The following is a 113,902-nucleotide window of genomic DNA, read 5'->3' on the forward strand; positions in this document are numbered from 1 at the left end:
CGATCCCACGATACCCAATAGAGCTGTCGGCTAGATAGTCTTGGACAACCGCGAGCTTGAATTGCTCGCTGTACTTGGTCATGAAAAAACCCCAAAAGTTGTGTCCAACTTTTGGGGGTCAGTTCACATCGGCGCCGTTTTTTTACGCGTGCAACAAGTGCAGAGGCATCAGGACTTCTTGTGCAGGATGGCCTTGTTGAACCAATCCTCGACCATGCGCTTCTCGTAGCGCAGGCGGTCGCCGTCGGTCAGGCGGTTGATGCGGTTCATGTAGTTCATGTCCGTCAGCCTTTCCTGGCCGCTGGAGATCACCTGGCCATTGCTGGTCAGGGTGTAGCGCAGGTTCATGATCGGCCAGTCGGCGCCGCCCTTCAGCACGCGCAGGTCGCGGCCGCTGCGGGTGCCCGGATATTCACGGCCCGCCAGGTCGATGTCGGTTACCTCCACCGTCAGGTCCTGCCCCGGCGGCAGCTGCTTGCCGATTTCGGCGAAGAAGGCCGCCAGGTCGTCCAGCACTTCCTTGCGTTCCCACGGCGCGAACGGCAGGTCCGAGAACTTGTCGGAATCCACATAATTGACGGTCACGCCCGCCGAGGCGGCGCCGGCACCCAGCGCGAGCAGGCCTGCAAGGGCCACCTTGCCAATCACCGATTTCATTGCTTTCCCTTTCGTCGTTTCGTACTGGTTCATGTTCCGAATATACGCCCTTTGCGCCGTCTTTCCAGTGCTCCTTTGTCGAAGTTTTGTATCCAAATGTTAGGCCCCGCACACCGGTTTTCGCCGGCTCAGCCGACAATGGCAAGGAGGAGGTCGCATCGTGCCCGAAGGACCATCGCTATATATCTTGAAGGAACTGGTTACCGACTTCACGGGCCAGGAAATCGTCCGCGCCGACGGCAACGTCCGCGCCATCGATCCGGCGCGCCTGGTCGGCCAGCGCATCGATGCGATCCACACCTGGGGCAAGCACCTGCTGATCGACACCGAGGAGATGGTGGTGCGGGTGCACTTCCTGCTGTTCGGCACCTACCGCATCAACGAAGGGCGCGAAGGAAAGACGCCGCGCCTGTCGCTCGAGACCGCGAACGGCGATGTGCTCAACCTGTACGCCTGCCAGGTCAAGGAAATCGACCGCGCTACCTATGAAGCCTACGATTTCAGCGCCGACGTCATGTCGGACGCCTGGGATCCGAAAAAGGCGCGCAAGAAGCTGCGCGCCAATCCCGAGATGCTGGCCTGCGACGCCCTGCTCGACCAGGACATCTTTTCCGGGGTCGGCAACATCATCAAGAACGAAGTGCTGTTCCGCATCCGCGTGCATCCGCTTTCGACCGTGGGCGCCCTGCCCGCTCCCAAGCTGCGCGCGCTGGTCGACGAAGCGCGTCAATACAGCTTCGATTTCCTGGAATGGAAACGGCAGTACGTGCTCAAGCAGCACTGGCTGGCCCATGCAAAGCGCATCTGCCCGCGCTGCGACATTCCCTTCAAGAAGGCGCACCTAGGCTATAGCAACCGCCGCAGCTTTTACTGCGAAAACTGCCAGAAACGCTACATTTGAGTGCGTTTGCCTCCGTTTTCCTTATCTATCTCACATAGCTTGCGGCTCTGTGACATCGTTAACCAACACTTTTAATGTTGCCTGTTGTTAAGGCATGATGGTCGTACTACAATCGATTTGACTTGCGGCTACTTTTTGCTCGATTTCTGCCGCTTGATTGTGCGACTAATCAACCCACGGTAACGGTACCCCTATGTCCTTCCTCTCCAACGCGGCGCCCAAGCTGGCTCCATGGAAAGTCTTGCTGGTCGACGACGAGCCGGATATCCATGACATCACCAAGCTGACCCTGTCCCGTTTCCGCCTCGACGGCCGTGCGCTGAGCTTCGTGCACGCCTACAGCGGCGAAGAAGCCAAGCAGGTATTGGCGCGCGAGAAGGACATCGCGCTGGTGTTCCTGGACGTGGTGATGGAAAGCGAGGACAGCGGCCTGGAAGTGGCGCGCTGGATGCGCCAGGACCTGGACAACCAGTTCACCCGCATCGTGCTGCGCACCGGCCAGCCGGGCCAGGCGCCGGAAGAACGCGTGATCGTCGACTACGACATCAACGATTACAAGGAAAAGACCGAGCTCGATCGCACCAAGCTGTTCACCACCACCTTCGCCGCGCTGCGCGCCTACCGCGACATCATGAAGGTCGAGGAAGCGCGCCGCGCGCAGCAGACCTACCGCGAAGGCCTGGAGCGCGTGATCGCAGCCTCCACCCACATCTTCCAGCAGCGGAACCTGAAAGACTTCGCCAACGGCCTGCTGCAGCAGGTGGTGGCGCTGCTGCGCCTGGAGCAGAGCATGCTGCTGCGCCTGAAGGGCGCGAGCGTGATCACGGGTGAAAGCCAGTACGAAGTGCTGGCCCAGATCGGCGAGATCGAAGGCCACGAGATCGGCCCGGAACTGGTGGCCCAGCTCGACGACGCCCGCCACAACCGCATCTCGCGCCTGCACGGCGACACCTATGTCGGCTACTTCCCGAACAGCAGCGGCAAGGCTTCGCTGCTGGTGCTGAAAGGCGTGGAAGAGATCGCGGAGATCGACGCCCAGCTGCTCGAAGTGTTCTGTTCGGGCGTGGCGATCGCCTTCGACAACATCCTGCTGACCCAGGAAATCACGGACACCCAGGCGGAACTGATCCTGCGCCTGGGCGACGTGGTGGAATCGCGTTCCAACGAAGCCGGCAACCACGTGCGCCGCATGGCCCAGGTCTGCCACCTGCTGGCCCAGGCCTCCGGCATGCCGGAAGACGAGGTCGCGACCCTGATGCACGCAGCGCCGATGCACGACGTGGGCAAGATCGCCACGCCGGACGCGGTGCTGCTCAAGCCGGGACGCCTGACCGAGGAAGAGTGGGAAATCATGAAGCAGCACCCGACCGTGGGCCTGCAGATCCTCGACGGCTCCCAGCGCCCGATCCTGAAGGCCGCCGCCGTGATCGCCCACCAGCACCACGAGAAGTTCGACGGCACCGGCTATCCGCAGGGCTTGAAAGGCGAGAACATCCACCCCTACGCCCGCATCGTGGCGGTGGCCGACGTGTTCGACGCCCTGAGCCACAAGCGCTGCTACAAGGACGCCTGGCCGGCCGAGCAGGTCACCGCCCACCTGCGCGAGGTGGCGGGGCATCACCTGGATCCGTATTACGTGGATCTGCTCATCAAGAATATGGACAAGGCGCTGGAGATCAACGAGGCCTGGCCGGACTCCGACTGATACGCCTGCGTCATCTGTACCGTAGGGTGGGCGGCTTCGCCGCCCACGCGGCGATAGTTATCGGTTGAGCAGTTGCATCGGCAGCTCTCGTGTCAGCTGACCGCGTGGGCGGGAAAACCCGCCCACCCTACTTCTTGAGCGACCGCGGGAACCGCAGCTGATACTGCAAGCCCTTCCCCGGCTCGCTCTCCGCCTTCACCGTCCCACTTAACGCCCCCGTCACCAGGTTGTGCAGGATGTGCGCTCCCAGCCCGCTGCCGCCGGTGCCGCGCTTGGTGGTAAAGAACGGATCGAACAGCTTGCCCAGCGTCTCCCGGTCCATCCCCACGCCATTGTCCGCGTAGTCGAACACCACCTGCTCGCCCTCCAGCCGGGCGCGGATCGTGATGCTGCCCGCCTGCTCGCGCTCGAAGCCGTGCAGGAGCGAATTCATGATCATGTTGGTGACGATCTGCGACACCGCGCCCGGCGAGCTGTCCAGCGCCAGGTCCTTCGGGCAGTCCACTTCGACCTTCACCTTGCGGCCCTTGAACTTCGGCTGCAGCGACAGCAGCACTTCGTTCAGGTAGCTGCACAGATTGAAGTTGCGGATGTCGCCGGATGACTGGTCCACCGCCACCTGCTTGAAGCTGCGCACCAGGCTGGCCGCACGCTGGGTGTTGGTGGTCATGATGCGCAGCGACTGGTCGACGATGTCGAGGAAGGAGTTCAGGCTGTCCTCGGTCATCTCGCCCGCCGCCAGCTCCTCACGCGTGAGTTTCAATTCCTGCACCAAGTGGCTGGTCGCGGTCACGCAGATGCCCAACGGGGTGTTGATCTCGTGGGCCACGCCCGCCACTAGGCCGCCCAGCGACGCCAGCTTCTCCTGGCGCACCAGTTCCGATTGCGCTTCCTGCAGCTGGTGCAGGGCTTCGTTCAGCGCCGCGTTCTGCGCTTCCAGCGTTTCCTTGGTCTTGCGGATCTTGCGGTCGGCCTGCATGCGTGCGATCGCCACCGCCACGTGGCTGGCCATGAAGGCCAGCAGGTCGAGGTCGGCCTTGGTGTAGACCACCGCCGGATCGTAGCTCTGCACCACCAGCACGCCGTAGGGCTGCTCGTGCACCAGCATCGGCGCGCCCATCCAGCTGGCGATTTCCTGGTTGCCGATCTGCTGCTTGACCAGGCCGTTGGCGGCCAGGTGGCGGAAGCTGGTGGCGTCGTGGAGCTGGGCCTGCTTGCTGGTCAAGACATAGGAACACATGCCCTGCCCCAGCGGGAAGCGCTTGACCGGCACCTCGGCGTCCTTCTCGTCCACGAAATACGGAATGCTGATTTCCTGCGTCTCGGGATGGTAGAGGGCGATCAGGAAGTTCCTGGCCACCATCAGTTCGCCGATGATGCGGTGCAGGCTGGTGGTCAGCGCCTCGGTGTCCAGGGCCTGGGCCGACAGGCTGGCGATCTGGTACAGCGCGTGCTGCACCTGTTCGGCGCGGCGGCGCTCGTTGACTTCCACTGCCAGCGCCGCGGTGCGTTCCTGTACCGCGCGCTCCAGCCGGTCCATGCTCTGCAGGCCTTGCAGGGCGAACGACACGTGGTGGGCGATCTGCGTGAACAGCGCCTGGTCTTCCTCGCTGTAGGTCACACCCTTCGTATAGCTCTGGATGACCATCGCGCCCAGGGCCTGGTGGTGCTGGTCGAGCAGGGGCACGCCCATCCAGTGCTCGGCGGCGCTGCCCTGGCCCCACTTCATGCCTTCGCGCTCGCGCGCGTGGAAATCGTCGGCGGTGATCATCAGCCTCTGGCGGTTCACCAGTACCCAGGCAGTGGGCGATTCTTCCGGCGCACCCAGCGTAATGCGGGTGGCGGCGCCCGGCGTCTCGTCTTCCTCGTCGACGAAGTAGACGAAACGCACCGAACCGTCTTCCTGGTCCGACAGGGCCACATAAAAGTTGGCCGCATACATGATGCGGCCCAGGGCGCGGTGCACCGCGCCGATGAATTCGGTGATGTCGCTGCAGGTGGTCGAGAGCTGCCCGATTTCGAGCAGCATCGACTGCACCGCTTCCAGCCTTGCCAGACGATCCATTACTTCCCCAAAGTAATTAAATGCATAGGGGAAATATTAACAGCTCATCCGTGGCGGCCGAAGCCTTATCTTGCAGGCTGTGGCGTCACGTTCTCACCCTGCATTTACCCACGCGGGGCGCGGAAATCGTTCTCGATCCAGGCATAGGCCGAGGCCGGGGTCAGCTTGAAACTGGCCGACACCCGCACCTTGGCCACCTGCTCGCCCATCTCGTCGGTCGCGGCCAGGATCGCGTAGGGTTCGTCGTCGTCCGGCACGACGTCGAGCGTCACCTTCAGTTCGCCATTCTCGGTCGACACGGTCGTGTTCTTGTGCAGGATGGCGTGCAGGTGCTGCTCATGGCGGCGGATCACTTCCGAAGCCGTCTTGATCAGGGTATTGAAGGCGTTGACGTCGAGCGGCTTCGGGTTTTTCTTGTCGCGGCCCATGGTCCAGGGACCGACCAGGGCCGGTTCCGGCTCGCCGTCCTTGTACATGGCGACGGCCCAGCCTTCGTCGTCTTCGTTCTTGATCACGCGCGCGGTCCAGCCGTTGCCCTGCCACAGGCGGGCTTCCTGGACGGGAGCATCCTCGGCGCCGTCGTGCTCGTGTTCGTCGTGCTCGTTCATGGTCGTGTTTCCTTATGCCTCAAAGCAGAGATCATAGAGGAAACCGGCCGCATCAAGAAGCCCGATTCGGCACGGGCGCGCGAGGTTTTTTCAGGCGTAGCGCGGACAGCGCCAATCCGGGCCGCGCGGCGGGCGCACGGGTGGGCGTACCGGAGTCGGGCGCGGGTCGACGGCAGGAGGCGGCGCCTCCCGGTTGAAGGGATTGATGATGATCGGCGGAATGGTCGGCGGCGCCGAGGGCGGGCCTTTGGGGCCGCTGTTGGCCAATGCAGGATGCAGAACGGCCAGGTGGTCCCCCAATGGTTGGTTGACAGCGTGCATAGGATCCCCCTGCTTTCAGAACAGGCTGTCAGTATAGGAAAGGATATGCCCAATGCAAGGGCAAATCGACCACCTTTGTTGCCTCCTGGTTGCAGGTTGCGGAATGCCACTTATCGCATCTGCACGCGGCCCGGCGCGCCAAACATGCAGTCTGTCGCAAAGCGATGGCTTGTCTGGCGGCCTGCGCTTACAGTTCAACCATACCGAAACAAATGCGCGCAACGAAACGCGCACAACACACCCCCTAGAAGAGAGGCCTGCCATGAAAAACTTTGCCAAGATCGTCATCCTGTTCCTGATTGCCCTGCTGCTGTGGGACCTGGCTGTCGACAGCTCGGACTTCATGAACTTCAGCATCGACGGCGAGGAAGTCGGCGGCCCGCTGGGCGCCGTGCTGGGACTGCTGTTCGCAGGCGGCGGCGTGATCATCGCGGGTGTCGTGGTGCTGGTCGTGAGCGTGGTGCTGGCCGTGGTGTTCGCCGGCGTCGGCGTGATCCTGCTCGGCACCCTGGGCGTGGCGGCCGTCGCCGTCGCCCTGGCGATCTCGCCGCTGCTGCTGCCCCTGCTGGTGCCGGTCGCGATCATCTGGTACCTGGTGGCCCGCAGCCGCAAGAGCCGCGTCGCTGCGCCTGCCGCCTGATCCCGCAACACTTCTTCCAGAACGGCCGGGACTTCCCCGGCCGTTTTCACATGTGTGGCCATGCGCAACAGGTAAAATCGGCACACGACCATTCCCGGCAGGCTCCGCAGCATGCAAGTCCCGTCCCAACCCACCGTGCGCAGCATCCGGCCGACTCCGCTGTCGCGGCTGGTAATCGTCACGGCGGGACTGATCGCGGCGCTCGGCATGGTCACCGGCGCTATGCTGTACGACAGCTACCGGGACGCGCTGCGCGAGGAACAGATTACGCTGCGCAACGTGGCGATCGCGTTTGCCGCCCAGACCGCGAGCGTGGTGCAGGCGATCGACAGCGCCGCCCGCCAGTCCGCCCACATCCTGCTGCGGCGCGACGGCGGGCCGGTCCCGGGCCTGGCCGACGGGCGCGACGGCCTGACCCACCGTTACCTGTTGCGCGTGCTGCTGTTCGAAAACGCCGGGCGCCAGTTGGGCAGCCTGCTGCCGGCCGGCGAACACCGCGCCCTGCCGCCCCTGCCCGCAGCGCCCGCGCCGGACGCGCGGCGCCACATCACCATCTCGAACATCGACCGCGCCAGCGGCCACGGCATCCTGAATTTCATCATGCCGGCGCGCGAACGCGACGGCCGCCGCATCGGCACCCTGGTGGCGCAGGTGGACTCGCAAGGCTTCGAACGCCTGTACAACCTGGTCGAACTCGGCACCGGCGGCTCGGTCACCCTGCTGCACCGCGACGGCACCATGCTGGTGCGCGGCCCGGCATTCCCGGATGGGATCGGCCGCTCCTTTGCCGACACACCCCTGTTCCGCGAGCAGCTGCCGCGCGCTGCCCGCGGCAGCTTTACGGCGATCAGCCCGATCAACGGCGTTCCCGGCCTGTACGGTTACGACACGGTGGAAGGCGCCGATCTGGTGATCATCACCGGCATGGCGCGCCACGTGGCGCTGGCCGGCTGGTACGGGCGCCTGTGGACCGCGCTCGCCTTTTATCTGCTGCTGGCGGCGGTGCTGTCGCTGCTGGCCTGGCGCGTGGCGCGCGACACCCGCCGCCAGTTCGGGCTGATCGACATGGTGTCCGCCAGCGAGGCGCGCCTGGGCAAGAGCTTCGACTACCTGGCGTCGATCGTGAATGCGGTCGGCGCGCCGATCTGGGTGCTGGACGGCGCGCGCCGCATCGTGCTGGCCAACGAGGCCTTCGCGCGCCTGGTCGGGCGAGCGCGCGAGAGCCTGCCCGGGCTGGACGAGCGCGCCGTGCTGCCCGGCGCCGAGGAACGCGAGCGCCGCTACGAGGCAGTGCTGGCGCACGGCGGCACCCTGGATGCGACCGGCACCATGCGGGACGGCAGCGGCGAGAGCCGCACCGTGATCCAGCTCACTTCGCGCCTGGCGGGAGAGGACGGCCAGGCCCACCTGGTCAACGTGCTGACCGATATCACCGAGCGCGAGCGCGCCGAGGCGCGCCTGGCCTGGCTGGCCGAGTTCGACGCCATTACCGGCCTGCCCAACCAGGCCCAGTTCTGGCGCCTGCTGGAAGCACGCATCGCTGCCTGCGCCGGCGGCGGGCGCGAACTGGCGGCGGTCGCGCTGGTGCTCGAACGCCTGCACGAGATCGTCGACCTGCTCGGCCACGATGCCGGCGACCGCGCACTGCGCCAGGTGGCAGACCTGCTGCGCGGCGCCGCGGGCGACGGCGCGGTGGCGGCGCGCATCCGCGGCGCCGAATTCGCGTTCGTGCTCGACGCCGGCGGCGGGCGCCCGGACGTGGAGCGCTTCGCCCTGCAGCTGCACGCGCTGATGTCCGCCCCGCTGCCGGTGGACGGGCACGACTTCTTCCTCGGCCCCGTACTGGGCGTGGCCCTGTTCCCGCACGATGGGCGCAATGCGGACGAACTATATCGCAGCGCCCAGGGCGCGGCCAGCGGCGCCGGGATCGAAGTCGAGGACGCGGTGCACTTCTTTTCGGCCAGCCGCCACACCGAGCTCGGTCAGCGCCTGACGCTCGAAGCCCAGTTGCGCCGGGCGCTCGAACGCGGCGAGATGCGCCTGGTGTACCAGCCCAAGGTCACGGTGTTTGGCGGGCAGGTGGTCGGCTTCGAAGCCCTGCTGCGCTGGAACAGCCCGCAACTGGGCGCGGTGTCGCCGACGCAGTTCATCCCGATCGCCGAGCGCACCGGGTTGATCATCCCGATCGGCGCCTGGGTGCTGGAACAGGCCTGCCGCCAGATGGGAGAGTGGGCCGGGCAGCTGGGCCGGCCGGTGAAGGTGGCGGTCAACCTGTCGCCGCGCCAGCTGTACCAGAAGTCCCTGCTGGAGACGGTGCGGCGCTGCCTGGCGCAGTACCGGGTCCCGCCAGGCTCCCTGGAACTCGAGATCACCGAGACCGCCCTGATGAGCCGCGAAAAGGAGGTGGACCGGCTGTTGCACGAGATCCGCGCGCTCGGGGTGGATCTCGCGATCGACGATTTCGGCACGGGTTATTCCAGCCTGGCTTACCTGAAGCGCTTCCCGGTGTCGCGCCTGAAAGTGGACAGGGCGTTCGTGCGCGACCTCGGCCGCGACGAGGACAGCGCCGCCATCGCGCTCTCGATCGTCAACCTGGCGCGCGGCCTGAAGCTGAAGGTGGTAGCCGAGGGCGTCGAGACGGAAAGCCAGCTGGCCGTGCTGCGCGAGATGGAATGCGACGAGTACCAGGGGTTCCTGTTCAGCGAACCGAGGGAAGCAGACGCAGTGCCGGCGCTGTTTGCTGGGCGTGGTTAAGAGCGCTGGGCAAGCTTTCCACGCAACTCAAAGAAATCAAACATCTTCCAGGCGACGTGCTTGGGATAGGGCACCGGTCCTCCATGCCCCCCGAGATTGTAGTTTTCTGTCGGCTTACAACCCATTCCGGACGTTCCATTGGTCGTCCGGGCGTTTCGCATGACGGACAACACTTCACAATGAACCGTACAAGTTACTCGGCGTCTGACAGAGTTAGGATTGAGGCCGGCATTTGACCGACGGGTTAGATCCGGTCGGCGACAAGATGACAAGCCGAGCATCTATGCCATTAACCGTTGAATCAAGTTGCTCCATTTCACCTGGAGCATCTGGCAAGAATAGTAGAACGGCGCTCTTGACTCCACTGATGAGCAGGTAGTGTTCCACTTGAGTGACAGCATTCGCATAATTTTGTCGCATGAGCCGCCGTTTAAGCTCGATGATGAGCCGATCCCCGCCGCGAGTAACTAATAGGTCAGCCCGGAAGTGCCTCCCTGCATCCAAAAGTGCATCGGTCTGGACGTTTAGTTCTGGCGCAGCAGAAGCGAGGAACCCGTGGAGCGCCCCAATTAATTGCGATTCCGTCACTTTATTGGACGACGCAGCGGCAGGGGGCATGTGAATCGCACAGAACTGCGTCAGCAGATCCGTCACGCGTGCCAAGAGGTCAGCATTCATTGATCGGGCCAAGCTAGCTGCTAGTTGGGCCTTTTGCGCCTCTGCCTCAGCTTGTGACCGTGTATAGGCCAGGCGCTCAGCAATCTGATCGAGAAGCAGGCACGCAAAAGCGGAAACAGAAACTATCGCGAGGAAGGCCTCACTTTCGTCGAAATCAAGCTTGTAATCGTGGGCCGACGGGTTCCGCCACTCTGTACGATATATCGTCAGTTGACTTAAAACTCGACTACGAAATATGTTGTTCTGTTCGAGGTAGTTCTCGATGTCGTACGGGCGCTTCTTCGCAGGGTCTTGGCCGGCGAGTACACGGTATGCCTCCTTGACACTGCCCTCGAACGCTTGATTCGTTCGATAGATAGCGTCAGTAAACGCTGTGTCGTCATCACTTTCCTGCCCGCGAGAAAGATGGCGAAAAGCTGTCTCAATGTGCAACAGAACCGCCTTCAATCCGGGGATATAGTCCCCTTCTTCTAGGACGACAATCTTTTTTCTTAGTGTATCTACAAGGTCCATGAATTTGGATCTAATGATTAGTGGACGTCCTATTTGACGCAAAAGTATCCGGCGAGGCTGTGCTTTCGATCCTTGCAGCGCTCACTTTTTCTCTTAGTCTCAAATGATTGCGTGGCACAAGCGGAAACAACCCGCTCACCTTGCCAATATGAATGTCCCGCCTCATCAGAGGTGCTTTTCTGGCCGATCTAGGCCTTTAGGCGCACGATAGCAGGTTGCCATCGAGGAATACTCTCCAACTATCACGATAGGCAGTTCCCGACTCAAAGCGGCCACTGCTGACGTTCAAGCCGATGTGCTCCTGTGCTATTGTATTGACCAGACGCTACCGGCAAAGAACAACAGCTGGGAGTCCCCATTAGTGCATGCGAACAAGGAAGAAGGGCTTTGGTCAATGGCAGACGCGTATCATTATCCACCGGACCTTTTTGATCTTTTGGTCGATGCTCTAGCAAAGTTAAATAAAGCAAAAAAGGGGGTGGCGCTGTTCCTGCGAGGCGCCGGCGTTGACGAAGCTGACCTTGCGGAGGTTGAACGCATAGTTCGAACAACGCCGGATGCAATTAGCAAATTTGAGATCGCCCGCAATGTTCTAAAGAAGGTCAACGAACGTGGTGATAGTGGGATTTTCGCTCGCCGAGAGATTATTAAGCGTATCGTCGAATTCGAAGATTTCTCGCTTTGCTGGCCTGAAGACCAACTGAAGGCGCGCGGGCTTGTTGCTGCTATCCGAGAAGCAGTCAACAAAAAAGACTCTTTTACTCGAATGAAGCAGGAACGTGATGCTGAGCGAGAACAGCTTCAGGCGGGCAGACTTGCTGAGCGAGCATCAGTATTGGAGAAACGGGCGAGGATCGAAGGGGTGGCATCGAGACTGGCAGCGCTATTTGGTATGAACGATAACCCCCAGGAACGGGGGAAGTTACTTGAGGGGGTTCTTAATGATCTGTTTCGCGCTTATGGCATCCATGTCATGGAGGACTTCCGGCGTAGAGCTCTCGACACAGCGGTTGTTGTTGAGCAACTCGACGGGGTAATTGAAATTGACGGCGCCATCTACATTGTTGAAATGAAATGGCTCAACTCGCCTGTTGGCACAAACGAATTCTTCCCTCATCTTAGTCGCCTGTTCTTAAGGGCAGACGCACGCGGAATCTTTATCTCGTCGGCGGGTTTCACAGAGCCGGTGGTCAAGGAATGCGCGACTGCACTCACGCAGAAGACGATGGTTCTCTGCTCCTTGCACGAAATTGTCATGCTGCTGCAGCGCCAAGATGACTTGATCGAATTCCTCAAGAAGAAGTCACGCGCAGCCATTATTGAAAAGAATCCCTATCTTCAGGTACTTTCCTAAAACGAGGTAATGATGCAGCACCTCCTGCTCTGGGCGCCGGTTAGAAATGCAGCAAATTTAACCGGGCTGTTCGTATCCCAAGTTCGATAAATGAGGTTGTCCAACGTCCGCTTTTGGCCGATAGCTGACGTGCAAATAACAAAGTGTACCGCTTTGCCGCTGTAATGGCAGAGGTGACTTATCAGGGATTCCAAGCCTTCTCGCGCGGTGCGTGAACGGCCATCAGCTCAATCACCCAGTCGATGAACACGCGCAGCCCCTTGCTCAGGTAACGGTTCGGCGCATAGGCCACGTAGAGCGGCATCGGGTCGATCTCCCAATCCGCGAACAGGCGCACCAGGGCGCCGCTGGCGACGTGGTCGCGCGCCATGTAGTCCGGCAGCCAGAGCGCGCCCAGGCCGGACAGGCCCGCCGTCAGGTAGGCATTGCCGTCGTCGATCGTCAGGATCGAGCGGCCCGCGATCTTGACGCTCTCCCCTTCCCGATGCATGGCATAGGGCAGCCCGTTGGTCCAGCGGTAGCGCACGATGCGGTGGCGCGGGTCCTGCAGCTCCAGCGGATGCACAGGCAAGCCGGCCTGCGCCAGGTAGGCAGGCGCCGCATACACGCCCAATTGCAGGTCGCCGACATGGCGTGCCACCAGGGAGCCGTCCGTAATCTCGCCGCCGCGTACGACGCAGTCGACCCGATCCCCGATCAGGTCGACCTTGCGGTCGCTCGCGCCCAGGTCGAACGCGATGTCCGGATAGCGTGCGTGGAAATCAGGCAGGGCCGGCACCAGGATCATGTTGGCAAAGGGGCTGGGCACGTCCACGCGCAGCAGGCCGCGCGGCGCCGGCGAGGAACCAGGCAGGTTGTTCTCGATATCGTCGAGATCGGCCAGCAGGCGCACCACGCGCTCGTAATAGGCGGCGCCGTCGACCGTCACGCTGACCTTGCGCGTGGTGCGGTTGAGCAGCCGCAGGCGCAGATGGGCTTCCAGCTGCTGCACCAGCTGGGTGATGCTGGTGCGGCTCATGCCCAGGGTCTCGGCCGCCCTGGTGAAACTGCCCGCCTCCACCACCCGCACGAACGCCCGCATACCGTCGAACCTGTCCACTATCTGCTCCCTCCTGAATTATCCGGATTATACAAATAGTGCTGTAACGATTCTCCTGTTTATCGCAACAAAGCGCCGCGCTAGAGTAGCGGCATTCACCACCAAGGAGTTGAGCATGCAAGTTCGTGACGTCGTGTTTCCCGCGGGCCGCCAGGCCCTGTATGAAAAGAACCGCTATTCGCCAGCCGTGCGCTCCGGCGGCTTCCTGTTCGTGTCCGGCCAGGTCGGCAGCCGGGAGGATGGCTCGCCCGAGCCCGAGCTGGATACGCAAGTGCGGCGCGCCTTCGAGAACCTGAATGCAGTGCTGGCGGCGGCCGACTGCAGTTTCGCCGACGTGGTCGACGTGACGGTCTTCATTGTCGATCCCGAGTCGAAGTTCGAACGCATCTGGAGCGTGGCGCAGGAATACTGGGGCGAGGCGCCCTACCCCAACGTGACGGCGGTCGGCGTGACCTGGCTGTACGGCTTCCAGTTCGAGATCAAGGTGGTGGCGAAGCTGCCGGCCACGGCCTGACGCCCTTAGTCATCCGGCGATAGATCATCACTGGCGCGGTCATCCTCGCGCAGGTCGTTGCTGCCGAAGCCGAGATCCTGGACATGGTCGACGGGATGCGACCTGACCGGGGGCAGGTCCTTGCGCGCCATGTACAGCACCACCCAGGCGCCGGCGACGGGAAGCAGCAGGACCAGCGCCAGCTGGATCCCGCGCTGGCCGGCGTCGTAGAACGGTGATCTGAACAACTTCCATGCGGCCCAGGCGTCGAGCAGCAGCACCGCGGCGCAGAGAGCGAGCAGGACCGACATCGCGCTCACCAGACACAGGTGTTACGCAGCACACGCATCTCGAATCCGCGTTCGTAGTTCGACACCATGTAGCCGCAGCCATAGGTCTTGACGAAGATACGCAGCCGGTAAGGCCTGCCACGCAGGGTGAGTGTGTGGTCGAGCCATCCCTGGAAATAGGGATCTGTTATGCGGCAACTTTCAAGGACCCCGTCGCTTCGCGACTCGTGCCAGACGCGCCGGGACGGGTCGGTGTACAAGTTCAGCTGGACGGGATGACGGTCGATGAGCAGGTCCAGGCGCTGTTCGGTCAGCCGCAAGCGCGCGAGCATGACGACAAGGACGACGGTCATCATGAGCAGGACGACGATGTCCTGGTTCCACAGTTTCTGCAGCCAGATGCCGGCGACCAGAACGCCGAGCAAACGCAGCCACTTGATCCAGCCCTTCCATTGACCGTCCGGCTCGCCCGTACTCACATTGCTCATGCCCGCCTTTATCGCCAAGATCCGAGGCAGTTTAGAACGTAAATATCCACACGGCAATACATCCCGCATATTCAGGAAGGTGAGGATTGGCGCACTTTCAGCAGGCTTTCTTTGGCATCATGGGAGCTACCCCAAAGGTTCAAGGTGCCACGTCATGAAATGCTTCGCACGTTCCCTGCTGCTATCCCTTTTTGTCTTCACTGCCGCGGCCCCGGCCATGGCCTGCGCCGTCCTGTCGCCCGAACAGGTCGCCCAGAAGCGCAAGGAAGGGCTGGAAACGATGAAGAAGGACGTGCGCGCGCTGATGGACGAGGCCGACCAGGTCTTTATCGGCTACCTGGGCAAACTGACGTTTCGCGTGGAAACGCGCGAGCCCGAGGCGCGCTTTCCCAACATCGTGCACGTGAACCAGGCCCGCTTCCGCAACATCCAGCAGATCAAGGGAACGTACAAGGACGAGCAGCCGCTCGAATTCGTCACCAGCCAGACCAGGGTCGTGATCGGCTGCGGACCCAGCGACATTCGGGACAGCAACCCTGGCGACCATGGCGCCGGCGAGTATTTCCTCGTCTACGCCAAGGACGGCAAGATCCTCAGGACCAGCCTCCTGCCCCACGCCCCGGTCGGCCTGATGGACGGCCAGCAGGAAGCGGACTTCCTGCGCACCGCCCAGTAAAGTTTCAGGTGCCCTTGTTCGCCACGTACTGCTCGTAGCCACGCGCCCGCAGCGCGCAGGCCGGGCAAGTGCCGCAGCCGTGGCCCCAAGGATGGGCGGCGCCGCGTTCGCCCAGGTAGCAGGTGTGGGTGTCGAAGCGGATCAGGTCCACCAGCGCCGCGCCGCCGCAATCCTCGGCCAGCTGCCAGGTCTGGGACTTATCGATCCACATCAGCGGCGTCTCGACCTTCAGGCGCGTCGCCATGCCGAGGTTCAGCGCCACCTGCAGCGCCTTCATGGTGTCGTCGCGGCAGTCCGGGTAGCCGGAGAAATCGGTCTCGCACATGCCGCCCACCAGCACGTTCAGGCCGCGGCGGTAGGCCACGGTGGCGGCCACCGTCATGAACAGCAGGTTACGTCCCGGTACAAAAGTATTCGGCAAGCCGTTTTCCTGCATCGCGATGGCCACGTTGCTGGTCAGGGCCGTATCCGAGATCTTCGAGATCAGGCCGAGGTCAATCATGTGGTCCTCGCCCAGGCGCGCATCCCACTCCGGGTTCAGGGCGCGCATCTTTGCCAGCAGCGTCGGGCGCACCTCCAGTTCGATGGCATGGCGCTGGCCGTAGTCGAAGCCGATCGTCTCCACGCGCGCATAGCGCTGCAGCGCCCACGCGAGGCAAGTGGTGGAATCCTGGCCGCCGCTGAAGAGGACGAGCGCGGTGTCATTCGTTTGCATGATCGGAAGTCGTTAGGGAAGAAACGGCGAATTCTGGCATAAAACAAGGCTACACGTACACTGTCCGCCCCCGCACGGCTGGGCTTAGCGTCCGTCATCGTTTTTGCCAATCCGTTAAGATTGCAATGAACCTTTTCGTCGGAGTGCCATGTTTCCTGCAAGATCGATCCCGCGCCGTTTGCGTCCCCTGCCCCGCCTGCTCGCAGGCCTTGGCGCGCTGGTATTTGCCACGGCATTGCATGCCCAGGGGATCGACTACCAGGTGCGGATTGACGCCCCGCGCCAGATCGAAAACATGCTCGAGGAAAACCTCGACCTGATGCGCTGGCGCGGCAATCCGCGCGTGGATATGGAACAGCTGCAGCGCCTGGTCAAGGAAGCGCCGGAACAGGCCAAGACCTTCATCGCCACCGAAGGCTATTACTCGCCCAAGATTTCCGCCGGCCTCGACACCAGCGGCCCGCGCCCGGTGGCGCGCGTCATCGTCGATCCGGGCCCGGCCACCGTGGTCGGCGACGTCGACCTGGTGCTGCAGGGCTTCGCGCCCATCGACAAGGGCAGCGCGCCCTTCGACGCCGGCGCCCTGCGCCAGCGCTGGCAGCTGCCGGTAGGAAGCCGCTTCCGCCAGGCCGACTGGGAAGCGGCCAAGCGCGAGCTGCTGCGCGAAGTGGCGCAGACGCGCTTTCCGCGCGCACGCCTGGTCGAGACCAGCGCCACCGTCGATCCGGAAGAGCAGCGCGCCCTGCTGCACGTCGTCATCGACAGCGGCCCGGAGATGCGCTTCGGCGAGCTCCGCATCCGCGGCCTGAAGCGCTATCCGCGCGAAGTCATCACCAACCTGAACAAGATCAATCCGGGCGACGAATACAGCGAGGCGGCGCTGCAGGCCCTGCAGTCGCGCCTGCAGGACACCGGCTACTTCAGCAGCGTGGAAGTGAGCGCCGACCTGCGCGCCGTGCTCAATGCCGAGATCCAGGACCTGAAGGACGGCGACAACGACACCGACGGCAACCCGGCCACGCCGGAGCCGCCCACCGGCCCCACGGTGCTGCCGGTGCTGGTGCGCGTCACCGAGAACCTGCGCAAGAACGTCGAGGTCGGCCTCGGCTTCTCGACCGACACCGGCGCCCGCGCCCAGGCCAGCTACGACGACCTGAACGTTCTCGGCAAGCGCATGAAGTCCGACCTGATCTACGAACAGAAGCGCCAGACCGCGCGCGTCGACTTCTTCTGGCCGACCACGCCCAAGGGCTACAACGACAGCGTCGGCGCCGGCGTCGAGCGCAACGACGTGCGCGGCGAGATCACCACGCTGGCGACCATCGCGGCGCGGCGCCAGTGGGGCACGCCGCTGCTGGAACGCAGCCTGACGCTGGAAGCCCTGGTCGAAAAGCGCGAAGTGCCGCCGAAGGAGCCGACCACCACGCGCAGCGTGCCGCTCACCTACAGCATCACCAAGCGCCAGCTCGACAGCCTGATCCAGCCGACCAACGGCTACGTGCTGCAGGGCCAGCTGGGTGGCGCCCTGCTGCCGATCCTGACCGACGAAAAATTCCTGCGCCTGTACACGCGCGCCCAGATGTTCAAGCCGCTGGGCGAGGCCGGCACCCTGGTGCTACGCGGCGAGTTCGGCGCGGTGGCGGCCAAGGAAAAGCTGGGCGTGCCCTCCACCTTCCTGTTCCGCGCCGGCGGCGACCAGTCGGTGCGCGGCTACGGCTACCGCGAACTGGGCGTGCGCGAGAACGGCGCCATCGTCGGCGGCAAATACCTCATTACCGCCAGCGCCGAATACCAGTACTACTTCCGTCCGCCCTGGGGCGTGGCCGTGTTCTACGACGCCGGCAACGCCGCCGACAAGGTGGGCGACCTGAAACCGAAATCCGGCTTCGGCGTCGGCGCGCGCTGGCGCAGCCCGGTCGGCCCGATTAACGTCGACCTGGCCTACGGCCACGCCGTCAAGAAAGCGCGCCTGCACTTCTCCCTGGGATTCACCTTCTGATGGACACGAACGACACTTCCCCGGACAAGACCCCGGACCCGGCGCCTGCGCACAAGGCGCGGCGCTGGCCGCGCCGCGTCGCCATCGGCCTGGTCGCAACCGGCGTGATCGTCGGCGGCACGCTCTGGTACCTGGGCCGCGAAACCACGCTGCAGATGATCGCCCAGCGCGTGGCCGCCTCCACCGGCGGCAAACTCACGCTCACCGGCGTCTCCGGTTCGCTGTACGGCACGATGCACATCGAGCGCATCGTCTGGCGCACCGACGAGCAGCTCATGATCGCCAACAAGATCGACCTGCGCTGGTCGCCGGCGCAGATCGTTTCGCGCGGCATCCTGGTGAACAGCCTGCACGCGGCCAGCCTGCGCATGGAGACGCTGAAGGAAACCGAGGAACGCTCGCCGATGCCAACCACGCTGGCGCCGCCTTTCCCAGTCTCGATCGACGACGCGCGCCTGAACCAGGCGGTGTTCGTGAGCAAGGGCGCGGAAACGCGTATTGACAACATCCGCCTGCGCCTGGAGGGCAGCAAACAGCGCTGGCAGGTACACGACGCCGCTGCCGTGACGCCCTGGGGCGATGTAGCGGCAAACGGCAGCATCGGCGCCCAGCGCCCGTTCAAGCTGGATGCCACTGCCAGCCTGACCCAGTCGCAGGCGAAAGCCGGCGCGCGCGCGGCACAGCTGCGCCTGAAAGTGGGCGGCGATCTGGAAACCACCCTTGTCGACGCCACCGGCCAGGCCGGCCGCGCCGTGGGCGACGCCCACTTCGCGCTCTCGCCCTATGCCGAGATCCCGCTGCGCGAGATGCGCATCAATGGCCGCAACGTCGACCCGGGCTTCTTCAATCCTTCCCTGCCGACCGCCGACCTGACTTTCGCCATCGCCGGCAAGCTGGACCCGAATCGCAACATCAGCGGCAGCGTCAACATCACCAACGACGGCCCGGAAGGCACGATCGACCAGCAGCGCCTGCCCCTGCGCAACATGCGCGGGCAACTGGGCGGCAACCTGAATGCGCTGCAGGTGTCCGACGTGCTGATGGACTTCGGCGCCGCCGGCCGCTTCACCGGCACCGGGGGCGTCCAGCGTGGAAAAGATGAGGAAGGACTGGGTACTGCACGCTTCACGCTGCACACCGACCGCTTCGACCTGAAGGGCATCCACGGCAGCATGAAGCCGATTGCGATCCGCGGCGACATCCAGGTGACCAATGCCGGCGAGGTCCAGACCCTGCAGGCCAACCTGGCCGACAAGGCGCTGCGCCTGGCCGCGCTGGCGACGCTGGAGAAGAACGTCGTCACGGTGCGCGAAGCGCGCCTGTCAAGCGGCGGCAGCCGTGTCGACGTCACCGGCAACATGAACCTACTGGAAGACAAAGCCTTCAAGGCCAGCGCCACGGCAAGCCGCTTCAACCCGGCCGACTTCGGCGACTTCCCGGAAGCCGACATCAATGCCAATGTCAACGTCGCCGGCGCCCTGGCGCCAGCCTGGCGCGTGGACGCCGACTTTGCCGTGCGCCGCAGCCGGCTGATGAACCAGGCGCTGTCGGGCGAAGGCAAGCTGCACGCCGACGCCAAGCGCATCAGTGGCATCGACGCCGACCTGGCGCTGGGCCAGAACACGGTGGCCCTGAACGGCGCCTTCGGCGGCGCGGGCGACAAGCTGCAGTGGCGCCTGGATGGACGCCAGCTGTCGGCCGTGCGCAGCGACCTGTATGGCGCCGTCACGGCCAACGGCGTCGCCACCGGCACCATGGCCGCGCCCCGCACCACCTTCGAAGTCAACGCCAACAACCTCGGCTGGGTCGCGGCCCAGCGCAAGAATGCCAACGGCAGCCTGCGCGCGAGCGGCGAAGCCTGGCTGGCCGGCAGCGACAATGCGCGCTTCGTGGAAGCGAAAGTCAGCGGCACCGCCCAGCGCTTCAACCCGGCCGCCTTCGGCTCGCCCCTGGCCGGCTCGATCAACGGCGCCTTCGACGCCAGCGGCCGCAGCGGCGCCGACTGGCGTGGTGCGCTCGACCTGCGGGTGCAGGAATCGACCCTGTCGAATTCCCCGCTGTGGGGCCATGCGAAGCTGACGGCCGACCGCCGCCACGTGTCGAACGCCGACGTCGACCTGCACGTGGGCGCCAACGTGGTCGCCGCCAAGGGCAGCTTCGGCGCAGGCAACGACCAGCTGGGCTGGCGCATCGACGCGCCGCAGCTGGCCGCCCTCGGCCCTGATTTTGCCGGCGTGCTGCGCGGCCAGGGCACCCTGTCCGGCACCATGGACACGCCTTCGCTCACGGCGGCGCTGGAAGGCCAGAACCTGCGCCTGCTCGGCACCCACAGCATCCGCTCGCTGCGCGCGAACGCCAACCTCGGTTCGGGACGCGGCGCGCGCGATGCGCTGGCGAGCGATATTCAGATTACCGAATACGTCAGTGGCGAGACTCGCGTCGCCTCGGCCAGCCTCAAAACCGAAGGTACCCGCGGCGCCCACACCCTGCGCGCGGCCGCAGTCGGCGAGGCCTTCGACGCCAACGTCGAAGTGCGCGGCGGCTGGACCGGCGACACCTGGAGCGGCACGCTGGCTGCCCTGCAGAACCGCGGCCGCTACGCGATGGCGCTGCAAGCCCCGGTCCCGCTACGCATCAGCGGCGCCAAGGGCAGCGGCGTGATGGGCTTGGCCAAGCCGGAAACCCTGGCCTTCAACGGCGCCGTGATCCGCCTGCCGGCCGGCAGCATCACCGTCGATTCTCTCGTCAAGAACGGCTCGCGCTGGAACAGCCGCGGCCACGCGGACAACGTGCCGCTCACTTACCTGGCGCAGTTCTCGCCGGCGATCCGCGACAACGCGCGCGGCGACCTGACCCTGGGCGCGCAATGGGCGCTCGACCTGCGAACGGCGATGGCCACCGGCGGCGCCCCGGCGCTGGACGGCATGGTCCACGTGTTCCGCGAAAAAGGCGACGTCATCGCCGGCAGCGACCAGCCAGTCCCGCTCGGCCTGCGTACCCTGGATGCGCGCGCCAATGTGCAGGGCGGCGCGCTGCGCGTGGCCGTGAACCTGGACGGCACCCGTACCGGCAGCGCAAAACTGGACGGCAGCGCCCAGCTGCTGCAGGGGCGTCTCGACCGCGACAGCCCGATGCGCATGCGCCTGGACGCCAACATGGGCTCGATCGCCTGGCTGGCATCCTTCGCCGGGCAGTCGGGCCTGGAGCTGGACGGCGCGCTGCGCCTGGCGGTCCAGGGTTCCGGCACCATCGGCAACCCGCGCCTGGACGGCAGCGTGCAGGGCGACCGGCTGGCGGTGCGCTGGCCCGAACAGGGCGTGCGCCTGCAGAACGGCGAGCTGCGCGCCGGCCTGGCCGGCGACCAGCTGCAGCTGCAGCGCCTGTACTTCCAGGGACGCCAGGGCAGCGCGTCCGCCGAAGGCTCGCTGCGCTTTTCCAGCGGCCTGGCCGCGGCCGACCTGCGCCTGACCCTCGATAAACTGGAAGCCCTGTCGCGCCCCGACCGCACCGTGGTCCTGAGCGGCAAGGCCTCGCTGGTGCGCGATGCCGAGCGTTTTGCGCTGGAAGGCAATGTGCGCGCCGACCGCGCCCTGATCGAATTCGCGCCCCAGGGCCGCCCGACCATGTCGGACGACGTGATCGTGCTGGGCCAGGGCGGCGCCAAGCCGGTCCCGTCGAACAAGAAGGAAGAACTGCCGCTTACCGTCGACCTGCGCGCCGACCTGGGCGAAGAGTTCCGCCTGCGCGGCCTCGGCATCGACGCCACGCTGGCCGGCAACGTCCGCGTGCGCAAGGTCGGCGCAGGCGCGCCGCGCGTGAACGGCACCATCCGCGCGGTCGAAGGCAACTACGCTGCCTATGGCCAGAAGCTGGCGATCGAACGCGCCGTCATCACCTTCAGCGGCCCCTACGACAACCCGGCGCTCGACGTGCTTGCGGTGCGCCGCCGGCCAGAGGGCGAGCAGCTGTCCGAGACCAATGTCGAAGCGGGCGTGCAGGTGCGCGGCACGGCGCAGTCGCCGCAGGCGCGGCTGGTGTCGACCCCGAACGTGCCGGACAGCGAAAAGCTGTCCTGGCTGGTGCTGGGTCACGGCATGGAAGGCACGAGCGGCAACGAGAAGGACGTGCTGGCGGCGGCTGCCGGCGCCCTGTTAGGGGGTAAGGGCGGCACCGGCGGCATCACCCAGAAGCTGGCCACCTCGCTCGGCGTGGATGAACTCGGCCTGAAGCAGGCCAACGGCACCGCCACCGGCCTGGAAAGCACGGTAGTCACGGTCGGCAAGCGCATCTCCTCGCGCGCCTACCTCAGCTTCGAGCAGGGCGCGACCACGGCCTCGAGCCTGGTGCGCCTGCGCTACAAGTGGAGCCCGAAGATCACGCTGCAGTTCCAGACCGGCACCAACACCGCGCTGGACGTGCTGTACTCCTGGGCGTTTGACTGATTAAGTTCCGCTGATCTTTTCCAGAAAAAGATTAGCGGGATTAATGCAGGATGCTCGGCTTCGGATCGGGCACCGGGTCTTCGTCGCCGGCAGGCGTATGGGTGTGGCCGGGCTGGTGGTGCGGATGCGGCGTATTGAAGGGCTCGGGCGCCGGTTCCTCGATCGGGGCCGGGTCCGGTGCACGGTGCGCTTTCATCGGAATATGCGCAGGAAACACTGCATTCATGGCGTAAATCTCCTCATTAAAAGCGGAGTGGACACCATACCAGAATGCCCTCGGCGCCGCCGTTCGCTGCCGCTCCCGTGCCAGGCGGCTACAATGGCGGGCCAGAACCAATTCATTGCACCATGGAAGACCTTTCGATCACCACCCTCGCCCTGCTCGTCCTGACCCCATTGCTGGTCTGGCGTGTCTACAACCGCATCAAGGCGCGCATGGTGCGCCAGCGTTCGATCGTCTCGCGCCACTACACGGGCGTGCTGGTGTTCGGCGCGATGATCCTGGTGCCGCTGGTGCAGCTGTTCGACAGGCCGGTCAACATGGCTGCCCTGCTGGCCGGCGCCGCCTTCGGCACCGGCTGGAGCATGTGGGCGCTCAAACACACCCGTTTCGAAGATACCGAGCAGGGTTACTTCTTCACGCCGCCGGCGCGGCTGGGCATCCTGATGGCGATGATCCTGGTGGCGCGCATCCTCTACCTGGGTGTGGAAATCTATGCCAACCAGGGCAAGGGCATCCCGGTGCCGCGCCTGACCGACGAACCGCTAACCATGCTGTGCGTGGGGCTGACGTCGGGCTACTTCGCATGGTATTCGATGGCACTGCTGCAGTGGCGCCGCAAGCTGCGCAAGGCGATCGACCTCGAGTGACTCAGCCTCGTGAATCCGGCTTCCCCATCAGCGAGGCCACTATCCTGCGCGGGGAGCTTTACTGGATCGCTCCGGACGAAGACCGGGGTTCGGTGCCTCCGATCGCCCATCCCTATGTTGTCGTCCAGGACGATCTTTTCAACGCGTCGCGCATCGACACCGTGGTGGTCTGTGGAATCAGCTCCAACCTGAAACGCATCGCGGAACCGGGCACGGTCCTGCTTGACGAGCATGAAGGTGGTCTGAGCCGGCGCAGCATCGTGCTGGCCTCGCAGATATCCTGCGTCGGCAAAGCACGACTGGGGCAGCGCATCGGGATCCTGAGCCAGCAACGCGTCGAACAGATCCTGGCCGCCCTCAGGTTCGTCAACCGGGTACAGCAGGCGCGCCAATAAAAAGGGGCCAACATATGGCCCCTTTCTGTTTTACGCGGCCTTCGCCTCGTCCTTCCTCCGCTGCAGCACGAAGATCGGCTGCGCCCATTGCACATCCTTTTTCTTCTTGCTGGTGATGAGCGTCAGCTCCGACGGGTCGTACACGTCCGTGTTGTGCGTCAGCGGCGTCGTCATCAGGTACTGGGCGTCGGTGTTCTTCAGGAACTCGCCGACCAGCTGGATGTTGCGGATGTCCAGGTGGGCAAACGGTTCGTCGATGAACACGAAGCCGCCCGAGCCTTCTTCGGACTTCAGCAGACCGATGAGCAGCACCAGCGACTTCATCACCTGCTGGCCGCCCGAAGCTTCACCGTCGTTCATGCCGATCTGGTCCTTGCCGTCGAACTTGAAGCGCACGTGCAGGCCGGCCTGGGCCAGCTGGACGTCGTCGTTCTCCAGGCGCACCGGGTCGGCCTGCACGTCAATGCCGGCCAGCTCGCCCAGCTCCTTGATGTTCTTCGAGTAGGTCTTGATGGTGTAGCGCAGGCGCTCGATGTAGGCCCCGCGCGCGTTGGCCGTGGCCTCGATCGCGCGGTTGTTCTGGTAGCGGCGCTCTTCGGTTTCGTTCTGGCGGCCGGACAGCTGGTCGCTCAGGCGTGCGTACTGGTCGATCACGGTGCTGTCCTGTTCCCAGTCGTCGCGCGCCAGTGCGTGCTCGAGCGTCGACAGGCGCAGGTTGACCTGGTGCGCGTTCTGGTGCTTGGACACGATGGCGCCGCGCCAGCCCGCATTCTTCCAGTTCGTCGGCACGTGGCGCCAGCCCTTGCGCAAGGCCAGCAGGGCCTGCGCGTGCTCGCTGCGCTGCTCGATGGTGCGGCGGTTGTTCAGGCGCATGCCCGCTTCCGCTTCCGACAGCGCCATGCGCGCATTCTGCCACACGGTATCAGCGCGAGTGCGCGCCACCGTGGCGTTCTTGGTCAGCATCGACAGCTCGCCGAGGCGCGCCCCCACTTCCAGGCGCTCGGCGCGCAGCGGCTGCAGCGCGCGTGCGGCTTCCTCGAACTCGGCCTGGCGCGCAGCCAGTTCCTTGGCGGCGTCGACGCCGGCGATGCGGCCCTTGAGCGCGCCCACTTCAGCCGCGAGCTTGCTGATCGCGAGCGTCAGCGCGTCTTCCTGCGCTTCCAAGCCAGGGAGCGACTTCTGGATCGCTTCCAGGCGCTGGGTCTTGCCGGCCGAGCCGAAGCGGTAGCGCGAGGGCTCGACGAAGAGCGAGCGGCCGCCGCGGCGTTCGCGGTGGTAGGCGTCCGGCGTGATCCATTCGTCGGAATCCGCCTTGAAGCCGGCGTCCACCGATTCCACGCGCTCGATGCGCTCGAGCTGGTCGATCAGCCAGCCCGGCGCCTTGCTCGAAAAACGAACCACTGACAGCAGGCTGCTGTCCTTGACCACCGGCGCCTCGACGCAGTCGGGCACGATGAAGTGGCGGTAGCGCTCTTTCTCGGCCAGGCGGTAGGCCGCCGGGGCATCCTTGGCTTTCTCCAGCAGCACGACCGAGGCGTAGCCGCCGAGGACACCCTCGACCGCGCCCTGCCATTTCGGGTCCGTCACTTCGACGATGTCCGACAGCATGGCGTGGGCGATGCCCTCGTCGCGCAGGGCGCGGCGCATCTGGCGCTGCGCTTCCGGCTCCGGCATCGCGCTCTTGCCCTGCAGCGCCGAGATGGTGGCCAGCTCGCCCGCGATCTTCGCGGCGATGTTGTCGCGCGCGGCCTTCTGCTTGGCCAGTTCCGCTTCTTTTTCGTTGAGCTGGTTGGCCACCTCGGCCAGGTCGGCGCCGGCGTCTGCCGACAGCTTCTGCAGGCGTTCCTTCTGCTCGGCCAGGCTCTCCAGCGGCTTCAGTTTCTGGTTGATCGCTGTCAGGCGGCTGGCCAGCTCGGTCGCTTCCTGCTCCAGCTGGGTTTCCTGCTTCTGCGCTTCGGTCAGGGCGCGCTGCTGGGCGGCCAGCTGCTGGCGCTTCTCGGCCAGGATCGAATCGGCCTGCAACAGCGGCTTGCGCGCTTCCTTGAGGTTGCGGCTAGTGAATGCGGCCTTTTCGCGCGCCTCGTGGTACTCGAGCGCCGGCAGCACGTCTTCCTGCAGCTCGCGCTTTTCCTTGTGCAGGTCTTCCCACTGGTGGTAGTTGGCCACGCGCAGGCGCAGGCCTTCCAGGTTGATGCGCGAGGTTTCCAGTTCCGCCTCGAAGCGCTTCAGTTCCGTCTCGGTGTCGCGCTGGTGGCGCTTGGCTTCGTCGTAGGCGTCCAGCACTTCCTTGTCGCCGAAGACCTGGAACACCAGGTCGAGCAGCTGGCGCGGCGCGTACTCGCACAGCTTGTCGGTCTCGCCCTGCTCCAGCGCCAGCACCTTCGACATCGCCGGCGACAGGCCGGCCGAGGCCAGGCGCTTCTTGTAGTTCTCGACGCCGAGCCAGTCGGTGGCTTCGGTGACTTCCTCGATCTCGACGTTCCCCGGTCGCATCAGGTACTGGCGCTTCCAGTCGCCGCCGTTCTTCTGCACCTGGCAGAACAGGGTCACTTCGTCGTCGGCGAAGAAGCCCGAATGGCGGAACGGCCGGTTCGACAGCTGCTTGCCGACCGGTTTGTTGTCGACCACGGCGCGCAGCCAGGCGCTCTGCTGGCCCGAGTGGCGCGCATAGTGCTTGTAGGTGCGGCCCATCGAGCAGTCCAGGCCGAACAGGGTGCGCAGCGCGTCGAGCAGCGTGGTCTTGCCGGAGCCGTTCTGGCCGGCGATCGTGATGATCTTGGCGTCCAGCGGGATGTTCTTGATCCGCTGCCAGTAATCCCAGTGGACCAGTTCGAGTGATTTGATGTGGAACATGGGCTTGCCTTAATTCGGGGTTTCTTCGTCGGGCGCGTCTGCAGCTGCTTCGGCTACTTCAGCGACCGCGTCATTCGCCGCGTCGCTATCGGTAACAGTGCGGCGCGGTGCAGCCGCCAGCGGCGCGCGCTTGAACACCTCGGCCAGCGCGCCGTTGATGATGCGTTCCTTCAGCAGGTCGGTGTCCATCATCAGGTCCAGCAGCGGGCCTTCCAGGATCACGTCGCCGCGGCGCTCGATGAAGCCGAGCTTCGACAGCACGCCCAGGTTCATGTCCATGCGGGTCTTCTTGCCCAGCTTGTCGCCGAAGTCGGACAGCAGCGCGGTGTACGAGATGCCGATCGAGGTGTCCTCGGCGCGCGGGATCGGCGCATCCTTGTCGAACATGTCGGTCTGGTCGTCGTCCACCGTGACGTGGGTCTCCTGGCGCTCGCGCTTGGGCAGGATGATCTGCGCCCACAGCACCACCAGCAGGGCCACGCCGTCGCGGGTCAGGCCGAAGTTATTATTCTGCCAGATGTCCTTGGCGCCGAAGATCTTCGGCTCGACATTGCGGTGCAGGGCGATCGTCACGTGGTCGGCGTACACATTGTCGAGCAGCTTCAGGCCGGATTCCAGCAGGCGCTTGTCGACTTCGATGCGGAAGGCTTCGTCCGACAGCGCGCGCTTGACCATCTTGTCGTCGCGGCGCAGGGTCTGGTGCGTCAGCAGGCGCGCGATCAGGATTTGTGCGTCGTCATTCATCGGAAGGGCTTTCAGTATTCAGTGAGAGAGTGGCGATCGACATCGCCGCCACTTCGGGGTCGTCGAGCTGGATCATGGTGTCCGTCGGCTCGAACTTCACCGGCAGGCGCGCCAGCTCGGCGGTCGCGCCCTGCAGGCTGGCCTCGGCCGCGTCGCCCAGCAGCGGCAGCAGCGAGGCGCGATAGGACGCGACGGCGAAGCTGGCCGGCAGCAGCGACTCGTGCAGCGCCACCTTCTTCGGGCCGCTCTCCGAGAATTCCGGGAAGTTGCCGAGGTTGGCGAAGTCGGCCAGCTTGGTGATCCAGTCGTTCAGCTCGACCATCATGGCCGGATTGTCGTTCACCGTCAGCGGCGCATCCTGGCCGCTCGGCAGGCCTTTCGGGCCAGTCGAGGTCACGCGCTCGAGCAGCAGTTCGGTCTCGGCCACGTCGATCATCTCGGCCGGGGTGGCGAACAGCGGCACCACCGGGCGGTCGATCGCGTCCGCGGCCAGGCTGGCCAGGTCTTCATGGGCCAGCAGCCAGCGCTTGACGTCGGTGGTCGACAGGCCGGACTGGCCCAGGTGCACGCGCTGGCGCTCGATCTGGTTCAGCGCGCGCGAGAACATGCCCTGCATGTTCAGCAGCGCGCTCTGGGCGCGGCCGATCGCCTGCGCCGCCCTGTGCGTGGCCGAATCGGCGTTCGGATCCTGCAGGATGGCGCGCAGGATCACGGAGCCCTTCTCGACCCAGTCGCAGGCCATGTGCCACTTGGCCTGCGAGGTGCGCAGGCGGAATTCGGAACCCGAGGCGATCGCATCGCGGAACTCCTCGGTCAGCTCGACCAGGCGGCCCAGCAGGTGGCGCAGCTGCTCCACCGTGACGCCGCCCACGGCCTGGGCGCCGGCCACCTGCGACAGCAGGAAGCCCATCTCGGCATCGTTTTCTTCTTCCGGCTTGGCCAGGGCGATCAGGGTGTCGAGGGCGGACAGCACGTTGCGCGCCAGCGGCGTGATGCGGTAGACGGCGCCCGGGCCGTCCCAGGCCAGCAGGCCATGGCCGCGCAGGCGGTTCAGCACCGTTTCCAGGCTTTCCGCCGTCAGGTAGGCCAGCTTGTTATTGATATCGGCGCGCGAGAAGCTTGACGTGCCAGTGTCGCTGGCCAGCTCGCGCAGCACCAGCAGGCGCACCAGCACGCCGTCCTGGCTCCCGTGGAACAGGGCCGTAAAGGCCGACAGCATGGGCTGGGCGCGCTTGAGGTGGTAAACCTGCTCGATCTCGTCAGGCGACACGCCATTCTGGAAGTGCGCCTGCAGCGGATCGTCTTCCAGGGGAATCGAAAGGGAGTCGTCGGCGAGCGCCGCGCCGGCAAGGTGGTCGATCATATAAGTACCGTTCTCTGGCGCGGACAGGCTCAACCGGTCCGCGGGGGCGCCAGTATAACAGTTTAGGATCGGCAATTAGCAGATCGAAAGACCCGCTCATTGCAGGAAAGACACACCAAAACATTGTCTTGATAACAAGACAATGTTACTGAAACAAGGCGAAAGATTAGCGCTTTGTCACGGTATTCAGGGTCTGCTCGATCTGTTCCTTGTCGCCGTCCGTGTAGCGCAGCTTGACCGGATACCACTCGTGCTGGGGCGCCAGCCAGACTTCCAGGGTCTGGTCCTTCTTGTCCGACAGCGGCTGGCGCGCTACCAGCACGGCATCGACCTCGCCCAGGCCGGTGCGCACCTTCTCGCGCTTGACCACCTTGAACACCCAGGTTTCGGCATCGCGGCGGCCGGCCACAAAGAAGGGCCATTCGGATCCCGCCTTGAACCGGTCGCCGGCGCCGCGTGCCACGGTGGCCAGCTGCCAGGTGATCGAGACGCGGTCCTGCTCGCCGCCCTTGAGCGGATACACCTGCTTGCTCTCGCTGAAGCTCAGCGCCTTCGCATCGCGATCGAAGCTGGCCGTGGTCGGGTCCTTGCGCATACGCTTCTCGACGAATTCCGCTGGGGCCAGGCCGTAGGCGTCGACCGTGCCATGGCTGCGGTCGTCGGTGATGGTGCCCAGCACCGGCACCTTCGAGACGGCGCTGACGCTGTACTTGCCGTCGCCGGCGCGCCAGCTGACGATCGCTTCGCCCTTCAGGCCGAAGCCGCGCTGGCGCGCCTGCAGTTCGTAGTTCAGGTCGGCCGAGGGCGGCAGCTCGATGGCGCGCTTGACGGCGGCGGGCGCTTCCTGCGCGGAGGCAGCACCCAGCGCCAGTGCGAGCAGCAGGCCGCCCGTGGTATGTCGTGTAAAGCCTTGCATGTCAAATTCCTGGTTGGGTCATGGCGATCTTGTTTACCGTTTGCGTGGTCACGGCGCCATTGGCTTCGCTGCTGCGGATCTGCACCGGCAGCCAGCCGTGCGCCGGCGAGAGCCAGATGTCGAGGCGCGTCTTGTACGAGCCCTGCTTCGGCGGACGCGCCACCCGCACGGTTTTCAAACGCCCGATGGGGGTGTCGATCTCTTCCGGCCCCACCACGTTGAAGGTGTAAACGCTGCCCCAGCGGTCTTCGCCGACGAACATGTCGATATCGCCGGAGAGCTGCGACTGGTCACCGCGGGCGATGGCCGCCAGCTGCAGCGGCACGGTGGCCTTGTCCTGGGCGCCGGGCAGCAGCGCGTAATTGTTCTGCGAGGCCGAGAACGTCACCTTGTTGCCGGGCCAGTCGAAGTGGGTCGCCGTCATCGCGCGGCCGCGGCGCTTTTCCGTCATCTTCACCGGCGCCAGGCCGGTGTTGCCGACGTGGCCTTCGCTGGTGAGCACGAGCAGGTTCACGCGCGCGAACACGATCTTGATGCCCATCTCGATGCGCATCTGGTAGTCCCCCTGGCCTGGCTTCCACGACAGCAGGGCCTGGCCGGTCCATTTGGTGCCGTCGGCGTCGGTACGCGCCAGGTCGTAGGTCAGGTCGGCGGGCGGCGGCACGTCCACCTTGTAGCGGCGGATCGTATGCACGACCGGCGCCTCGCCGGGCGCGGGCGGCGCTTCGGCGGCGGCCAGCTGCGGCACTGCGGGCGCCGGCTCGACCGGCGGCCGGGTGGCCGCTGCGGGCGGCCCGGGCGGCACGGGCACGCCCACTGCATCCTCGGCAATGGCGATGGTCGGCAGCGGGACGAAGTCCGGCAGCGGCGGCTGCACCATCTGCGGCTTGGGCGGCGGCACTGGCTCGGGGGCGGGAGCGGCGGACGGCAGCGGCGGCAGCAGCGCCGTACTGACAGCCGAGCCGCCATCGCGCGCCGGCAGCGAGACGCCCAGCGTGCCCGAGGTAATCCAGCTCAGCGCCAGCCAGTGCAGCAGCACGACCAGCGTGCCCAGCACCAGCGCGCGGCGCCGCTGGGGGGAGAAAGCGGAACTCATGCCGCTAGTGTAGCCGGAGCGGGAAAGCGCCGCTTGCCGGGACGGCTTTGTCCCCTGTTAGTTATCTGCTAGTCTTAAGTATTCACCAACGGAGATCGACAATGCTCAAGCCTCCCATGCCGAACGCTGCCGGAATGACCGATACGCTGGAATTCGTCAAGAACCTGTGGGGTGGCATGAACATCCCCGGCGTCAATATGCCGGGCATGAGCGGCCCCAGCTTGTCCACGGACGAGCTCGACAAAAAGATCACCGACCTCAAGGCTGTGGAATCCTGGCTCAACCTGAACCTCGGCATGCTGCGCGGAACCATCCAGGCCCTGGAAGTGCAGCGCGGTACGCTTGCCACGCTGAAAGCCATGAGCGACAGCATGACCCAGGCAATGCAGCGCGCCGGCACCGACCCGGCAATGAGCGCGCCTTTCACGCAATTCTTCGCCCAGGCGGCCGCTACGCCCACGCCTCCCCCACCGCCGGCCCCGGCCGCGCCAGCTGATGCGGCGACCGAGCAGGCGGGTTCGGACCAGGCCGGCGCCAGCAGCGCCATGCCGGCCGCGGTCGCGTGGTGGAATTTGTTGCAGGAACAGTTCCGCCAAGCCGTCACCAGCGCCATGCCGGCACCAGGCGCCGCGCCGGAAGCATCGGATGGCGCCGGCGACGGCATGCACAAGGAAGCGCCTGCCGAGCCGAAGGTCGCCGGCGGCTCGCCGCTGGACGTGTCCGGCGGCGCGGCCCAGCCTGGGCCGGCGTCCAAGCGGGTCGGACGCAATCCGCGCGTGAATCCGGACAAACGCTGAAGCAGATGGCGGATTTCACCGGCGGCTGCCTGTGCGGCGATGTGCGTCTCGTCGCCACCGGCCGGCCCTACCGGGTCGGCCTGTGCCACTGCCTCGATTGCCGCAAGCACCACGGCGCGCTGTTCTACGCCGCCGCGATCTTTCCGCAGGATGCCGTGACGGTCAGCGGCGAAACCCGCTCGTACGCCAACCGCCACTTCTGCCCGCGCTGCGGTTCCTCGGTCTTTGCACAGAGCGAGGATGAAATCGAAATGCACCTGGGCGCCCTCGACGCGCCCGACCAGCTGGTGCCGAGCTACGAAAACTGGACCGTCCGGCGCGAGTCCTGGCTGCCGCCGTTTCCGCTTGAAAAGCATTATCGCTACAACCGCGAACCGGCGGACGGCAACGACCGGAGCGGATGAACAGGCGCTTACAGCACGAACCGGTCCAGTCCGACGATGGCCGACACTGCCAGTGAAGCGACCACATAGCAAAGCAATTGATCCTTCCATTTCAGCTGGAGGCGCCTGCTTGCTTTCACTACCAGGACGATCAGCCCGCCGGCTACCAGGATCGGCAGGGTCCATTTGCCGAGACCAAAGTACATGCTGACGCGCGCCTCGTCGTTCGGATGCAGGAAGCTGACCAGGCCTGCGACCGCGCGCGAGAACGCCGCCGTGTACAGGAAGGCGAATGCCAGCGTCGAAGCCTTGCGCTGGACGATGAGATAGGCGATCACGGCCTGCACGATCGTCACGATTGGCCCCGCCACGTCGCAGAGCATCTTTTGCCACGGCTCGGCCGGCGAGCGGCTGCGCACGATATTCAGGCCAAACTGCATGTCGAGACCCAAAGCGGTTCCCATCAGCCAGTGCGCGCTTTCATGGATGAGGTTGGTGATGAAGAAAACAAAGACAAGCCAGAAGAAGAACGAAGGTTTGAATTTCATGAAACACCGGTAGGGACAGCGTTAAGAGAAGCTTGCCTGATCGTGCGAATGCACTCTACCGTATGTACGAGATAATTAACAGCTTGCAATTACTAGGAATAAAGAATGGAGAACCCGATGGATGAGCAAACGCGAGTGCGCCTGATCAAGACCGGCTGGGAATTGCACCGTGAAGTCGAGGAGCACTACAGGCGTCATCCTGCGACAAAATCAGCCGGGCCCGGCGAGCCCTGGCTGGACAAGCAGCGTTTGCTACTGGCTGACATGGCGATCCACTTGCTGCAGACGGCGCTGCAGCCAGGAGCGATCGAACTCGACAAGCTCAGGAATAACCTGCATGCGATCCTGACGATTTCGGACCAGTTCCTGCCGCAGGCCGGGCTCAAGGGGGCGACCGCGCAGATCTACGTGCCTTGAAATCAGTCAGGGCGATTCTTGAGAGCCTCCATGAAGCGCGCATGGTTTTCCTGCAGCGCTTCAGGCGTCGGGTATTTGTCGAGGAAGGCGGTCCAGAGGCCATTCATAGCTTCGCTGTCGCCAGGCCGGGGGCGTGCGACGCCGAGATCGTCCGCTATCCAGCGCTCCACGGCGTCCATACCGCCGCCGAAGCGCGCGGCCCCGTAGATGTAGCGGCCGATCGCCTCGTAACGCATCTCGCTCGTGCTCATCTCGCGCTTCCTTTCCGTGCTTGCCTTTGTCGTCCAGACGTATTGAATATGGGTCCAGGCATCCACTGGCTTGCCATCCGCCATGGGAGGATGGAAGCGGCATTTGACAAGGCCGGCCCTGGCCGCCTCGTCCAGCGCAGGATAACCGGATGACTTCACTAATCGCGAGTCCTTGACCCAGCCGTCCGCGCCGATCAGGAAGCGCAATGTGACCGTACCTTCATGATTCTGCTTGAACTCCTCTTCCGGATAGACCGGACGCGCGCAGCTTTCGTACCTGATCATGCCGGGTGCGCCGGCGGCCGGGGTGACAGGCTTGATCTTGTCACCGCCGGCAGCCCATCCTGACATTCCGGCCAGCACCAGCCCAGCCAGTGCCTTTGCACACCGCCGGCCGGCCCATCCCGTCGATTCCAGCATATCGCCCTCCGTGAACGTCGATGGAGCAAGATTACCAGACAAAAACAGCCACAGATCATTGATGTAATCGCTAGCGCTCGCTCAACTGGCGTGCTGAACTGGCTCAACGGGGCTGCTTCCCGCCCCGCCCGTTTTCAGCAGGAATGCCCGTGTCCACTTTCGACCCTGCCAGCCTGGCGCCGGCGCACATCGCCGACCTGCGCCGCAAACTCGAGGCGGCCGGTTGCCGCCCCCCGGCGCATGCCTGCACCCTGGGAGAACTGGCCGAGGCCATCGTCGAATTCCGTCGCAGCCAGGGCATCGCCGGCCGCGGCGTGCTGGACGAGCCCACGCTGGCGCGCCTGGACGAGGTCAGCGGCGCCACCTTCCAAGACGTCTTTCGCGACGAACTCGAGCTGCTGCACCCCGACCCGGATGCGCCGCCCGGCGCCGAGCTCTCGTCGCGCGCCCACAAGGCCGAGCTGGTGGGCCTGGCCCTGTCGGGCGGCGGCGTGCGCAGCGCCACTTTCGGGCTGGGGGTGCTGCAGGCGATGGCGGCGCACGGGCTGCTGCGCCACCTCGATTACCTGTCCACCGTCTCCGGCGGCGGCTTCATCGGCGGCTGGCTGTCCAAGTGCATCCACGAACAGGGCGGCGACGTGCGCAAGGTCGAGGACATGCTGGCACCCCCGAGCGGCAGCGCGGAAGCGCCGGCGATCCGCTTCCTGCGCCTGTACACCAACTACCTGTCGCCGCGCGGCGGCATGTTCAGTGCCGATACCTGGACCCTGATCGGCACCTACATCCGCAACACGGGCCTCAACCTCACCATGCTGGTGGCCTGGCTGTGCGCCCTGCTCCTGCTGCCGCGCGCCGCCGTATGGGCCGTGCACCGCATCGTCGATCCCGGCGGGCCCTGGGCCGTGTATGCCGACCTGGCCTGGATGACGGGCGTGATGCTGTTCCTGTTCGCCGTGTTCTGCATCGCCCTCTCCGTTTCCAGCAAGCCCTCCGGTTCGCGCGGACAGCGCCGCTTCCCGCTGTCGCAGGGCGCGGTGCTGTGGTGGATCAACCTGCCGCTGCTGCTGGCCGGATTCTTCGGCAGCCTGGGCCTGTGGCGCCACGGCGGCGAAGTGCCGTTCTGGGAACTGGGCATGCTGCCGGCCCAGCTGCAGGGCCGCGCGCACTGGCTGCTGGCGCCGGGCTTCGTCTACTTCGTGGTGTGGGCCTGCGGTTGGTACGTGGCGCACGACCGCACCAGCATCTACCGGCGCGTCGGCTACACCCTCTGCAGCGCCGCCTTCATCGCCGTGCTGGCCGTCCTGTGCGCGGCGGCGCGCGCCTTCGCGCCGGAGCTGATGCTGCACCTGATGGCGCGCGAGACCGGCGAACACGTGGTGAACGGCCTGCTGTCCCTGTCCGCGGTGCTGGTGCTGGTGGCGATCGCGCTGTGGGTAGTGCAGCGCCTGCAGCCGCGCCCGCCGTCGACGGACCTGACCCGGATCGAGCTGCTCGAAGGCGTGTCGCACCTGCTGTGCGCCCTGGGCGCCCTCACCATCGGCACCGTGCTGCTCCTGGGGGGCCTGTCGCTGCTGCCCAATCCCAGGGAGCATCCGGTGCTGAACAATGCGATCGCCCTTACCACCTTCGGCATGCCGCTGATGATGGCGCTGTTCGCCGGCACCATGACCCTGATGATCGGCCTGATCGGCCGCATGTACAGTGACGCCAGCCGCGAGTGGTGGAGCCGCCAGGGCGCCTGGGCCTGGATCTTCGCGCTCGCCTGGGTCACCATGTTCGGCGTCGCCTTCTTCCTGGCGCCGCTGCTGCACTGGGCCTGGCTGACCTACAACCCGTGGTCGCATATCACGACCGCCCTCGGCTGGCTGGCCATGACCTGGTTCGGGCTGAAGGCCGGCAGCGGCAGCCGCACCGGCGCCGCGATCCACGCGACCGACTCGCGCCTGGACCTGCTGGCGCGCCTGGCGCCCTACGTGTTCACGGCCGGCGTGTTTGCGCTCCTGAGCGCGCTGGTGCAGGCGATCGTGGCGCCGCCGCTGGTAGCCTGTCCCACGCCCATCAGCTTCACCTGCGTCTACGGCGCCCACGCCGGCGCCACCCTCGCCACCGAGGGCCGCCATCTGGCCTGGGCCTTCGCGCTCTTCCTGGGCGCCGCCCTGCTGCTCGGTTGGCGCGTGGACATCAACAAGTTTTCGCTCTACATGCTGTACCGGAACCGCCTCGTGCGCGCTTACTTCGGCGCCAGCAGCCGCGCGCGCAAGCCACATCCGTTCACTGGCTTCGATCCCGGCGACGACCCGCTGCTGGCGGACCTGAAGCAGCAGCGTCCCTGCCACATCATCAACACCTCGCTCAACCTGGTCGGCGGCGAGGAACTGGCCTGGCGCACCCGCAAGGCCGCTTCGTTTACCTTCACGCCGCGCTACTGCGGCTTCGAGCTGCCGCCGGGATCGACCGGCAGCACGGTCGGCAGCGCCGCCAGCCTGGACGCCGCGCGCGGCTGCTACCGCCCCACCGACAGCTACGGCTCGCGCTCCGGCGCCGACGACGATGCCGGAGTGCGGCTCGGGATGGCGATCGCGGTCTCGGGTGCCGCGGCCAGCCCGAACATGGGCGCGCACTCCTCGCCGCCGCTGAACTTCCTGATGACGATGTTTAACGTGCGCCTGGGGCGCTGGTGCCCGAATCCGCGCAAGCCGGCCTGGCAGCAGTCATCGCCGCCGGTCGGGCTGTTCAGCCTCCTGGCCGAGCTGTTCGGGCTGACCAATGCCGACGCCACCTACGTGTACCTGTCCGACGGCGGGCACTTCGACAACCTCGGCATCTACGAACTGGTGCGGCGCCGCTGCCGCCTGATCATCGCGGTGGACGTGGCCAGCGACGGCATGCTCTCATACGCCGATCTGGGCAATGCGATCCGCAAGTGCGCCACCGACCTGCACGTGCGCATCGACCTCGACGTCTCGAAGATGGCCCAGCAGGGCAGCGAAGGCCTGTGCGGCGCCAGCTGCGCGGTGGGCACGGTGCGCTACAGCCAGGTCGACCAGGGCGGGGTGGACGGCACCTTCCTGTACATCAAACCGGCCATCGTCGGACGCGAGAACGCCGACCTGCTCAACTACCGCAAGGTGCATCCCGCCTATCCGCACGAAAGCTCGGTCGACCAGTGGTTCGACGAGACCCAGTTCGAGAGCTACCGGGCGCTCGGCCAGTACATCGGCGAATGCGCGCTGGGCGGCGCCACGGACGCCGCCCGCAAGCGCGACGGCGGGCTCGATGTCGGCGTGCTGTGCGCGGAACTGCGGCGCCGGCATGGGCCGGACGATGCAGCACCGGCGCCACCCCCATCCTGCGGTCAATGCGCCGACGCAGGAGCCGAATTGCAGCCCGCCGTGCGCGCCGAGTACCGTTAGGCTGCGCCGCCTGCGATGTCCTCGAGCTCGGCAAGTGCCGCGGCATCCAGCCGCAGCGCGCCCGCCCGCATGTTTTCGCGCAGGTGCGCCACCGACGAGGTCCCCGGAATGAGGAGGATGTTCGGCGAGCGCTGCAGCAGCCAGGCCGCCGCCACTTGCAGCGGGCTCGCCTCCAGCCGCTGCGCGACCTTCGACAATGCGCCTGACTGCAGCGGCGTGAAGCCGCCCAGCGGAAAGAACGGGACATAGGCGATGCCCTGCCGCGCCAGCGCGTCGATCATGGCGTCGTCCTGGCGGTGCACCAGGTTGTACATGTTCTGCACGCAGGCGATCGGCACGATGCGCTGCGCTTCCTCGACCTGCTTCATCGTCACGTTGCTCAGGCCGATGTGACGCACCAGGCCGCGTTCGCGCAAGCGGGCCAGGGCCTCGACCTGTTCGGCGAGCGGGCCTTCGGCCGGCCCGTGAACGTCCAGCATGCTGCGAAAGTTCACCACGTCCAGTTGCTCCAGCCCGAGGTTGCGCAGGTTGTCGTGCACCGCCGCTTCCAGGTCCTGCGCGGAGATCGCCGGCAGCCACTCGCCCTTGCCGTCGCGCCGCGCGCCGATCTTGGTGACGATGGTCAGTCCCTCCGGGTATGGATGGAGCGCTTCGCGGATCAGGCGGTTGGTGACATGGGGACCGTAGTAGTCCGAGGTATCGATGTGGTTCACGCCCAGCGCCACTGCTTCGCGCAGGACGGCCTTGGCGGCGTCAAGGTCCTTCGGTGGACCGAAGACGCCGGGACCAGCCAACTGCATGGCGCCGTAGCCGAGGCGGCGCACCGGGCGGTCGCCGAGAAGATAAGTGTCGTGGTCTTGCTGGGACATGGCGGTCTCCTTGTTGGTTGACAGTGAAGACACGATAAGCCGGGACGACTTGCCGGACAATCCGGTATAGTCTGGATGGGCTGTACGAAAAAACGGACAATGAAGATCGACTTGGGAGACCTTTCCGCCTTCGTGGCGGTGGCGCGCGCCGGTGGCTTTCGCGATGCGGCGCGCCTGAACGACAGCAGCGCTTCCGGGCTGAGCGACGCCGTGCGGCGGCTGGAAACGCGACTGGGCCTGCGCCTGCTCCACCGGACCACTCGCAGCGTGGTGCCGACTGAAGCCGGGCGCAGCCTGTTGGCGCGGCTTGAACCGGTGTTCAGCGAAGTTGAAAGCGCCCTTGACGTCGTTAACGGTTTTCGCGAGCGTCCGGCCGGCACCCTGCGCATCAACGTGCCCGTCAGTGCCGCGCGCCTGGTACTGCCCGCGATCCTGCCGCGTTTTCTCGCCAGCTACCCCGAGATCCAGGTCGAAGTCATCACCGAGGAAAGCTTCGTCGACGTGATCGCCGCCGGCTGCGACGCCGGCATTCGCTACGAAGAGCGGCTGGAACAGGATATGGTAGCGGTGCCGATCGGTCCGCGTGTGCAGCGCTTTGCGGCGGCGGCATCGTCCGCCTACCTCGATCGTCATGGCAGGCCCGCGCATCCGCGCGAGCTGCTCCAGCACGCCTGCCTGCGCGGGCGCTTTCCCAGCGGCGCCCAGATCGACTGGCAGTTCCAGCACGGGGACGAAGTGGTGACGATCGAGCCGCGCGGACCGCTGCTGGTGCAGATCGGCGGCGCTGTCGACCTGATGGTCGATGTCGCGCGCGCCGGCACCGGCATCGTCTATCTGTTCGAGGACTGGCTGCGTCCGCACATGGAACGCGGCGAGCTGGAACCGGTTCTGGAAGCCTGGTGGCCCAGGTTCTCCGGTCCCTACCTGTACTACCCGGGACGCCGGCTGCTGCCGGCGCCGCTGCGCGCCTTCGTCGACTTCATCCGCAACGACGCCTGACGGTCAGGCGGCCTGTTCCGCGTCCGTGTCCGGCCCTTGCGCGTCCGCGGGCGCGTCAAGCTTCGGCGCCAGCAGCAGCAACTGCTCCATCAGCTGGGCGAAGCGCTGCTGGCCCGGCTGCAGGCGGTCGACGTGGGACAGCACGCCGTGCGCCTCGTCGTGCAGGGCCAGGCTGTAGCCGCGCTGCTGCATGTGCGAGATCAGGATCTGCGCCGAGTTGAACAGGATGCGCACATTGTGCGGCAGAGCCGCCCGTGCATTGCGCATCCATTCGACCGCTTCGGCGAGCTTGTTGGTCTTCCACAGCAGCACGCCCTGGTTCATCAGGTCGATCGCTTCCTTGCGCGCGCCGCGGATCAGCTTTTCGCCCTCCTCGCCCATGCGCGCCTTCTCGAAGATCGCCTGCACCTCGTCGTGCAGCAGCGTGTTGTCATGGTTGTTGCGGATCACGTAGCACAGCAGGTCGACCGGCGCTTCCTTGACGCCGACCGCGAACAGCAGGGTCGCCATCTCGATGCAGGTGGCGACGTCCGGCCGCTCGCCCGTCGCCTGCAGCAGCGCTTCCAGTTCGTCGCCAGCCTTGCGCGCGCGGCGGTAGTCGCCGCTCTCGTGGTAGACCAGGCCTTCGGTGATCTTGGTGCGCAGTTCCAGGTCCGGGTGCTCGGCGCCGAACTCGCGCTGCGCCGTGATCAAGAGTTGCAGCGCCTCCTTCGGGTCGTTCTTCAAGCCGCACACGCGCGCCAGGCCCAGGTAGGCGTCCGGCGTCTTGCGGATCGAGTACTCGCCGATCGCGATGCACTTGCGGAAAGCCTTTTCGGCCATGCCGACGTTCCCCAGCTTCAGGCAGGCCTGGCCAAGGTTGCGCTGGCGCGGCACCGAGTTCGGCGACAGCTTGGCCGCGCGCTCCAGGATGCCGAGCGCCTCTTCATGCTTGCCCATGTTCTGGTAGCTGAGGGCCAGCTGGTCGTAGGCGTCGATGTAGTAGCGGTTCTCGGCGATCACGGTCTGGAACATCTGGCGCGCCTGCTCGAATTCGCCGTCGGCCAGGCGGATCTTGGCCAGGCCCGCGCGCGCCCACTGGTATTCGCGCTGCGCCAGCACGCGCTCGTAGGTCTCGCGTGCGCGCGCGGGTTCGCCGCTTTTCTCCATCAGGCGCGCCTTCATGCGCAGCAGGTCGATCTCGTGCACCTTGTTCACCGCGATCTGCTCGTCGCACAGGCGCGCCGCGCGCAGGTAGTCCTTCTCGGCATAGGCCTGGTCGATCAGACTGAACACCTGCTTCTTGCGCCACACCCGGTTCAGGCGCGTGAGCAGCACGCCTTCGGTGATCGGCTTGACCAGATACGCGTCCGGCTGGTGCTCGGCGGCGCCCATCACCGATTCGACGCTCTTCTCGGCCGACACCATCAGGAACACGCTCGAGGGCAGCAGCAGGTTGCGCATGCGCGCTTCTTCCAGCACCTGCTGGCCATTCTTGCCCTCGCCCAGGTTGAAGTCGCACAGCACCACGTCGTAGCGCATCTTGTTCAGCAGGCCCATGGCTTCGCCGCCGCTGGAGGCCTGGTCGATGTTGCGCGCACCGAGGCTGCGCAGGGCTTCGCGCAGCAGCTGGCGGATGCCGACGAAGTCGTCGACCACCAGGTAGCTCTTGGACGCCCAGTCGACCTGCTCGCTGGGCTGGGGCGCCATGGCGCTCAGGACGGCGCTCATGGCAGCGTCAGGATGAAGCAGCCGCCGCCCAGGCGGCCGCCATTTTCGAGGCGCATGGCGCCGCTACGCTCGCGGTGGCGGTGCATGCGCGCGACCTCGCGCGCGAAATGCAGGCCCAAGCCCGCGCTGTTGGTCAGGAAGTTCACGCCGCTCGCCATGGCGTTGCCCGCTTCCAGCAGGGCGGCCGGAAAGCCGGCGCCGTTGTCCTCGACCCGGATTTCGAGCCAGCCGTCGCGCTCGCGGGCGGCCAGCAGGATCCGGTCGCGCGTGTAGTGCACGGCATTGTTCACCGCATGCGAGACGACGCCGACGATCAGGTCTTCGTCGAAGTGCCACACCAGCTCGGGATCGATGTCCAGGTCGAGCGCGATCGAGCGCGACTCCAGCAGCACGCGTTCGACCGCCACCACCTGCTCGGCCAGCTGGCCGACTTCGAGCGGCTGCACATCGAAGGGATACTCGGAGGTGCCGACACGCTTGTACAGCGCCAGCAGCTGCATCAGGTTGTCGTTCAGGCGGCGCGTCTGGTACAGCATCTGCGCCATCTGCGGATACGCCTTCTCCGTCTCCGGCGAGGCGTCGTCGAGCAGGCGCTCGAGCGTGCCGGACAGGACACTGATCGAATTCTTCATGTCGTGCGCAGTCGACGCAAGGAACATGGACAGGGGCGAATGTGGATCTTCCATCGGATTGGCCAGGGCATTGGCCGCTAAAAGTTACCGTGCGTCAATTATACCGCCGGCCATTTGACACTTTCTGGCGGAAAGTCACTTATTGCGCCGTAACAACACCACTCCGGCTTATTCGGCGGATTGCGGCCCTCGCGGACTGCGGCGCGCCCGCAGCACGAAGCGCGCCGGGTCGAGCGCATCGACCAGCGCCATCTCCAGCGGCAGGGGCTCGCCTTCCAGCTGCGCCGCCAGCAGTTCGGCCGCCAGCGGCGCCCAGATCAAGCCGCGCGATGCGTAGCCGAGCAGCGCATGCAGTCCCGGATGGCGCGCCACATCGCGCAGGCGCTCGGTAGCGCCGGCAGCCGCGAAGTCCGGCAGGCGGCCGACCAGCGGCAGGCGGTCTGGCGCCACGCAGCGGAAGCCCACGCGTCCCGCCAGTGGCGCCCCCTCGGCGGCAGCGGGGTCGGACACCAGGCCGCGCAGGCGCTCGATATTCTCCAGGTGGCTGGAAGCGCGCAGCTGCGGATCGCCGTCCAGGTCATAGGTGGCGCCGGCGCAGGTGATGCCGCCCGCGGCCGGCGTCAGATAGGCTTCGCGGCACAGCACCAGCGGCAAGGCAGGGACGCTGCTGCTCGCCAGATGGGTCACCTGCCCGCGCAGCGCACTGAGGGGCAGCTCGCGCGACTGCGCCAGGCTGCGTGCGCCGGCGCCGTTGGCCAGTACCACAGTCGGCGCCCCTGCCACCACCTGGCCATCCTCGCCGCGCACCAACCACTCCTCGCCTTCGCGTTCGAGGTTGACGGTACCGACGCCGAAGCGGCGCACCAGCCGCTCGCCGCAGGCGTCCAGCATCACCTGGCACACGCTGCCGGGCCGCGCCCAGCCGCCTTGCGGGAACAGCCAACCGCCGCCAGGGGCGGGTAGCCCGAGCAGGGCTTCGGCCTCGAGGCGTTCCAGCCAGCGGGCGAACTCCGGCGGGTAGTGCGCCTCCTGCGCGATGCTGCGCGAGACCTCGGCATGCCTGGCGTCGCGCGCCAGTTGCAGCACGCCGCAGGCCTGGCCCTCGATGGCCGCGCCGATGCCGCCCAGCTGGCGCCAGGCGCGCAGCGCGTACAGGTAGGCCGCCCGGGTCAGGCGGGTCGGGATGTTGTCGTCGCGCGAGAGCAGCGGCATGAAGATGCCGGCCAGATTGCCCGAGGCTTCCATCGCCGGCTCGGGATGACGCTCGACCAGCGTCACCTGCCAGCCACGCGCGCACAGGCTGGCGCAGGCGGCGGAGCCGGCAAGGCCTGCACCGACCACGATGGCGCGGCGCGCGGGCACGGGCGGCACCGGCAAGCGCGGTTTGCGGCTGGCGAACACCGCTTGATTGGTCTCGCCATTGAAGACGAAACCCTGGGCCTGCAGGGCAGCGCGCTGTTCGGCATCCAGATCCTCGGCTTCCAGCTGCGCGCCGGCGGCCACAATGCGCGCCAGCGAACGGGCAAAGCCGGCGCCCTGCACGCCATCGAGGCGAACGTAATCGGGCTGGGCGCTCAGCTGCGCCAGTGCCGTCTCCAGCGGCCCTGCGAGCAGAGTCAAGGTCAGGCGCGGGTCAATCTGCGGAACGCGGTGAAAACCCGGCAGCAGATCGTTCGCAAGCGCCACGATGTGCAGTCGCGCCGGCTGCTGCGGGTCCGTACGCCAGGCCTCCTGCAACGCGCGCGCGCGGGTCCCGTCGCCGTAGGAGGTGTCGAAGACCGTGTAGCGATCGCGGCCGCGCCAGTGTGCGCGTACGTCCATGTCAGTGCCCTGCGTAGCAGAAGCAGGCCTTGTCGTGATCGTTCACCACGCCGATCCCCTGCAAGTAGGCGTAAATGATGGTCGAGCCGACGAACTTGAAGCCGCACTTCGCCAGGTCTTTCGAGATGCGGTCGGATAGCTCGGTCTTGGCGGGGCGCACGCCGTCCGGCCAGCTGCTGACGATCGGCTTGCCGTCGACCCAGCCCCACAGGTAGGCATCCAGCGTGTGGCCCTGCTCGCGCATCGCCAGGTAAGCTTTCGCGTTGGTGATGGCGGCCGCCACCTTCAGGCGGTTGCGCACGATGCCGGGATTGGCCAGCAGTTCGGCCACCTTCGCGTCGTCGTAGCGGGCGATTTTTTCCGCATCCCAGCCGTCGAAGACCACGCGGTAGTTGTCGCGCTTGTTCAGGATGGTCTCCCACGACAGGCCGGCCTGGGCGCCTTCGAGGTTGAGCATCTCGAACAGAGTGGTCTCGTCGTGGCAGGGCACGCCCCACTCATGGTCGTGGTAGGCGATGTAGCGGGGGTTGGCCATGTTGGCCCAGCTGCAGCGGGTCTGGTTCATGGCGCCAGTATAAACCGCGCCGCGCCTTGGCAAAAATGTGTCATTTCGAACGATTTTTTGGCCTGCCGCGGCGTCAAGCAGGGATGATTGATTTACACTCGCGTTATCTCCATTGCAAGCTTCTCGTCCTTCAGTCCATGAACGAACCGACCCAGTTTGGCAGATACCAGGTAGTGCGGGTACTCGGGCGCGGCGCCATGGGACTGGTGTATGAAGGACGCGACCCGCGCCTGGACCGGCAAGTGGCGATCAAGGTAATCTCCACCGCGGCGCTGGCCGACAGCGAGCTGCGCGCCTCCTATTCGGCGCGCTTCATCCAGGAGGCGCAGGCGGTCGCGCGCCTGAACCACCCGCACATCGTCACGCTCTACGACTTCGGCGAAGAGAACGGCGTCGCCTACATGGTGATGGAACTGGTGCGCGGCGAAGAGCTGGCCGCCTACTTCGACATGACCCAGGACTTCCACCTCGATTTCACGCTTGAGGATGCGGTGCGCATGATGTGCGAGCTCCTGGCGGCCCTCGGCTACGCCCACCAGCATGGCGTGATCCACCGCGACGTCAAGCCGGCCAACGTCATGCTGAGCCACGACCTGCGCGTGAAACTGACCGACTTTGGCGTGGCGCGCATGGCCGCCGTCAACGTCGACCAGACCGATGCCGGTATGGTCGGCACGCCCAGCTTCATGTCGCCCGAGCAGATCACCGGCCAGCATGTCGGCCCGCAGTCCGACCTGTTCGCGGCCGGGATCATCCTGTACCAGTTCCTCACCAGCGAGCGTCCGTTCCGCGGCAGCGGCGTGTTCGCCGTCCAGCAGAAGATCCTGTACGACCAGCCGGTGCCGCCCAGCGTGCTCAATCCGCTCCTGAGTCCCGCTTTCGACCGCATCGTCATGCGTGCCCTGGCCAAGCGGCCGGAAGACCGCTACCCCACTGCCTTTGCCTTCCGCGACGACCTGCAGCGTGCACTGAACGGCGACAGCCTCTCGCAGGCGGCGCCGCCGCCGCCGGCACCGGTGTGGAACCTGGCCTCTGCTGCCGCGCTGGACGGCGACCCCGACGCCACGGTGCTGGCGCCGCGCGTGGCCTCATGAGCGCCCAGGCCTGGGAAACGGATCCCGGCAGGCGCAGCGCGTTCTTCCGCCAGCTGCAGCAGCTGACGACCCAGATCCACGCTACCGCCCACATCGACGAGATCATGCTCGACGTCTCGGGCGGCATCTGCAGCCTGTTCGGCGCCGACCGCCTGAGCATCTACGTGGTCGGCGAGGACAAGGCCAGTCTGGTCTCGAAGGTCAAGACCGGCCTGTCTTCGTTCCGCCAGCTGCGCCTGCCGATCAACGCGCTGAGCGTGGCCGGCTACGCCGCCCTGTCGCGCCGCACCCTGAACCTGCACGACGTCTACGACGAGGACGAACTGCACCGCTACGCGCCCGACCTGCGCTTCCAGCGCGGCGTCGACCGCCGCACCGGCTACCGCACGCGCGAGATGCTGGTGATCCCGATCCTCCATGCGGACCAGGTCATCGGCGTCTTCCAGCTGATTAACAACCTGCTCGGCGGCGCGTTTTCCGCCACCGTGGTCGAAGGCGCAAGCTCGCTGTGCGAAACGCTGGCGGTGGCCTTTGCCCAGCGCAGCCAGGAAGAAGTGCGCGAGCGCGGCGGCTTCGCCGGCGCCATCCGCGACACGGTGCTGCCGCGCGGCCAGGTCGAACAGGCGCTGCAGCACGCGCGCGCCAGCGGCCAGGACATCGAAGACGTCCTGATCGACGACTTCCGCCTCAAGCTCCCGGTGGTCGGACGGGCGCTGGCCGACCACTTCGCCGTGCCCTACCTCAGCCACCACCCGGAACGGCGCGTGCCCACGGAGCTGATCGGCCTGATGGACCGCGCGATCGCAGAGCGCCAGCAATGGCTGCCGGTGGCGCGCAACGACAACGGCGTCTACGTTGCCTGCGTCGATCCCGAGCAGGCCAGGACCGGCGGCAGCATCGCCGCCATGTTCCCGGATGCGCGCCCGGTGTACTGCGTGACCACCCGGCGCGACTTCGGCGCCATGCTCGACCACTACTTCGGGCCGCCCGTCGGTGCAGCAAGGCTGGGCGCCGCGCAGCAGTCGCAATTGGTGAACGCTGTCGCCTCCCTGGTCGCCGGCAGCCACCAACAGGGCTTGTGCGACCTGCGCATCGAGACCGCACCGGGCGAGCGGCCCGGCGAAATCCGCTTCACCGTCAGCGGCGTCATGCGACTACCTTGAGTCAGGATGACGTCATTCACTTTGGCATACAACGACAAGACCAGCCGATGAGTACCTGGACCCAGCTCACCCCGAGCATCTATCACCGCCTCGCCTTCGGCTCGGCCTACGGACTCACAGACGTCGGCCTGGTGCGCCAGTCGAACGAGGACAACTTCCTGATCGATCCCGAGCTGCGCATCGTCGCGGTGGCCGACGGCATGGGCGGCCACGACGGCGGAGAAGTCGCCGCCCACCTGGCCCTCGACTCCCTGCGCGCCTCGCTGCGCAGCGCCGATCCCTTCCGCTGCGCCCTCCCCGCCCACGGGACGATGCTCGACCCCGACGCCACCTGGCAGGACGAACACATGTGCGCCGTGCTGGCCGTGCACCAGGCGGTCGATCATGCCAACGACGAAGTCTATGGGGCCAACCTTCGCAACGGCCACGGCGAAGGCGCCGGCATGGGCACCACCCTGAGCGGCTTCTGGCAGTGGATGCCGGACGGGCCGCTAGCCATCTTCCATGTGGGCGACAGCCGCATCTACCGCTACCGCGCCGGCGAGCTGGCCATCTTGACGCGCGACCAGACCTTGTACCAGCAGGCCCTGGAAGCCGGCGTGTGCGACGACCTGCCGCCGCGCAACCTGCTGCTGCAGGCGATCGGGCCGACGGCGGCCGTGGCGCCCGACGTCAAGGTCTGCGAGGTGAAACGCGGGGATCTGTACCTGCTGTGCAGTGACGGGCTCTATGGGAATACGCCGCACGGCGCGATCGCGGCGGTCCTGGAGCGGGCGTCGGCGCAGTCGCTGGATGCCTGCTGCGAGGAGCTGGTGGCGCTCGCCAAGTCGCACGGAAGCCGGGATAACATCACGGCGGTGTTAGCATTGGCAGATGGGTATTAAAACGAAAACAGCGTGTGCGCTTCTCCTTGCCACCACACTGGCGGCTTGCGCAAGCCCTCCGTCATCGGTGTCGAACTGCAGTGTCGAATCCCGCCCTTTCGGCGTACTGTCTTCCGGCGAAACCGTTACCGCCTATACCGTCCGCAACGCGCGTATCGAAGCCACGATCCTGGACTATGGCGGGATCATCCACGCCATTAAAGTGCCCGATCGCGAGGGCAAGGTCCGGAACGTCGTACGCAACCTCGAAAAGCTGTCCGACTATGAGAGTAATGCGACGTTCTCGAAGATCATTGGGCGGTTTGCGGGACGGATCAACAACGGCGGATTCACGCTCGACGGAAAGCGTTACGACCTCGTTACGCGGCCGGATGGCCTGACAGTCCACGGAGGGCCGGGCGGATTCGGCAGCCGGCTGTGGACTTCATCCGCCGCTGAGTGCGGCGTCGATCTATCCCTGACCAGCCCCGATGGGGAGAACGGCTTCCCGGGCAAGTTGCAGGTGAAAGCCGAGTTTCGCGTCGTGGACTCGGACCTGCGTATCGACTACACCGCGACGACGGACAAGCCAACGGTCATCAACCTCACCCATCACGCGTTCTTCAATCTCTCCGACGCGCCGGACGTCTATGGGCAGGTCCTGCAGGTGAATGCGGACAAGTGGCTGCCGACGGACACCAAGCGTGTGCCGACCGGACAGATCGCTCCTGTTGCCGGCGCGATGGATGTGCGCACCGGCCGCAACCTGGGCTCAATCGCCAACTCGAGTGAAGAGGTCATCAAGACGAATAATGGACTGGATCACACGTTTGTCCTGAACGGGAAGCACGCAGCGACTCTGAAGGATCCGGTGTCGGGCCGCGTCCTGGAAGTATTCACATCGGAACCGGGCCTCGTCGTCTTTTCCGCCAATGGATGGAACGGCAACATGCGCGACACCGAGGGACGCCCCTTGCAAAAGGGTGGCGGATTGGCGCTGGAAACGCAGCACTTCCCCAACAGCCCGAATATCCCTGCATTTCCCACGACAGTCGTCCGGCCGCATGCACCGCTGCACAGTACGACCACCTTCCGGTTCAGCAGCAAACCGTCAGGCTTCTGACAGCCGCCAGTTCGACGCCGTCCAGCGCCCGTCGAGCATGGCGGCAAATGCCTGTGCTGGCGGCATTCCCCGGCATACCAGCATGGAGGCCTCGACAGAAGGCCCTCCCTCCGACCACCAGAGGCTGTGCCCCTGCAACGCGACATTCGCAATCGGGGCGATCACCTCTTTATCGAGGGGCAAGCGCCACGCCAGTCCCGAGCTAGCCGGAGAAGTAATCGCGAGTGCCGGCTCCGGAACACTTTCCAGGCGCTCCAGGGTGAACGTGGGGTCCAGCGACTCCCGCGCCAGATCTTCGAGCGCGTCATACCACGCGGCCTGGTCATTGAACCAATCCAGCAAGGGAGGCGCTCCAGGTGCTCCCAGCATGAGGGGAAAATAACGGCCTACCCGGTCCACGCTCGGCATCATGACCCCGCCAAGTCCCTCCGCCCCCAGTACCCCGGGCGCGATCGCAAAACGCCACACCGGACTGGTGAGATAGCGCTCCAGCCAGGCAGCGCCCAGTTTATCCTGGCTGGCCTGCATGCATTCCTGCAGCCACCCATCCCAGGCCTGCACCAGATGCTGCGGCAAGCGCCGGCTGACGAAATCCCCATGCGTACTGACCTTGCCGAAGTAGCCCGTCACAGCTTGTCCACGCAGCGGAACTGTTCCAGCACCGCACGGCGGAACGGGTTGACGACGCTGTTCGCGGTTAGCTCCAGCCCGGCCTTGCGGCCGTCGGCATCGAAGGTGACCTTATAGCGCTCCCCCTGCGGGGTCGGCTCCACAGCCGCCTTGTCGAGCATGCGGAACCAGGCCCACGGACCTTCGGTTTGCAGGCTCGAACGCGCGCTGGAGGGCGTCACCTCCAGCTTTACCTGACCACTGCCCTTTCCGCTCGGGAGCTGGAACGAAGCCGGCGCCAGCGCATTCGGCGCAGCGGTCAACACCTGCCCATCGATATCGAGCACCAGCTTGGCGATGTTCGGGTCGAGCGACACCGGCTTCAGGTCGAAGCGCATCGAGGCCTGGCGTCCGCCGTTGGCGAAGAAGGCGTCGCGGATGCGGGCGGCGCGCTGGAATTCGTCGAGCGTTCCCTGCGGGATGCCGAGCGAGCCGTCATTGGCGGTGGCGCGCCAGCTCCAGCGGGCACCGCCCATGTCGACGTACTGCGCCAGGTTCTTCTGGAAGAAGTCGTCGATCAGGCCGCCCGGGGCGAACATGCGGCCGAAGTCGTCGGCGGTAACGTCCTGGTTTGAAGCGCGGACAACCGGATAGCGCCCGGCCACGGCCTGGCGGCAGAACTGGGCAGGGCCCGCGGTCCACAGCGTGTTCAGGCGCTCGCGCTCGCTGCCCGAGGTCAGGCCGGCGCCGCCGCTGTCGATCGACTTCAGCATGCCGCTCAACGGTGCCGGAGCGCCGTCGGCTTCCAGCTTGACCTTGGCCAGCGCGTCGCCCGGCGGTGGCGGCGTGCCGGTGCGCTTGGCGCTGGCGGCGCTGTCCATGTAGATGGCGACGTCCTTCAGCATCGCCAGCTTCTGGTCCAGCGGCGGTGGCGTACCGGTGGTCATGCGGTGCAGGTCCTCGAAGTGGGCGTCGACCGGATTGACGTCCTTGCCCGCCGCGGCGTTCGCGTCAGGCGCGCTGCCCATCGCACTTTCCAGCTTCTTCTTGTAGGCGTTCAGCTTGCCCATGACCTTGGCCGCGGCCGATGGGAGCTTGGGCGCCTGGGTCGTGCCGAGCGTCGTCTCCTTGCCGGCCGCAACCAGGAATTTACGCAGCGGCGAATCTGCGCCGGCGAGCAGGTTCGTGATGCGGGCGCCCTGCTCCAGGTTGTCGAAGGAGCGCACGGTGACGTCATTGAGAAGCGCGTCCCACTGGGCGATGTACTCGTCGTAGTAGAGCTGCATGACTGCGGCGCGCACCTGGTCCTCGTTGTCGGCCTGGGACGCTTCCTGCTGCGCCAGCACCCAGCGCTCCTTTTCGACGTCGGCCACCGCTTCGTCGCTCGCTTCCAGGAACTTGGCATAGCCGGCCACCGAGAACATGCCATTCACGCCGCGCGTGATCGGTTCGCCGCTCTTGCGCACGAACACGGTGGCGGCTTCGCGTCCGCCTGCGCTGGCGGGGCTGAACTCGGGCAGCTTCTCGCGCATCAGCTGGCGCTTGATGCGGTTGTAGACGCGCTGCTGCAGCGGCATGCGCGCCAGCGCCAGGCGGGTGTCGGCGATCAGCGACTGGTCGAGCTCGGGCATCGCCTGTCCGTGCCTGAAGTTTTCCATCAGCGCGAGCTCGTGCTCGGCCAGGGACACCCGCTGTTCCTCGCTGGCGCCCTTCAGGTTGCGTTCGTCGTCGAGCGCGGCCCAGGCGGCGATCGATTCGGCGTCGAAGTGCCTGGGGTCGCCCAGCATCAGGTACACGCGCAGCACCTCGTACAGGTACTCGGCGTTGTTGGCGTCGCTGCGGCGCAACTGGGCTTCCATGCGCTGCTGCAGGCGCGGCAGCAGCGTGTCCTGCAGCAGCTTGCGGTAGGCGATGCGGGCGGCTTCGCCGAGCTTGTCGCCCTGGTACAGGCCGAAGCGACTCAAAAGCGGCACGCTCTTGTCGCGGTCTTCGTAGCCGCCCGGCAGGGTACGCGCGGCGTCCAGCACCGGCAGCAGCTCGATCGGCGACGCCTGCGGAGGGAGTGCCGCCACCTGTTTCGCAATCGCGGCGGAGCGTTCCGCCATGTCGGCCACGTAAGCCTGGTTGCGCAGGTAGCTGGTGACCATGCCGCCCGTGGCAAGCACGAACAGCACCGAGATGCCCGCCACGGCGCCCCATTGCAGCAGGCGGCGGCGCTGTTCCAGCTTGTGGTTCACGCCGGCCAGCTCGGCCTCCGGGAAGATCACCTCCTGCAGCAGCCGGGTGATGAAGTAGCTGCGTCCAGTGGCGCCGTTGGCGGGCACCGCCTGGCGGTCCAGGCCGAAGGAGGCGGCCATTGCGCTCATCACGCGGTCGAGCGGGCTGCCCTCCTGGGTGCCGCTGCTGAAATAGACGCCGCGCAGCAGGGCCTGGGCTTCGTACCGGCTGGATGCGAACACGTCGTTCAGGAAGCGGCCCAGCACCTCGCCCAGGCCCGCGAACTGCTGCGGGAAGCTGTAGACCAGGGCGCGCTTGTACGGATCGCGTTCCTGCTGCATGCGCGCCAGCACGCGCTCCTGCAGGCGCTGTTCCAGCAGGCGGAACTCCTCGGGGAAAGCGGCCAGGGCCGCGTCCGTTCCCTCTTCCTTGGCTAGCGCGAAGGTCGTGCCCCAGACCTGGGCCCGCTCCTGGCGCCCCAGGCTGTCGAAGTACTCGACGAAGCCGGCCAGCAGGTCGCACTTCGTCACCAGCACGTACACCGGGAAGCGTACGCCCAGCTGTTCGTGCAGTTCCTTGATGCGTTCGCGGACCGCGGCGGCGGTCGATGCGCGCCAGATATCGTCGCCCTGCAGCAGGTCGGATACCGACAGCGTGACGATCACGCCATTGATGGGACGGCGCCGGCGGTGCTTGCGCAGCAGCTGCAGGAAGCCGGTCCACGCGGCCTTGTCCGCCTCGGAATGGCTGTCCTGGGTCGTGTAGCGGCCGGCGGTATCCAGCAGCACGGCTTCGTCGGTGAACCACCAGTCGCAGTTGCGGGTGCCGCCGACGCCCTTGACGCCGCCCTTGCCCAGGGTGTCCGCCAGCGGGAACTTCAGGCCCGAATGGGTCAGCGCCGTTGTCTTGCCGGAGCCGGGCGCGCCAATGAACATGTACCAGGGCAGTTGGTACAGGCCGCCCCTGCTGCCGTCCTTGCCCTTGCTCTTGCGCAGGATGGCGATCGCTTCCTGCATGCGTTTGTTCAGCTGGGCCACCTCGAGCGCGCCCTCTTCCGGCACGGGCGCCGCGGCAGGGACGTCTTCGCCCGCCATGCTCTTCATCAGGCGCCGGTTGGCCAGGTGGGCCTGCAGCTTGCGCCAGCCGAACCAGGCGGCCCAGGCCAGGATGAGCACGGCGATGAAGGTCCAGCGCACGCTATCCGAAGCGAAGGGCGCGCTGCCGTCGAAGGACAGCAGCGGCGCTTCGAACCAGATGACGAGCGACAGCAGCAGCACGCCCAGGAAGGCCAGGACCGGGGGCTTGACCAGCCACTTGAAGAACTTTTTCATTGCGGTTACCGTCAGTTTTTCATGGCGCCGTCGCCGGCGTCAGGAGGGTGATCTCGACGCGGCGGTTTCTGGCGCGGTTGGCGGGGCTGTCGTTGCTCGCCAGCGGTTCGGTGTCGCCCCTCCCCTCGACGCTATAGCGCTCCTCCGGACCGGCGCGCTCGGCCAGCAGGTCGCGTACCGAATGCGCACGGGCCTTGGACAACTCGTAGTTCGACGGGAAGTGGGCGGAGATGCCCGGCCGTGTGTTGTCGGTATGGCCCACGACGACCACCTTGCCCGGCACCGCCTTCAAGGCTTCGCCGATGCGCGCCAGCAGCGTCAGGTAGGCACCGGAGACCTCGCCGCTGCCCGGGCTAAACACGCCGTCGCCGCGCAGGGTCACGACCGAGCGGTCGGCGGTTTCGACCACCGTCACCAGCTTCTGCTCCACTTCCCGCGCCAGGAAGCCGGCGATGCGCGCCGGTCCCGGTTTCGGCGGCGAAGCTTGAGGAATGGGCGCCTGCGCGGTCTTGAGCGACAACAGGCTGGCGAAGACCGGGTCGGAGGCGTTGCCGAGGCGGTAGCCGAAGAGCATGTGCAGCAGCACCAGCAGGCCGGCGGCGACGGCAGCGAGAATCCACACCGGCACCATGCGCCACAGCGGCTCGCCCTTGCCGCTGGCGCCCTTCCAGCGCACCGACAGTTCCGATTCCACGGGGGCATGCTGCTGGGCGATCAGCTGCTGCAGGCGCTCGCGCAGCTGTTCGAGCTGCGAGCGGCCGTTGTCGATCACGCGGTAGCGCCCTTCCAGGCCGAGCGCGAGGCACAGGTACATCAGTTCCAGCGCCGGCAGGTTGTTCTTGGGGTCTTGCGACAGCTTCTGCAGGATCAGGAAGAACTTCTCGCCGCCGAAGGCTTCGTTGTGGAAGGCCACCAGCAGGCTGCGGCTGGCCCAGACCCCGCCGCCGCCCCAGGGCGTGGACGAGATGGTCTCGTCCAGCAGCGTGCACAGTGCGTAGCGCGCGGCGGCGATCTGGTCGTGCTGGACCTGGACCGCCCTGGCCTGGGCCTCGAAGGCCTTGATGGCCTGCACCAGCTGCATGCGCAGGCTCTCGACGTCCGGGTGCGAGGCCATGCTGCGCAGCGGCGTCACCAGGTCGAGCAGCGGATTGGCGGCGCGCACCAGGGGATTGAGGCCCTCGCCGTGCAGCGTGGCTGGACCAAGAGCCCCAGCGCGCGGCGGCGCCGCTGTCGGCGCGGGGCTGGCGGACGGCGTGCGGCGCCCGCCCGGCGCCGGCATCAGCATGGTGCGGTCGGGGTCCTGCATCGGATTGCTCGGTTGTTCGGCGCTCACGGTCGGTCCTTCACGGCCTTATTTGCGGATCGCCCAGAATTCCATCTGCAGGCCTGGGTACTCGTTCGGGATGTGCATCGCGAAGCCGACGGAATTGTTCAGCATCTTCCAGTTCTCGCCCGTCTTGTCGAGTTCAAAATAGGTGTAGCCCGCGTGGAAGGGCAGCTGGCGCGGCGCCACCGGCAGCGCGCGCAGGGCCACGCCCGGCAGCTGCAGGTTGACCAGGTCGCGGATCTTCTCGATCGAGCCGATCTTGACCATGGCCGGGAAACCGCTGCGCACCGCTTCAGGCGGCATGTGCGCATTCACCGCGAGCACGAAGGTCGCGGAGCGCAGCAGCTCCGGATCGGGCAGCACCGCCACCCGGATGCCGAACTGGCGCTCTTCCAGCGTGAGGGCCAGGGCGCGCGTGTCGACCACCATCGACAGCGCGGCGCGCACGTCCTCGATCAGCGGCGCGAAGCTCTCGCTCAGGCGCTCGTGGCGATACACCGGATACGGCGTGGCGCGCTTGTCGGGCCGGCTGAATGTCGCCAGCTCGCCGGCCAGCTGGGCCAGTTCGCCGTACAGGCGTTCCGGATGGATGCCGGTGGCGCCGGCCAGGTGGGCGAACAGCGGCGTGCTGCGGTTGAGCAGCTGCAGCATCAGGAAATCCACGATCTCCGCGGCGCCGGCCACGCCGGGCTGGCTCAGGCGCCCGGCCAAGGCCTGGGCGCGCTGGTTCAGGAGGCCCACCAGTTCATCGGCGAAGCTTGATAAGCGCGGCGCGGCGCGGAAGTCCATGCACGGCGGGCAGTAGGCAGGATCGAGCACTACCCGGTTGTCCGGACGGCGCTCGACCACGCGGCCAATGCCCAGCGTGGCGTAGGCATTCGCCGCGTCCTTCTCCAGGGATACCCGCAGGCGCAGGCTGCCGACCTGCATCAGGGCGCTGTTATCCAGGCCATTGCTGTCCATCGCCTCGTAGTCCACCGGGCGGTGGCGCGCAAAGTTGTCCGGCCCGGTGTTGCCGTCGGTCTCGACGATGCCCTGGCGCCGCAGCGGCAGCGCCAGCACCACCAGCGCATCGCGCGCATCCTCGGGGATGTCGAGCGGCGCCGGCAGCGCATCGTCCTGCGGCAGGTTGAAGGTGGTGCCGTCGGGGAGCACGCCGGAACACGCCAGCAGGGCCAGCTTGCCCTGGGCCAGCAGCTGTTCGTCGATCGCCAGCCGGGTAAAGCCCCAGGCATAAGGACGCAGGCCGACGACGCGGTTCTCGAGGGTGTTGTGCAGGTAGCGGTCGTGCTGCTGCAGGTGCTGCGGCTGCAGCAGCATGCCTTCCGACCAGATGACTTTGCTATTCCAGGACATAAGCTTCCGTTCTTGTTATGTGTTGGTTGTCAGCGCCGCGCCTGGCGCAGCAGCTGGACCTGTTCTTCATAGGCCGCGGCGAAGGCTTCGCCGAACAGGCGGTGAAAATCGCTGTCGGCTTCGCGTGCCATCTCGGTGTACAGCTCGACCATTCGGTCCCACATCTTGGCCTTGCGGTTCGACGACAGCATCTTGTCCATCACGCTCGGCACATCCAGGCGCGCCTCGATGGCGGCCGGGTCGAAGCGCTTCAGGACACCCGCCAGGGCGGCGCGCATGCCGGCCATGATCGCCAGCTCGTGCGCCTTCAGGTCGTCGAATGCATTGGCAAAGGCGCGCGGCGCCGGCATATAGCCCGGCATGCTGCCGTTCACCATCTGCGTCAGCGCGCTGTCGGCGTCGGGGAAGAACTTCAGGGGATTGTTCGCCTGCGAGGAGATCATCGTCATGTCCAGGCGGCTTTCGCGCTTGGTCATCGCGCGTCCCATCAGCACCCCCATGGTGCCGGCGGTTGCTTCGCGCAGCATGCTGCCTGCCAGCTCGGCGATCTCCTCGGCACTGCGGCGCGTGTTCAGCTCTTCCAGGCCCAGGCCGCGCATCAGGGCGGCGATCACGGGGTCGTCGGCTGCGTTCCTGCTGCGTGGCGGCGCGGGCGTCGGCACTGCCGGTGGCGGTGGCGGTGCGGGCGGCGCGATGGCGGTCGCCTCGACCGGCGCCGGTGTCGGCGGAGGCGGCGGCATGATCGGCGCAGGTGTCGGCGCAGGAGTCGCCTGCACTCGCGGCGGCAGGAAGTCCGCCAGCGGGTCGTAGTCGTCCGGGATCGCCATCGGCCCGGCCGCTGCTGCAGGCGTTGGCGGTGGCGCCATAGGCGCCGACGGCAGCGCGGCCGCCGGGAACGGCGCCAGCTCGGGCGGCACGTGGTCGCTCTCGGCGCCGCGCCAGGCCGGCTCGATCGGCGCCGGCGTGGGCGCGCTGCCGAACAGGTTCAGGCCGAGCGGATCGAAGCTGGGATTCAGGGGATCGCCGCCGACATTGAGGATGCCTGCGCCGGCCAGCGAATCGTCCGGATTGGCCGGCAGCGCCGGGGCGCTTGGCGCCGCCGCGGTGATGTCCTGCAGCGGCGACGGCGGCAGGGTCGGCACGGCCTCGGTGACCACGCTTGCCACCAGCTGGTAGTCGCCAATGGTGATGCGGTCGCCATCGGCCAGCGCCACGTGGCGGCCCGGCCCGACCGGGCGCTCGTTCACCAGGCTCGGATTGCTGCCCACGTCGACCAGGCAATAGGCGCCGTCGCGAAACTCGATGCGCGCATGCACGCGCGAGATGTACTTGCCCGGATCGTCCAGCACCAGCTCATTGCCGACTGAACGCCCGAGCGCGCCGCCGAGACGGTCGAAGCGCCGGAACAGCGGCTGGCTTGGTGCGGCATCGCGGTAGGTGTGGACACTCAGCGTAAGAGACATGGGACCTCTGTATTCATGCCCCCGCGACCTCGCGCAAGAAGCGCGCACGGTCCTGCGGATCGGGGAGGTTATCGGCCAGCAGGCGGTAGAACTCGTCCGCATTGCCGGTCATTTTCGACGCGCGCTTGGCCAGGATCTTGGCGATCGGTCCGACATACACGGCAAGCTTCTGCTGGGCAGCTTCCATTAATTCGGGACTGAGCTGCAGCAGGGTCGGCATACCGGTCATCTGGGTCAGCTGAGTCGCGCTGAGCTGGATTCCCGTGCGCGCGCCCATGGTCGACAGGGTCGACAGGCCGTGCTTCTTCTTGATCTCCCTGACGGCATCCTGGAACTGCGCCCGCCCCGCGTCCGAGCCGATGTGCGGCAGCAGGCGCGCGCACAAATCGTCCAGGTCGAGTGCCTCGCGCGCCGTGTTCTTCAGCACAAGCTTGGCCACCGGCCCGATCTGGGTCGACAACGCCACCTGCAGGTCGGGCGCCAGCCCCAAGAGCCATTCCGGGGCGCTGGCCGTCAGGTTCGAACCGTGCGTCGACGCCTGGGCCGGCGCCGCACCATGCTGCGACGGGCTGGCCGGGCGCACCGGCTCGGCCGGGCGTGGCGGCGGCTGGAAGGCCAACACGGTGCGCTCGTTGTCTTCCTCGGTGGGCGGCAGGCCGCCGTTGTGCTGGAGCTGAGCGTCCGTGAGCGCCTGCAGGAAGGCCTGCGCGGTCGGATAGCGCTCGTCCATGCGCTTGGCCATGGCTTTGAGCAGCACCGCATCGAAGACCGGGTGCAGGCCGGGTTTGCGCACGCTGGGCGGGACCGGGTCTTCGTGCAGGATCTGGTGCATGACGGCGGAAGCCGCGCCGGTAAAGGGACGGCTGCCGGTCAGCATCTGGTACAGCACGATCCCGACCGCGAACAGGTCGGAGCGGCCATCCACCAGCTCGCCCTTGAACTGTTCCGGCGACATGTAGCTGGGCGTGCCAATCACGGCGCCGACCTGGGTCAGGGTCGAGGATTCGATCTTGGCGATGCCGAAGTCGGTGATTTTGACCTGGGCGTCGGCCGTGACCAGCACATTGGCCGGCTTGATGTCGCGGTGGACCACGCCGCGCGCATGCGCGTAGTCGAGCGCGCGCAGCAGCTGCGAGATGCAGTTCACGCTGGCGGTCGGGTCCATCGCCGTCTCTTTCGCCAGAAAGGCGCTGAGCGGTGTGCCGTCCACGTACTCCATCGCGATGTAGGTCGCATCGTCGACCTCGCCGAAGTCGTACACGGCGACGATGTTCGGATGCACCAGGCGACCCGAGGCCTGGGCCTCGTTCTTGAAGCGCGCCACCAGTTCGCTTTCCTGCAGGCCGTCGAGCAGCTCGCGGCGGATCGTCTTGAGCGCGACCGTGCGCGCGATGTTGGCGTCGTAGGCCTTGTAGACCACGCCCATGGCGCCGGTCCCGAGCACCCCGTCGATGCGGTATTTCCCGATTCGTTCGATCATCAAGCTTTTACTCTTCCAGCATCTTCAATGCGCTCGCCAGGCTGGTGCGCATGCGGTTGAACGACCGTCCCAGGCCGCTGATCTCGTCATTACCCTTGACTTCGAATTCCTGGGCCTCGAACTTGCCCATGCTGACTTCATCGGCCACCGCGGCGAGGTGCTTGATGCGGCGCGTGACGAACAGGTGCACCATCACGTTCAGGGCCACGAACACCACCAGGAACACGCCGAACAGCGACGCCATGAAGGTCTTGAAGATCTGGTCGGCGCGCGCCAGCGGCACGGTCATCGGCACCGAGATCACCTGGGCGCCGACGATCTCGTTCAGCTTCCAGCCGAAGCCGTTGTTCGGGCCGTAGATGTCGACCATGGTCTTGGGGGCCTCCGCCGCGGTGGTGTGGCAGCCCAGGCAGACCGGATCCTTGATCTGCAGCGGCCGTGCGATGTACAGGCTGCGGCCGGTAGCGGTGTCGCGCTCGCCCACGAATTCCTTCATGTCGGCCGTGCTGCGCAGCTTGTTGACCACGTCGACTTCCCAGTCCGAGGCCTTGTCGCGCGGGTTGGTCGGGTTCAGCGTCGCCTCCTTGTACGAGAAGTCCGGGTAGGACTTGAGGATGGCGTTCAGGCTCTCCACCGCCGAATACGAGGGCACCGACTGCGGGTGGAACTCGAACTTCATCTGGTTGCGCAGCAGCGGCGCGATCTGGGTGGCGGTGTAGCCGCGCACGCTCTTGGCCGCTTCCAGCAGCAGGCGCGCATTCTGCAGCGTCTCTTCCCTGGCGCTCTGCTTGAGCAGGCGGTCCGCCACCACGCCGGCGGCGAGGAAGCCGACGGCGAAAATGGACACGAACACCAGGTTGAACTTGGCGGCGATCGAAAGCTTCATGACATGTCTCCTGAAATCCTGGTCACCGCGGCCTCAGAACAGGCTGCCGGCGGAAGCCGGTCGGGCCGGCGGGTAAAGTACGGCGCGCCAGGCCGGCTGCTGGCCGACGGCCCGCTCGAGCTCCTTGCGGAAAGCGGGATCGGCCAGGCGTGGGCGCAGGCGCGCGACAAAAGGTTTGACCCCGGGCAGCCGGGCCGCCAGCCAGGGTTCGACGTCGGCAAAATCAGCCTCGCGCTCCTTCACGGGGGCTACCTTGCCGGCGTTCGCCAGGTTCGGAACGCGCGCCAGGCGGTCGCGGAAGGACGGCGGCATTGCGCTGATGAAGGGGCGCGGCGGCCTGCCCGCCACCGGCTGGGGCTTGGCCGGGTCGACTTCGGCGTACTGTTCGGCCGACAGTTTGAGCGGCGCGCCGGCGCGTCCCTTGTCCACCCTGGCGGCCTGCTGGGCGCCATCCTCGGCAAACACGGCGTCCCTTCCCTCCCCGCCGCTCTTGACGATGGCCGAGCCATTCTCGAACCCGAGTTGCAGGCCCGGGGTGACGAGCTTGCCGTTCTTCGCCATCAGCTTGGCCCATCCCTCCAGCAAGGCCACATCGAGGGCCTTGCCGCTGGTGGGCAGGTCCTGCAGCAGCACGCGGGTCTGCGGACCGAGCGCCAGGATGGCGTCCGCACCGGCCTCGACCTGGGCGCCGGCCGCGCCGGTTTCCAGGATGTCGTCCTTCTGCACGGCGATCCCGGCCGGCGCCTTGTAGACGGTGGCGCCGCGGATCAGGCGCAGCGGTTGCTCGGCCAGGGTCAACACGGCAAGCGCCGGCGCCTGGGCCTGGACAGGCGCATGGATCAGCAGACCGGCGAGGAAGAAAAGGATGCGCATGGGTGGCCTCAGTTGATCTTCACCAGCGCGCCTTCGATCGTCACGATGGCGTCCGACTTGACCGACATCGGCGCCGTCGACTTCACGTTCAGCATGGCGCCGGCCTTGATGTCCATGTTGGCGGTGGACTCGATCGCGATCTGGGTCGCCGTCATGGTGATCTTGGCCGGTTCGATCTTGATGCTGCTCGAGCCCACCTTCAGCTCGATCGAGGTGGTGGCCTCGACCACGATGGTCTTCGACACCGTGACCTTCTGGTCGCCGGTAATGTTCACGGTCTGGTTGTTGTCGATGGTGAGCTTGTGGTCGTTGGCCACGTGTTCGGTCAGGTCATGGCCCACATCCAGGCTGCGGTCGTTCTTGATCTGGATGGTCTGGTCGCCCTTGTCCGCCTTCTCGAAGCCCACCTTCAGGGTGTCGTTGTTCTTGACCACGCGCTTGAAGTCCTTTTCCGCCTGGACGAAGATCTCTTCGCTGTCCTTCTTGTCCTCGAAGCGGATCTCATTGAATCCCCCTCCTCCCTTGGAAGAATTCGACTTGATGGTGGACTTGGTCTGCTCGGCCGGCAGCTCGTAGGGCGGCATGCTGTCGCCGTTGTAGACGCATCCGGTAATCAGGGGCTGGTCCGGATCGCCCTCCAGGAAGCTGACCACGACTTCCATGCCGATGCGCGGAATGAACATCGTGCCCCAGGACTTGCCGGCCCAGCCCTGCTGCACGCGCACCCAGCACGAGCTGGTCTCGTTGGCCTTGCCGTCGCGCTCCCAGTGGAACTGCACCTTCACCCGGCCATACTTGTCGGTCCAGATCTCCTCGCCGGCTTTACCGACCACCATGGCCGTCTGCGGCCCCTGCACGAAGGGCTTGCGCGCGGTGGGCGGCGCGCGGTAGCTGTGCTCCTTGCCCACCGCCTGGAAGGCGCAGCGGAACTGGGTGCTGGTGTTGGCGCCGTCGGTGCCGTAGCCGATGCCGGCAATCTCGGTCTCGGCGGCCGTGATCAGGAACTCGCGGTTCTGGTCGTCGCGCGGGTGCTCCGACAGGGTGAACAGCGCCCCGGTCGTCAAGCCGCGTGCATTGCCGAAGGCCTCGACCTGCTCACACTGGCCGTGCAGCGCCTCCATGCGCGCGCGGGCGAAGCCGCTGCCTGCGCTGCTGGTCGTGTACTGACCGGGATAGTCGTACTGCTCGTAGCTGGCCTGGCCAAAGGCGGCGGCGATGGTCGCCTTAACCAGCAGGCCGCCCCTGGTGCTGCTCGATGCCTTTTCGAAATCGAAGTCATTCAGCGCATACACGCTCGACTGGATCTCGCCGCCGGGCGCGAAACGGGTCACCGCTTCCTCGAGCGGGTCGCGGTGCGTTTCCTCGTCGCGGAACCGGACCGTGGCATAGCCCTCGCTGGGTGTGTGCGCGCCGTAGCTGTCCGCCAACACCATGGTATGGGCGCCGTCCTGGTGGGTGAAGTAGAAGTAGATGCCCTCTTCTTCCAGCAGGCGGCAGACGAAGTTGAAGTCGCTCTCGCGGTACTGGACGCAGTAGGTGCGCGCGGCCGGGGTGGCGGACAAGCTGCCGGCGTCGAGCGAGATCAGCCCGCCGTAGGCGGTGTCGCCACATACCGCCTTGACGATGTCGATCGCACTCTTGTCCTGGAAGATGCGGCAATTGGAGGAACGCGTGAGCAGCCACAGCGCCGGGTGCAGCACCGCCTCGTAGCTGGCCTTGCCGTCGCGCCAGCCGCGGTAGGCAAAACGCGTGACGATGCCGTTGAAGTAGCGCGAACCGCCATCCGGCAGCTCGAGCACCACCGTCATGCTGGTCCCGAGCACGTCGGCGATCTTGATGTCGCCCTTGGTCGACAGCAGATCGAGGCGGTAGGTATAGATCCGTCCCAGCGCTTCGCTGCAGGTCATGCTCCGGAACAGGAGCACGTCGTCGGCGAGCGCCGACTTGACGGAGACTTCACGCTGGGCCTGGGTAGGGACAATCGGCATTCTTCAGATACTCGTTCAGGGAATCATGGTCTTGACGGTGCCAGCATTGGTGAAGCCGATCACGCCGCCCCAGTTGCACATGCACTTGGAGACGTTGTCGAGGGCCGGCATGTTGGCGATCATGACCGTCGGGGCACCGGGCACCCAGGGCGCTGGCGTTACAGGCACGCAAGGCATTGGCGTGAGCACGCCCAGCGCCGCCGCGGTGGCCGCGGCGACGGTCGGGTTGGACGGCGAGTTGCACATCCCGAAGGGCAGGATGTTCACCATCGGGACGTGGTCCATGATGTTGGCGGCGGGCGGGCCTTCGCACAGCACCTTGTTCTTCGGGAGCACCACCAGCGAAGATGGCGCGACGCCGAAGGTGCAGGTCATCATCGCGCCCATGGAAACCTGGTTTGGCATGTCTCTGTCTTAGTCGAACAGCCCGCGCATGTCGAAGGTCGGATCGAGCAGGCCCTTGACGCCGGCAATGAAGCCGTCTGGATAGCAGCTGTAGATGAACAGCGAATGCCCGGCGATCCAGAAATTGATGGAGCCGGTTTCGACCAGGCGCGGCGTCGTCGACCCGGCTTCATAGCCATAGTAGACATCGTCCAGCGGAATACGCTTCAGCCAGACCGGGTTGGCCGGGGCTGGGCCGCCGCCCAGGAATGACGCGATACCCGGCTGGGCTTGCGGCGAATTGATCATCTCGGTGGCTGCGGCGATGGCGGTACGGCGGTCCTGCCACTGCGACTTGATCGCACTGGCCATCGTGGCGCTTGCCTTGATTTTCGGATCGAGCGCGCCCTGGCCGAAGGTGGCCACGTGCGAGAACGTATGGCCAGTGCCTTTCTTGTACGGGCTGCTGCCCTGCGTCTGCACTGTGCGCGACGGCCCCAGGTCGCTGGCTGTAAAGCCGTTCAGGCCGCCCACCTTGATGGTGGCCAGCTGCTGTCCATTGGCACGCGCAATGGCGGCGGCCACGTCTGCTTGTGTGTAAGGCATGATTATCGTCCTCGTTGTCCGTTGAAAAAAGAGTGTCAATCAAAACGGTATGCGAACTCGCTGCCCTCGACGCCGACCTTGACGCCGCCGACCGGCTGGCCCCCAATCATGCGGTTCAGGAATTCGCGCGAGATATCCGGCAGCATTGTGTTGGTCAGGATCGCGTCGATCATGCGGCCACCCGATTCGCTCTCGGTACAGCGCGACACCACCAGCTTCACCACGTCGTCGCCGTACTCGAACGGGATCTTGTAGCGCGCCTCGACCCGCTTCTTGATGCGATTGAGCTGCAGCCTGACGATCGAACCGAGCATCTCGTCCGACAGCGGGTAGTAGGGAATTGTCACCAGGCGCCCCAGCAGCGCCGGCGGGAACACCTTCAGTAGGGGCGCACGCAGGGCCTTGGCCATGCCTTCCGGGTCGGGCATCAGGTCCGGGTCCTTGCACAGACCCGCAATCAGGTCGGTGCCGGCATTGGTGGTCAGGATGATCAGGGTGTTCTTGAAGTCGATGAAGCGTCCTTCGCCGTCTTCCATGAAGCCCTTGTCGAAGACCTGGAAGAACATCTCGTGCACGTCGGGGTGCGCCTTTTCCACTTCGTCGAGCAGCACCACCGAATACGGCTTGCGACGCGCCGCCTCGGTCAGCACGCCGCCTTCGCCATAGCCGACGTAGCCCGGCGGCGCGCCCTTCAGGGTCGACACCGTGTGCGCTTCCTGGAACTCGCTCATGTTGATGGTGATGAGGTTCTGCTCGCCGCCGTACAGGGCTTCGGCCAGCGCCAGCGCGGTCTCGGTCTTGCCCACGCCCGAGGTACCGGCCAGCATGAACACGCCGATCGGTTTGCTCGGGTTGTCCAGTCCCGCACGCGAAGTCTGGATGCGCTTGGCGATCATCTCCATCGCGTGGTCCTGGCCAATCACGCGCTGGCTCAGGGTGTTGGCGATGTTCAGGATGGTTTCCAACTCGTTGCGCGCCATGCGGCCCACCGGGATACCGGTCCAGTCGCCCACCACCGCCGCCACCGCCTGATAGTCGACGGTCGGCAGGATCAGGGGGTTCTCGCCCTGCAGCGCGCTCAGTGTGGCCTGCACGCTTTTCAATTGCTCCTTCAGGGCGGCGCGCTCGTTCTCGTCCGTCACCGGGGCCGTGTCAGCCGACGCTTCCAGCTTGCTGCCCGTGCCCTCCACTGGTCGCGCACCGTCGCGCAGCTTCGCCCGCAAGCCCAGCAGCTCGTCGACCAGGGCGCGCTCCTCGTTCCAGCGCCCCTCCAGGCCGGCCAGGCGGTCCTGCTCGGACACCAGCGCGGTCTCGACATCGCGCATGCGCGCTCCAGTCTCGATGCCGATCGCGCCTTCGCGCCGGATGATCTCCATCTCCACCTTCAGCGCCTCGATGCGCTTGCGGCTGTCGTCGACCTCGGCCGGGGTGGCGTGCAGGCTGACGGCCACGCGGGCGCAGGCGGTGTCGATCAGGCTGACCGATTTATCCGGCAGCTGGCGCGCCGGGATGTAGCGGTGCGACAGCTTGACGGCTGCTTCCAGCGCTTCGTCGAGAATCTGCACCTGGTGGTGCTTTTCCATGGTCGAGGCCACGCCACGCATCATCAGGATCGCACGCTCCTCGCTCGGCTCGTCTACCTGGATGCTCTGGAAGCGCCGGGTCAGGGCCGGATCCTTCTCGATGTGCTTCTTGTACTCGGCAAAGGTGGTAGCGCCGATGGTGCGCAGGGTGCCGCGTGCCAGCGCTGGTTTCAGGAGGTTGGCGGCGTCGCCGGTGCCGGCCGCGCCGCCGGCGCCGACCAGGGTGTGGGTTTCGTCGATGAACAGGATGATCGGTTGCTGGCTGGCCTGCACCTCGTCGATCACCGAGCGCAGGCGCTGCTCGAATTCGCCCTTCATGCTGGCGCCGGCCTGCAGCAGGCCGACGTCCAGGGTCAGCAGCTTGACGTCCTTGAGCGAGGGCGGCACGTCGCCGCGTGCGATGCGCTGGGCGAAGCCCTCGACCACGGCGGTCTTGCCGACGCCGGCCTCGCCGATCATGATCGGGTTGTTCTGGCGCCGGCGCATCAGGATGTCGACCATCTGGCGGATCTCGTCATCGCGGCCGACGATCGGGTCCATCTTGCCGGACCTGGCCTGCTCGGTCAGGTCGACCGTGAACTTCTTCAGCGCTTCCTGCTTGCCCATCTGGGCCGGGGCGATGGCGCCCGATTCCTCGCCCGGGGCGGCGGCCTGGAAGCCGTCGCTGGCCGCCAGCTTCGCTTCCGGCGAATCCTTCAGCAGGGTGGCGAAGCGGTCAGACAGGTCGTCCGGCTTGACGCGCTCGAACTGGCGGCTGATCGCGTACAGGGCGTTGCGCAGGTTGGTTGTTTTCAGCATGCCGAACACCAGGTGCCCGCTGCGCACCTGGGATTCGCCGAACAGCAGGGTGCCGAACACCCAGGCCCGCTCCACCGTCTCTTCCAGCTGGGCCGACAGATCGGTGACCGAGGTGGCGCCGCGCGGCAGGCGGTCCAGGGCCGCGGTCAGGTCGCGCGCCAGCACCGCGCCATCGAGCTCATAGTGGCGGATGATGCGGTGCAGGTCGGAATCCTGCAGCTGCAGGATCTGGTGCACCCAGTGGACCATCTCCACGTAGGGATTGCCGCGCAGCTTGCAGAACACGGTGCTGCTCTCGATCGCGCGGTAGCACAGGGAGTTCAGCTTTCCAAAAAGGGCAACACGACTGATTTCGGCCATGATCGGTTCTTTCGCGTGGTTCAGCCTGCGAAGGCTGTCGGGTTGATCAAGAGTTGATTCGCGTCGCGCCCGGCGGGGCCGCTGGCGAGGAAAGTGGTCCAGCCCAGGCGCCGGGAGCCCAGCGCGAGGCGCGGCACCTGTTGCTGCTTGAGGATCAGGCGCACATCCCAGTCCAGCACCAGGCCGGCGTAGTTGCGCACCCAGGCCAGCAGGCGGTCCATGCTGTCGCCACCGGGCAGCATGCGCCCGTAGTCCTCGTAGTCGAGCGGGCCGATCACGAGGCGGAACTTGTGCTGGCAATCCCACACCGTGCGTCCCAGGACGGCGGAAGTGCCGAGCCGGTTGCCGCGCTCCTGCATGCCGATCCGGGTCTGGCCGTCCAGCGGGATCTTCATCCAGTGGCCGACGAACTGCTCGAGCGCGACCGGCAGCTTGAAGTAGGCGCGCAGGATACTCACCAGGCCCGCTGCCGGGCGGCGCTGGTTGGCCATCAGGCCGGCGAAATGCAGCTTGGCGAAGTCGCCGATCTCGTCGCGCCCGCGCAGCGCCGGACTGCCGATGCCGAACAGGCTGCCGACGTAGTCGCCGAAGCGATCCGCTTCCTGGCGGTCGAGGCTGATGGCCGGCTCGGCGCTGGCGCGCGCGCGGTAGTGCAGCGAGACGATGCGGTGGTGGAAGACGTCGAGAAATGCGGCCAGTGTGCCGTCGCCCTGGTTGCGGGCGCGCTCGCGCGCATACTCGGTCAGGTGCAGCGGCATGGGGCCGTTCGGCCCCAGCAGGCCGATGAAGTTCACCGCCAGCCGTGCACGCGCCTCGCTGCTTCCCGGCGTGAAGCCGCGCACCGCGGTCGGTTCGAAAGCCAGCGAGGGCTCCTGGCCGAAGCGCACCGCATCGTCGCGCGCACGCAGCGAGGCGCCGATGCGCGGCTTGCCGGGGTGGGCATTCTCGAGCAGGCGCAGGATCTGGAAGAAATCCATGCGCTCGGCCTTCTCGACCAGCTCGCGCTCGAGTGCTAGAGGATCGCGCATGCCCCTCCCCTCGCCGGCCAGCGCATGATCTCGCCGCGGCCGACGGTGCGGATCACGGTCTCGGTGAATGCGTTGATCGACACGTATTGCGCGAAGAAGTGGCTCAACACGCCTCCCAGCACGAAGGCGCCGGCGCCCTCGAACGCGGCATCGTCCATGGTGACGGTGATTTCCAGCCCGCGTCCGAAGGTGATCGGGCCTGGCGTGGGCATGCGCCGCGTGACCGCTTTCGCCGCGATCGAGCGCACACCCTCGACCTGGCGCTGGCTGCTCGCATCGAGCGGGTGGCAATACAGCGCCAGCAGTTCGCGCAGCGCATGCGCACCCTCGTCCGGATCGTTATCGACCAGCGACAGGTAGTTCAGCGAGAGCTGGTTGATCAGGCGCCAGGCCATTGGCCCTTCGGCAAACGAAGGCAGCGGCTGGCTGGGGCCGCCCAGCACCCGGATCGACTGCAGCGGGCCGCCGGCATCGAGGATGAAATCAGTCTTGCCGACACCGAGCGGCATCGACAGCGGCAGGTCGCGGTTGGTGCACCAGACATGCAATCCAAGCTGGCGCAGGCTGTGCCGGTACGGCGCCTCGCTCGCATCGACGATGGCGATGAAGGTCTCGCTGCCGAGGTAGGACGAGCGCGGGCCGCGCGCGCGCTGGCGCTGCGACACCACGCGCGGTTCGCGCCGCAGCTGGAAGAACGCCTGTTCCGGCATCGACGACTGCAGGTCGCGCGCGCTGTACAGCGGGTGGAAGCTTTGCTCGGCATCGGCGCCGCTGCCGTAGCCGGTCACGCTCTCGACCCCGTGCACCTCGAAGTCCATTGGGCGGGTGCGGTCGACCAGCACGTGGTACTCGTACTGCTCGCCCGACAGGTTGATGCGGTCGGCGCGGCGCTGGAACAGGTTCACAACCGGGGTGCAGTTCAGCGCGAAGTGGCTGGCGTCCAGGGTCTGCTCGAGGCGCGCGTCGCCGCGGTTGAGCAGGACGATGATTTCCAGCTCGCGCTCGGCGCAGGCGCGCACTGCGGGGCCCAAGCCGCTCACCTCGACGAACATGAAGCGCTGGGCAAACGCGAAATACTCCTGCAGCAGGCGATAGCCCTGGAAGCTGCGCTGGCCACTCGGCAGCAGCGCATCGTCTTCATGGAAGCCGCGCGGCTGCAGCGCCGTCTTCGGCAGCAGGCGGTGCCAGCCGGGATGCGCGTCCCCTGCCGGGCGTGGCAGCACCAGCACGCCCTCGACGCTGCCGAGCAGCTTCTCCAGGATGCGTCCCGGCAGGTCGTCGGCGCCACGCAGGTGCAGGTTCAGGCGGTCCAGCCCCAGGGTATGGAAAGGCGCGCCGTTGGTGGTGCGCAGGCGCAGGCGCAGGCCGGCCTTGACGCCGGGCGGCAGGCTGGCTTCGACGCCGGCGATGCTGCCGCCATGGGTGAAGAAGCGGGCTTCCACCAGTTCCACCGGCCACAGCGTCACGTCGTGGGCGCTGCGGTATTCGCAGGCGGTGACGTCGTCCTTGCCCAGTACGCTGCGCAGGCTGCTCCCGCGCGGGATTTCGTAGCCGGCATTCAGGGCCGGGTTGCCGAGGTCGGGCTGCAGCTGCACGATCGCCATCGAGGGCGTCGGCGCCAGCAGGTGCGGGTAGACGATCTCGGACAGGTGCTGGGTAAAGCGCGGGAACTCGGCGTCGATCTTCATCTGCACCCGCGCGGTGAGGAAGGCAAAGCCTTCCAGCAGGCGCTCGACGTAGGGGTCGGCGCAGTCGAAGCCTTCCAGCCCGAGGCGGCCCGCGATCTTCGGGTACTGGGCGGCGAACTCGCCCCCGACCTCGCGCAGGTGCTGCAGTTCCTGGCTGTAGTAGCGCAGCAGGCGCGGATTGGTCATGGCCGCCTGCCTGCCGATTCGGACAGGCTGATATGGGCCTGGTCCAGGTCGAGTTCGGTCTTGATGTAGAGCCGTTCCGGATAGGGCTGGGCCCACATGTCGGCTTCGATCTCGAAGGTGATCTTGGTAATGCTGTCGGACTTGGCGGCCTTGACCTGCACCGAGGAGCGGATCAGGCGCGGCTCGAAGTCCCAGATCGCCTGGCGGATCGCCCGTTCCAGGTCGGTCGTGTTCATGCCGGCAAGCGAAGCGCCGGAGATGTCGGGCATCCCGTAGTTGACGACGGAATTGGCCAGGTGCGGCAGGCGCTGCGTTTGCAGATGCGCGTTCACCGAGAACAGGTTGGTGGTGTTGAGCAGCCACGCCAGGTCGCGCAGCACGCCTTCGCGCAGGCTGCGCATCGACATGATGCGGCGCTCGCGCGCTTCGACCTGCTGTTCCGGCTCCTCGTCGGTCAGCCGGTCCAGCAGCGAAGGCTGCAGGCGTTCGCGCGGCGCCAGTTCAGCCATGGGATTCCACTGGGTCGAACTCCAGCTTGCGCACGTCCATCAGGGCGTAGTCGGCACTGTCGCTGGCAAACATCCGCTGGCCCAGGCCGCGCCCATCCTGCCATTCGGTCCGGCGCGCCAGCTTGACCGCGTCGCTTTCTAGGTCGGTGCTGCCCTCGTAGCGGGTCGGGATCAGGCCGACGGCCTGGGCCTCGTTGGTCCAGGTGAAGGTGGCGGCGGTCCAGACGGTATCGCGCAGGTCGCTCGGCGGGTCGATTTCGATGCGGGCGATGCGGCTGAACGGAATCCAGAAATAGCGGCCGTTGACCACGGCTTCCAGCACCGGGCCCAGGCGCCCGTCGGCATCCATCAGCCATGCGAAGCGTTCGCCGTCGATGCTGCCGCTGGACGCCGGCGCCTGTTCGAAGGCCTGCTCCCGCAGTGCACTGGCATGCACCGGGTCGGTGGCGTCGAGCCGCAGCGCTTCGACCAGGGGGGCGAGCCAGTCCTGTGGTTCGCCGAAGATCAGCGGTGCGCGGCGGCCGGCAAAAATCTCGGTACGCAGCGCTTCGCACTGGATCGCCTCGCGGTAGGTCTGCACCATCGGCAAGGCTTCGGCATCGAGTTCGCCCACCACGTTCAGCTGGGTCAGGGCGCGGCTCCACTGCCCCATGACGGACAGCAGCTGGAACAGGAAGATGCGATGCTTCGCGTTCGACGGTTCGCTGCGGACCTGGGCCTGCAGTGCGGCGAGCGCCTCGGCCGGTTTGCCTTCCTTGATCAACGCTTGCGCTTGCATGGCATATCCCTGAGCTGGAAAAAGACGACAACGGCGGCCCGTACGGGCCGCCGGACCTGCGTGCCTTAGGCGACGTCCTGGGCCGTGCCGGCGACGTTGCCGGCGATGTCCCAGGCGAATGGCTTGACCGCCTCCAGGCCACCTTCCGACTTCTGCGGCTTGTAGCCGAAGGTGACCTTGGCGAAGTTCAGGGTGACGTTCTCGGTCAGGCGGTCTTCGCCGCCGCTGCCGCCGGTCGAGAGCGAGGTCACCATGACTTCTTCCATGATGATGTGCATGTAGTCCTGCTGCCCTTCCCCGGACTTGCGCACCAGCAGCTGCACCTTCGGAAGGTGGGTGCCTTTCGCCAGGGCGGTCATGATCGCGTTGCTCGACGCGTCGACGTACTTGGTGAAGCTCACGTCCTGGAAGTTGGCCTTGCCGGCGCCGCCGCCGCCGCCCATGTGGGTGGTGCCGGACTGCGACATGCCCCAGCTCCAGGCCAGGACGTCGATGTCGCCCTTTGCGCCGCGCACGGAGTCGGCCGATTCGCCCTTGATGGTTTCGCCCATGTTGATGAACATATCTAATGCCATTGCATCTCTCCCTAGTTTGCCGGACGTACCGGCGATGTGAGTGAACGGGCAAGCTGGCTTGCCCGCGCGTTGCTACATGAATTGGTAAATCAGCCTTTGGCCGATGGCAGCTTCGACACCAGGCGCAGGGACACCGTCAGGCCTTCCAGCTGGTAGTGCGGACGCAGGAAGAACTTGGAGCTGTAGTAGCCCGGGTTGCCCTCGACTTCCTCGACCACCACTTCGGCGGCGGCCAGCGGCTTGCGCGCCTTGGTGCTTTCGCTCGAGTTGGTCGGGTCGCCGTCGACGTACTTGATGATCCAGGACTGCAGCCAGCGCTGCATGTCGGCGCGCTCCTTGAAGGAGCCGACCTTGTCGCGCACGATGCACTTCAGGTAGTGGGCAAAGCGGCAGGTGGCGAACAGGTAAGGCAGGCGCGCGGCCAGGTTGGCGTTGGCGGTGGCGTCCGGATCGTCGTACTCGGCCGGCTTGTGCATCGACTGGGCGCCGATGAAGGCGGCGAAGTCGGTGTTCTTCTTGTGCACCAGCGGCATGAAGCCGTTGGCCGCCAGTTCCGCTTCGCGCCGGTCGGAGATCGCGATCTCGGTCGGGCACTGCATGGCCACGCCGCCGTCGTCGGTCGGGAAAGCATGCACCGGCAGGCCTTCGACCGCGCCGCCCGATTCGACGCCGCGGATGCGCGAGCACCAGCCGTATTCCTTGAACGAGCGGTTGATGTTGACGGCCATCGCGTAGGCCGCGTTGGCCCAGGCGTAGTTCTTCGAGCCGGGCGCGCTGGTGTCTTCCTCGAAGTCGAAGGCCTCCACCGGGTCGGTCTTGGCGCCGTAAGGCTGGCGCGCCAGGAAGCGCGGCATGGCCAGGCCGACGTAGCGCGAATCCTCGGACTCGCGGAACGAGCGCCAGGCGGCGTGCTCGGGGGTCTGGAAGATCTTGGTCAGGTCGCGCGGGTTGGCCAGCTCGTTCCACGATTCCATCAGCATCACCGACGGGGCGGCGCCGCTAATCAGGGGCGCGTGGGCGGCGGCCGAGATCTTGGCCATCGAGGTCAGGAGCTCGACGTCCGGAGCGCTGTTGTCGAAGTAGTAGTCGGCCACGATCGAGCCGAAGGGCTCGCCGCCGAACTGGCCGTACTCTTCCTCGTACATCTTCTTGAACAGCGGGCTCTGGTCCCAGGCCGTGCCCTTGAACTTCTTGAGCGACTTGGCCAGGTCGTTCTTCGAGATGTTCATCACGCGGATCTTGAGCATCTCGTCGGTTTCGGTGTTGTTCACCAGGTAGTGCAGGCCACGCCACGCGCCTTCCAGCTTCTGGAACTCGTCGGCGTGCATGATCAGGTTGATCTGCTCCGTGAGCTTCCTGTCGAGCGCGGCGATCAGGCTCTGGATGGTAGCCAGCACATCGCCAGAGATCAGGTTGGATCCGCTGAGCGCCTGCTCGGCCAAGGTGCGCACCGCGACTTCGACCGATTCCTTGGCCTTGTCCGATTGCGGCTTGAATTCCTTCTGCAGCAGTGCCCCGAAGTCGCTCATCTCGAGCGTGCCGGACTCCTGCTGTACTTCTGCGAGTGCTTCAGACATCGTCTTCTCCTTTACTGGGCGGCTGCGTCGGCAGATTCGTCGGCGGGCTTGGGCGCCGAGGTCAGCGCCTGCATCAGGGCGGGTTCGGCCAGCAGCTTGCCGATCAGTTCTTCGGCGCCGGTCTTGCCGTCCATGTAGGTCATCAGGTTGGCCAGCTGGCCGCGCGCTTCCAGGAGCTTGCGCAGCGGCTCGACCTTGCGGGCGATCGCGGCCGGGGTGAAGTCGTCCATGCTCTCGAAAGTCAGGTCGACCGCCAGGTTGCCCTCGCCGGTCAGGGTGTTCGGCACCTGCACCGCGACGCGCGGCTTCATGGCCTTGAGGCGCTCGTCGAAGTTGTCGACGTCGATGTCGAGGAACTTGCGGTCGGCGACCGGCGCCAGCGGCTCGGCCGGCTGGCCCGACAGGTCGGACAGCACGCCCATCACGAACGGCAGCTGGACCTTCTTCTCGGCGCCATAGACCTCGACGTCGTATTCGATCTGCACACGCGGCGCACGGTTGCGCGCGATGAACTTCTGGCTACTCTCTTTGCCCACGGTTGACTCCTTCAGGATTGGACTACACGCTTGTTACCTGGACGATCCAGGCAGTGCCGGCATCGCCGCTCAGGCGGCTTCCGGACCGCGCAGGATCTTCAGCTGGTTGACGCTCTCGGGCGCCAGTTCTTCCATGATTTCGAAGAAATTCTTGGGTGCCAGCCGCTTGGCGCGCTCGATCAGCATCGGCACGGGACTGGAGGGTTCGTTGCGCTGGTAGTAGGCCAGGATCTTGTCGAGCATGCGCACCACGTCGGCCCGGCTGTTGATCTCGCCGCTGATGGGGGCAGATGCGGAGGAAGGCGCAGCGGCGGGGGCACCGGCCTGCTCCTCGGAAGCGGGGGTGTCGGCCATGGGGTCAAGCTCCTCCGTCTGCGGCAGGTGGGGAGCCAGCACGTCGCGCATGCGGCGCAGCTGGCGCTTCAGGATGCCCATGTCGATCGCATTGGCGGCGCCGACCTGGCGCACCAGCGCGGCCTCCAAGCGTTCCACGCTGTCGTGGGCGCGGGCGACGGCGCCCGCGGCTTCCAGCATGGCTTCAGGGCGCACGTCGCGCAGCGCGGCATCGATCGAGGCCTGGGCGATCGCGGACTGGCCGGCAGGGGGCGGCGTCTCGCCGGACGACACCTCGAGCACGCGCACCGACAGCGGTCCGAGGTTGGGCAGCTGGATGAAGGCGGTGTCCTTCAGGTCGCGGATGATGGACGCGGCGTCCAGCAGCGTGGCAATAGAGTTGAGGCGCAGGGTCGGGTCGTTGTCGTCGTCCGGGTCGAGCTGCGGGTGGACGCTGTCCCAGCGCTCGTCGACCAGGCGCTCGAGCAGCTGGACGCCGTCGGCGAAGCCGGGGATCGCGTGCAGGGCCAGCAGGCTGCGCAGCAGGAGCATGGCGACGCGCAGGTCGCGCGAACGGCCGAGCAGCTCGAAGGCCTGCTTCTTGACCACCTTCCATTCGGGCGGCACGGCCGGGACCAGGGTGGCGCCGTACTGGACTTCGGGCTTGCCCTGGGCGTTCTGCTCGAGCTCGAGGAAGAGCGGGTCGTACTCCAGGTTCGGCCCGCAAGGCATGCCTGTCTCCACTTCCTGGAGCAGGACATCGACGTCGACAATACTCATGATTGCGCGTAGTTCGGTTTTGGATCACGAGGGCGTCATATCGAAGTCTCCTCCGCAACGCCATCGTGTTTGTATTTATATTTAATTAAGTGTTACTCACAAACTTAGTGAGTATCACTCTTGTTTTTCCGCACTATACGCCAAGTAACGAGCTCAAGGTTAGTGAAAAAAGATAATTTTTTTTTATCTAAATCAAAGCCAAAGCATTGACTTTTTTACTCCAAATGTTTACTTGAAGTCGATAATGTTCTAAAACTTATAATAATAAGTTATGCATGGATGGCGACTATCGGGGGTAGCGCCGGAGTGCCGGCGCTACCCATTGCGGGTAACGCGCCTACCGTTCGTAGCGCCGCTGCACCGCGTCGTAGTGCTGCTGCAGGGTCCAGAAGGCCTGCTTTTTCTTGCCGTCGTCCGAGACCAACATTGTAGGTAGGCGGGTTCCCCGCCCTCGCGGTGATCGTTGTGATACGAACAACTGCGCGGGCTGCCGTACTGTGATCTGACCGCGTGGGCGTTAGCTCTTAAACGACCAGCATTAGGATGGGTCTTACTTTTCGTAGCGGCGTTGTACCGCGTCGTAGTGCTGTTTCAGGGTCCAGAAGGCCTGCTTTTTCTTGCCGTCGTCCGAGATCAGGCCCTTGCGGTTCCAGAAGTCCTGGAAATAGGGATGCTGGCGCCGCGGCGAGCGGAAGTCGGCCAGCACCCAGGGCGTCATGCCGCGCAGGCCGGGAATCCCGGACAGCATCTTGAACTGGTTCTGGTACAGGCGGTCCTGGTATTCCTCGCTCCAGCGCGTGTCGGCGTCGGCGTGGTAGCCGCCGAGGGCGTCGGCGCCGAACTCGGTGACGACGACGGGCTTGTCGAGCCGGATGTCGAAGCGGAAGTCGAGCATCTCGGCATTGCTGGCCCAGTACCAGCCGGCGTACTCGTTGAAGCTGGCCAGGTCGATCAGTTCGGCCAGCGGATCCTCGATCGTGATGTCCCTGCCCTTGCGGTGGATCTCGAGCGCGGCCGCCACCAGGCGGGTGTCGTCGAGCGAGCGCGCAGTGCGCACCAGGCTGCCCATGAAGGCGTTGCGCGGCGCGCTGATCGGGGTCTCGTTCCCGACCGACCACACGATGACGCTGGCGCGGTTCTTGTCACGCACGATCATGTCGCCGAGCTGGGTGGCGGCGTTGTCGAGCGTCGCCGGATTGGTCCACGAGATGGTCCAGTAGACCGGCACTTCGGCCCATACCATCAGGCCCATTTCGTCGGCCAGGCGGGTCATCTCTTCGCTGTGCGGATAGTGGGCAAGGCGCACGAAATTGCAGTTCAGTTCCTTGGCCCATTGCAGCAGCATGCGCATGTCGCCCTGGCCGCGCAGGCGGCCCGGGATCAGGGGATTTTCTTCATGCAGCGAGATCCCGCGCAGGAACACGGACTTGCCGTTCAGGAGGATGTCCTGGCCGCGCGTCTCGATGGTGCGAAAGCCGATGCGATCCACCACCCGGTCATCGCCTGCGCTTAGTTCGACCGCGTACAGCTTCGGTTGCTGCGGCGACCAGTAGTCGAGCTTCCCAACCGGCAGGTCGATCGCGGCGCGTCCGTTGGCGTCCAGCTGCACGCTGGCCTTGAACCCGGCTTCCGGAATCGCCAGCTGCACCTGCCCCGCCTTCTTCGCCCCGGCCACCTGCACGAAGCCCTGCAGGCGGCGCGCATTGCCCTTGGCCAGCTGCAGCTTGTAGTCGGCGATGTAGGTGGACGGCAGTTCGGCCAGCAGCACGTCGCGCGTGATGCCGCCGTAGTTCCACCAGTCGGTGTTCACGGTCGGGATCTCGTCCTGGCGGCGCGTGTTGTCGGCCTTGACCACGACCACGTTGCGGCCCTTGGCCAGGCGGCCGGTGACGTCGAACTGGAAGGGCGTGAAGCCGCCCTTGTGCATGCCGAGCTTCTTGCCGTTGAGGTAGACGTGGGCTTCGTAGTTTACCGCGCCGAAGTACAGCACGTAGTGCTTGCCGGGTTTCGGATCGGCCTCGAAGACCTGGCGCAGCCACACCGTGCCTTCGTACAGCTGCAGCTTCTCGGCCTGCGAGTTCCAGTCGCCCGGGACCTTCATGGTCGGGGCGCGGTCGAAGTCGTACTCGACCCAGTCGCCCTTGTCCTTCGGCTTGCGGTCGTCGTAGAAGCCGCCCTTGCCGCTCTTCGACGCGTCGAAGGCCTGGCGCCGGTAATCGTAGTAGCCGTTCTCGTAGGGGTCGATGATGTAGCTCCAGCGGCCGTTCAGGCTCAGGTGGCTGCGGCCGTGGATGTTCTGCAGCGGCGCCATGAGGGCACTGTCGCGGGCGCTAGCGGCAGGCTGGCCGGCGAGCTGTACGTCGACTGCCTGGGGTTCATCGGCGGCGGCATGCCCCGTCCACTGCAGGGCGCAGGCAAGCAGCACTGCAAACAATTGTCTCATCCTCTTCTCCTTTGTTTTGGCAACGTTTCCATCATGGTCTGGAAGATGGTATCGGCAATGGATGAGCAGGTAAAGCGCAGCCTGCGTCGTGCGTGCCTCAGGCCTTCAGCGCCTGCGCCAGTTGTGCGACGCCGGCGCGGATCTGCTGCGGCGTGAAGGCGGAAAAGCCGAGCAGCATCCCGGGCGGGACAGCGCATGCAGGCCCTGCCTGCGGATGGGCGAAGTAGGACAGCGGGCGCACTTCCACGCCCGCCGCGGCGGCGCGGGCGACGGCCTGCGCTTCGTCGCCGTGCCCCGTGAAATGCAGGCAGAGGTCGAGGCCCGCATCGCTTGGCCCGCAGGCCAGCATGCCGCCCAGGTGCTGGTCGAGCGCTTCCAGCATCGCCGCGCGCCGTTCGGCATAGGCCTCGCGGGTGCGCCGGATGTGGCGGGCAAAATGGCCCTGCCGGATGAAGTCCGCCAGCACCGCCTGCGGCACGATCGGGCTGTGGCGGTCGACCACGGCCTTGGCCTGGGCCAGTGCCCCGGCCAGCGCGGGCGGCGCCACCACATAGCCCAGGCGCAGGCCGGGGAACAGCACTTTCGAGAAGGTGCCGATGTAGATCACGCAGCCGGCCCGGTCCAGGCTTTGCAGGGAAGCCAGCGGCGGGCCGGTGTAGCGGTATTCGCTGTCGTAGTCGTCCTCGACGATCCAGGCACGCTTCGCCTGCGCCCAGCGCAGCAGCTCGAGGCGCCGCGCCAGGCTCATGGTCACGCCCAGCGGCAGCTGGTGCGAAGGCGTGGCGAACACCATTGCGGCGTCCGGATAGCGCGCTGCGGCATGGGCGACGTCCATGCCTTCTTCATCGACCGGCACCAGGCACATGCGCGCGCCCGCGACCTCGAAGGGCGCGGCGGCGCCCTGGTAGCCAGGAGACTCGAGCCACACGCCGTCGCCCGGCGCCAGCAGCAGCTGCGCCAGCAAGTACAGGGCCTGCTGCGAGCCGGTGGTCATGATCACCTGTTCGGGCGTGCAGCGCACCCCGCGCGAGGCGTTCAGGTAAGCGCACAGCAGCTCGCGCAGCGGCGCGTGACCAGCCGCGGCGCCATAACCGAGCGGCAGCGCGCGCCGGCGCCAGTGGTGGGCTTCCAGCTTGCGCCAGGTCTCGAAGGGGAACAGGTCCAGGCCCGGCATGCTGGGCCGGAAGGTGCGCAGCTCCCCCTGGTGATGGCGCACGCGCGCCATGCTGGTGGCGAGCGCCGCGCCGCGCGCCGGGAGCGGGCGCAGCAGGTCGGGCGCGGCGCCTGCCGCCGTGTGTTCCTGCCGCGCCGCCGGCAGCGCCGCATCGACAAAGGTCCCCTGCCCCACCCCGCCGCGCAGGTAGCCCTCGGCGGTGAGCTGTTCGTAGGCCGCGAGCACGGTCTGGCGCGAGACCTGCAGCTGCTGCGCCAGCTCGCGCGTTGGCGGCAGGCGCGCGCCCGGCGCCAGGCGGCCGTGCAGGATGGCGTCCTTCAGCCGCGCGTAGAGCTGGCGGAACAGGGGGATGGCGGCCGTGCGCTCGAGCGGCGCCGCGGCGATGAGTTCGTGGATCAGCATGATTGGTACGCTCATCTTCGCCCGGATTGGCACTTTGAGCAAGCCAAGTCGCCCGCTAGGATGGTGACTCTACTAGCTCGGAGGGAAAATGAAGGAGTTCGAAGCACAGGTGGCCTGGCAGCGCGCCGGCCAGGCCTTCGTCGATGGGCGCTACAGCCGCGCCCACGACTGGGGGTTCGATGGCGGGCTCACGCTGCGGGCTTCGTCCTCGCCGCTGTCGGTGCCGCTGCCGATGTCCGATCCGGCGGCGCTCGATCCGGAAGAAGCGCTGGTGGCCGCAGCGGCCAGCTGCCACATGCTGTTCTTCCTGTCGCTGGCGCAGCAGGGGGGCTTCACGGTGGACAGCTACCTCGACCGCGCGGTCGGTTTCCTCGGCGCCGACGAGGACGGGCGCGTGGCGATGACGCGCATCGAGCTCAGGCCCGCCATCGTCTTCGCGGGAGAGCGCCAGCCAGGCGCGGCCGACCTGGACGCGCTGCACCACGCCGCCCACGAACGCTGCTACATCGCGAATTCGCTCAAGACCGCGGTGATCGTCGTGGAGACGCGCTGATGTACCTGCCGACCCGCCACCGCCAGCACGACCCGCAGGCCATGCAGGACCTGATCCGCGCGCATGCGCTGGGCATGCTCGTCACGCACGATGGCGCCCTGCCTGACGCCGATCACCTGCCCTTCGAATACGTCCCCCCAGGGCCCGATGGCGCGGGCCTGCTGCGTGCCCACGTGGCGCGCGCCAATCCGGTCTGGCGCCGCGCCGGCCAGCAGGTGCTGGCGGTGTTCCGCGGCCCGGCGGCCTACGTGCCGCCCGACCAGCAGGAAAAACTGGAGACGGGCGGACGCGTGGTGCCGACCTGGGACTACCACGTGGTGCATGTGCACGGCCGCCTGCGCGCGATCGAGGATCCGGCCTGGCTGCTCGACTTCCTGCACGCGCAGACGCGGCACCACGAAGCGCCACAGCCGCAGCCCTGGTCGGTGGCGGATGCGCCGCCCGCCTATATCGACGGCATGCTCAGGGCGATCGTCGGCATCGAGATCGCCATCGAGCGCATCGAGGGGAAATGGAAAGGCGCCCCGCCGGCCTGAACCGGTCGGGGCGCCTTCAGGACGCTGCGTGACGGGCGCCGTTCGGGCGCGTTGTGAGACGTGCCCTCACTTCTTCATCGGCGTCGGCTCCTTGCCGGTCGCGGTGCTGGTGTCGTTGCCCGGCGTGCCGGCCGTGCCGGTGGCGTTGCGCGCCGTGCGGGCGATCAGTTCGTCCGCCGCCAGCAGGTGCTGCTCGACGACCGGGCGCATCTTCATGGCCAGGGCCTTGATGTCCGGGTCCTTGATCTTGTCCATGCCGTCGCGCAGCTTTTCGTGGGTGGTGCGGTGGTCGCGCCGGCCCGACTGCTTCATGTAGGTGCGATCGAAGATGTCGCCACTCAGGGCTTCGAGCATCGTCCCCTTGGCTTTGTGCTTGACGGTGAGCTCTTTCGGCAGCTCGACGCCCTTGGCCTGGGCCAGCGCCTGCACCTCGGCCAGGGCCTTGGTATGTTCGTCGACCATGCGCTGGGCGTAGGCCTTGATTTCCGGATTGGCTGCCTTGCTCAGGGCCAGCTTGCCGGTGGCGATTTCGGCCATGTTGGCCTGGGCCATGTCTGTCAGCGCCGTGCGGTCGGCGCGGTCGAGCTTGGCGGGTGCCTTGGCTGCCGCGGGCGCCGTGCCCTGCGCGGCGGTCTGGGCGGTCTGTGCCTGTACTGCGCCGGCCGTGAACAGCAGGCCGGCGATGGACAGCGCAAGCGCGGAATGGATGCGCGGTCGTTTATGCATGATTGCTCCTTGATGCCTTGACGTACTCGCCGGCAGCCACGGCCGCCGGCGAGTTCTGCCGGGCTGGCTTGCGCCAGCCACGTTTCAAACGATTACTTGCCCGAGGTCGTGCCCGACTTGGCCGACGACATCTGCTGGGCTGCCTTCAGGTGCTGCTCGACGGTCGGCATCAGCTTGGCGGCCAGGGCCTTGACGTCCGGATCCTTGGCGCTCTTCGAGCCTTTCTCCAGCTTGCTGTGGGTCTGCTTGTGGTCGGTCACGCCCACGGTCTTCATGTACTCGCGGTCGAAGGCCTCGCCACTCAGCTTTTCCAGCTTGGCCGAGATGGCCTTGTGCTTGGGATCGAGTTCGGTCGGCAGGGTAACGCCCTTCTGCTGGGCCAGGGCCTGCACTTCGGTCAGGGCCTTGCCGTGGTCGTCGATCATCTGCTGGGCGAAGGTCTTCACGTCGGCGTTCTGGCTCTTGCTCAGGGCCAGCTTGCCGGTCTCGACTTCGGCCATGTTGGCCAGCGCCATGTCGGTGATGGTCTTCTTGTCGGCCGCGCTCAGCTTGGCCGCGCCCGAACCGGTGGCGCCGGCGGCGCCGGATGCGCCGACCTGGCCGCTGCGGTCTTCCATGCCCTGGCTGCTGGTGTTGTTGACCGTGCCGTCGGCGGCGGTCTTGCCGGTCATGTTCTGCTTGCCGGTGGCGCTCTGGTTGCTCATCGACTGGGCAGTCTGGCCGCTGGTCTGGGCTTGCACGCCGAAGGCGCTGAACATGGCGGCAACGGCAGTCACAGCGAGCAATTTCTTGACGACTTGATTCTTCTGCATGATGTTCTCCTGTTTTTTTCGGTGGGTTGGGCTGCCGCCCATGGCGGCGTCTCCCTCTGACATCACACGATGTCGAGCGCTTTCGAGTGTAGCGCTGCGTATTGCAGAACAGCGCACGTTAGCCGTATCGCAATACCTGTCCAGCAAGTGTCCCGAAACAAAGAAAAAAGCCAGTCCGGAGACTGGCTTGCAGGAAATAGAAACGCGCTCAGCGGAAGCGCAGCGTCGCGCTCAAGTCGCCCGGCGGACGCGCGCCGCGCGCGGCGAAGGCGGCGTTGCGCGCCGCCAGGCCTTCCAGCAGCGGCAGGCCGTGCAGGCGCGTGATGAAGCGCAGGATCGAGGTGGTGTCGTAGAAGTTGTGGTCGACCGCGCCGCGCCTGGCGTGCGGCGACACCACGATGGCCGGCACGCGCGAGCCCGGTCCCCAGCGGTCGCCCTCGGGCGGCGCCACATGGTCCCACCAGCCGCCGTTTTCGTCGAAGGTGATGACCACCACCATGTCTTTCCACTGCGGCGATTTCTTCAGATGCTCGATCACGTTGGCCACGTGGGCGTCGCCCGACTCGATGTCCGAGTAGCCGGCGTGCAGGTTGAGGTTGCCCTGCGGCTTGTAGAAGGCGACCGCCGGCAGCTTGCCGGCCACCGCGTCGGCGATGAAGCGGTTAGAGATCGGGCTGTCGCCCAGGCCGCCGTCACGCAGGTGCTCGGCGCGCGCCTTCGTGCCCGGGGCGAACTGCCTGAAGTAGTTGAAGGGCTGGTGGTGATACTGGAAGTTGGGACGCTGCCCCTGGCCGCGGCCGTCGAGTGCGGCCTGCCAACCGCCGCCGTACCAGGCCCAGCCCACACCGGCTTCGCTCAGCAGGTCGCCGATCGTCTTGTAGCTCTGCGGCGGCAGGGTCGAGGGATCCTGCGGATCGGCCAGCATCGGGTCGCCGCCCGGCGCCGGTTTGACCCAGGTTGGCTGGTAGGGAGGCGCCATGGTGTTGACCGCGTAGCCGTCCGGGGTGATGGCGCCGTGATGCACGAACTTCGGCTTGCCCTCGAGTGCCGACCTGGGCGAATCGGGCGCCAGCGCCAGGCGCGAGCCGGTCGGGCCGTCGGCGGTAACGGCGATCTTCGACTTCGCCGGGGTCGAGGCGGCGTGGAAGTATTCCGGCGTGCGGCCACTGATCAGGAACTGGTGGTTCAGGTAGGAGCCGCCGAAGGCCGCCATGAAGAAGTTGTCACACAGCGTGAACTCACGCGCGATCTGCCACAGGCCGAGGTTCTTGCTGGTCTCGCCGTACTGCCCCATCACCAGTGCGCCGGAATCGCCCCAGGCCACGAAGCCGTCGTTGCGCCCGCCGTTGATCTGCATCTGGTTGTGATAGAACTGGTGGGTCAGGTCGCGCGTAATGATCCCTTCCGGCAGCGGCTTGCCCTCGAGATCGACCAGTTTCCAGGGCGCGTTCGGCAGGCCCTGGATGTCGTCTTCCTTGACGAGATAGTCCTTGCCGCCGAGGTTCTGGCGGCCCGGCACCATGCCGCCCCAGATCTTCGGCAGGGTCGGCAGGACCGAGCCGTCGCGGTCCTTTTGCCGCCAGGCTTCCGGCGCCAGGCCGGACAGGGGCGAAGCCAGGCCCGGGAAGTCGGCGAACAGATTGTTGAAGCTGCGGTTCTCGAGGTAAATCACGACCACGTTCTTGACGCGCTCGCGCAGCTTGGCGTCGAGCGAGCTGGCGGCGCGCGGCGCGGCCCGTTTCGCCGGCGCTGCCTCGGCCAGGCCGGGTACGGCCAGCGTCAGGCCGGCGGCCGCCGCCTGCATCAGGCGCCGGCGTGCCGGATCGTCGGGGTGGGAATCGTGGTCATGCACTGCCTGCTCCGGGTTGCGGGAAAGCAGGCATTATCCGCGCTTTTATTACCAGCTGGAATATTGACGGCGATATGGCCGGCAGCGCAGGGGCGCATGCTTTGTCAAACGCCGGTCATATTCGGCGGGCAGAATGCATGTGTCCTTGGGAAGGGATACCGGCGGCGCAAGCCGCCCTACCGGGGCCGGCGGTAGGAAAACATACCGGCACCAATTCAGGGCAGCGCTTACAGCAGCGGGATCAGGATGTCGTAGGCGTTGTCGGGGCGGTTGCCATCGTCCATCGCCGGTGTGTAGCGCCGGTCGTAGCGCTCGATGCGCCAGCCCTCTTCATCGGGCACCATGCCCAGCTGCTCGATGGTGGCATAGCCGGTCAGGTAGGTGGCCTGGGTGCGCGTGACCGGCCCGCGATGGGTCACCATCGCATAGCGGCGCTCGGGGATGTGCAGCCCGATCATGCCCGGCGGCAGATTATTCAGGTCGGCGACTTCGACGCCGACGCATTCGAGGCGCACGCCATCCTTGTTCTGCAGCCGGACGGCGTAACGCGGGCCCTTGATGTCGCCCAGTTCGCTTTCGCGCTCCAGCAGGCTGCTCCAGATGTCCGGCAGATCCGCTTCCAGAACCGACAGCGGCCCTGCGAGCGGCAGCCCGGCGAGCTTCATTTCAGGTAAGTTGACGGTAGAGATGTGCATGGTTTTGGCTACGCAAGTGGACGAAGAAAATTATAGCCTTAACTCCTCGACAATATTGTCACGGAACCAATCGTGCGCACCTATTTTTCACTATCTGGCAGGACAAATGTGCAACAGCGCACACACTCGTATTGACGACTTCCGAACAGGCAATTTTCGCGTCTTATACAAACGACCATTCCGCCATCGCGGCAGTCCAATCCCGGTTTTTTGCAGTTCGTCGCAAACGGCAACCCGGCCTGCCCCGTCTCCCTACAATGGCCTCATACCACTTACCGGAGACCACCATGCAACGCCTGATCCTCGCCGCTGTCCTGTCCATCGCTTCGATGAGCGCTCATGCTGATGAGCAAGCGCGTAGCGTGTCGCCGTTCAAGGGCATCGCCGTGCACGGCCCGGTGAGCCTGACGGTGGAAGCCGGCAAATCGTATTCGCTGAAAGTCTACGGTGACCCGCGCTTCATCGCCCGCGTGACCAGCGAGGTGGTGGACGGCGAACTGCGCCTGGACATGAAGGACAGCACCCGCAACAGCATCGAAACCAGCGACCGCGTGGTTGTTACCTTGCCGGAACTGCAGACCTTCAAGGGCGAAGGCGCCGGCGTGATGCGCCTGAACAAGATTCGCGGCGACCGCCTCGTCGTCAACTACCGCGGCGCCGGCCGCCTGGCGATCGATGGCGAAGTGCGCCAGCTGACCCTGCGCGCCCAGGGTGTGGGCGAAGTCGACACCAAGGCCTTGATTGCGCAGGAAGTGGACGTCAGCTTCGAAGGCATCGGCTCCGTCAACATCTATGCCAAGGACAAGCTCAACGCCAACGTGCGCGGCATGGGCAACCTCAGCTACTACGGCAACCCGCGCGTGGTGAACAAGTCGGTGTCGGGCATTGGCAGCGTGGTCGCTGTTAAATAACATTTTTTTAATAGCGCCTAACAAAACCCCCAGGGCAAGGCGCAGCGCCGCAGTGGCGGACCACGAAGACAGTACGCTAGTACAGCGAGACGCTGCAACGCAGCCATGGGGGGAATTGTTAGGCGCTAAGTTCAGCGGTTGGCGATGTCGAGCAGAACCTCGGCATGGCAGGGACCATCGAGCGGGCACCAGCAGGCCAGGTTCTTCCCGCGCAGGACTTCCTGCGCTTCCTGTGCCAGCCGGCGTCCCGCCGGATCTTCCTCGACCCAGCGCCGGAAGGCGGCCACCGCTTCCGGAATGCTCGGCATCGCGACGTAGCGGCTACCCACCGGCGTACCCGGCACGGCATCCGGCACGACCGAGAACGGATTGCCCCAGCGGCCGGGGCGCGCCACCGAGACCGTGTTCGGCGGCAGCTTCCAGCCCTTTTTCCTGCTCAGTCGTACCCGTGTCGGCGTCATCGATCCTCCTATAGGCGTTCGATCTGGGCGTTCACCTTGCGCAGCGCCCGTTCACTACGCTCACTATACCGGTCGGTCAGGTAATCGACGCGCCCGCGCATGAGCAGGGTGATCTTGAACAGCTCCTCCATCACGTCCACCACCCGGTCGTAGTAGGCCGAGGGACGCATTCGCCCTTCCTCGTCGAACTCCTTGTAGGCCATCGGCACCGAGGACTGGTTCGGGATCGTGAACATGCGCATCCAGCGTCCCAGCAGGCGCATGGTGTTGACCACGTTGAAGGATTGCGAGCCGCCGCAGACCTGCATCAATGCCAGGGTGCGGCCCTGGCTGGGACGCAGCGCCCCCTGTTCCAGCGGGATCCAGTCGATCTGGTTCTTCATCACCCCGGTGATCGCGCCATGGCGCTCGGGGCTGCACCAGACCTGGCCTTCCGACCACAGCGACAGCTCGCGCAGCTCGACCACCTTGGGGTGGGTTTCAGGCACGCTGCCGACCATCGGCAACTCCATCGGGTCGAAGATCTTCACCTCGGCGCCGAAGTGCTCCAGGATGCGCGCCGCCTCGTAAGTAAGGAAGCGGCTGAACGAGCGCTCGCGCAGCGAGCCGTAGAGCAGCAGGATGCGCGGCGGATGACTCAGCTCGCCCACCGGCGCCAGCTTGTCCATGCTGGGCAGGTCGAGCTGCGCCGGATTGATGTTCGGGAGATTCGGGATCTTGTCCATGTTCAGCCTTGACGGTTCGGCGTCAGCCCAGGCGCAGGGCCAGCGCGGCCAGGGTGACGAAGAGGATCGGCAGGGTCAGGCTCAAGCCGACCCGGAAATAATACCCCCATGAGATACGGATGCCCTTCGCCGCCAGCACGTGCAGCCACAATAGCGTCGCCAGGCTGCCGATCGGCGTGATCTTCGGCCCCAGGTCGGCGCCGATCACGTTGGCATACACCATGGCTTCGCGCACCACGCCGGTGGTCGCGCTGGCATCGATCGCCAGCGCGCCCACCAGCACGGTCGGCATGTTGTTCATGATCGAGGACAGGATCGCCGTGATGAAGCCGGTGCCGAGCGCCGCGCCCCACACGCCGTGGGCGGCGCAGCGCTCCAGCAGCGCCGTCAGGTAATCGGTCAGGCCGGCGTTGCGCAGCCCGTAGACCACCAGGTACATCCCCAGCGAGAACACCACCACCTGCCAGGGCGCGCCGCGCACCACCTCGCGCGTCGATATGCGGTGCCCGCGCGCGGCCACTGCGAGCAGCAGCAAGGCGCCGGCCGCGGCCACGGCGCTGATCGGCACGCCCACCTCGTCCAGCCAGAAGAAGCCCACCAGCAGCAGCGCCAGCACCCACCAGCCGGTGACGAAGGTCCCACGGTCGTGGATCGCCTGCTCCGGGCGCTTGAGCTGGGCCAGGTCGTAGTCCGCAGGGATGTCCTTGCGAAAGAACCAGACCAGCGCACCCAATGTGGCGGCGACCGACACCAGGTTCACGGGGACCATCACGGCGGCGTAGCGCGCGAAGCCGATGTTGAAGTAATCGCTCGATACGATATTCACCAGGTTCGACACGACCAGCGGCAGGCTCGCGGTATCAGCAATGAAACCGGCCGCCATCACGAAGGCCAGCGTCGCCTTTGGCGAAAAGCGCAGCGCGGCCAGCATGGCGATCACGATCGGCGTCAGGATCAGGGCCGCGCCGTCATTCGCGAACAGGGCCGCCACCGCGGCGCCCAGCAGTACCAGCAGCACGAACAGGCGCCGTCCCTTGCCTCGGCCCCAGCGCGCCACGTGCAGCGCGGCCCACTCGAAGAAGCCGGCCCGGTCCAGCAGCAGGCTGATGATGATGACGGCGACGAAAGCGCCGGTGGCGTTCCACACGATGTCCCAGACGACGGGGATGTCGCTCACCTTGACCACGCCGGCCAGCAGGGCCGCGACGGCGCCGGCGGCGGCGCTCCAGCCGATGCCGAGGCCGCGCGGCTGCCAGATGACAAGGATGAGGGTGGCCAGGAAGATCAGGAAGGCGGGCAGCAAAGTCTTCCCTCAGGCTGGCAGCAGGGCGCCGATGCGGTCGAGCTCCGCCTTGAAGCGCGCGCGGTCGGCCACCAGTTCATCCAGCGGCAGCGCCAGGAAGGCTTCGATGCGCCCGCGCAGGATGGCGTAGGCCTGCTCGAAGGCAACATCGATCTCTTCCTCCGTGCCGACCACGTGGCTGGGATCCTCCACGCCCCAGTGGGTGCGCAGCACCGGGCCGAGGTAGGCCGGGCAGGTCTCGCCGGCGGCGCTGGCGCAGACGGTGACGACGAGGTCGGGCGTGACGGGCAGCGCATCCCAGGACTTGCTGTAGTAGCCTTGGGTAGAAATGCCCATCTCCGCCAGCAGCTGCAGGGCGCGCGCGTTCAGCCGGCCGGCTGGCTGGCTGCCCGCGCTCAGGGCGCGCCAGCCGGGCGGCGCCAGGTGGTTGAAGACGGCTTCGCTGATCAGGGAGCGGCAGGAGTTGCCGGTGCAAAGGAAGAGGATGTTCATGGGATCGGTGGAGTCAGGAAGTGGCGCCGCAGGCAGGCGTGCAGGACGGCGTACAGGGAGTGCCGCCGCAGCAGTTCTCGGTCAGGAAGGACAGCAGCCCGTTCATGGTCTCGAACTGCGCCGCATAGATGATGAAGCGCCCCTGCTGCTGCGGGACGATCAGGCCGGCGTGGCTCAGCTCCTTCAGGTGGAAGGACAGCGAGGAGGCGGGCATGCCGAGCGCCTCGGCGATGCGGCTAGCCGCCATGCCGGCGGGGCCAGCCTGCACCAGCAGGCGGAAGACGGCCAGGCGCGACTCCTGGGCCAGCGCGGCCAGCGCCGCGATGGCGGCCTTGGTATCCATGGGAGTATCTTTCGTCATTTCCATAGTTATCGAAGTATAGCGGATGCTTCGAATATTATCGAAATAATTTGACAGGATGATGACACCCGGCATGAATAGCCCGGCTGCGGTAGAGTCATGGGTTGCGCCGCCGCGCCGGGAGATCAGTTTTGTCAGCAGCACGCAGGACCATCGGCATCCTCGCCATCACGCAGATTGCGTCATGGGGAGCCCTCTACTATGCGTTCGCGGTGCTGGCGCCGGATATCCGGCGCGACCTGGGCATCAGCGCCGAAACCGCGTTCGCGGCCTATTCCTGGAGCCTGCTGGTGTCGGGCGTGGCAGCGACGCCGATCGGCGCCCTGGTCGACCGCCACGGCGGCCGGTACGTGATGGCGATCGGTTCGCTAGCCAGCGCCATCGGCCTGGCATGGCTGTCGCGCTGCACGGGGACCGTCTCCTATTTCGGCGCCTGGACCGTGATCGGGCTCGCGATGTCGCTCACCCTGTACGATGCCGCCTTTGCCACCATCAACCGCAAGGTCGTCGTGGGCGCCCCACGCGCCATCTCGACGCTGACCCTGTTTGCCGGCTTTGCCAGCAGCATCTTCTGGCCGCTGACGATGGCGCTCGGCTCGCGCCTCGGCTGGCGCGACACCTACCTCGCCTACGCCGCGCTGCAGCTGGCCGTCTGCCTGCCGCTGCACCTGGGCCTGGGACGCGACGCGCCCCATCCGCCCGCGGCGCCGAACGCACCGCGCGACAGCCACACGCTGGGCGAAGCGGTGCGCCATCCGGCCTTCTGGAAGCTGGCCGTGGCCTTCGCCGCCAACGTGTTCATCTTCACCGCGCTGGCATTGCACCTGATCCCGCTGCTGCGCACGCTCGGCCACCCGGCCACGGTCGCCGTCACGCTGGCGGCGCTGATCGGTCCGATGCAGGTCGTCGGCCGCATCGGCGAGCGGGTCCTGGCCAAGGGCGCCACGCCGCAGGCCGTCGGCCGCGTCGTATTCGCCACCCTGCCGCTCGGCATCCTGGTGCTGGCGCTGCTCGGCACGCAGGCCTGGGCGGTGGCGCTGTTCTGCGCGCTGTACGGCATGAGCAACGGGGTGTTGACGATCGTCCGCGGCACCCTGCCGCGCGCGATGTTCGGGGCACGCCACTACGGCGCGATCAGCGGCGCGATGTCGGTGCCGGCGCTGCTGGCGCGCGCGGCCGGCCCGCTAGTGGGCGCCGCCGTGCTGGCCGGGGCGTCAGGACCGTTGATGCTGCCGCTGGCCATGTTCGGCGTTGGCGTGGCATCGCTGCTGCTCTACCTGTCCGCGGTTGGCGCCCCGGCCCTTGCGCGGCGCGCCGCCTGACGTTCAATCCTGCAGACGCAGCTCCCAGTACCCCACGTCGACCCAGCGCCCGAACTTGCGTCCCACTTCGCTGAAGTGGGCCACCTTGCGAAAGCCCAGCTTCTCGTGCAACGCCACGCTGCGCTCGTTGGGTTGGGCGATCCCGCCGATCACCATGTGCACCTCGCGTGCGCGCAGTTCATCCAGCAAGGCCTGGTACAGCGCCGTCCCGAGGCCACGGCTCGCTTCCTGCCGGTCGAGGTAGACCGAGCTTTCCACCGACGTGCGGTAGGCCGGACGGGCGCGCCATTTGGTGGCATAGGCATAGCCGAGCAGGCGCCCCTCGCGGCAGGCTACCAGCCAGGGCAGGCTTGATGCTGCCACGTCGACGATGCGCTGTGCCATGTCGGCGGCGGACACCGGCTCTTCCTCGAAGCTGATGGTGGTGGTGGCGATATACGGGTTATAGACTGCGCAGATCGCTGCGGCGTCTTCTACTGTAGCGGGGCGGATCGTGATGGCGGACATGGGGCCATTATAGGTTCGAACACGACCGCGCAGCCCGCGCGCAAGGTGTTGTGCACCTCGGCCACCGCATCCGTTTCCGCCAGCAGCCGCGCGATGTCGTCTTGCGGGGCGGACGAACGCACCGATGCGCGATAGCGGATATCGGTGGCGGCCAGGCCGACGCCCGGGAAGTCCGCACTGGCCTCGACCTGCACGGCCTCGAGCGGGATGCCGAGCCGCCGCGCTTCGCGGTACAGGTCGTTGCAATAGCAGGTGGCCAGCGCCAGCATCAGGAATTCGCCGCCGTTGACGCCCGATCCGGGCCCGGACGCCTTGGGCGGTACGCCGAGCGACTGGCGCGATCCGTCGGTATCCACGGCAACCTGGTGCGCCATGGCAGAGTTGTCGACAAAGGCAGTAATGCGCATACCGGTCTCCTGCGCCCGGAAGGGGCATGCCTCATCCTAGCGCATTCGAGCCTTCAGCGCGCGATCGACGTCGGGCGCCGCTCGCCGAGTTTGCGCTGCAGCTGTAGGATGCCGTAGACCAGCGCCTCGGCCGTCGGCGGGCAGCCGGGGATATAGACATCAACCGGTACGATGCGGTCGCAGCCGCGCACCACCGAATACGAGTAATGGTAATAGCCGCCGCCGTTGGCGCAGGACCCCATCGAGATGACGTAGCGCGGCTCGGGCATCTGGTCATAGACCTTGCGCAGCGCGGTGGCCATCTTGTTGGTGAGCGTACCGGCGATGATCATCAGGTCGGCCTGGCGCGGGCTGGCGCGCGGGATGCAGCCGAAGCGGTCCATGTCGTAGCGCGCGGAAGCGGCATGCATCATCTCCACGGCGCAGCAGGCCAGGCCAAAGGACAGGTACCACAGGCTGTTCCCGCGTGCGTGCGACAGCAGGTGTTCGACATTCGTCAGCAGATAGTGCTGACCTTCCAGCGGCTGGCCTTCCAGCACGGGTTGTTCCATCGTCGGCTCCTTCTCCAAACAGGGGCGACGATACGGTCTTGCGCGCGTGGTGTCTTGTACCGACACGACATCGCGCTAGCGTGTGAAGGAATCGAGCTCCTCACGTTCGAACTGCCAGAAGCGGTAGCCGGAATCGCTGTCGCCACGCCGGGCCAGGAAGCTGGATGGCGTATCGCCTACGAACTGGCGGAAGTCGCGGCTGAAATGGGCCTGGTCGACGTAGCCGACGTCGAGCGCGGCCTGCGCCAGCGTCGGCCGCTTCTGCTCGCGCATCAGGCTTGACAGCGCCATCGCGAAGCGCGCCAGCCGGCGGTAGTCGCGCAGCGCGACGCCGTGGTGCGCCAGGAAGCGCCGCTCGAACTGGCGTACGCCCAGGCCGAGGTCGGCGGCCAGCGTACCGACCGGCTGGAACAGGCGCTCGAAGGACAGCTGGGGGAGCGACGCACCCTGCCCGTCCCCGGCCTGGCGCAGCAGGAAATCCTCGAGCACGCGAACGCGCTCGCGAAAGCCGCGCGCGTGCTGCAATTCGTCCTGCAGGCGCTCTGCGTTCCCCTGACCTATCACGGCGTCGAGCGGCACCGATGCGGCGCCCAGGCAGTCGGCCGGAATGCCGAAGCAATGCAGGATGCCGGAAGCGCGGAACACGGCCGACATGAAGGCACTGCCCGGCTCCACCACGAAGCGGCGCGGCGCCAGGCTCGGTCCCGACAGGAAGGCCGGCGGCAGCCTGCCCGCGCCTTGGCCGTCGAGCAGGGTGGCGCCGCCGCGCAGGTAGATTACCAGCTGGGCGTCGGGACTGGCGGGAAGGTGCGGCTGCGCGACCTCGAAGCCGCCGCCGATCAGGTTCTTGACCCAGGGCGCGAGCGCGCGTCGCGGCAGGGCGAGCTGGCGTTCGTTGGGAGCACTGGGCTGGGCTGGCATGGCGGTTCCTGGCGGGCGAGGTCGGCGGATTGGGCCGAGCTTAGCGCGTCGCGCGCGCCGCGTCCATGCCCTTGACGACGCCTCAGCCGGCGGCGAGGCAGTTGGCCAGGTCTTCGAACTTCAGCGGCTTGACGAAATGCGCGTCGAAGCCGGCATCCAGGGCGCGCTGGCGGTCCGTCTGCTGGCCGTAGCCTGTGAGCGCGATCAGGCGCATCCCCGCCAGCAGCGGATCGCGCCGGGCCTGCGCCGCCACTTGATAGCCGTCCATGCCCGGCAGCCCGATATCGACGATGCCCAGGCCCGGGAGTTCGCGCCGCGCCAACTCGAGGCCGTCCTTGCCGTTGTCCGCTTCCAGCACGCGGTAACCCATGGCCGCCAGCTGCGCCGCCAGCATCTGGCGCGCGTCGTGGTTGTCCTCGATGAGCAGCACGGAGCTCCCGGCCGGTCGTGCCTTCGTGCCCGGCGCGGACTGGGCCGTGCCCTCCTGCGGCGCATGCTGGTCCAGCAGCGGCAAACGCAGCACGAAGGTGCTGCCGCGGCCAGTGCCTTCGCTGTCGGCGCGGATCGTCCCGCCATGCAGCGCCACCAGGCTGCGCACCAGCGACAGCCCGATTCCCAGGCCGCCCTGCGAGCGGTCGAGCGACACCTTGCCCTGCACGAAGATGTCGAACAGCTGGGGCATCAGTTCCGGCGCAATGCCAACGCCCGAATCGCGTACCGCCAGGCAGGCATCGTCGCCGTCGGTGCTCAAGCTGATGTCGATGGCGCCGCCCTTGGGCGTGTACTTGAGCGCATTGGTCACCAGGTTGCCGACCACCTGCTCGATGCGGGTGCGGTCGGCCAGCACCCAGGCCGGGGCCAGGGTGCAGCTGAGCTGGTGCTCGACCTTGCCGGCGATGCGCAGCGCGTCGACCGTCGATTCGACCACGGCCGCCAGGTCCACCGGACGCAGGTCCAGCTGCACCTTGCCGCGCGCCAGGCGCGCCAGGTCGAGCAGGTCGTCGACGATGCGGGTCAGGTGCTTGCCCTGGCGCAGCAGGATGTCCTGGGCGTGCTGTTTCAGGGCCGGGTTGGCCGGATCCATGCGCAGCAGCTGGGCGGCGCCGACGATGCCGCTGAGCGGGTTGCGCAGCTCGTGGCTCAGCATGGCCAGGAATTCGTCGCGGATCTGCACCTGCTGTTCGGCGACGACGCGCGCCTCCTGCTCGCGCTCCAGCAGCGAGGTGCGCTCGGCCTCGGCCTCGGCCAGCTTGTGCGCCGCTTCGTCGATCGAGCGATGCAGTTCGCTCACCTCGGCGATCGCGGCCGGCGGCGCATGCGGCACCGCGCCGTGTCCGAGCGCGGTGGCGGCGCTGGCGGCCCCGCGGATCGATGCCACCAGCCGGCGCGTGAAGAATACCGCCGCACCGGCGGCGCACAGCATCGCCACCAGCATGCCGACCGCGGCCAGGGTGACTGCGCGCCGCGCAGCGCCTTCGATCTCGGCGGCCGGCGCCGACACCGCCACCAGCCAGCCCGACATCGGCGAGTGCGTGAAAGCGAAATAGGAATCGACGCCGGCGATCGTCTTCGCGCGCAGCAGGCCGCGGGTCTTGCCCGAGGCGGTGCGCAGCAGTTCCGGATTGGCCTGCTGGCCGATGCGCGCCAGGTCGCGCGTGCGCGCGATGAAGCGTCCATCGCGGTCGATCACGGCCAGCGACCAGCTCTTCGGAATCGTGCGCTGCGAGATCAGGTTGCTGAAATACTCGGTGCCGAATACCGAGGCCAGCACGTAGCGGCGCCCCTCCCCCAGCGGCACCGGGACGTTGATGGTGGTGACGGGCACCCGCTGCACGGCGCCCGTGATCAGGCCGGACACCACCGTGCGCTGGGTGTCGATGACTTGCCGGGTGCGCACACGGACGTAGTCGGGCGGCGGCGGCAGCGGTTCACCGAGCGGCATCACGGTATTGATGATCTGCTGGCCGTTTGGAGCGAACAGGATGGTGCGTCCAGTCTCGCCGCGGTCGGCGCTGCCCGCATGCTCGTAGAAGGCCTCCATGTCCCCGTGCGCCAGGTGCGGCGAGTGCGCCAGCACGCGCAGCGCGGCTTCGGCGCTGCTCAGTTCCCGGTCCACCAGCAGCACCGTGGCGCCGACCGTTTCTTCCAGCGCCTGCAGCGCGGCTTCGCGCTCGGAGCGCAGCAGGGTCTGCAGCGCGATGGCGGCAAACAGCGAGATCGGCAGGATGATGGCGCCGATCATGATCAGGAGGTAAGCCCGGATCTTCATGACAGGATGGATGGGAGGGCGGACGGGAGGCGGCGGCGCCGGTCCGGCGCCGCCATGGGGCCATTATGCACGCGGAGTCGACTGCTCCGGCGCACAGTTTGCCTTTCAGAACTAGCTGCGGCCTGCGTCGACGCGCGGCAGGAGCACGGCGAGGATGCCGAACAGCGGCAGGAAGGACGCGATCCGGTACACGGTCTCGATGCCGGTGCTGTCCGCGATGGCCCCCATCGCCGCTGCACCGATGCCGCTGATGCCGAACATCAGGCCGAAGAACAGGCCGGCGATCATGCCGACCTTGTTCGGCACCAGCTCCTGCGCGAACACCACGATGGCCGAAAAGGCCGAGGACATCACCAGCCCGATCACCACCGACAGCACGGCGGTCCAGAACAGGTTCGCATACGGCAGCATGAGTGCGAACGGCGCCGCACCCAGGATCGAGAACCAGATCACGCGCTTGCGCCCGATGCGGTCACCGATCGGCCCGCCGGCGAAGGTGCCGGCCGCCACCGCCGCCAGGAACAGGAACAGATAGCCCTGCGCCGCCTCCACCGACACGTGGAACTTCTCGATCAGGAAGAAGGTGTAGTAGCTCGACAGGCTGGACATGTAGATGTATTTCGAGAACACCAGCAGCGCCAGCACCGTCAGGGCCCAGATGACGCGCCCGCGCGGCAGGCCCGGTCCTGCATGCACGGCGACCTTCTTCGTCACGCTCGCCAGGTGTCCCGCGTACCAGCGGCTGACCTGGAACAGCACGATCACCGCCAGCACTACCAGCAGCATCAGCCAAGCGATCCGGCCCTGGCCGCTGCCGACGATGATGGCGGCCGCCAGCAGCGGTCCGAAGGCCGAGCCCAGGTTGCCGCCGACCTGGAACAGCGACTGGGCAAAGCCGAAGCGCCCGCCCGAGGCGAGGCGTGCGACGCGCGAGGCCTCCGGGTGAAACGTCGAGGAGCCGAGGCCGATCAGGCCTGCGGCCAGCAGCAGCATGGGGAAGCTGCCCGCCACCGACAGCAGCGCCACGCCGCCCAGGGTGGCGCACATCCCGACTGGCAGCAGGAAAGGAATCGGACGCTTGTCGGTGTATAGGCCGATCCAGGGCTGCAGCAGCGAAGCGGTGCACTGGAAGGTCAGCGTGATCAGGCCGATCTGGGTGAAGCTGAGCGCGAATTCATGCTTGAGCAGCGGGTAGATGGCGGGCAGGACGGCCTGTACGCAGTCGTTCAGCAGGTGAACAAAAGCGACCGAGAACAGGATTTGCATCACGGCGGCCGGCGGCGCGACGGGTGCGGCGGAAGAAGGTAGCGACATGGGTGGAAGCAACGATGGCGGCCGCTCAGTTTACACCCGCTTCCGCTAGGCTGCCGGCTGCCGCGAAACCGCGCATCAAACCGCCGCCGATGCGCCCTGGGCGTAGCGCGCCGGCGGCACCCCGACGTGGCGGGCGAAGGCGACGCTGAAGGCGCTGGCCGAGCCATAGCCGACCTGCTGCGCCACCTCGGCCACGCCGCCCCTGTTCTCCCGCAGCAGGCTGCGCGCCATCGCCATGCGCCAGTTGAACAGGTATTCCATCGGCGCCACGCCGAGCGCGCGGCTGAAGCGTTCGAAAAAGGTGGAGCGCGACAAGGCCGCTTCCCTGGCCAGTTCCCCGACCGTCCAGGCCCGCGCCGGATCCTCGTGCAGGCGGCGCCGGGCGGCGCCCAGGCGCGCGTCCGCCAGGCCGCGCAGCAGGCCGGGTGCGTCGGCGTGATGGGCGCCCGTGCGCAGCGCCTCGATCAGCAGCACTTCCAGCAACTTGGCCAGCAGCACCTCGCGCGCCGGCCGCGCGGCGCGGAACTCGTCGCCGACCAGCTGCGCGATCGCGCCCAGGCGGGCATCGCCACGCACGTGCACCAGTGCCGGCAGCAGCGATACCAGCAGCGTGGCGTCGGGTGACCCGAACGCGCAATAACCGACCAGCATCCGCACCTCCGGCAGACCGTCCTGGACGCCATGGCGGATTTCGCCGTCGCGCGGCACCGCCGACGAGGCCTCCGCGTCCTCGGATCCCTCCTGCAGGCCAAACACTGTGAAATCGCGCGCCGCCGGGATCAGCACGAAGTCGTCCTGCTGCAGCAGGATGGGGTCGCGGTCGGCAAGGGCAAGGCGGCAGCCGCCCTCCAGGACCAGGCAGAAGAAGGGCCGGCCGGCCTCCACGCGCCGCACGCGCCAGCGGCCGGCGCCGGTGACGTATTTCGAAAACGGCGCCTCCGGCTGGAGCAGCAGGACGAGTTCGGCAAAGGGATCGACCATGTTCGGACTCTCGCGAATGAAAGGCATACGATCGATTATATCCAGTCCGACCCCGGCGGCCTATCCTGCTCATACCAACCACCCATCAAGGAGCCACATATGCCCACCATCCTCATCACCGGCTGCTCGTCCGGATTCGGCCTCGAGACGGCCCGTCATTTCCTGGAGCGCGGCTGGGAAGTCGTCGCCACCATGCGCACGCCGCGTGCCGACCTGCTGCCGGCCTCGCCCCGGCTGCGCATCATCCCGCTCGACGTGTCCGACGAAGCCAGCATCCGCCATGCAGTCGGGCTGGCGGGACAGGTCGACGTCCTGGTCAACAACGCCGGCATCGGCCTGCTGGGCGTGTTCGAGACCACCCCGCTGGCGACGCTACGCGAACTGTTCGACACCAACGTCCTGGGCGCGATGGCGATGGCGCAGGCGATGCTGCCGCAGTTCCGCGAGCGCGGGGCTGGTGTCATCATCAACGTCTCGTCGAGCACGACGCTGCTGCCGCTGCCGCTGCTGGCCGCCTACACCGCCAGCAAGGCGGCCATGAACGCCTGGACCGAATCGCTTGCACTGGAACTGCAGCCCATCGGCGTACGCGCCCATGTGGTCTTGCCGGGACGCTCGCCCGAAACGACGTTCGCGCGCAATGCCGCGCCGCGCATGCAGGGCAGCGTACCGGATGCGTATGCGGGTTTTGTGGAGGGCGTGTTTGCCGGAAGGGGCGGTGACGGGCCGGTGACGTATGCCGCCGACGTGGTGGAAGCGATATGGCGGGCAGCGCTTGACCCGGCCGCGCCGCTGCGTATTCCGGCCGGCGCCGATGCGGTGGCGCTGGCCTGATGCCGGCGAAACCTCAGCCGCCGCCCGTGCAATGCTGCGGAACTTCCTTCGCCAGCTTTTGCATGTCAAGCGTCACCCAGGCGCCATCGACCTTCTCTTCGAACTTGTCGAAGCTGTAGACGAACATCGACTTGCCGTTTGCGAAGAAGGCGGGGCAACCGTAGCGATCGCGTGCGATATGGCCTTCCACCATGCGGTCCGGCCATTCGGCGCCCGGGTACTGCGGATGGGCGCGCGCGGCGACTTTGGCCTGCCCGAAGACTGGATCGTCTGGACTGTTCGAGGTCGACTTGCCGGACTGTCCGAGGCCCGGCACACGCAGGTTGCCGGCGGCCTTAGCCGCGCTGCCCAGGTTGAGCAGGCGATCGGCCCAGCTTTGCGCATGCGCGGCCTGCTGGCTTGCGGCGCCGAGGACCAGCGCGAGGAACAGGGAGGTAGGTGCTCTCTTCACGATGCCCCCGCCTTAGTTGGATGAGTAAGCGGCCGGACCGAGCTTGCGCAGCAGGGCGACATTGGCCTGCTGTTCCTTGGTCAGCTTGGCGTATTGCTTGGCCACGTCGTCCTTGGAACCCATCTTTTCATAGGTCAGGTGCATGACGGCGTCCAGCATCGCGTAGGTGGCGAGGCCGTAATCCTTTGGGGTGAAACCGTGCTTGAGGACCAGGGCCTTGGCCTGCGGACGGCGCTCGATGCTCAGGATGAAGCGTTCGACCGGAAGCTCGCCCTTCACGCGGTATTTGTCGTCCTCTTTTTCCTGGGCAGGGGTGTCTTCCGGCAGGTCGGCCTGGGCCAGCGACTTGTTGGCGGTTTTCAGCTTCTGCACCATGCCTGCGGTGAGCAGGTAATGGTCGTCCGGGGTGCCGGCGAAAGCCGGGGCGATGGTCATGGATACTGCGAGCAAGGCTGCAATACCGGTACGGAGCATGTGTTGCATGTGAATCCCTTCGATGATGTGAGCGCGAAGTATAGGAGTCACATGCGGCAGGGAGAAGGTGGCAAGCCACACTTCCCCCACCCGTGGTGGGCTATCCCACCCGTTCCGATCAGTCGAACTTGCTGAAGTCCGGCTTGCGCTTTTCGAAGAAGGCGGTGAAGGCTTCCTTCGCTTCCGGTGCCAGCAGCATGGCGGCGAAGCGTTCGTTTTCGGCGGCGATCGCACCCTGGATGTCTTCGACGCGCGGACGCTTCATCAGCGCCTTGGTGGTGCGGATCGAGGCGGCCGGCAGCGCCACCAGCTTGGCAGCCTGCTGTTCGGCGAAGGCGCGCAGTTCGGCAGCCGGCAGCACGCGGGTGATCAGGCCCATCTCGAAGGCTTCCTGGGCGCCGAAGGCTTCGCCCAGCAGCAGCTTCTCGGCCGCGCGCGGGTAGCCGGCCAGTTGCGGCAGCAGCAGCGAGGAGCCGAATTCCGGGCACAGGCCGAGCTGAGTAAAAGGCACCGAGAACTTGGCGTTGTCGGCGGCATAGACCAGGTCGCAGTGCATCAGCATGGTGGTGCCGATGCCGATGGCGGCGCCGGCCACGGCGGCGATCACCGGCTTGGTCGAGCCGTGCAGCGCGCGCATGAACTGGAACACCGGGCGGTTCTCGGCCGGCACGCCTGGAATCGGGGCCGAATTCTTCATGAAGTCGTCGAGATCGTTACCGGCGGTGAAGATCTCCGGCTTGCCGGCGATGAGGATGGCGCGCACTGCGGTGTCGCTCTCGGCGTCGATCAGCGCATCGGCCATCGATTGGTACATCGCGGCGGTGATGGCGTTCTTGCGCTCGAGGCGGTTGAATTCGATGGTCAAGAGGCCGTTGGCCTTGGTGATCAACATGTCCATGTCTGGAGTCTCCCGTTTATTCTGAGTCTGGATGAACGCGTGGGCAGGAAACCTGCCCACCCTACGATTCGCGGCATATCCGCATTTGTAGGGTGGGCGGGTCTCCCGCCCACGCGGTACTACTTCTAAAACCTTAAACGCGCTCGATGATGCCTGCCGCGCCCATGCCGGCGCCGACGCACATCGTCACCATGCCGTACTTCAGGTTGTTGCGGCGCAGTGCGTGCACGACGGTCGCGGCGCGGATGGCGCCGGTCGCGCCCAGCGGGTGGCCCAGCGCGATCGCGCCGCCCATCGGGTTGACCTTGCTGGTGTCCAGACCGAGGTCGCGGATCACGGCCAGCGCCTGTGCGGCGAAGGCTTCGTTCAGTTCGATCCAGTCCAGCTGGTCCTGGCTGATGCCGGCCGCGGCCAGCGCTGCAGGGATGGCGACCTTCGGGCCGATGCCCATGATCTCCGGCGGCACGCCGCGCACGGCGAACGAGGAGAACTTGGCCAGCGGGGTCAGGTTGTGCTCCTTCAGGATCTTCTCGCTGACGACGATCAGCGCACCGGCGCCGTCCGACATCTGCGACGAGGTCGCGGCGGTCACGCTGCCCTTGGCGGCGAACACCGGCTTGAGCTTGGCCATCGATTCCATCGAGGCGTCGGCGCGCGGGCCTTCGTCCAGGTCCACGGTGCGGCGCTTGACGGTGATTTCACCGGTGGCCAGGTTCGGGGTGCGGGTGACGATTTCGACCGGGGTGATCTCGTCCTTGAAGTAACCGGCCTGCTGGGCGGCGATGGCGCGGCGGTGCGATTCCAGGCCGAAGGCGTCCTGGTCTTCGCGCGACACCTTCCACTGCTCGGCGACCTTCTCGGCGGTCAGGCCCATGCCGTAGGCCAGGCCCACGTTTTCGTCCTTGAACGTTTCCATGTTGATCGAAGGATGGTGGCCCATCATCGGGACCATCGACATCGATTCGACGCCGCCGGCGATCATCACGTCGGCTTCTCCCACGCGGATGCGGTCGGCCGCCATGGCCAGGGCGGTGATGCCCGAAGCGCAGTAGCGGTTGACGGTGACGCCGCCGACGGTGTTCGGCAGGCCAGCCAGCACCACCGAGTTACGCGCCACGTTGAAGCCCTGCTCCGCTTCCGGGAACGAGCAGCCGACGATGGCGTCGACGATCAGGGCCGGATCCAGGTTCGGCACGGCCGCCATGGCGCCGCGGATGGCGTGCACCAGCAGGTCGTCTGGACGGGTCTTGTTGAAGAAGCCGCGCGGCGCCTTGCCGATCGGGGTGCGGGTCGCTGCGACGATGTATGCGTCTTGAAGTTGTTTGCTCATGATTTGTCGTCCTGTTCTGTCGTCGCTTTAGTTGCGCACCGGCTTACCGTTTTGCATCATGCCCATGATGCGCTCCTGGGTCTTCGGATTGCCCAGCAACGCGATGAAGGCCTTGCGTTCCATGTCGAGCAGCCACTGCTCCGACACGACGCTGCCCTGGTCGATGTCGCCGCCGGTCACGATCTCGGCGATGGTGTCGCCCAGGTGGTAGTCGTAGGCCGAGATGAAGCCGCCGTCACGCATGTTGACCAGCTGGCCGCGGATGGTCGCCCAGCCGTAGCGGCCGGTGACGGTCACCGGGCGGCGCGCCGGAGCGCGGTAGCCGGCGTCGAACATGGCGCGCGCGGTGGTCTTCGCCACGTGCAGCAGTTCGTACGGGTTGAAGACGATGATGTCGTCTTCCTTCAGGTAGCCCATGGCCTTCGCTTCCAGGGCCGACTTCGACACCTGCGCGGTAGCCGCGTTGGTGAAGCCGGTCTTCAGGAATTGCAGGATGTCGTTGCCCTTGGCTTCGGTGAAGGCGCGCACTGCCGCTTCCTTCAGGCCGCCGCCGGCCGGCACCAGGCCGACGCCCACTTCCACCAGGCCGATGTAGGACTCGATCGAGGCCACGCGCTTGGAGGCGTGCAGCGCCATCTCGCAGCCGCCGCCCAGCGCCAGGCCTGCGACCGCAGCGACCACCGGGATGTTCGAGTACTTCATCTGCATGAACACGTCCTGCAGCTGGCGCACCATCGGCTCCATCGCCTTGGCGCCGCCCATCATGAAGGCCGGCATGGCCGACTGCAGGTCGGCGCCGGCCGAGAAGGCGCCGCCTTCGGCCGCGTCGGTGTTCCAGATCACCAGGCCCTTGTAGCCCTTCTCCGCCTCGATCATGCCGCGCTGCAGGCCCTTCACCACGCCTTCGCCGATGACGTGCATCTTGGTCTTGAGCGAGATGACCAGCACTTCGTCATCCGAGTGCCACAGGCGCACCGAGTCGTCCTCGAACACGGTGGTGCCGGCAGTCTTCGGATCGATGGTGGTCGAGCCGACCACTGGTGCGCGGAACTGCTGGCGCTGGTACACCGGCAGATCCGACACCGGCACGTAGGCGTTCTTCGAGACCGAGTACGAACCTTCCGCGGTGTGCACGCCCTTCTCGGCCACCGGGCCTTCGAATATCCAGGCTGGCAGCGGTGCGTTGGTCAGGGCCTTGCCCGCGTCGATGTCTTCCTTCACCCACTGGGCGATCTGGGTCCAGCCGGCGGCCTGCCAGGTCTCGAACGGACCGACGCTCCAGCCGAAGCCCCAGCGCATCGCGAAGTCAACGTCGCGCGCGTTGTCGGCGATGGTGTCGAGGTGGAAGGCGATGTAGTGGAAGGCGTCGCGGAAGATCGCCCACAGGAACTGCGCCTGCGGGTTGGTCGATTCACGCATGGCCTTGAACTTCTTGACCGGGTCTTTTTCTTTCAGGATGCGGGCGACGATGTCGGCCGCCTTGGCGCCGCCTGCGACGTATTCGCCGGTGGCGAAATCGAGGCGCTGGATCTCCTTGCCGACCTTCTTGTAGAAGCCGGCGCCGGCCTTCTGGCCCAGGGCGCCCTTCTCGATCAGCTTCGACAGCACGTCAGGGGTCTTGTAGACGCTGAAGAACGGGTCGTCGGCCAGGTTGTCCTGCATGGTCTTGATGACGTGGCCCATGGTGTCCAGGCCCACGACGTCGGCGGTACGGAAGGTGCCCGACTTCGCGCGGCCCAGCTTGGCGCCGGTCAGGTCGTCGACCACGTCCACCGACAGGCCGAACTTCTCGGCTTCGTGGATGGTGGCCAGCATGCCGAAGATGCCGACACGGTTGGCGATGAAGTTCGGGGTGTCTTTGGCGCGCACCACGCCCTTGCCCAGGGTCGAGGTCAGGAAGGTCTCGAGCTGGTCGAGGATTGCCAAGCGGGTGCTGGTGGTCGGGATCAGTTCGACCAGGTGCATGTAGCGCGGCGGGTTGAAGAAGTGCACGCCGCAGAAGCGCGCCTTCAGTTCGTCGTCGAAGCCTTCGGCCAGCTTGTTGATCGACAGGCCCGAGGTGTTGGAGGCGAAGATCGCGTTCTTGGCGATGTGCGGCGCGACCTTCTTGTACAGGTCATGCTTCCAGTCCATGCGCTCGGCGATGGCTTCGATGATCAGGTCGCAGCCGGCCAGCACGTCGAGGTTGTCCTCGTAGTTGGCCACTTCGATCAGGGCCGCGTCATCCTTGTTGCCCAGCGGGGCCGGCGACAGTTTTTTCAGGCCTTCGATGGCCTTGAGGACGATGGCGTTCTTGGGGCCTTCCTTCGCAGGCAGGTCGAACAGCACGACCGGCACCTTGGCGTTCACGCAGTGCGCAGCGATCTGCGCGCCCATCACGCCGGCGCCCAGCACGGCGACTTTCTTCACGATGAAATTGGACATTCTTGTTTCCTTAGGAATAAGTCATGGCCCCCGCATTCGTCTGCGGGGGCCATGTGATGGAGTGTTAGAACAGGTCTGCGTCCATGGCCAGCAGGTTCGCCGAACCCGAACGTGCCTGGCGGATCAGCATCGCGGTTTCCGGGTACAGGCGGGCGAAGTAGAAGCGTGCGGTGTGCAGCTTCGCCTCGTAGAACTTGTCGCCGGAATCCTGCTTGGCCAGCGCGATCTTCGCCATCTGGGCGAAGAAGTAGCTGAACACCAGGTGGCCCACGACGCGCAGGTAAGGCACGGCGGCGGCGCCGACTTCGTCCTGGTTCTGGAAGGCCTTCATGCCGATTTCCATGGTCAGCTTGGTGACCTTTTCGCCGAGTTCGCCCAGCGGGGTCACGAATTCCGACATCGACTCGTCCAGGCCGTTCTCTTCGACGAAAGCCTTGATCTTCTCGCCGAAGGCGCGCAGCTTGGTGCCGTTGTCCATCAGGATCTTACGGCCCAGCAGGTCCAGCGACTGCACGGTGTTGGTGCCTTCGTAGATCATGTTGATGCGGGCGTCGCGCACGTACTGCTCCATGCCCCACTCGCTGATGTAGCCGTGGCCGCCGTACACCTGCATCGCTTCCGAGGTCGCGATCCAGCCGTTGTCGGTGATGAAGGCCTTGACGATCGGGGTCAGCAGCGCGACTTCGCCGGCGGCTTCCTTGCGCACCGCTTCGTCCGGGTGGTTCAGTTCACGGTCGATCTGCAGCGCGATGTACGAGGTCAGTGCGCGGCCGCCTTCGGCGAAGGCTTTCGCGGTCAGCAGCATGCGGCGCACGTCCGGGTGCACGATGATCGGGTCGGCCGGCTTGTCCGGCGCCTTCGGGCCCGACAGGCTGCGCATCTGGATGCGGTCTTTTGCGTACACCAGCGCGTTCTGGTAGGCGACTTCGGTCAGGCCCAGCGACTGCATGCCGACGCCCAGGCGGGCGGCGTTCATGAACACGAACATCGCCTGCAGGCCCTTGTGCGGCTGGCCGATCAGGGTGCCGATCGCGCCGTCCAGGTTCATCTGGCAGGTGGCGTTGCCGTGGATGCCCATCTTCTCTTCGATGGCGCCGCAGGCGATGCCGTTACGCTCGCCCAGCGAGCCGTCGGCGTTGACCTTGAATTTCGGGACCAGGAACAGCGAGATGCCCTTCGAGCCTTCCGGTGCGTCCGGCAGGCGCGCCAGCACCAGGTGGACGATGTTCTCGGCCATGTCGTGTTCGCCGGCCGAGATGAAGATCTTGGAGCCGCTGATGCTGTAGGTGCCGTCGGCCTGTGGTTCGGCCTTGGTGCGCAGGAGGCCCAGGTCGGTGCCGCAGTGCGCTTCGGTCAGGCACATGGTGCCGGTCCATTCGCCCGAGACCAGCTTCGGCAGGAACAGCTTCTTCTGCTCGTCGGTGCCGTGCTCCTTCAGGCACTCGTAGGCGCCGTGCGACAGGCCCGGGTACATGGTCCATGCCTGGTTCGAGGAGTTCAGCATCTCGTAGAACGAGTTGTTGAGCGAAACCGGCAGGCCCTGGCCGCCGTATTCCGGATCGCATGCCAGCGCGGCCCAGCCGCCTTCGACATACTGTTTATACGCTTCTTTGAAACCCTTTGGAGTGGTCACGGCCTTGGTGGTCGCGTCGAAGTGGCAGCCTTCGCGGTCGCCCGAGTGGTTCAGCGGGAACAGCACTTCCTGCGTGAACTTCGCACCTTCTTCCAGCACCTGGTTGATGATGTCGGCGTCGATTTCCTGGTAGGCAGGCAGGTTCTTGAACTCTTCGCTGACATTGAGGAATTCGTGCAGAACGAACTGCATATCCCGGATTGGCGCGACGTACTGACCCATGGTTTTCTCCTGAACGAAGGTAAAAGTGTGTTTGACTGGCGGCGCGTTATTGGGCCGGCATGGATGGATTGCGATAATTTTCGATCAGCCGCTCGAAACCGCGGCGGGCACGTTCGACCGCACCCGGCATGCGCAGGAAGCGGGCATCGTGGTGCAGGGCCAGGATCAGCCCGTACATCTCGTACACCAGCTGGTCGGCGTCGGTGTCGGCACGCAGGTGGCCGACCTCGATCGCCTGGCGCGCGGCGCGCTGCAATGCGCCCTGCCAGGCCTGCACCATCTTGACCAGCTCCTCGCGGATCGGGCCCGGACGGTCGTCGTACTCGACGGCGCCGCTGATGTAGATGCAGCCGGACGCGATCTCGACCGAGACGCGCGCCAGCCAGCGGTCGAACATCGACTGCAGGCGCGGCAGGCCGCGCGGCTCGCGTACGCTCGGGAAGAACACTTCCTGCTCGAAGCGGTGGTGATACAGCTTGACTACCTCGAGCTGCAGGTCTTCGCGCGAACCGAAGTGGGCGAACACGCCGGACTTGGACATGTTCATCCGGTCGGCCAGCAAACCGATGGTCAGGCCTTCCAGGCCATCGCGGCTCGACAGCTCGAGCGCCACGTCCAGGATCGCTGCCCGCGTGAGTTCGCCCTTGCGCATGAATTTTGCTGAAGTAGTAATGACAGCCCCTGAATCGAAAAAATCCGAACGCTCGTACTATTATCTACCAGAGTTGAAATGTCAAACGGGAACTTAGAGGCGAGATTCTATTGATGCACGACAACGGTAGGCGGAGAAACCACCCACAGGACGTTCCTGCCCGATGGCGGGCAGGACAACGTTGTCGCAGACATAAAGGTAACCGATTTTCGGCCCGCGTGGCGCGGAGGCGGGCTGATTTGATTGCTGTCGGAGGAAGAAAAGATTGGCCGGGAGCGGGCCGGACCAGGCCTGCCGGGGCGGCAGGCCTATTGTGGGCTTCAGCCCATGAACCCGAGGTTCTTGAGCGGGAAACGGCCCAGCTCGTTCTTGAACACCTGGTTCTCGAGCACTTCGACGTCGGCGCCCATCCAGTGGCCCAGGGTGGCGCCGTACTGCTGGTTGGAGAACTGGGGAATCCAGACTCCGCGGCCGGTCGCATCGCTGTTGCCGCCCAGGGTGAAGTCCGGGAAGGCGCCATACAGGCCGCCCAGCACCGCATTCCCGATGATCAGCTGGTGGTTGCCCCAGGCGTGGTCGGTGCCGCCGCTGGCCGGCTGCAGGGTGCGGCCGAAATCGGACATGGTGAAGCTGGTGACCATGTCGGCGGCGCCGATCTCGTTCAAGGCTTCCTGGAAGGCGCCCAGCGAGCGCGACACCTGGCGCAGCATCTCGAACTGCTGGTAGGCCTGGGTGCCGTGGGTGTCGAAACCGCCCTGCGAGACGAAGAACACCTGGCGGCCCGGTCCCTGCTGTGCGCGCATGCGGATCAGCTGGGCGACGGTCTTGAGTTGCTGCGCCAGGCCGTAGCCCGGGAACACCGTCGCCAGCGGAGTGGCCGCATTCGCCGCTTTCAGTTCCTGCGCCAGTCCGATGCCGTCCAGCAGGGCCTTGTTGGCGGCGCCATCGACCGGATTGGCGCCCGGCGCATTCAGGATCTGCATCAGCGCCGCCTGCCGGGTGTCCGATTCGGACTGCGGCCAGAAGTTCATGCCCAGCAGGTTGAGTTGTCCATTGGCCGGCAGCACGTTGCCATGAATGGTCGCGCCTTCCACGAACAGGCCATTGCCGCCGACGGCGACCGCGCTCAGGCTGCCTTGCGTACCCAGTGCCTCGACCAGGCGCCCGCCCCAGCCGGTACCGCCCACGGACGGGGTGCCGGCCTGGTTCTGCAGGTTCTGGTCCGGGTGAGAGAACAGCTGGGCCGGCACGCCGACGCCGGACTGGTACTGTGCCTTGCTCAGGGGCTGGTGCAGGCTGCCCACGTTCAGCAGCGCCGCCACCTTGCCCTGCTGGTACAGGGCGTCGATCTCGGGCATGCCGTAGTGGAAGGCAAACGGCTGCTCGACCGGGTTGTCGACTGCCTTCAGGGTGCTGCTGCGGGTGCCCAGCAGGGTATTCACCCCCTGGGACAGGGCCAGTCCGCTGCTGCTGCGGATCGCCGTGTACTTGCCGTAGCGGCCAGGGTCGAGCGGCACGATCATGTTATTGCCATCGTTGCCGCCAAACAGGTAGACGCAGACCAGGGCCTTGTAGTCGGACACGGCAGCCTTGGCGCTGCGCGGCGCGCCCAGCAGACCGAGCGAGGACAAGGCGCCCAGCATGCCGACCTGTGCGCTCCTGCCGAGGAAGGCGCGGCGGGACATCGAATGTTTGCTCATGGTGTTTCCTTTCAATGCTGGACGGCGAAGTCGGCGGTGATCGCCGTCAGGTACAAGGCGGTGAGCGCACGCTGTTTCTTGTCCGTGGTGGCGGCGACGCTGGCGAGGATGGCCTGGCGGGTTGCCGGGCTCATGCGGCCGTGGAGCAGGGTCGCATCCACCAGGCTGACCAGCGCGGCGGGGTCGCCGGCGGCGTTCATGTAAGGACCGAGATCGATCTTGATCATGCTGGCGAACTCGTCGTTCAGCAGGCGGTACACGAAGTTGGCGCGCGCCACGGCCAGCGCCGGGGTATAGACCTGGAACTCGGGGCCGAACTGCTCCGGATGCCCCGGCAGCGGCGTCAGCGGCGAGAAGAAGCTGAACACGGTCGGCGCATTCAGCAGCTGCTGGCCCAGCAGCGAAGTCTCCCAGAACAGGTTGGCGGGGTTCAGCACGTTGCCATTGGCGGCGCGCACCAGGCTGAGGATCTGCAGGATTGGATCTTTCAGCTTGCCGGACGGCGCACCGTCGTTGCGCGCGTCGGGATCCAGCAGGACTGCCGTGATCGTTGCCTTCATGTCGCCGCGTCCGGCCGGGCCGTTGGCGAATACGTCCGCGACCCGGGCGATGTAGGCCGGGCTCGGATTGCTGGTCACCAGCGCACGGATCAGGCGCGTTGCCACGAAGGGCGCGATGTTCGGGTGCTGGAACAGGTTCTGCATCGCCGCGTCGAAGTCCTGCTGCGCGCTCTGCCCTGCCGGCAGCGTCACGCCCTGGAGCAGCGTCTTGGCGCCCTTGTCGTGCATGCTGTCGAGCGGCTGCATCGGGCCGCTGAAGTTTTCAAAGTTGAGGCGGTTGGCCGGGCCGGCATAGGTCCAGCCGCTCAGTGCGCGGGCCAGCTCGCCGATGGTCTGCTGGTCATAGCTGGCCACCGCTTCGCCGAAGCGGTCGCGCTGGATGCTGCCGTCCTGGTTGAGCATGACCGGGCCGATGGTGAACAGCTGCATGACTTCGCGCGCATAGTTCTCGTTCGGCGCCGGGAGTACGCTGTTGCCCATGTCCAGGTACTTGCCCATGGCGGGATTCAGCGACATCTCGCGCAGCAGGTTGTAGTAGTTGCCGAACGCATGATTCTGCAGCGTGGTGAGCCAGGGCTGCATTTCGTTTGCATACGGATTCTTGTCTGCCGAAACCACGAAGATCTGCGACAGCGCGAAGATGATGCGCTGGCGCAGCTGGTCCTGGCCGCTGGCCATGTTCTTGAACCAGTTGGTGCGCAAGACGTTCAGGTCGCCCGTGACCGGCATCGGGCTGGGCGCCGTGCTGAACTGCTGGTCCAGCCAGGCGGCCTGCCCCATCTGCTTGTAGGCGGCAATCGCGGCCGGGGTCGGACCAAAGCTGGCCTGTTGCAGGAAGCGCGCGGCCGCCTGCGTCTGGGCGTCCGGCGCAGACTCCGGGATCGGCGTCGGCGTTGGGGTGGGCGTTGGCGTCGGGGTCGGATTGGGGGTCGGCGTGCCGGCAGTCGACACCAGGGTCAGGGCGACGCTGGCGCTGGCCTGCACCGGCGCCCACTGCGTGGTCTGCCCCCGGATGGTGATGACCGGATTCGGTGGCATGACCGCGGGCGCACGGTATTCGCCGTTCTGCGAGTTGACGGTGCCATAGGTCGCGTTGCCGCCTGCAACGCCGTTGACGCTGAAGTTCATCGACATGCCCTTGCCATCGACCTTGCCGCTCAGCCAAACGGTCTTGCCGAGCTGGACAACGCCATTCCTGGCGGTGGTGTCGATGGTGGCGGTCGCGGCCCAGGCTGGACTCGACAGTCCCAGCACACAGGCCAGGGACAGTGCACGGAAGCGCTCGATCATGGTTTCTCCTCGTCGGCACGATGTGCCGTGGTTGTTGGTACGCAGTCGGCCTGTGTCGCGCCTCATGCAGGTCCGTCAAATGTATTTACGAATATATTGTCGTACGGAAACTGTTTCCAATTGTCATTAAAATGTATGCACTGCGCGTAATCCCCCCACGTTTGGGGGCATTCCATTGCTCAGGAGCTGAGCCGCAACAGCGGCGCCATCCGGATCGACATGACTGGCGACTTCGCGCGCCTGCTGCGCCATCGCCGGCTGCAGGATGTGCCGCAGCAGCTCGGCTACTTGTTCCGGATGCGGTTCTTGTGGCGCGCCTGCCCCGATCGCAGTTCGGCGACCTGGCGGGCCCAATAGAACTGGTCGTATTGCTGGGGAATGATGAGCTGGGGTGCTCCGACCAGCGCGGCGGTGCTTGTGGTCCCCGCGCCGCCGTGATGCACGACCGCCGCCACACGCCTGAACAGTGCGTGGTGGTTGCATTCATCGATGAGCAAGCAGTCTTCCGCTGAATCACTCCGGTCCAGTCCGGCCCAGCCACGCGACACGATGCACCTGCGCCCCAGGGCACGCGCCGCGGCGGCGAGCAGCGCCGCGGCGCCCTGTCCGGACATCGCGCTGCCGAAGCCGATGTAGACAGGGGCCTCGCCCGCATCCAGGAAGCGCTGCACCTCGTCGGGCAAGGCACGGTCGTCGGCGAGCATCCATGCCCCGGTCTGGATCACTGCGGGATCAGCCGGGCCCGGCCACGGCGCCAGCACCGGATCGGCCGCCAGCCAGGGGAAGCTGGTCAACACGTGGCTGCGGACATCATCGACGGCGGCCAGCCCGAGTGCTGCCCGGTGTTGGTTGAGCGGCGCGCGCCAGGCCAGGTTCCAGCGCTGCGCATCGCGCTCCCAGCGCTCTGGATAGTCGGTGCTCGCGGCATCCGGCCGCTCGCCCAGGCTCGTATAGACGGGCGGCGCATGACAGGGAGAAGGCAAGGCCGCGGGGCAGAAGGCTGCGAAGACGTAGGGAACGCCCATTGCTTCGGCGATCGATGGCGCGGCGATCTGCAGCGCAGTGGCCCCGACGATCAGCTCGCAGCCACGGGCGGCCTCGCTGATGGCGCTGAACTGTGCGGCCAGGGTTCGCTCCGCCATGCCCTGCATATCGGTGGCCGCCGGGGCAGCCGATGCAGCCGGGCCCGGCTGCCGTAGCGCCGGCCCGACAGCGTATGCCCGGAAACCCATGGCTGCGATCCATTCGCAGAAGTCGGGCGGGACGCAGAAACAGGGATCGTGGCCGCGCTCCCGCAGGGCCATTGCGAGGGCCAGCATGGGCTGCACGTCGCCCCTGGTGCCGATGGTCGAAAGAAGTATGCGCATGCTGGTCGTGCTCCTGCTCCGGTTGAACGATGCCGGACAGTCTACAAACTCACGCTACGTGAGATGCAAGGGTGGGGATGCTCTTTCTTCCGGCACTTGAACCTGACGCTGCGTGAGCTTGTACACTGGCACCACCATGGACATCCCCGACACTCCCGGAAAACTCTGGCGCATTGGCGAACTCGCGGCCGCGACCAAGGTGACGGTGAGGACCCTGCACCATTACGAGCAGATCGGCCTGCTGGCCGCGGTGCGGCGCAGCGGCGGCAGGCACCGGCTGTACGACGATGCCGCGGTCAGGCAGCTGTACCGGATCCGTGCGCTGCGCGAACTCGGCCTGTCGCTGGACGACATCAAGGCCAGCCTTGGCCAGGATGAATCATTGATGGGAATGCTCCAGACCCAGCTCGCACGCACCGAAGAGCGCATGCTGCAGTTGGGCGGCTTGCGCGACCGCCTCCGCAGCCTGACGGCACTGCCCGAAAAACATATTGATGCGGACAGCCTCCTGGCAACGCTGGCCGCGATGCGATCAATCGAGCAGCGTTCGCATGCGCCCAAGGCGGGGCAAGGCCTCGGGGCATGGGAACGCGTTGGCCGGGAACTGCGGACATGCATGGACACGGGACTCGCACCGGATGCGCCGGCGGCACAGGCAATCGCCCGGCGCGCACGCGCATTGATCCGGGAATTCAGCGGCGGCGACCCGAGGGTGGAGGAAGCCTTGGCGCGGCTGCGTTCGGTTGCGCCGCCGACTGGCTTGCATGGATGGGATGCGGCGCTGGTGGCCTACCTCGACAAAGCGCTGGCCTGCGGCGCATCGGCGCCGCAGGCGTGAGGACTATTCGTCGTTGATGCGGTTGATGGCCCGGCGATCGCGCTTGGTCGGACGCCCCTTGAGTTCCATGCTCGGTTCGGGGAACAGCCGGCGCGCGGTCTTGTCGTTTTCGCGCTTGGCGATGCTCTCGTCGGTTTCGAAATACAGGGTGCGCGCTACCGGCGCCGGGCCGCGCGTGCCGGAAATCGCGGCCACGATCACTTCCCAGCGGTCCGAGCCGTTGTCGATGAAGATCTTGTCGTTCACCTTGACGTTGCGCGCCGGTTTGATCGGCTCGCCGTCGATGCGCACGCGGCCGCGGTCGATCGCGTCGGTCGCCATCGAGCGCGTCTTGAAGAAGCGCGCCGCCCACAGCCATTTGTCGATTCGTACGTTGTTGTCTTCCATGTTGCCTACCCTAATTTATGCATAGCCGATCGCGAAGATCCGCATGACCAGTTTATACACCATGTAGGCCAATCCATAGCTCGCACGCCGGAACCAGCCCGTGTGGGCATAATCCTCGGCCCGGATCGGCACGCCGTCCGCGATGCCGCGCTCGATGTGCGCGCGCATGGTGGCGGCGAAGCGCTCGTCCAGCACCACCACATTGGCTTCCTGGTTCAGGAACAGCGACAGCCCGTCGCAGTTGCTGGAGCCGACCGTGGCCCAGTCGTCATCGACCACCGCGACCTTGGCGTGCAGCTGGGTCTTGCGGTACTCGACCACCCGGATGCCGTCGGCCAGCAGCTTGGGGTAGAAGGAGTGGGCCACCATGTCCTGGATGACGAACTCCCCTACCCCGATGAGCAAGGTCACCTGCACCCCGCGCCGTGCCGCATGCGCGAGCGCCTTGCGGAACTTGCGGCCCGGCGCGAAGTACGGGGTTGCTAGCAGCACGCTGTGCTTGGCGCGGCCCAGGGCCTGCAGGTACGCACGCTGGATGGTGGAACGGTTGCGCAGGTTGTCGCGCACCACGAAGGCGGCGCGCGCGGGGTAGGCGCAGGACTGCTCCGCTTCCTTGCGCATTTCCTTGAACAGCTCGATGCGCTGCCTGAGCTTCAGGCGTCCCGCGCGCAGCCACTGGCCCTGGGCCTCGTCATGGATCTGGGCCACCAGCGGACCGCGTACCTGGACCGTGAAATCCCAGCGCGGCGCGGGCAGGCGATGCTTGTCGGCGTGGTCGCAACGCCAGTCGTCGTTGATGTTGATGCCGCCCACGAAGGCGACGTCGCGGTCGACCACGACGATCTTGCGGTGCGAGCGCGCGATGCCGCGCTTGCACCAGGGGTTGAAGACGCGGTACTGCACGCCGGCGCTTGCGAAGGCTTCGCCCAGGCGCAGCGCGGGCCGGTGCTCGGTACCGATCCAGTCGACCAGCACGCGCACCTTGACGCCACGGCGGTCGGCGCGGATCAGGGCGTCGCGCACGGCATGCCCGACCTCATCCTCGGCGAAGATATAGGTTTCGAACAGGATGTCGTACTGCGCCGCGTCGATGGCGGCGATCAGGGCCGGGAAGAACGCGGTGCCGCTCTCCAGCAGGGTGACATCGTTGTTGTCGACAAAGCTGACGTGGCGCATGGCCTACGCGAGCTGCAGTTCCGCCACGATCGGTGCGTGGTCGGACAGCTTGGCCCACAGCGGGCCGTGCATCACTTGCGCGTTATCCACCTGAAAGCCGCGCACATAGATGCGGTCGAGGCGGAACCAGGGCAGCATGGCCGGGAAGGTGCGCGCCGGCGCCAGGCGCGGCTGCCGGCCGGCCCAGCTGCGCACCATGTCGCCCAGCGGCGACTTCGGCCTTAGCTCGTCGAACACCTCGACCACGCCGAGGGCGTTGCGCAGGCGGTCGCTGAGGGTATTGCGCCAGTCGTTGAAGTCGCCGGCAATGATCACCGGCTCGCCGTGCGAAGAGGCGTTGACGTGCTCGATCAGGGCCTCGGTCTGGCGCCCGCGGCTGCCTTCGAACAGGCCCAGGTGCACCACGTAGCAGTGGACGCGGCCACCCTGCGTGTTCAGCACGCAGTGCAGGATGCCGCGCTGCTCGTAGGCGTGGTCGGAGACGTCGTGGTTGTGCGAATTCTCGATCGGGAAGGCGCTCAGCAGCGCATTGCCGTGGTGGCCGTGGTCGTACACGGCGTTCATGCCGTAGGCGCTGTGGTGCTTCTCGCCCTTGAAATAATCGTACTGGGCGGTCTCGGGCCAGTGGCGGTGCGCATGCTCTTCCTTGCCGTAGCGCGCCTGGAAACGGTCGTGCCGGCCCTGCACTTCCTGCAGGAAGACGACATCGGCATGGAATTCGGCGATCGCCTTCTTCAACGCGATCACGCGCGGCTGGCTGCGCAGCGAGGAGACGCCCTTGTGGATGTTGTAGGTGGCCACACGAATTTTCATGGGAACATTCTAACAACATCAGGCGCCCAGGCCGGCGCGGCCGGTCCAATCGTGCGGTGCCAGCGGGAAAGGTGTGCGCGCGCTGCTCAGGCGCCCAGGACCTGCCCCAGCAGCCTCCGTTCGAGGGCCGCGAAGTCCGCACTGCCGCGCTCGCGTGGCCGCGCCAGCGGCACCGGGATGTCGCAGGCGATGCGGCCGCCGTCGATGACCAGCACGCGGTCGGCCAGGGCCAGCGCCTCCTGGACGTCGTGCGTCACCAGCACGGCGCTGAAGCCGTGGCGCAGCCACAGGGTCTCGATCAGGCGCTGCATCTCGATGCGGGTCAAGGCGTCGAGGGCGCCCAGCGGCTCGTCCAGCAGCAGCAGGCGCGGCGCATGCACGAGGGCGCGGGCCAGGGCGACGCGCTGGCGCTGGCCGCCGGACAGCACCGCCGGCCACTCATGGGCACGGGACGCCAGTCCCACCGTCTCCAGGGTTTGCAGTGCCCGGTCCTTGCCCCCAGGCAGCCCGAGGGCGACATTGTCCAGCACGCTTTTCCAGGGCAGCAGGCGCGCATCCTGGAACATCAGGCGCGTCGCGCCCTCGCCGGCCGCCACTTCCACCGCACCGCCATCCGGCGCTTCCAGTCCAGCCAGCAGGCGCAGCAGCGTACTCTTGCCGCAGCCGCTGCGCCCGATCACGGCCACGAACTCGCCGGGCGCGATGCGCAGCTCGATGTCGTCCAGCACCACGCGTTCGCCGTAGCGCTTGCGCAGCGCACGCAGTGCCACGGCCGCACCCTGGCGGTCGGCCACGGCTGCGGGCGCCGCGGCTTCGTCGATCGTCACGTCCATGTCCGGCACCTTTCAGCGATAAGCGGGATTCCAGCGCAGGAAGCGGCGCTCCAGCAGGCGCGCCAACAGGTCCGCGGCCTTGCCCAGCAGGGCATACAGCAGGATGCCGACCAGCACCACGTCGGTCTGGAGGAACTCGCGCGCATTCATCGTCATGTAACCGATGCCGGACTGGGCCGAGATCGTTTCGGCGACGATCAGGAGCACCCACACCAGGCCGAGCGAGAAGCGCACGCCCACCAGGATCGAGGGCAAGGCCGCCGGCAGGATCACGTCGCGGTATAGCGCCCAGCCGGACAGGCCGTAGCTGCGCGCCATCTCGATCAGGCCCTGGTCGGCCGAGCGGATGCCGTGGAAGGTGTTCAGGTAGACCGGAAAGAACACACCCACCGCCAGCAGGAACAGCTTGGCGGTCTCGTCGATGCCGAACCACAGGATCACCAGCGGGATCAGGGCCAGCGCCGGGATGTTGCGGATCATCTGCAAGGTGGTGTCGAGCAGGGTCTCGGCGCGCCGCGAGCTGCCGTTGAGCAGGCCCAGCACCAGCCCGAGGCCGGCGCCGATGCCGAAGCCCACGGCCGCGCGCCACAGGCTGGTGCGCAGGTGGGCCCACAGCTCGCCCGACTCGGCCAGCGACCGGAACGCGGCCAGCACCTGCAGCGGCTCCGGCAGGATGCGGCTCGACAGCCAGCCGGCCTGCGCCGCCACCTGCCAGAACACGATCAGCGCGGCCGGCAGCGCCCAGGGCGCCAGCGCGGCCAGTCCGGCACGGCCGCCGGGCCAGGCCAGGCGCAACGAAGACCAGGCCGGGGCCGGGGCCGCATGCAGCAGTTCGGAGTTCGCCATCACGCCCCCTTCAGCGCGCGGACGCCGGCAAGGCGTCCTTCACCGCGATCGGTTTCGGAATCAGTTTCAGGCCGTGGAAAGCATCGGCGATGCGCTGCTGCTCGCGCACCACCTCGTCCGACATCGGTTTCACGCCATAGGCGTAACGGCGCGCCGCCAGCTCGACCACGTTGCGCGCCAGCCCGGTCTGCGCCGACAGGATGGTCGCCACCTCGGCCGGATTGGCGCGGCCCCATTCGTCGACCTTGGCGATCTCTTCGATCAGGATGCGCGTGAGCCCGGGCTGGCCCTCGGCGAAGCTGCGCGAGGCCAGGTAGAACTGGTGGTTCGACACCAGGCCGCGGCCGTCGACCAGCACGCGCGCACCGAGCTGCTGCTCGGCCGCAGCCAGGAAGGGGTCCCAGATCACCCAGGCGTCGACGCTGCCGCGCTCGAAGGCGGCGCGCGCATCTGCCGGCGGCAGGTAGACCGGCTGGATCGCGTTGTAGGGAATGCCGGCCTTCTC

102 protein-coding genes (1 of these 102 cut by a window edge) are annotated in these 113,902 nt (G+C 66.4%); 26 read left to right on the plus strand and 76 right to left on the minus strand.

Annotated elements, in window-relative coordinates; all coding sequences use genetic code 11:
- Positions 1–168: 168 nt before the first annotated feature.
- Positions 169–657: a DUF3016 domain-containing protein gene (locus LK542_RS19020; RefSeq protein ID WP_227813156.1), complete on the minus strand. Its 489-nt coding sequence runs from the start codon at positions 655–657 to the stop codon at positions 169–171.
- 160 nt (positions 658–817) lie between these two features.
- Here LK542_RS19020 and LK542_RS19025 point away from each other — a divergent pair, with 160 nt between their 5' ends.
- Both LK542_RS19025 and LK542_RS19030 read left to right on the plus strand, forming a co-directional pair.
- Positions 818–1,558, plus strand: coding sequence for a DNA-formamidopyrimidine glycosylase family protein (locus tag LK542_RS19025; protein ID WP_227813157.1), 741 nt, complete (start codon positions 818–820; stop codon positions 1,556–1,558).
- A 193-nt stretch (positions 1,559–1,751) separates the two neighbouring features.
- On the plus strand, positions 1,752–3,263 hold the full coding sequence (locus tag LK542_RS19030; protein WP_227813158.1) for an HD domain-containing phosphohydrolase: 1,512 nt from the start codon (positions 1,752–1,754) through the stop codon (positions 3,261–3,263).
- Positions 3,264–3,390: 127 nt separating this feature from the next.
- Here LK542_RS19030 and LK542_RS19035 read toward each other — a convergent pair whose 3' ends face one another.
- From LK542_RS19035 to LK542_RS19045, 3 genes are all read right to left on the minus strand, one after another.
- Positions 3,391–5,328, minus strand: coding sequence for a GAF domain-containing sensor histidine kinase (locus LK542_RS19035; RefSeq protein ID WP_227813159.1), 1,938 nt, complete (start codon positions 5,326–5,328; stop codon positions 3,391–3,393).
- A 104-nt stretch (positions 5,329–5,432) separates the two neighbouring features.
- The gene (locus LK542_RS19040) at positions 5,433–5,936 is read right to left on the minus strand and encodes a hypothetical protein (protein ID WP_227813160.1); all 504 of its coding nucleotides are present in this window, start codon (positions 5,934–5,936) and stop codon (positions 5,433–5,435) included.
- A 90-nt stretch (positions 5,937–6,026) separates the two neighbouring features.
- Entirely contained in the window at positions 6,027–6,257 is a 231-nt protein-coding gene (locus tag LK542_RS19045; protein WP_227802836.1) for a hypothetical protein, read from the minus strand.
- A 262-nt stretch (positions 6,258–6,519) separates the two neighbouring features.
- On the opposite strand from LK542_RS19045, the gene LK542_RS19050 reads away from it, so the two are divergent.
- Entirely contained in the window at positions 6,520–6,897 is a 378-nt protein-coding gene (locus LK542_RS19050; protein WP_227802835.1) for a hypothetical protein, read from the plus strand.
- Between the two features lie 111 nt (positions 6,898–7,008).
- Positions 7,009–9,651, plus strand: a complete 2,643-nt coding sequence (locus LK542_RS19055; RefSeq protein WP_227813161.1) for a bifunctional diguanylate cyclase/phosphodiesterase — start codon at positions 7,009–7,011, stop codon at positions 9,649–9,651.
- A gap of 213 nt (positions 9,652–9,864) precedes the next feature.
- Here the strand turns inward: LK542_RS19055 and LK542_RS19060 are convergent, their stop codons facing one another.
- Positions 9,865–10,842: a hypothetical protein gene (locus tag LK542_RS19060; RefSeq protein WP_227813162.1), complete on the minus strand. Its 978-nt coding sequence runs from the start codon at positions 10,840–10,842 to the stop codon at positions 9,865–9,867.
- 361 nt (positions 10,843–11,203) lie between these two features.
- Between LK542_RS19060 and LK542_RS19065 the strand changes: the two genes are divergently transcribed.
- Entirely contained in the window at positions 11,204–12,196 is a 993-nt protein-coding gene (locus LK542_RS19065) for a restriction endonuclease (protein ID WP_227813163.1), read from the plus strand.
- A gap of 181 nt (positions 12,197–12,377) precedes the next feature.
- Here the strand turns inward: LK542_RS19065 and LK542_RS19070 are convergent, their stop codons facing one another.
- Positions 12,378–13,295 carry a LysR substrate-binding domain-containing protein gene (locus tag LK542_RS19070; RefSeq protein ID WP_227813164.1) on the minus strand — a complete coding sequence of 306 codons (918 nt, stop codon included), beginning with the start codon at positions 13,293–13,295 and terminating at the stop codon, positions 12,378–12,380.
- A 115-nt stretch (positions 13,296–13,410) separates the two neighbouring features.
- On the opposite strand from LK542_RS19070, the gene LK542_RS19075 reads away from it, so the two are divergent.
- Positions 13,411–13,809, plus strand: a complete 399-nt coding sequence (locus LK542_RS19075) for a RidA family protein (RefSeq protein WP_227813165.1) — start codon at positions 13,411–13,413, stop codon at positions 13,807–13,809.
- Positions 13,810–13,814: 5 nt separating this feature from the next.
- Here the strand turns inward: LK542_RS19075 and LK542_RS19080 are convergent, their stop codons facing one another.
- Together LK542_RS19080 and LK542_RS19085 are read right to left on the minus strand one after the other, a co-directional pair.
- On the minus strand, positions 13,815–14,099 hold the full coding sequence (locus LK542_RS19080) for a hypothetical protein (protein WP_227813166.1): 285 nt from the start codon (positions 14,097–14,099) through the stop codon (positions 13,815–13,817).
- A 5-nt stretch (positions 14,100–14,104) separates the two neighbouring features.
- The gene (locus tag LK542_RS19085; RefSeq protein ID WP_227813167.1) at positions 14,105–14,566 is read right to left on the minus strand and encodes a hypothetical protein; all 462 of its coding nucleotides are present in this window, start codon (positions 14,564–14,566) and stop codon (positions 14,105–14,107) included.
- A gap of 154 nt (positions 14,567–14,720) precedes the next feature.
- Here LK542_RS19085 and LK542_RS19090 point away from each other — a divergent pair, with 154 nt between their 5' ends.
- The gene (locus tag LK542_RS19090; RefSeq protein ID WP_227813168.1) at positions 14,721–15,242 is read left to right on the plus strand and encodes a hypothetical protein; all 522 of its coding nucleotides are present in this window, start codon (positions 14,721–14,723) and stop codon (positions 15,240–15,242) included.
- Positions 15,243–15,246: 4 nt separating this feature from the next.
- Here LK542_RS19090 and queC read toward each other — a convergent pair whose 3' ends face one another.
- Positions 15,247–15,957, minus strand: a complete 711-nt coding sequence (gene queC, locus LK542_RS19095; protein ID WP_227802828.1) for a 7-cyano-7-deazaguanine synthase QueC — start codon at positions 15,955–15,957, stop codon at positions 15,247–15,249.
- A 148-nt stretch (positions 15,958–16,105) separates the two neighbouring features.
- Here queC and LK542_RS19100 point away from each other — a divergent pair, with 148 nt between their 5' ends.
- Positions 16,106–17,956, plus strand: coding sequence for an autotransporter assembly complex family protein (locus LK542_RS19100; RefSeq protein ID WP_227813169.1), 1,851 nt, complete (start codon positions 16,106–16,108; stop codon positions 17,954–17,956).
- On the plus strand, positions 17,956–22,398 hold the full coding sequence (locus LK542_RS19105; RefSeq protein WP_227813170.1) for a translocation/assembly module TamB domain-containing protein: 4,443 nt from the start codon (positions 17,956–17,958) through the stop codon (positions 22,396–22,398). The genes LK542_RS19100 and LK542_RS19105 overlap by 1 nt, the downstream gene beginning before the upstream one ends.
- Positions 22,399–22,438: 40 nt before the next feature.
- On the opposite strand, the gene LK542_RS19110 is transcribed toward LK542_RS19105, so the two are convergent.
- Positions 22,439–22,594 carry a hypothetical protein gene (locus LK542_RS19110; RefSeq protein WP_227813171.1) on the minus strand — a complete coding sequence of 52 codons (156 nt, stop codon included), beginning with the start codon at positions 22,592–22,594 and terminating at the stop codon, positions 22,439–22,441.
- Between the two features lie 152 nt (positions 22,595–22,746).
- On the opposite strand from LK542_RS19110, the gene LK542_RS19115 reads away from it, so the two are divergent.
- Together LK542_RS19115 and LK542_RS19120 are read left to right on the plus strand one after the other, a co-directional pair.
- Positions 22,747–23,268 (plus strand): hypothetical protein, encoded by a 522-nt coding sequence (locus LK542_RS19115; protein WP_227813172.1) that lies wholly within the window; start codon positions 22,747–22,749, stop codon positions 23,266–23,268.
- Positions 23,265–23,663 carry a type II toxin-antitoxin system PemK/MazF family toxin gene (locus tag LK542_RS19120; protein WP_227813173.1) on the plus strand — a complete coding sequence of 133 codons (399 nt, stop codon included), beginning with the start codon at positions 23,265–23,267 and terminating at the stop codon, positions 23,661–23,663. The genes LK542_RS19115 and LK542_RS19120 overlap by 4 nt, the downstream gene beginning before the upstream one ends.
- A 30-nt stretch (positions 23,664–23,693) precedes the next feature.
- On the opposite strand, the gene LK542_RS19125 is transcribed toward LK542_RS19120, so the two are convergent.
- The 5 genes from LK542_RS19125 to LK542_RS19145 form a co-directional block, all read right to left on the minus strand.
- Complete coding sequence (locus LK542_RS19125) at positions 23,694–26,516, minus strand: ATP-binding protein (RefSeq protein ID WP_227813174.1); 2,823 nt, start codon at positions 26,514–26,516, stop codon at positions 23,694–23,696.
- Between the two features lie 9 nt (positions 26,517–26,525).
- On the minus strand, positions 26,526–27,260 hold the full coding sequence (locus LK542_RS19130; RefSeq protein WP_227813175.1) for a hypothetical protein: 735 nt from the start codon (positions 27,258–27,260) through the stop codon (positions 26,526–26,528).
- Positions 27,253–28,623, minus strand: coding sequence for a hypothetical protein (locus LK542_RS19135; RefSeq protein WP_227813176.1), 1,371 nt, complete (start codon positions 28,621–28,623; stop codon positions 27,253–27,255). The genes LK542_RS19130 and LK542_RS19135 overlap by 8 nt, the downstream gene beginning before the upstream one ends.
- A 166-nt stretch (positions 28,624–28,789) precedes the next feature.
- Positions 28,790–29,539, minus strand: coding sequence for a DUF3108 domain-containing protein (locus LK542_RS19140; protein ID WP_227813177.1), 750 nt, complete (start codon positions 29,537–29,539; stop codon positions 28,790–28,792).
- Between the two features lies 1 nt (position 29,540).
- On the minus strand, positions 29,541–30,635 hold the full coding sequence (locus tag LK542_RS19145; RefSeq protein WP_267877562.1) for a DUF3108 domain-containing protein: 1,095 nt from the start codon (positions 30,633–30,635) through the stop codon (positions 29,541–29,543).
- Between the two features lie 101 nt (positions 30,636–30,736).
- Here LK542_RS19145 and LK542_RS19150 point away from each other — a divergent pair, with 101 nt between their 5' ends.
- The gene (locus LK542_RS19150; RefSeq protein ID WP_227802814.1) at positions 30,737–31,432 is read left to right on the plus strand and encodes a PhaM family polyhydroxyalkanoate granule multifunctional regulatory protein; all 696 of its coding nucleotides are present in this window, start codon (positions 30,737–30,739) and stop codon (positions 31,430–31,432) included.
- 5 nt (positions 31,433–31,437) lie between these two features.
- Entirely contained in the window at positions 31,438–31,836 is a 399-nt protein-coding gene (locus LK542_RS19155) for a GFA family protein (protein WP_227813178.1), read from the plus strand.
- Between the two features lie 8 nt (positions 31,837–31,844).
- Here LK542_RS19155 and LK542_RS19160 read toward each other — a convergent pair whose 3' ends face one another.
- Positions 31,845–32,363: a hypothetical protein gene (locus LK542_RS19160; protein ID WP_227813179.1), complete on the minus strand. Its 519-nt coding sequence runs from the start codon at positions 32,361–32,363 to the stop codon at positions 31,845–31,847.
- Positions 32,364–32,468: 105 nt separating this feature from the next.
- Here LK542_RS19160 and LK542_RS19165 point away from each other — a divergent pair, with 105 nt between their 5' ends.
- On the plus strand, positions 32,469–32,780 hold the full coding sequence (locus LK542_RS19165; protein ID WP_227802811.1) for a hypothetical protein: 312 nt from the start codon (positions 32,469–32,471) through the stop codon (positions 32,778–32,780).
- A gap of 2 nt (positions 32,781–32,782) precedes the next feature.
- Here the strand turns inward: LK542_RS19165 and LK542_RS19170 are convergent, their stop codons facing one another.
- Positions 32,783–33,451, minus strand: coding sequence for an energy transducer TonB (locus tag LK542_RS19170; protein WP_227813180.1), 669 nt, complete (start codon positions 33,449–33,451; stop codon positions 32,783–32,785).
- A gap of 149 nt (positions 33,452–33,600) precedes the next feature.
- On the opposite strand from LK542_RS19170, the gene LK542_RS19175 reads away from it, so the two are divergent.
- Positions 33,601–36,864 carry a patatin-like phospholipase family protein gene (locus LK542_RS19175; RefSeq protein WP_227813181.1) on the plus strand — a complete coding sequence of 1,088 codons (3,264 nt, stop codon included), beginning with the start codon at positions 33,601–33,603 and terminating at the stop codon, positions 36,862–36,864.
- Here the strand turns inward: LK542_RS19175 and LK542_RS19180 are convergent.
- Positions 36,861–37,733, minus strand: coding sequence for an aldo/keto reductase family oxidoreductase (locus LK542_RS19180; protein ID WP_227813182.1), 873 nt, complete (start codon positions 37,731–37,733; stop codon positions 36,861–36,863). The genes LK542_RS19175 and LK542_RS19180 overlap by 4 nt on opposite strands.
- Positions 37,734–37,832: 99 nt before the next feature.
- Between LK542_RS19180 and LK542_RS19185 the strand changes: the two genes are divergently transcribed.
- The gene (locus tag LK542_RS19185) at positions 37,833–38,732 is read left to right on the plus strand and encodes a LysR family transcriptional regulator (RefSeq protein ID WP_227813183.1); all 900 of its coding nucleotides are present in this window, start codon (positions 37,833–37,835) and stop codon (positions 38,730–38,732) included.
- Positions 38,733–38,735: 3 nt separating this feature from the next.
- Here LK542_RS19185 and LK542_RS19190 read toward each other — a convergent pair whose 3' ends face one another.
- The 4 genes from LK542_RS19190 to LK542_RS19205 all read right to left on the minus strand — a co-directional run bounded on the left by LK542_RS19190 (position 38,736) and on the right by LK542_RS19205 (position 43,460).
- Positions 38,736–40,442, minus strand: coding sequence for a response regulator (locus LK542_RS19190; protein WP_227813184.1), 1,707 nt, complete (start codon positions 40,440–40,442; stop codon positions 38,736–38,738).
- Positions 40,439–41,128, minus strand: coding sequence for a sensor histidine kinase KdpD (locus LK542_RS19195; RefSeq protein ID WP_227802807.1), 690 nt, complete (start codon positions 41,126–41,128; stop codon positions 40,439–40,441). Before LK542_RS19195 ends, LK542_RS19190 begins: the two co-directional genes overlap by 4 nt.
- 114 nt (positions 41,129–41,242) lie before the next feature.
- Positions 41,243–42,895 carry an FAD-dependent 5-carboxymethylaminomethyl-2-thiouridine(34) oxidoreductase MnmC gene (gene mnmC / locus LK542_RS19200; protein WP_227813185.1) on the minus strand — a complete coding sequence of 551 codons (1,653 nt, stop codon included), beginning with the start codon at positions 42,893–42,895 and terminating at the stop codon, positions 41,243–41,245.
- A 1-nt stretch (position 42,896) separates the two neighbouring features.
- Positions 42,897–43,460 (minus strand): DNA-3-methyladenine glycosylase I, encoded by a 564-nt coding sequence (locus LK542_RS19205; RefSeq protein WP_227813186.1) that lies wholly within the window; start codon positions 43,458–43,460, stop codon positions 42,897–42,899.
- Between the two features lie 137 nt (positions 43,461–43,597).
- On the opposite strand from LK542_RS19205, the gene LK542_RS19210 reads away from it, so the two are divergent.
- Genes LK542_RS19210 through LK542_RS19225 form a run of 4 tightly spaced genes read left to right on the plus strand, consistent with a single transcriptional unit; the run spans position 43,598 to position 47,703 of the window.
- Positions 43,598–44,554, plus strand: coding sequence for a serine/threonine-protein kinase (locus LK542_RS19210; RefSeq protein WP_227813187.1), 957 nt, complete (start codon positions 43,598–43,600; stop codon positions 44,552–44,554).
- Positions 44,551–45,717 (plus strand): GAF domain-containing protein, encoded by a 1,167-nt coding sequence (locus tag LK542_RS19215; protein ID WP_227813188.1) that lies wholly within the window; start codon positions 44,551–44,553, stop codon positions 45,715–45,717. Before LK542_RS19210 ends, LK542_RS19215 begins: the two co-directional genes overlap by 4 nt.
- 47 nt (positions 45,718–45,764) lie before the next feature.
- Positions 45,765–46,601, plus strand: a complete 837-nt coding sequence (locus LK542_RS19220; RefSeq protein WP_227813189.1) for a PP2C family serine/threonine-protein phosphatase — start codon at positions 45,765–45,767, stop codon at positions 46,599–46,601.
- The gene (locus tag LK542_RS19225) at positions 46,591–47,703 is read left to right on the plus strand and encodes an aldose epimerase family protein (protein ID WP_227813190.1); all 1,113 of its coding nucleotides are present in this window, start codon (positions 46,591–46,593) and stop codon (positions 47,701–47,703) included. Before LK542_RS19220 ends, LK542_RS19225 begins: the two co-directional genes overlap by 11 nt.
- Here LK542_RS19225 and tagF read toward each other — a convergent pair.
- The 22 genes from tagF to LK542_RS19335 all read right to left on the minus strand — a co-directional run bounded on the left by tagF (position 47,692) and on the right by LK542_RS19335 (position 76,988).
- Complete coding sequence (tagF, locus tag LK542_RS19230) at positions 47,692–48,333, minus strand: type VI secretion system-associated protein TagF (protein ID WP_227813191.1); 642 nt, start codon at positions 48,331–48,333, stop codon at positions 47,692–47,694. The genes LK542_RS19225 and tagF overlap by 12 nt on opposite strands.
- Positions 48,330–51,860: a type VI secretion system membrane subunit TssM gene (gene tssM / locus LK542_RS19235; RefSeq protein ID WP_227813192.1), complete on the minus strand. Its 3,531-nt coding sequence runs from the start codon at positions 51,858–51,860 to the stop codon at positions 48,330–48,332. Before tssM ends, tagF begins: the two co-directional genes overlap by 4 nt.
- A gap of 19 nt (positions 51,861–51,879) precedes the next feature.
- The gene (gene icmH / locus LK542_RS19240) at positions 51,880–53,193 is read right to left on the minus strand and encodes a type IVB secretion system protein IcmH/DotU (RefSeq protein WP_227813193.1); all 1,314 of its coding nucleotides are present in this window, start codon (positions 53,191–53,193) and stop codon (positions 51,880–51,882) included.
- Between the two features lie 18 nt (positions 53,194–53,211).
- Positions 53,212–54,543, minus strand: coding sequence for a type VI secretion system baseplate subunit TssK (gene tssK, locus LK542_RS19245; protein WP_227813194.1), 1,332 nt, complete (start codon positions 54,541–54,543; stop codon positions 53,212–53,214).
- Between the two features lie 29 nt (positions 54,544–54,572).
- Complete coding sequence (gene tagH, locus LK542_RS19250; protein WP_227813195.1) at positions 54,573–56,006, minus strand: type VI secretion system-associated FHA domain protein TagH; 1,434 nt, start codon at positions 56,004–56,006, stop codon at positions 54,573–54,575.
- 13 nt (positions 56,007–56,019) lie between these two features.
- Positions 56,020–57,486: a serine/threonine-protein kinase gene (locus LK542_RS19255; protein ID WP_227813196.1), complete on the minus strand. Its 1,467-nt coding sequence runs from the start codon at positions 57,484–57,486 to the stop codon at positions 56,020–56,022.
- Positions 57,487–57,493: 7 nt separating this feature from the next.
- On the minus strand, positions 57,494–58,372 hold the full coding sequence (locus LK542_RS19260) for a DUF3365 domain-containing protein (protein WP_227813197.1): 879 nt from the start codon (positions 58,370–58,372) through the stop codon (positions 57,494–57,496).
- A gap of 33 nt (positions 58,373–58,405) precedes the next feature.
- Positions 58,406–59,245 (minus strand): hypothetical protein, encoded by an 840-nt coding sequence (locus tag LK542_RS19265; RefSeq protein WP_227813198.1) that lies wholly within the window; start codon positions 59,243–59,245, stop codon positions 58,406–58,408.
- A gap of 8 nt (positions 59,246–59,253) precedes the next feature.
- Complete coding sequence (locus tag LK542_RS19270) at positions 59,254–61,233, minus strand: type VI secretion system Vgr family protein (RefSeq protein WP_227813199.1); 1,980 nt, start codon at positions 61,231–61,233, stop codon at positions 59,254–59,256.
- Between the two features lie 15 nt (positions 61,234–61,248).
- On the minus strand, positions 61,249–61,638 hold the full coding sequence (locus tag LK542_RS19275) for a DUF4280 domain-containing protein (RefSeq protein ID WP_227813200.1): 390 nt from the start codon (positions 61,636–61,638) through the stop codon (positions 61,249–61,251).
- A 9-nt stretch (positions 61,639–61,647) separates the two neighbouring features.
- Positions 61,648–62,223: a hypothetical protein gene (locus tag LK542_RS19280; RefSeq protein ID WP_227813201.1), complete on the minus strand. Its 576-nt coding sequence runs from the start codon at positions 62,221–62,223 to the stop codon at positions 61,648–61,650.
- Between the two features lie 35 nt (positions 62,224–62,258).
- Positions 62,259–64,964, minus strand: a complete 2,706-nt coding sequence (gene tssH, locus LK542_RS19285; protein WP_227813202.1) for a type VI secretion system ATPase TssH — start codon at positions 64,962–64,964, stop codon at positions 62,259–62,261.
- A 20-nt stretch (positions 64,965–64,984) separates the two neighbouring features.
- Positions 64,985–65,992, minus strand: a complete 1,008-nt coding sequence (gene tssG, locus LK542_RS19290) for a type VI secretion system baseplate subunit TssG (protein ID WP_227813203.1) — start codon at positions 65,990–65,992, stop codon at positions 64,985–64,987.
- The gene (gene tssF, locus LK542_RS19295; RefSeq protein ID WP_227813204.1) at positions 65,977–67,866 is read right to left on the minus strand and encodes a type VI secretion system baseplate subunit TssF; all 1,890 of its coding nucleotides are present in this window, start codon (positions 67,864–67,866) and stop codon (positions 65,977–65,979) included. The genes tssG and tssF overlap by 16 nt, the downstream gene beginning before the upstream one ends.
- On the minus strand, positions 67,863–68,375 hold the full coding sequence (tssE, locus tag LK542_RS19300) for a type VI secretion system baseplate subunit TssE (protein WP_227813205.1): 513 nt from the start codon (positions 68,373–68,375) through the stop codon (positions 67,863–67,865). The genes tssF and tssE overlap by 4 nt, the downstream gene beginning before the upstream one ends.
- Positions 68,368–69,153, minus strand: coding sequence for a type VI secretion system accessory protein TagJ (locus LK542_RS19305; RefSeq protein ID WP_227813206.1), 786 nt, complete (start codon positions 69,151–69,153; stop codon positions 68,368–68,370). The genes tssE and LK542_RS19305 overlap by 8 nt, the downstream gene beginning before the upstream one ends.
- A gap of 65 nt (positions 69,154–69,218) precedes the next feature.
- Positions 69,219–69,728 (minus strand): type VI secretion system tube protein Hcp, encoded by a 510-nt coding sequence (locus tag LK542_RS19310; protein WP_227813207.1) that lies wholly within the window; start codon positions 69,726–69,728, stop codon positions 69,219–69,221.
- Positions 69,729–69,817: 89 nt separating this feature from the next.
- The gene (gene tssC, locus LK542_RS19315) at positions 69,818–71,305 is read right to left on the minus strand and encodes a type VI secretion system contractile sheath large subunit (RefSeq protein WP_227802783.1); all 1,488 of its coding nucleotides are present in this window, start codon (positions 71,303–71,305) and stop codon (positions 69,818–69,820) included.
- Between the two features lie 11 nt (positions 71,306–71,316).
- Positions 71,317–71,841 (minus strand): type VI secretion system contractile sheath small subunit, encoded by a 525-nt coding sequence (tssB, locus tag LK542_RS19320; RefSeq protein WP_227802782.1) that lies wholly within the window; start codon positions 71,839–71,841, stop codon positions 71,317–71,319.
- Between the two features lie 69 nt (positions 71,842–71,910).
- Positions 71,911–72,954 (minus strand): type VI secretion system protein TssA, encoded by a 1,044-nt coding sequence (tssA, locus tag LK542_RS19325; protein ID WP_227813208.1) that lies wholly within the window; start codon positions 72,952–72,954, stop codon positions 71,911–71,913.
- Positions 72,955–73,504: 550 nt separating this feature from the next.
- Positions 73,505–75,397, minus strand: coding sequence for a glycoside hydrolase family 2 protein (locus LK542_RS19330; protein WP_227813209.1), 1,893 nt, complete (start codon positions 75,395–75,397; stop codon positions 73,505–73,507).
- Between the two features lie 97 nt (positions 75,398–75,494).
- On the minus strand, positions 75,495–76,988 hold the full coding sequence (locus LK542_RS19335; protein ID WP_227813210.1) for a PLP-dependent aminotransferase family protein: 1,494 nt from the start codon (positions 76,986–76,988) through the stop codon (positions 75,495–75,497).
- Positions 76,989–77,061: 73 nt separating this feature from the next.
- Here LK542_RS19335 and LK542_RS19340 point away from each other — a divergent pair, with 73 nt between their 5' ends.
- Both LK542_RS19340 and LK542_RS19345 read left to right on the plus strand, forming a co-directional pair.
- Positions 77,062–77,526, plus strand: a complete 465-nt coding sequence (locus tag LK542_RS19340) for an OsmC family protein (RefSeq protein WP_227813211.1) — start codon at positions 77,062–77,064, stop codon at positions 77,524–77,526.
- Positions 77,526–78,062 carry an FMN-binding negative transcriptional regulator gene (locus LK542_RS19345; RefSeq protein WP_227813212.1) on the plus strand — a complete coding sequence of 179 codons (537 nt, stop codon included), beginning with the start codon at positions 77,526–77,528 and terminating at the stop codon, positions 78,060–78,062. The genes LK542_RS19340 and LK542_RS19345 overlap by 1 nt, the downstream gene beginning before the upstream one ends.
- A 66-nt stretch (positions 78,063–78,128) precedes the next feature.
- On the opposite strand, the gene LK542_RS19350 is transcribed toward LK542_RS19345, so the two are convergent.
- The 4 genes from LK542_RS19350 to LK542_RS19365 form a co-directional block, all read right to left on the minus strand.
- Positions 78,129–78,788, minus strand: coding sequence for a DUF4142 domain-containing protein (locus LK542_RS19350; protein ID WP_227813213.1), 660 nt, complete (start codon positions 78,786–78,788; stop codon positions 78,129–78,131).
- A 92-nt stretch (positions 78,789–78,880) separates the two neighbouring features.
- Positions 78,881–79,600, minus strand: coding sequence for a DUF4142 domain-containing protein (locus LK542_RS19355; protein ID WP_227802775.1), 720 nt, complete (start codon positions 79,598–79,600; stop codon positions 78,881–78,883).
- A 208-nt stretch (positions 79,601–79,808) separates the two neighbouring features.
- A complete protein-coding gene (locus LK542_RS19360) occupies positions 79,809–81,404 on the minus strand; it encodes an acid phosphatase (RefSeq protein ID WP_227813300.1) in 1,596 nt (531 codons plus the stop codon).
- 272 nt (positions 81,405–81,676) lie between these two features.
- Positions 81,677–82,144: a GyrI-like domain-containing protein gene (locus LK542_RS19365; protein WP_227813214.1), complete on the minus strand. Its 468-nt coding sequence runs from the start codon at positions 82,142–82,144 to the stop codon at positions 81,677–81,679.
- 287 nt (positions 82,145–82,431) lie between these two features.
- Here LK542_RS19365 and LK542_RS19370 point away from each other — a divergent pair, with 287 nt between their 5' ends.
- Positions 82,432–83,055 (plus strand): GIN domain-containing protein, encoded by a 624-nt coding sequence (locus LK542_RS19370; protein ID WP_227802773.1) that lies wholly within the window; start codon positions 82,432–82,434, stop codon positions 83,053–83,055.
- A 131-nt stretch (positions 83,056–83,186) separates the two neighbouring features.
- On the opposite strand, the gene LK542_RS19375 is transcribed toward LK542_RS19370, so the two are convergent.
- From LK542_RS19375 to LK542_RS19395, 5 genes are read right to left on the minus strand one after another with little or no spacing between them, the layout of a single operon-like run.
- Entirely contained in the window at positions 83,187–83,516 is a 330-nt protein-coding gene (locus tag LK542_RS19375) for a DUF4326 domain-containing protein (protein WP_227802772.1), read from the minus strand.
- A gap of 8 nt (positions 83,517–83,524) precedes the next feature.
- Positions 83,525–84,241, minus strand: coding sequence for an arsenical resistance protein ArsH (arsH, locus tag LK542_RS19380; protein ID WP_227813215.1), 717 nt, complete (start codon positions 84,239–84,241; stop codon positions 83,525–83,527).
- Positions 84,242–84,263: 22 nt separating this feature from the next.
- On the minus strand, positions 84,264–85,544 hold the full coding sequence (locus LK542_RS19385; protein WP_227813216.1) for an arsenic transporter: 1,281 nt from the start codon (positions 85,542–85,544) through the stop codon (positions 84,264–84,266).
- A gap of 9 nt (positions 85,545–85,553) precedes the next feature.
- Positions 85,554–86,036 (minus strand): arsenate reductase ArsC, encoded by a 483-nt coding sequence (locus tag LK542_RS19390; RefSeq protein WP_227813217.1) that lies wholly within the window; start codon positions 86,034–86,036, stop codon positions 85,554–85,556.
- Positions 86,037–86,049: 13 nt separating this feature from the next.
- Positions 86,050–86,379 (minus strand): helix-turn-helix transcriptional regulator, encoded by a 330-nt coding sequence (locus LK542_RS19395; protein ID WP_227813218.1) that lies wholly within the window; start codon positions 86,377–86,379, stop codon positions 86,050–86,052.
- A gap of 149 nt (positions 86,380–86,528) precedes the next feature.
- Here LK542_RS19395 and LK542_RS19400 point away from each other — a divergent pair, with 149 nt between their 5' ends.
- Positions 86,529–87,719, plus strand: a complete 1,191-nt coding sequence (locus LK542_RS19400) for an MFS transporter (RefSeq protein WP_227813219.1) — start codon at positions 86,529–86,531, stop codon at positions 87,717–87,719.
- Positions 87,720–87,722: 3 nt separating this feature from the next.
- On the opposite strand, the gene LK542_RS19405 is transcribed toward LK542_RS19400, so the two are convergent.
- The 7 genes from LK542_RS19405 to LK542_RS19435 all read right to left on the minus strand — a co-directional run bounded on the left by LK542_RS19405 (position 87,723) and on the right by LK542_RS19435 (position 94,669).
- On the minus strand, positions 87,723–88,226 hold the full coding sequence (locus LK542_RS19405; RefSeq protein ID WP_227813220.1) for an arsinothricin resistance N-acetyltransferase ArsN1 family B: 504 nt from the start codon (positions 88,224–88,226) through the stop codon (positions 87,723–87,725).
- The gene (locus LK542_RS19410) at positions 88,193–88,633 is read right to left on the minus strand and encodes an OsmC family protein (RefSeq protein WP_227813221.1); all 441 of its coding nucleotides are present in this window, start codon (positions 88,631–88,633) and stop codon (positions 88,193–88,195) included. The genes LK542_RS19405 and LK542_RS19410 overlap by 34 nt, the downstream gene beginning before the upstream one ends.
- Before the next feature lie 53 nt (positions 88,634–88,686).
- Entirely contained in the window at positions 88,687–89,184 is a 498-nt protein-coding gene (locus tag LK542_RS19415) for an NADH-quinone oxidoreductase subunit B family protein (RefSeq protein ID WP_227802765.1), read from the minus strand.
- A 75-nt stretch (positions 89,185–89,259) separates the two neighbouring features.
- Complete coding sequence (locus LK542_RS19420) at positions 89,260–90,105, minus strand: helix-turn-helix domain-containing protein (RefSeq protein ID WP_227813222.1); 846 nt, start codon at positions 90,103–90,105, stop codon at positions 89,260–89,262.
- Between the two features lie 82 nt (positions 90,106–90,187).
- Positions 90,188–92,374: an ATP-binding protein gene (locus tag LK542_RS19425; RefSeq protein ID WP_227813223.1), complete on the minus strand. Its 2,187-nt coding sequence runs from the start codon at positions 92,372–92,374 to the stop codon at positions 90,188–90,190.
- 111 nt (positions 92,375–92,485) lie between these two features.
- On the minus strand, positions 92,486–93,688 hold the full coding sequence (locus tag LK542_RS19430; protein WP_227813224.1) for an MFS transporter: 1,203 nt from the start codon (positions 93,686–93,688) through the stop codon (positions 92,486–92,488).
- A 75-nt stretch (positions 93,689–93,763) separates the two neighbouring features.
- Entirely contained in the window at positions 93,764–94,669 is a 906-nt protein-coding gene (locus LK542_RS19435) for an AraC family transcriptional regulator (RefSeq protein ID WP_227813302.1), read from the minus strand.
- A 99-nt stretch (positions 94,670–94,768) separates the two neighbouring features.
- On the opposite strand from LK542_RS19435, the gene LK542_RS19440 reads away from it, so the two are divergent.
- Entirely contained in the window at positions 94,769–95,503 is a 735-nt protein-coding gene (locus tag LK542_RS19440; RefSeq protein WP_227813225.1) for an SDR family oxidoreductase, read from the plus strand.
- 13 nt (positions 95,504–95,516) lie between these two features.
- Here LK542_RS19440 and LK542_RS19445 read toward each other — a convergent pair whose 3' ends face one another.
- The 10 genes from LK542_RS19445 to LK542_RS19490 form a co-directional block, all read right to left on the minus strand.
- A complete protein-coding gene (locus LK542_RS19445) occupies positions 95,517–95,954 on the minus strand; it encodes a hypothetical protein (protein ID WP_227813226.1) in 438 nt (145 codons plus the stop codon).
- Between the two features lie 12 nt (positions 95,955–95,966).
- The gene (locus LK542_RS19450) at positions 95,967–96,437 is read right to left on the minus strand and encodes a hypothetical protein (protein ID WP_227813227.1); all 471 of its coding nucleotides are present in this window, start codon (positions 96,435–96,437) and stop codon (positions 95,967–95,969) included.
- A gap of 109 nt (positions 96,438–96,546) precedes the next feature.
- On the minus strand, positions 96,547–97,326 hold the full coding sequence (locus LK542_RS19455; RefSeq protein WP_227813228.1) for an enoyl-CoA hydratase: 780 nt from the start codon (positions 97,324–97,326) through the stop codon (positions 96,547–96,549).
- Between the two features lie 133 nt (positions 97,327–97,459).
- Positions 97,460–98,656, minus strand: coding sequence for an acetyl-CoA C-acyltransferase (locus LK542_RS19460; protein WP_227802757.1), 1,197 nt, complete (start codon positions 98,654–98,656; stop codon positions 97,460–97,462).
- Between the two features lie 27 nt (positions 98,657–98,683).
- Positions 98,684–101,080 carry a 3-hydroxyacyl-CoA dehydrogenase/enoyl-CoA hydratase family protein gene (locus LK542_RS19465; protein ID WP_227813229.1) on the minus strand — a complete coding sequence of 799 codons (2,397 nt, stop codon included), beginning with the start codon at positions 101,078–101,080 and terminating at the stop codon, positions 98,684–98,686.
- 64 nt (positions 101,081–101,144) lie between these two features.
- Positions 101,145–102,935, minus strand: a complete 1,791-nt coding sequence (locus LK542_RS19470; protein WP_227813230.1) for an acyl-CoA dehydrogenase C-terminal domain-containing protein — start codon at positions 102,933–102,935, stop codon at positions 101,145–101,147.
- 46 nt (positions 102,936–102,981) lie between these two features.
- Complete coding sequence (locus LK542_RS19475) at positions 102,982–103,587, minus strand: TetR/AcrR family transcriptional regulator (RefSeq protein WP_227802754.1); 606 nt, start codon at positions 103,585–103,587, stop codon at positions 102,982–102,984.
- Positions 103,588–103,907: 320 nt separating this feature from the next.
- Entirely contained in the window at positions 103,908–105,287 is a 1,380-nt protein-coding gene (locus tag LK542_RS19480) for a DUF1501 domain-containing protein (protein ID WP_227813231.1), read from the minus strand.
- Positions 105,288–105,298: 11 nt separating this feature from the next.
- The gene (locus tag LK542_RS19485; protein WP_227813232.1) at positions 105,299–107,137 is read right to left on the minus strand and encodes a DUF1800 family protein; all 1,839 of its coding nucleotides are present in this window, start codon (positions 107,135–107,137) and stop codon (positions 105,299–105,301) included.
- Positions 107,138–107,421: 284 nt separating this feature from the next.
- On the minus strand, positions 107,422–108,504 hold the full coding sequence (locus LK542_RS19490) for a glycosyltransferase (RefSeq protein ID WP_227813233.1): 1,083 nt from the start codon (positions 108,502–108,504) through the stop codon (positions 107,422–107,424).
- A 136-nt stretch (positions 108,505–108,640) separates the two neighbouring features.
- On the opposite strand from LK542_RS19490, the gene LK542_RS19495 reads away from it, so the two are divergent.
- Positions 108,641–109,342: a MerR family transcriptional regulator gene (locus LK542_RS19495; protein WP_227813234.1), complete on the plus strand. Its 702-nt coding sequence runs from the start codon at positions 108,641–108,643 to the stop codon at positions 109,340–109,342.
- A gap of 3 nt (positions 109,343–109,345) precedes the next feature.
- On the opposite strand, the gene LK542_RS19500 is transcribed toward LK542_RS19495, so the two are convergent.
- The 6 genes from LK542_RS19500 to LK542_RS19525 all read right to left on the minus strand — a co-directional run.
- Positions 109,346–109,729, minus strand: coding sequence for an RNA-binding S4 domain-containing protein (locus LK542_RS19500; RefSeq protein ID WP_227802749.1), 384 nt, complete (start codon positions 109,727–109,729; stop codon positions 109,346–109,348).
- A gap of 15 nt (positions 109,730–109,744) precedes the next feature.
- Positions 109,745–110,905: a cardiolipin synthase ClsB gene (clsB, locus tag LK542_RS19505; RefSeq protein WP_227813235.1), complete on the minus strand. Its 1,161-nt coding sequence runs from the start codon at positions 110,903–110,905 to the stop codon at positions 109,745–109,747.
- Between the two features lie 3 nt (positions 110,906–110,908).
- Positions 110,909–111,718: an endonuclease/exonuclease/phosphatase family protein gene (locus LK542_RS19510; protein ID WP_227813236.1), complete on the minus strand. Its 810-nt coding sequence runs from the start codon at positions 111,716–111,718 to the stop codon at positions 110,909–110,911.
- Positions 111,719–111,804: 86 nt separating this feature from the next.
- Positions 111,805–112,551, minus strand: coding sequence for an ATP-binding cassette domain-containing protein (locus LK542_RS19515; RefSeq protein WP_227813237.1), 747 nt, complete (start codon positions 112,549–112,551; stop codon positions 111,805–111,807).
- A 12-nt stretch (positions 112,552–112,563) separates the two neighbouring features.
- Positions 112,564–113,397 (minus strand): aliphatic sulfonate ABC transporter permease SsuC, encoded by an 834-nt coding sequence (ssuC, locus tag LK542_RS19520; protein WP_227813238.1) that lies wholly within the window; start codon positions 113,395–113,397, stop codon positions 112,564–112,566.
- Between the two features lie 10 nt (positions 113,398–113,407).
- Positions 113,408–113,902, minus strand: the 3' portion of a protein-coding gene (locus LK542_RS19525; RefSeq protein ID WP_227813239.1) for a sulfonate ABC transporter substrate-binding protein. Its footprint extends 492 nt past the window's final position; the window shows 495 of its 987 coding nt (coding positions 493–987); the start codon falls outside the window, past its right edge; its stop codon occupies positions 113,408–113,410.

The sequence above is a fragment of the Massilia sp. IC2-477 genome, from assembly GCF_020707265.1.
Classification (GTDB): Bacteria; Pseudomonadota; Gammaproteobacteria; order Burkholderiales; family Burkholderiaceae_D; genus Telluria.

Coding starts and splice junctions, on each gene's coding strand:
- LK542_RS19020 (WP_227813156.1), bottom strand. CDS start 657: ATGAAATCGGTGATTGGCAAGGTGGCCCTTGCAGGCCTGCTCGCGCTG.
- LK542_RS19030 (WP_227813158.1), top strand. CDS start 1,752: ATGTCCTTCCTCTCCAACGCGGCGCCCAAGCTGGCTCCATGGAAAGTC.
- LK542_RS19035 (WP_227813159.1), bottom strand. CDS start 5,328: ATGGATCGTCTGGCAAGGCTGGAAGCGGTGCAGTCGATGCTGCTCGAA.
- LK542_RS19040 (WP_227813160.1), bottom strand. CDS start 5,936: ATGAACGAGCACGACGAACACGAGCACGACGGCGCCGAGGATGCTCCC.
- LK542_RS19045 (WP_227802836.1), bottom strand. CDS start 6,257: ATGCACGCTGTCAACCAACCATTGGGGGACCACCTGGCCGTTCTGCAT.
- LK542_RS19050 (WP_227802835.1), top strand. CDS start 6,520: ATGAAAAACTTTGCCAAGATCGTCATCCTGTTCCTGATTGCCCTGCTG.
- LK542_RS19055 (WP_227813161.1), top strand. CDS start 7,009: ATGCAAGTCCCGTCCCAACCCACCGTGCGCAGCATCCGGCCGACTCCG.
- LK542_RS19060 (WP_227813162.1), bottom strand. CDS start 10,842: ATGGACCTTGTAGATACACTAAGAAAAAAGATTGTCGTCCTAGAAGAA.
- LK542_RS19075 (WP_227813165.1), top strand. CDS start 13,411: ATGCAAGTTCGTGACGTCGTGTTTCCCGCGGGCCGCCAGGCCCTGTAT.
- LK542_RS19080 (WP_227813166.1), bottom strand. CDS start 14,099: ATGTCGGTCCTGCTCGCTCTCTGCGCCGCGGTGCTGCTGCTCGACGCC.
- LK542_RS19085 (WP_227813167.1), bottom strand. CDS start 14,566: ATGAGCAATGTGAGTACGGGCGAGCCGGACGGTCAATGGAAGGGCTGG.
- LK542_RS19090 (WP_227813168.1), top strand. CDS start 14,721: ATGAAATGCTTCGCACGTTCCCTGCTGCTATCCCTTTTTGTCTTCACT.
- queC (WP_227802828.1), bottom strand. CDS start 15,957: ATGCAAACGAATGACACCGCGCTCGTCCTCTTCAGCGGCGGCCAGGAT.
- LK542_RS19100 (WP_227813169.1), top strand. CDS start 16,106: ATGTTTCCTGCAAGATCGATCCCGCGCCGTTTGCGTCCCCTGCCCCGC.
- LK542_RS19105 (WP_227813170.1), top strand. CDS start 17,956: ATGGACACGAACGACACTTCCCCGGACAAGACCCCGGACCCGGCGCCT.
- LK542_RS19110 (WP_227813171.1), bottom strand. CDS start 22,594: ATGAAAGCGCACCGTGCACCGGACCCGGCCCCGATCGAGGAACCGGCG.
- LK542_RS19115 (WP_227813172.1), top strand. CDS start 22,747: ATGGAAGACCTTTCGATCACCACCCTCGCCCTGCTCGTCCTGACCCCA.
- LK542_RS19125 (WP_227813174.1), bottom strand. CDS start 26,516: ATGTTCCACATCAAATCACTCGAACTGGTCCACTGGGATTACTGGCAG.
- LK542_RS19130 (WP_227813175.1), bottom strand. CDS start 27,260: ATGAATGACGACGCACAAATCCTGATCGCGCGCCTGCTGACGCACCAG.
- LK542_RS19135 (WP_227813176.1), bottom strand. CDS start 28,623: ATGATCGACCACCTTGCCGGCGCGGCGCTCGCCGACGACTCCCTTTCG.
- LK542_RS19140 (WP_227813177.1), bottom strand. CDS start 29,539: ATGCAAGGCTTTACACGACATACCACGGGCGGCCTGCTGCTCGCACTG.
- LK542_RS19145 (WP_267877562.1), bottom strand. CDS start 30,635: ATGAGTTCCGCTTTCTCCCCCCAGCGGCGCCGCGCGCTGGTGCTGGGC.
- LK542_RS19150 (WP_227802814.1), top strand. CDS start 30,737: ATGCTCAAGCCTCCCATGCCGAACGCTGCCGGAATGACCGATACGCTG.
- LK542_RS19155 (WP_227813178.1), top strand. CDS start 31,438: ATGGCGGATTTCACCGGCGGCTGCCTGTGCGGCGATGTGCGTCTCGTC.
- LK542_RS19160 (WP_227813179.1), bottom strand. CDS start 32,363: ATGAAATTCAAACCTTCGTTCTTCTTCTGGCTTGTCTTTGTTTTCTTC.
- LK542_RS19165 (WP_227802811.1), top strand. CDS start 32,469: ATGGAGAACCCGATGGATGAGCAAACGCGAGTGCGCCTGATCAAGACC.
- LK542_RS19170 (WP_227813180.1), bottom strand. CDS start 33,451: ATGCTGGAATCGACGGGATGGGCCGGCCGGCGGTGTGCAAAGGCACTG.
- LK542_RS19180 (WP_227813182.1), bottom strand. CDS start 37,733: ATGTCCCAGCAAGACCACGACACTTATCTTCTCGGCGACCGCCCGGTG.
- LK542_RS19185 (WP_227813183.1), top strand. CDS start 37,833: ATGAAGATCGACTTGGGAGACCTTTCCGCCTTCGTGGCGGTGGCGCGC.
- LK542_RS19190 (WP_227813184.1), bottom strand. CDS start 40,442: ATGAGCGCCGTCCTGAGCGCCATGGCGCCCCAGCCCAGCGAGCAGGTC.
- LK542_RS19195 (WP_227802807.1), bottom strand. CDS start 41,128: ATGGAAGATCCACATTCGCCCCTGTCCATGTTCCTTGCGTCGACTGCG.
- mnmC (WP_227813185.1), bottom strand. CDS start 42,895: ATGGACGTACGCGCACACTGGCGCGGCCGCGATCGCTACACGGTCTTC.
- LK542_RS19205 (WP_227813186.1), bottom strand. CDS start 43,460: ATGAACCAGACCCGCTGCAGCTGGGCCAACATGGCCAACCCCCGCTAC.
- LK542_RS19210 (WP_227813187.1), top strand. CDS start 43,598: ATGAACGAACCGACCCAGTTTGGCAGATACCAGGTAGTGCGGGTACTC.
- LK542_RS19215 (WP_227813188.1), top strand. CDS start 44,551: ATGAGCGCCCAGGCCTGGGAAACGGATCCCGGCAGGCGCAGCGCGTTC.
- LK542_RS19220 (WP_227813189.1), top strand. CDS start 45,765: ATGAGTACCTGGACCCAGCTCACCCCGAGCATCTATCACCGCCTCGCC.
- LK542_RS19225 (WP_227813190.1), top strand. CDS start 46,591: ATGGGTATTAAAACGAAAACAGCGTGTGCGCTTCTCCTTGCCACCACA.
- tssM (WP_227813192.1), bottom strand. CDS start 51,860: ATGAAAAAGTTCTTCAAGTGGCTGGTCAAGCCCCCGGTCCTGGCCTTC.
- tssK (WP_227813194.1), bottom strand. CDS start 54,543: ATGTCCTGGAATAGCAAAGTCATCTGGTCGGAAGGCATGCTGCTGCAG.
- tagH (WP_227813195.1), bottom strand. CDS start 56,006: ATGTCTCTTACGCTGAGTGTCCACACCTACCGCGATGCCGCACCAAGC.
- LK542_RS19255 (WP_227813196.1), bottom strand. CDS start 57,486: ATGATCGAACGAATCGGGAAATACCGCATCGACGGGGTGCTCGGGACC.
- LK542_RS19260 (WP_227813197.1), bottom strand. CDS start 58,372: ATGAAGCTTTCGATCGCCGCCAAGTTCAACCTGGTGTTCGTGTCCATT.
- LK542_RS19265 (WP_227813198.1), bottom strand. CDS start 59,245: ATGCGCATCCTTTTCTTCCTCGCCGGTCTGCTGATCCATGCGCCTGTC.
- LK542_RS19270 (WP_227813199.1), bottom strand. CDS start 61,233: ATGCCGATTGTCCCTACCCAGGCCCAGCGTGAAGTCTCCGTCAAGTCG.
- LK542_RS19275 (WP_227813200.1), bottom strand. CDS start 61,638: ATGCCAAACCAGGTTTCCATGGGCGCGATGATGACCTGCACCTTCGGC.
- LK542_RS19280 (WP_227813201.1), bottom strand. CDS start 62,223: ATGCCTTACACACAAGCAGACGTGGCCGCCGCCATTGCGCGTGCCAAT.
- tssH (WP_227813202.1), bottom strand. CDS start 64,964: ATGGCCGAAATCAGTCGTGTTGCCCTTTTTGGAAAGCTGAACTCCCTG.
- tssG (WP_227813203.1), bottom strand. CDS start 65,992: ATGCGCGATCCTCTAGCACTCGAGCGCGAGCTGGTCGAGAAGGCCGAG.
- tssF (WP_227813204.1), bottom strand. CDS start 67,866: ATGACCAATCCGCGCCTGCTGCGCTACTACAGCCAGGAACTGCAGCAC.
- tssE (WP_227813205.1), bottom strand. CDS start 68,375: ATGGCTGAACTGGCGCCGCGCGAACGCCTGCAGCCTTCGCTGCTGGAC.
- LK542_RS19305 (WP_227813206.1), bottom strand. CDS start 69,153: ATGCAAGCGCAAGCGTTGATCAAGGAAGGCAAACCGGCCGAGGCGCTC.
- LK542_RS19310 (WP_227813207.1), bottom strand. CDS start 69,728: ATGGCATTAGATATGTTCATCAACATGGGCGAAACCATCAAGGGCGAA.
- tssC (WP_227802783.1), bottom strand. CDS start 71,305: ATGTCTGAAGCACTCGCAGAAGTACAGCAGGAGTCCGGCACGCTCGAG.
- tssA (WP_227813208.1), bottom strand. CDS start 72,954: ATGAGTATTGTCGACGTCGATGTCCTGCTCCAGGAAGTGGAGACAGGC.
- LK542_RS19330 (WP_227813209.1), bottom strand. CDS start 75,397: ATGAGACAATTGTTTGCAGTGCTGCTTGCCTGCGCCCTGCAGTGGACG.
- LK542_RS19335 (WP_227813210.1), bottom strand. CDS start 76,988: ATGAGCGTACCAATCATGCTGATCCACGAACTCATCGCCGCGGCGCCG.
- LK542_RS19340 (WP_227813211.1), top strand. CDS start 77,062: ATGAAGGAGTTCGAAGCACAGGTGGCCTGGCAGCGCGCCGGCCAGGCC.
- LK542_RS19345 (WP_227813212.1), top strand. CDS start 77,526: ATGTACCTGCCGACCCGCCACCGCCAGCACGACCCGCAGGCCATGCAG.
- LK542_RS19350 (WP_227813213.1), bottom strand. CDS start 78,788: ATGCATAAACGACCGCGCATCCATTCCGCGCTTGCGCTGTCCATCGCC.
- LK542_RS19355 (WP_227802775.1), bottom strand. CDS start 79,600: ATGCAGAAGAATCAAGTCGTCAAGAAATTGCTCGCTGTGACTGCCGTT.
- LK542_RS19360 (WP_227813300.1), bottom strand. CDS start 81,404: ATGCAGGCGGCGGCCGCCGGCCTGACGCTGGCCGTACCCGGCCTGGCC.
- LK542_RS19365 (WP_227813214.1), bottom strand. CDS start 82,144: ATGCACATCTCTACCGTCAACTTACCTGAAATGAAGCTCGCCGGGCTG.
- LK542_RS19370 (WP_227802773.1), top strand. CDS start 82,432: ATGCAACGCCTGATCCTCGCCGCTGTCCTGTCCATCGCTTCGATGAGC.
- LK542_RS19375 (WP_227802772.1), bottom strand. CDS start 83,516: ATGACGCCGACACGGGTACGACTGAGCAGGAAAAAGGGCTGGAAGCTG.
- arsH (WP_227813215.1), bottom strand. CDS start 84,241: ATGGACAAGATCCCGAATCTCCCGAACATCAATCCGGCGCAGCTCGAC.
- LK542_RS19390 (WP_227813217.1), bottom strand. CDS start 86,036: ATGAACATCCTCTTCCTTTGCACCGGCAACTCCTGCCGCTCCCTGATC.
- LK542_RS19395 (WP_227813218.1), bottom strand. CDS start 86,379: ATGGATACCAAGGCCGCCATCGCGGCGCTGGCCGCGCTGGCCCAGGAG.
- LK542_RS19405 (WP_227813220.1), bottom strand. CDS start 88,226: ATGTCCGCCATCACGATCCGCCCCGCTACAGTAGAAGACGCCGCAGCG.
- LK542_RS19410 (WP_227813221.1), bottom strand. CDS start 88,633: ATGCGCATTACTGCCTTTGTCGACAACTCTGCCATGGCGCACCAGGTT.
- LK542_RS19415 (WP_227802765.1), bottom strand. CDS start 89,184: ATGGAACAACCCGTGCTGGAAGGCCAGCCGCTGGAAGGTCAGCACTAT.
- LK542_RS19420 (WP_227813222.1), bottom strand. CDS start 90,105: ATGCCAGCCCAGCCCAGTGCTCCCAACGAACGCCAGCTCGCCCTGCCG.
- LK542_RS19425 (WP_227813223.1), bottom strand. CDS start 92,374: ATGAAGATCCGGGCTTACCTCCTGATCATGATCGGCGCCATCATCCTG.
- LK542_RS19430 (WP_227813224.1), bottom strand. CDS start 93,688: ATGTCGCTACCTTCTTCCGCCGCACCCGTCGCGCCGCCGGCCGCCGTG.
- LK542_RS19435 (WP_227813302.1), bottom strand. CDS start 94,669: ATGGTCGATCCCTTTGCCGAACTCGTCCTGCTGCTCCAGCCGGAGGCG.
- LK542_RS19440 (WP_227813225.1), top strand. CDS start 94,769: ATGCCCACCATCCTCATCACCGGCTGCTCGTCCGGATTCGGCCTCGAG.
- LK542_RS19450 (WP_227813227.1), bottom strand. CDS start 96,437: ATGCAACACATGCTCCGTACCGGTATTGCAGCCTTGCTCGCAGTATCC.
- LK542_RS19455 (WP_227813228.1), bottom strand. CDS start 97,326: ATGGACATGTTGATCACCAAGGCCAACGGCCTCTTGACCATCGAATTC.
- LK542_RS19460 (WP_227802757.1), bottom strand. CDS start 98,656: ATGAGCAAACAACTTCAAGACGCATACATCGTCGCAGCGACCCGCACC.
- LK542_RS19465 (WP_227813229.1), bottom strand. CDS start 101,080: ATGTCCAATTTCATCGTGAAGAAAGTCGCCGTGCTGGGCGCCGGCGTG.
- LK542_RS19470 (WP_227813230.1), bottom strand. CDS start 102,935: ATGGGTCAGTACGTCGCGCCAATCCGGGATATGCAGTTCGTTCTGCAC.
- LK542_RS19475 (WP_227802754.1), bottom strand. CDS start 103,587: ATGCGCAAGGGCGAACTCACGCGGGCAGCGATCCTGGACGTGGCGCTC.
- LK542_RS19480 (WP_227813231.1), bottom strand. CDS start 105,287: ATGAGCAAACATTCGATGTCCCGCCGCGCCTTCCTCGGCAGGAGCGCA.
- LK542_RS19485 (WP_227813232.1), bottom strand. CDS start 107,137: ATGATCGAGCGCTTCCGTGCACTGTCCCTGGCCTGTGTGCTGGGACTG.
- LK542_RS19490 (WP_227813233.1), bottom strand. CDS start 108,504: ATGCGCATACTTCTTTCGACCATCGGCACCAGGGGCGACGTGCAGCCC.
- LK542_RS19495 (WP_227813234.1), top strand. CDS start 108,641: ATGGACATCCCCGACACTCCCGGAAAACTCTGGCGCATTGGCGAACTC.
- LK542_RS19500 (WP_227802749.1), bottom strand. CDS start 109,729: ATGGAAGACAACAACGTACGAATCGACAAATGGCTGTGGGCGGCGCGC.
- clsB (WP_227813235.1), bottom strand. CDS start 110,905: ATGCGCCACGTCAGCTTTGTCGACAACAACGATGTCACCCTGCTGGAG.
- LK542_RS19510 (WP_227813236.1), bottom strand. CDS start 111,718: ATGAAAATTCGTGTGGCCACCTACAACATCCACAAGGGCGTCTCCTCG.
- LK542_RS19515 (WP_227813237.1), bottom strand. CDS start 112,551: ATGGACGTGACGATCGACGAAGCCGCGGCGCCCGCAGCCGTGGCCGAC.
- ssuC (WP_227813238.1), bottom strand. CDS start 113,397: ATGGCGAACTCCGAACTGCTGCATGCGGCCCCGGCCCCGGCCTGGTCT.